Source organism: Muricoccus harenae (assembly GCF_009848505.1).
In the GTDB taxonomy this organism is placed as follows: domain Bacteria; phylum Pseudomonadota; class Alphaproteobacteria; order Acetobacterales; family Acetobacteraceae; genus Roseomonas; species Roseomonas harenae.
The window spans coordinates 55,200-143,841 of the sequence record NZ_WWDL01000008.1; the positions used below are offsets into that span (position 1 = coordinate 55,200).

General features: G+C 69.5%; 86 protein-coding genes and 1 tRNA gene (1 of these 87 running past the window's edge). 39 read left to right on the forward strand and 48 right to left on the reverse strand.

Annotation, left to right across the window (positions count from 1 at the left end):
- Positions 1 to 71, reverse strand: partial view of an MFS transporter gene (locus tag GSE44_RS08050; RefSeq protein WP_159348276.1) — the 5' portion only. The gene continues 1,102 nt to the left of window position 1, outside the view; only the first 71 of its 1,173 coding nucleotides appear in the window; the start codon lies at positions 69 to 71; its stop codon lies off the left edge, out of view.
- 102 nt (positions 72 to 173) lie between these two features.
- Here GSE44_RS08050 and GSE44_RS08055 point away from each other — a divergent pair, with 102 nt between their 5' ends.
- The gene (locus GSE44_RS08055; protein WP_159348277.1) at positions 174 to 1,076 is read left to right on the forward strand and encodes a LysR family transcriptional regulator; all 903 of its coding nucleotides are present in this window, start codon (positions 174 to 176) and stop codon (positions 1,074 to 1,076) included.
- 3 nt (positions 1,077 to 1,079) lie between these two features.
- Here the strand turns inward: GSE44_RS08055 and GSE44_RS25590 are convergent, their stop codons facing one another.
- On the reverse strand, positions 1,080 to 1,274 hold the full coding sequence (locus GSE44_RS25590) for a LysR substrate-binding domain-containing protein (RefSeq protein ID WP_408015097.1): 195 nt from the start codon (positions 1,272 to 1,274) through the stop codon (positions 1,080 to 1,082).
- Between the two features lie 105 nt (positions 1,275 to 1,379).
- Between GSE44_RS25590 and cysQ the strand changes: the two genes are divergently transcribed.
- From cysQ to rsmA, 13 genes are all read left to right on the forward strand, one after another.
- Complete coding sequence (gene cysQ, locus GSE44_RS08065; protein WP_159348279.1) at positions 1,380 to 2,147, forward strand: 3'(2'),5'-bisphosphate nucleotidase CysQ; 768 nt, start codon at positions 1,380 to 1,382, stop codon at positions 2,145 to 2,147.
- Positions 2,144 to 3,103: an L-threonylcarbamoyladenylate synthase gene (locus tag GSE44_RS08070; RefSeq protein ID WP_159348280.1), complete on the forward strand. Its 960-nt coding sequence runs from the start codon at positions 2,144 to 2,146 to the stop codon at positions 3,101 to 3,103. Before cysQ ends, GSE44_RS08070 begins: the two co-directional genes overlap by 4 nt.
- Before the next feature lie 40 nt (positions 3,104 to 3,143).
- A complete protein-coding gene (locus GSE44_RS08075) occupies positions 3,144 to 3,728 on the forward strand; it encodes a chromate transporter (RefSeq protein WP_159348281.1) in 585 nt (194 codons plus the stop codon).
- Positions 3,725 to 4,264, forward strand: coding sequence for a chromate transporter (locus tag GSE44_RS08080; RefSeq protein WP_159348282.1), 540 nt, complete (start codon positions 3,725 to 3,727; stop codon positions 4,262 to 4,264). Before GSE44_RS08075 ends, GSE44_RS08080 begins: the two co-directional genes overlap by 4 nt.
- Before the next feature lie 104 nt (positions 4,265 to 4,368).
- Complete coding sequence (locus GSE44_RS08085) at positions 4,369 to 5,388, forward strand: extracellular solute-binding protein (protein WP_159348283.1); 1,020 nt, start codon at positions 4,369 to 4,371, stop codon at positions 5,386 to 5,388.
- Positions 5,389 to 5,406: 18 nt separating this feature from the next.
- Positions 5,407 to 7,038 (forward strand): ABC transporter permease, encoded by a 1,632-nt coding sequence (locus GSE44_RS08090; RefSeq protein ID WP_159348284.1) that lies wholly within the window; start codon positions 5,407 to 5,409, stop codon positions 7,036 to 7,038.
- A gap of 35 nt (positions 7,039 to 7,073) precedes the next feature.
- Positions 7,074 to 8,525 carry an FAD-binding oxidoreductase gene (locus tag GSE44_RS08095; RefSeq protein WP_159348285.1) on the forward strand — a complete coding sequence of 484 codons (1,452 nt, stop codon included), beginning with the start codon at positions 7,074 to 7,076 and terminating at the stop codon, positions 8,523 to 8,525.
- On the forward strand, positions 8,525 to 9,256 hold the full coding sequence (locus GSE44_RS08100; RefSeq protein WP_328799060.1) for a trypsin-like peptidase domain-containing protein: 732 nt from the start codon (positions 8,525 to 8,527) through the stop codon (positions 9,254 to 9,256). Before GSE44_RS08095 ends, GSE44_RS08100 begins: the two co-directional genes overlap by 1 nt.
- An 80-nt stretch (positions 9,257 to 9,336) precedes the next feature.
- Positions 9,337 to 10,545, forward strand: a complete 1,209-nt coding sequence (lptF, locus tag GSE44_RS08105) for an LPS export ABC transporter permease LptF (RefSeq protein WP_159348287.1) — start codon at positions 9,337 to 9,339, stop codon at positions 10,543 to 10,545.
- Positions 10,542 to 11,651 (forward strand): LPS export ABC transporter permease LptG, encoded by a 1,110-nt coding sequence (lptG, locus tag GSE44_RS08110; protein ID WP_159348288.1) that lies wholly within the window; start codon positions 10,542 to 10,544, stop codon positions 11,649 to 11,651. The genes lptF and lptG overlap by 4 nt, the downstream gene beginning before the upstream one ends.
- On the forward strand, positions 11,648 to 14,062 hold the full coding sequence (locus GSE44_RS08115) for an LPS-assembly protein LptD (protein ID WP_235924627.1): 2,415 nt from the start codon (positions 11,648 to 11,650) through the stop codon (positions 14,060 to 14,062). Before lptG ends, GSE44_RS08115 begins: the two co-directional genes overlap by 4 nt.
- A gap of 80 nt (positions 14,063 to 14,142) precedes the next feature.
- Positions 14,143 to 15,507 (forward strand): peptidylprolyl isomerase, encoded by a 1,365-nt coding sequence (locus GSE44_RS08120; RefSeq protein WP_159348289.1) that lies wholly within the window; start codon positions 14,143 to 14,145, stop codon positions 15,505 to 15,507.
- Between the two features lie 16 nt (positions 15,508 to 15,523).
- On the forward strand, positions 15,524 to 16,360 hold the full coding sequence (gene rsmA, locus GSE44_RS08125; RefSeq protein ID WP_159348290.1) for a 16S rRNA (adenine(1518)-N(6)/adenine(1519)-N(6))-dimethyltransferase RsmA: 837 nt from the start codon (positions 15,524 to 15,526) through the stop codon (positions 16,358 to 16,360).
- Positions 16,361 to 16,442: 82 nt separating this feature from the next.
- Here rsmA and GSE44_RS08130 read toward each other — a convergent pair whose 3' ends face one another.
- From GSE44_RS08130 to GSE44_RS08165, 8 genes are read right to left on the reverse strand one after another with little or no spacing between them, the layout of a single operon-like run.
- Positions 16,443 to 16,913 (reverse strand): hypothetical protein, encoded by a 471-nt coding sequence (locus tag GSE44_RS08130; RefSeq protein ID WP_159348291.1) that lies wholly within the window; start codon positions 16,911 to 16,913, stop codon positions 16,443 to 16,445.
- A gap of 33 nt (positions 16,914 to 16,946) precedes the next feature.
- A complete protein-coding gene (gene glpD / locus GSE44_RS08135; protein WP_159348292.1) occupies positions 16,947 to 18,455 on the reverse strand; it encodes a glycerol-3-phosphate dehydrogenase in 1,509 nt (502 codons plus the stop codon).
- Positions 18,455 to 19,276 carry a phosphonate ABC transporter, permease protein PhnE gene (gene phnE, locus GSE44_RS08140; RefSeq protein WP_159348293.1) on the reverse strand — a complete coding sequence of 274 codons (822 nt, stop codon included), beginning with the start codon at positions 19,274 to 19,276 and terminating at the stop codon, positions 18,455 to 18,457. The genes glpD and phnE (GSE44_RS08140) overlap by 1 nt, the downstream gene beginning before the upstream one ends.
- Positions 19,273 to 20,073, reverse strand: a complete 801-nt coding sequence (gene phnE, locus GSE44_RS08145) for a phosphonate ABC transporter, permease protein PhnE (protein WP_235924628.1) — start codon at positions 20,071 to 20,073, stop codon at positions 19,273 to 19,275. Before phnE (GSE44_RS08145) ends, phnE (GSE44_RS08140) begins: the two co-directional genes overlap by 4 nt.
- Entirely contained in the window at positions 20,070 to 20,837 is a 768-nt protein-coding gene (phnC, locus tag GSE44_RS08150; RefSeq protein WP_159348294.1) for a phosphonate ABC transporter ATP-binding protein, read from the reverse strand. The genes phnE (GSE44_RS08145) and phnC overlap by 4 nt, the downstream gene beginning before the upstream one ends.
- A complete protein-coding gene (gene phnD, locus GSE44_RS08155; protein WP_159348295.1) occupies positions 20,834 to 21,940 on the reverse strand; it encodes a phosphate/phosphite/phosphonate ABC transporter substrate-binding protein in 1,107 nt (368 codons plus the stop codon). The genes phnC and phnD (GSE44_RS08155) overlap by 4 nt, the downstream gene beginning before the upstream one ends.
- Complete coding sequence (locus tag GSE44_RS08160; RefSeq protein ID WP_159348296.1) at positions 21,937 to 22,776, reverse strand: HAD-IIB family hydrolase; 840 nt, start codon at positions 22,774 to 22,776, stop codon at positions 21,937 to 21,939. The genes phnD (GSE44_RS08155) and GSE44_RS08160 overlap by 4 nt, the downstream gene beginning before the upstream one ends.
- Before the next feature lie 48 nt (positions 22,777 to 22,824).
- Positions 22,825 to 23,616 carry a DeoR/GlpR family DNA-binding transcription regulator gene (locus GSE44_RS08165; RefSeq protein WP_159348297.1) on the reverse strand — a complete coding sequence of 264 codons (792 nt, stop codon included), beginning with the start codon at positions 23,614 to 23,616 and terminating at the stop codon, positions 22,825 to 22,827.
- A 92-nt stretch (positions 23,617 to 23,708) separates the two neighbouring features.
- Between GSE44_RS08165 and phnD (GSE44_RS08170) the strand changes: the two genes are divergently transcribed.
- A complete protein-coding gene (gene phnD, locus GSE44_RS08170; protein ID WP_159348298.1) occupies positions 23,709 to 24,728 on the forward strand; it encodes a phosphate/phosphite/phosphonate ABC transporter substrate-binding protein in 1,020 nt (339 codons plus the stop codon).
- A 46-nt stretch (positions 24,729 to 24,774) separates the two neighbouring features.
- Here phnD (GSE44_RS08170) and GSE44_RS08175 read toward each other — a convergent pair whose 3' ends face one another.
- From GSE44_RS08175 to GSE44_RS08185, 3 genes are all read right to left on the reverse strand, one after another.
- Positions 24,775 to 25,089 (reverse strand): hypothetical protein, encoded by a 315-nt coding sequence (locus GSE44_RS08175; protein WP_159348299.1) that lies wholly within the window; start codon positions 25,087 to 25,089, stop codon positions 24,775 to 24,777.
- A gap of 63 nt (positions 25,090 to 25,152) precedes the next feature.
- Positions 25,153 to 25,521 (reverse strand): hypothetical protein, encoded by a 369-nt coding sequence (locus GSE44_RS08180; protein ID WP_159348300.1) that lies wholly within the window; start codon positions 25,519 to 25,521, stop codon positions 25,153 to 25,155.
- Positions 25,522 to 25,740: 219 nt separating this feature from the next.
- Entirely contained in the window at positions 25,741 to 26,343 is a 603-nt protein-coding gene (locus GSE44_RS08185) for a nucleotidyltransferase family protein (RefSeq protein ID WP_235924629.1), read from the reverse strand.
- A 114-nt stretch (positions 26,344 to 26,457) separates the two neighbouring features.
- Here GSE44_RS08185 and GSE44_RS08190 point away from each other — a divergent pair, with 114 nt between their 5' ends.
- On the forward strand, positions 26,458 to 27,036 hold the full coding sequence (locus GSE44_RS08190) for a chalcone isomerase family protein (protein WP_159348301.1): 579 nt from the start codon (positions 26,458 to 26,460) through the stop codon (positions 27,034 to 27,036).
- A gap of 43 nt (positions 27,037 to 27,079) precedes the next feature.
- On the opposite strand, the gene GSE44_RS08195 is transcribed toward GSE44_RS08190, so the two are convergent.
- Positions 27,080 to 28,102, reverse strand: coding sequence for an enoyl-CoA hydratase/isomerase family protein (locus GSE44_RS08195; protein WP_159348302.1), 1,023 nt, complete (start codon positions 28,100 to 28,102; stop codon positions 27,080 to 27,082).
- A 124-nt stretch (positions 28,103 to 28,226) separates the two neighbouring features.
- On the opposite strand from GSE44_RS08195, the gene GSE44_RS08200 reads away from it, so the two are divergent.
- The 8 genes from GSE44_RS08200 to GSE44_RS08235 all read left to right on the forward strand — a co-directional run bounded on the left by GSE44_RS08200 (position 28,227) and on the right by GSE44_RS08235 (position 35,995).
- On the forward strand, positions 28,227 to 29,426 hold the full coding sequence (locus GSE44_RS08200; RefSeq protein WP_235924630.1) for an ABC transporter ATP-binding protein: 1,200 nt from the start codon (positions 28,227 to 28,229) through the stop codon (positions 29,424 to 29,426).
- A gap of 70 nt (positions 29,427 to 29,496) precedes the next feature.
- Positions 29,497 to 30,540, forward strand: a complete 1,044-nt coding sequence (locus GSE44_RS08205) for an ABC transporter substrate-binding protein (RefSeq protein WP_159348303.1) — start codon at positions 29,497 to 29,499, stop codon at positions 30,538 to 30,540.
- The gene (locus tag GSE44_RS08210) at positions 30,537 to 31,658 is read left to right on the forward strand and encodes an ABC transporter permease subunit (protein ID WP_159348304.1); all 1,122 of its coding nucleotides are present in this window, start codon (positions 30,537 to 30,539) and stop codon (positions 31,656 to 31,658) included. Before GSE44_RS08205 ends, GSE44_RS08210 begins: the two co-directional genes overlap by 4 nt.
- Complete coding sequence (locus GSE44_RS08215; RefSeq protein ID WP_159348305.1) at positions 31,655 to 32,329, forward strand: ABC transporter permease subunit; 675 nt, start codon at positions 31,655 to 31,657, stop codon at positions 32,327 to 32,329. The genes GSE44_RS08210 and GSE44_RS08215 overlap by 4 nt, the downstream gene beginning before the upstream one ends.
- 135 nt (positions 32,330 to 32,464) lie before the next feature.
- A complete protein-coding gene (locus GSE44_RS08220) occupies positions 32,465 to 33,196 on the forward strand; it encodes a superoxide dismutase (protein ID WP_159348306.1) in 732 nt (243 codons plus the stop codon).
- Between the two features lie 157 nt (positions 33,197 to 33,353).
- On the forward strand, positions 33,354 to 34,112 hold the full coding sequence (locus tag GSE44_RS08225; protein WP_159348307.1) for an enoyl-CoA hydratase/isomerase family protein: 759 nt from the start codon (positions 33,354 to 33,356) through the stop codon (positions 34,110 to 34,112).
- A 65-nt stretch (positions 34,113 to 34,177) separates the two neighbouring features.
- Positions 34,178 to 35,143, forward strand: coding sequence for a Bug family tripartite tricarboxylate transporter substrate binding protein (locus GSE44_RS08230; RefSeq protein ID WP_159348308.1), 966 nt, complete (start codon positions 34,178 to 34,180; stop codon positions 35,141 to 35,143).
- A 120-nt stretch (positions 35,144 to 35,263) separates the two neighbouring features.
- Complete coding sequence (locus tag GSE44_RS08235) at positions 35,264 to 35,995, forward strand: transporter substrate-binding domain-containing protein (protein WP_159348309.1); 732 nt, start codon at positions 35,264 to 35,266, stop codon at positions 35,993 to 35,995.
- A 12-nt stretch (positions 35,996 to 36,007) separates the two neighbouring features.
- Here GSE44_RS08235 and GSE44_RS08240 read toward each other — a convergent pair whose 3' ends face one another.
- The 5 genes from GSE44_RS08240 to ileS all read right to left on the reverse strand — a co-directional run bounded on the left by GSE44_RS08240 (position 36,008) and on the right by ileS (position 42,753).
- Positions 36,008 to 37,270: a M16 family metallopeptidase gene (locus tag GSE44_RS08240; RefSeq protein ID WP_159348310.1), complete on the reverse strand. Its 1,263-nt coding sequence runs from the start codon at positions 37,268 to 37,270 to the stop codon at positions 36,008 to 36,010.
- Complete coding sequence (locus tag GSE44_RS08245) at positions 37,267 to 38,685, reverse strand: M16 family metallopeptidase (protein ID WP_159348311.1); 1,419 nt, start codon at positions 38,683 to 38,685, stop codon at positions 37,267 to 37,269. The genes GSE44_RS08240 and GSE44_RS08245 overlap by 4 nt, the downstream gene beginning before the upstream one ends.
- A gap of 81 nt (positions 38,686 to 38,766) precedes the next feature.
- Positions 38,767 to 39,339: a DUF3035 domain-containing protein gene (locus tag GSE44_RS08250; protein ID WP_159348312.1), complete on the reverse strand. Its 573-nt coding sequence runs from the start codon at positions 39,337 to 39,339 to the stop codon at positions 38,767 to 38,769.
- 64 nt (positions 39,340 to 39,403) lie between these two features.
- Positions 39,404 to 39,907, reverse strand: a complete 504-nt coding sequence (gene lspA / locus GSE44_RS08255; RefSeq protein ID WP_159348313.1) for a signal peptidase II — start codon at positions 39,905 to 39,907, stop codon at positions 39,404 to 39,406.
- Positions 39,907 to 42,753, reverse strand: a complete 2,847-nt coding sequence (gene ileS / locus GSE44_RS08260) for an isoleucine--tRNA ligase (protein ID WP_159348314.1) — start codon at positions 42,751 to 42,753, stop codon at positions 39,907 to 39,909. The genes lspA and ileS overlap by 1 nt, the downstream gene beginning before the upstream one ends.
- A 264-nt stretch (positions 42,754 to 43,017) precedes the next feature.
- Here ileS and GSE44_RS08265 point away from each other — a divergent pair, with 264 nt between their 5' ends.
- Positions 43,018 to 44,163 carry a mandelate racemase/muconate lactonizing enzyme family protein gene (locus GSE44_RS08265; protein WP_159348315.1) on the forward strand — a complete coding sequence of 382 codons (1,146 nt, stop codon included), beginning with the start codon at positions 43,018 to 43,020 and terminating at the stop codon, positions 44,161 to 44,163.
- A 24-nt stretch (positions 44,164 to 44,187) separates the two neighbouring features.
- Here the strand turns inward: GSE44_RS08265 and GSE44_RS08270 are convergent, their stop codons facing one another.
- The 6 genes from GSE44_RS08270 to GSE44_RS08295 form a co-directional block, all read right to left on the reverse strand.
- Positions 44,188 to 45,180 carry a Bug family tripartite tricarboxylate transporter substrate binding protein gene (locus GSE44_RS08270; protein WP_159348316.1) on the reverse strand — a complete coding sequence of 331 codons (993 nt, stop codon included), beginning with the start codon at positions 45,178 to 45,180 and terminating at the stop codon, positions 44,188 to 44,190.
- Between the two features lie 109 nt (positions 45,181 to 45,289).
- Positions 45,290 to 45,568 carry a DUF3297 family protein gene (locus tag GSE44_RS08275; protein ID WP_159348317.1) on the reverse strand — a complete coding sequence of 93 codons (279 nt, stop codon included), beginning with the start codon at positions 45,566 to 45,568 and terminating at the stop codon, positions 45,290 to 45,292.
- Between the two features lie 78 nt (positions 45,569 to 45,646).
- Positions 45,647 to 46,723: a glycosyltransferase family 4 protein gene (locus GSE44_RS08280; RefSeq protein ID WP_201305986.1), complete on the reverse strand. Its 1,077-nt coding sequence runs from the start codon at positions 46,721 to 46,723 to the stop codon at positions 45,647 to 45,649.
- Positions 46,720 to 49,413 (reverse strand): type I polyketide synthase, encoded by a 2,694-nt coding sequence (locus tag GSE44_RS08285; protein WP_235924631.1) that lies wholly within the window; start codon positions 49,411 to 49,413, stop codon positions 46,720 to 46,722. The genes GSE44_RS08280 and GSE44_RS08285 overlap by 4 nt, the downstream gene beginning before the upstream one ends.
- Positions 49,414 to 49,549: 136 nt before the next feature.
- On the reverse strand, positions 49,550 to 50,869 hold the full coding sequence (locus GSE44_RS08290; protein ID WP_235924632.1) for a glycosyltransferase family 4 protein: 1,320 nt from the start codon (positions 50,867 to 50,869) through the stop codon (positions 49,550 to 49,552).
- Positions 50,870 to 51,068: 199 nt separating this feature from the next.
- Positions 51,069 to 52,076, reverse strand: coding sequence for a C-terminal binding protein (locus GSE44_RS08295; RefSeq protein WP_235924633.1), 1,008 nt, complete (start codon positions 52,074 to 52,076; stop codon positions 51,069 to 51,071).
- 102 nt (positions 52,077 to 52,178) lie between these two features.
- Between GSE44_RS08295 and GSE44_RS08300 the strand changes: the two genes are divergently transcribed.
- Positions 52,179 to 52,940, forward strand: coding sequence for an SDR family NAD(P)-dependent oxidoreductase (locus GSE44_RS08300; RefSeq protein ID WP_159348319.1), 762 nt, complete (start codon positions 52,179 to 52,181; stop codon positions 52,938 to 52,940).
- 73 nt (positions 52,941 to 53,013) lie between these two features.
- On the opposite strand, the gene GSE44_RS08305 is transcribed toward GSE44_RS08300, so the two are convergent.
- Positions 53,014 to 54,213, reverse strand: a complete 1,200-nt coding sequence (locus GSE44_RS08305; protein WP_159348320.1) for a 4-hydroxybenzoate 3-monooxygenase — start codon at positions 54,211 to 54,213, stop codon at positions 53,014 to 53,016.
- A gap of 120 nt (positions 54,214 to 54,333) precedes the next feature.
- Between GSE44_RS08305 and GSE44_RS08310 the strand changes: the two genes are divergently transcribed.
- Positions 54,334 to 55,143 carry an enoyl-CoA hydratase/isomerase family protein gene (locus GSE44_RS08310; RefSeq protein ID WP_159348321.1) on the forward strand — a complete coding sequence of 270 codons (810 nt, stop codon included), beginning with the start codon at positions 54,334 to 54,336 and terminating at the stop codon, positions 55,141 to 55,143.
- Between the two features lie 3 nt (positions 55,144 to 55,146).
- Here the strand turns inward: GSE44_RS08310 and GSE44_RS08315 are convergent, their stop codons facing one another.
- The gene (locus tag GSE44_RS08315) at positions 55,147 to 55,854 is read right to left on the reverse strand and encodes an SDR family oxidoreductase (protein ID WP_159348322.1); all 708 of its coding nucleotides are present in this window, start codon (positions 55,852 to 55,854) and stop codon (positions 55,147 to 55,149) included.
- A gap of 321 nt (positions 55,855 to 56,175) precedes the next feature.
- Here GSE44_RS08315 and GSE44_RS08320 point away from each other — a divergent pair, with 321 nt between their 5' ends.
- Positions 56,176 to 57,378: an MFS transporter gene (locus GSE44_RS08320; protein WP_159348323.1), complete on the forward strand. Its 1,203-nt coding sequence runs from the start codon at positions 56,176 to 56,178 to the stop codon at positions 57,376 to 57,378.
- Here the strand turns inward: GSE44_RS08320 and urtE are convergent.
- From urtE to urtA, 5 genes are read right to left on the reverse strand one after another with little or no spacing between them, the layout of a single operon-like run.
- Entirely contained in the window at positions 57,375 to 58,067 is a 693-nt protein-coding gene (urtE, locus tag GSE44_RS08325) for an urea ABC transporter ATP-binding subunit UrtE (protein WP_159348324.1), read from the reverse strand. The genes GSE44_RS08320 and urtE overlap by 4 nt on opposite strands.
- Positions 58,068 to 58,070: 3 nt before the next feature.
- The gene (gene urtD, locus GSE44_RS08330; protein WP_159348325.1) at positions 58,071 to 58,811 is read right to left on the reverse strand and encodes an urea ABC transporter ATP-binding protein UrtD; all 741 of its coding nucleotides are present in this window, start codon (positions 58,809 to 58,811) and stop codon (positions 58,071 to 58,073) included.
- The gene (gene urtC / locus GSE44_RS08335; RefSeq protein ID WP_159348326.1) at positions 58,808 to 59,905 is read right to left on the reverse strand and encodes an urea ABC transporter permease subunit UrtC; all 1,098 of its coding nucleotides are present in this window, start codon (positions 59,903 to 59,905) and stop codon (positions 58,808 to 58,810) included. Before urtC ends, urtD begins: the two co-directional genes overlap by 4 nt.
- The gene (gene urtB / locus GSE44_RS08340) at positions 59,902 to 61,458 is read right to left on the reverse strand and encodes an urea ABC transporter permease subunit UrtB (protein ID WP_159348327.1); all 1,557 of its coding nucleotides are present in this window, start codon (positions 61,456 to 61,458) and stop codon (positions 59,902 to 59,904) included. The genes urtC and urtB overlap by 4 nt, the downstream gene beginning before the upstream one ends.
- A gap of 45 nt (positions 61,459 to 61,503) precedes the next feature.
- The gene (gene urtA, locus GSE44_RS08345) at positions 61,504 to 62,739 is read right to left on the reverse strand and encodes an urea ABC transporter substrate-binding protein (RefSeq protein ID WP_159348328.1); all 1,236 of its coding nucleotides are present in this window, start codon (positions 62,737 to 62,739) and stop codon (positions 61,504 to 61,506) included.
- A gap of 255 nt (positions 62,740 to 62,994) precedes the next feature.
- On the opposite strand from urtA, the gene GSE44_RS08350 reads away from it, so the two are divergent.
- Together GSE44_RS08350 and GSE44_RS08355 are read left to right on the forward strand one after the other, a co-directional pair.
- Entirely contained in the window at positions 62,995 to 63,972 is a 978-nt protein-coding gene (locus GSE44_RS08350) for a Bug family tripartite tricarboxylate transporter substrate binding protein (protein WP_159348329.1), read from the forward strand.
- Entirely contained in the window at positions 63,969 to 64,820 is an 852-nt protein-coding gene (locus tag GSE44_RS08355; protein ID WP_159348330.1) for an isocitrate lyase/PEP mutase family protein, read from the forward strand. The genes GSE44_RS08350 and GSE44_RS08355 overlap by 4 nt, the downstream gene beginning before the upstream one ends.
- An 11-nt stretch (positions 64,821 to 64,831) precedes the next feature.
- Here the strand turns inward: GSE44_RS08355 and GSE44_RS08360 are convergent, their stop codons facing one another.
- Genes GSE44_RS08360 through dctP form a run of 3 tightly spaced genes read right to left on the reverse strand, consistent with a single transcriptional unit; the run spans position 64,832 to position 67,680 of the window.
- Positions 64,832 to 66,127, reverse strand: a complete 1,296-nt coding sequence (locus tag GSE44_RS08360; protein ID WP_235924634.1) for a TRAP transporter large permease — start codon at positions 66,125 to 66,127, stop codon at positions 64,832 to 64,834.
- Entirely contained in the window at positions 66,124 to 66,642 is a 519-nt protein-coding gene (locus GSE44_RS08365) for a TRAP transporter small permease (RefSeq protein ID WP_235924635.1), read from the reverse strand. Before GSE44_RS08365 ends, GSE44_RS08360 begins: the two co-directional genes overlap by 4 nt.
- Before the next feature lie 6 nt (positions 66,643 to 66,648).
- Complete coding sequence (gene dctP / locus GSE44_RS08370) at positions 66,649 to 67,680, reverse strand: TRAP transporter substrate-binding protein DctP (protein ID WP_235924636.1); 1,032 nt, start codon at positions 67,678 to 67,680, stop codon at positions 66,649 to 66,651.
- Positions 67,681 to 67,791: 111 nt separating this feature from the next.
- Here dctP and GSE44_RS08375 point away from each other — a divergent pair, with 111 nt between their 5' ends.
- The gene (locus GSE44_RS08375) at positions 67,792 to 68,346 is read left to right on the forward strand and encodes a sugar O-acetyltransferase (protein WP_201305980.1); all 555 of its coding nucleotides are present in this window, start codon (positions 67,792 to 67,794) and stop codon (positions 68,344 to 68,346) included.
- A gap of 33 nt (positions 68,347 to 68,379) precedes the next feature.
- Here GSE44_RS08375 and GSE44_RS08380 read toward each other — a convergent pair whose 3' ends face one another.
- The 6 genes from GSE44_RS08380 to GSE44_RS08405 all read right to left on the reverse strand — a co-directional run bounded on the left by GSE44_RS08380 (position 68,380) and on the right by GSE44_RS08405 (position 74,291).
- The gene (locus GSE44_RS08380) at positions 68,380 to 68,850 is read right to left on the reverse strand and encodes a hypothetical protein (RefSeq protein WP_201305981.1); all 471 of its coding nucleotides are present in this window, start codon (positions 68,848 to 68,850) and stop codon (positions 68,380 to 68,382) included.
- 202 nt (positions 68,851 to 69,052) lie between these two features.
- The gene (locus GSE44_RS08385) at positions 69,053 to 69,790 is read right to left on the reverse strand and encodes an ABC transporter ATP-binding protein (protein ID WP_159348333.1); all 738 of its coding nucleotides are present in this window, start codon (positions 69,788 to 69,790) and stop codon (positions 69,053 to 69,055) included.
- Positions 69,787 to 70,647 (reverse strand): ABC transporter ATP-binding protein, encoded by an 861-nt coding sequence (locus GSE44_RS08390; RefSeq protein WP_235924637.1) that lies wholly within the window; start codon positions 70,645 to 70,647, stop codon positions 69,787 to 69,789. The genes GSE44_RS08385 and GSE44_RS08390 overlap by 4 nt, the downstream gene beginning before the upstream one ends.
- Complete coding sequence (locus GSE44_RS08395; protein ID WP_159348334.1) at positions 70,644 to 71,663, reverse strand: ABC transporter permease; 1,020 nt, start codon at positions 71,661 to 71,663, stop codon at positions 70,644 to 70,646. Before GSE44_RS08395 ends, GSE44_RS08390 begins: the two co-directional genes overlap by 4 nt.
- 10 nt (positions 71,664 to 71,673) lie before the next feature.
- A complete protein-coding gene (locus GSE44_RS08400) occupies positions 71,674 to 72,690 on the reverse strand; it encodes an ABC transporter permease (protein WP_457852162.1) in 1,017 nt (338 codons plus the stop codon).
- A 2-nt stretch (positions 72,691 to 72,692) separates the two neighbouring features.
- Positions 72,693 to 74,291, reverse strand: a complete 1,599-nt coding sequence (locus GSE44_RS08405; RefSeq protein WP_159348335.1) for an ABC transporter substrate-binding protein — start codon at positions 74,289 to 74,291, stop codon at positions 72,693 to 72,695.
- Between the two features lie 12 nt (positions 74,292 to 74,303).
- Between GSE44_RS08405 and GSE44_RS08410 the strand changes: the two genes are divergently transcribed.
- Entirely contained in the window at positions 74,304 to 75,053 is a 750-nt protein-coding gene (locus GSE44_RS08410; protein ID WP_235924638.1) for a phosphoribosyltransferase, read from the forward strand.
- Positions 75,054 to 75,139: 86 nt separating this feature from the next.
- Complete coding sequence (locus GSE44_RS08415) at positions 75,140 to 75,856, forward strand: DUF1194 domain-containing protein (protein WP_159348336.1); 717 nt, start codon at positions 75,140 to 75,142, stop codon at positions 75,854 to 75,856.
- 102 nt (positions 75,857 to 75,958) lie between these two features.
- On the opposite strand, the gene GSE44_RS08420 is transcribed toward GSE44_RS08415, so the two are convergent.
- Positions 75,959 to 76,393 carry a DUF3775 domain-containing protein gene (locus GSE44_RS08420; protein ID WP_159348337.1) on the reverse strand — a complete coding sequence of 145 codons (435 nt, stop codon included), beginning with the start codon at positions 76,391 to 76,393 and terminating at the stop codon, positions 75,959 to 75,961.
- Positions 76,394 to 76,554: 161 nt separating this feature from the next.
- Here GSE44_RS08420 and GSE44_RS08425 point away from each other — a divergent pair, with 161 nt between their 5' ends.
- Positions 76,555 to 76,923 carry a hypothetical protein gene (locus GSE44_RS08425; RefSeq protein WP_159348338.1) on the forward strand — a complete coding sequence of 123 codons (369 nt, stop codon included), beginning with the start codon at positions 76,555 to 76,557 and terminating at the stop codon, positions 76,921 to 76,923.
- 48 nt (positions 76,924 to 76,971) lie between these two features.
- Here the strand turns inward: GSE44_RS08425 and GSE44_RS08430 are convergent, their stop codons facing one another.
- The 3 genes from GSE44_RS08430 to GSE44_RS08440 are packed head-to-tail and all read right to left on the reverse strand — an operon-like array spanning position 76,972 to position 79,833.
- The gene (locus tag GSE44_RS08430) at positions 76,972 to 77,799 is read right to left on the reverse strand and encodes an aldo/keto reductase (RefSeq protein ID WP_159348339.1); all 828 of its coding nucleotides are present in this window, start codon (positions 77,797 to 77,799) and stop codon (positions 76,972 to 76,974) included.
- A 20-nt stretch (positions 77,800 to 77,819) separates the two neighbouring features.
- The gene (locus tag GSE44_RS08435; protein WP_159348340.1) at positions 77,820 to 78,860 is read right to left on the reverse strand and encodes a WD40 repeat domain-containing protein; all 1,041 of its coding nucleotides are present in this window, start codon (positions 78,858 to 78,860) and stop codon (positions 77,820 to 77,822) included.
- A gap of 1 nt (position 78,861) precedes the next feature.
- Positions 78,862 to 79,833, reverse strand: coding sequence for a CobW family GTP-binding protein (locus tag GSE44_RS08440; protein WP_159348341.1), 972 nt, complete (start codon positions 79,831 to 79,833; stop codon positions 78,862 to 78,864).
- A gap of 218 nt (positions 79,834 to 80,051) precedes the next feature.
- Between GSE44_RS08440 and GSE44_RS08445 the strand changes: the two genes are divergently transcribed.
- On the forward strand, positions 80,052 to 80,414 hold the full coding sequence (locus GSE44_RS08445; RefSeq protein WP_159348342.1) for a plasmid stabilization protein: 363 nt from the start codon (positions 80,052 to 80,054) through the stop codon (positions 80,412 to 80,414).
- Between the two features lie 39 nt (positions 80,415 to 80,453).
- Here GSE44_RS08445 and GSE44_RS08450 read toward each other — a convergent pair whose 3' ends face one another.
- Complete coding sequence (locus GSE44_RS08450; RefSeq protein WP_408015098.1) at positions 80,454 to 81,782, reverse strand: aspartate aminotransferase family protein; 1,329 nt, start codon at positions 81,780 to 81,782, stop codon at positions 80,454 to 80,456.
- 136 nt (positions 81,783 to 81,918) lie between these two features.
- On the opposite strand from GSE44_RS08450, the gene GSE44_RS08455 reads away from it, so the two are divergent.
- The gene (locus GSE44_RS08455; protein WP_159348343.1) at positions 81,919 to 83,157 is read left to right on the forward strand and encodes a glycoside hydrolase family 108 protein; all 1,239 of its coding nucleotides are present in this window, start codon (positions 81,919 to 81,921) and stop codon (positions 83,155 to 83,157) included.
- Between the two features lie 59 nt (positions 83,158 to 83,216).
- Positions 83,217 to 83,293: transfer RNA gene (locus tag GSE44_RS08460), tRNA-Arg, on the forward strand.
- Positions 83,294 to 83,479: 186 nt separating this feature from the next.
- Here the strand turns inward: GSE44_RS08460 and GSE44_RS08465 are convergent.
- Positions 83,480 to 84,304 carry an IS6 family transposase gene (locus GSE44_RS08465; RefSeq protein WP_159348344.1) on the reverse strand — a complete coding sequence of 275 codons (825 nt, stop codon included), beginning with the start codon at positions 84,302 to 84,304 and terminating at the stop codon, positions 83,480 to 83,482.
- 388 nt (positions 84,305 to 84,692) lie between these two features.
- Between GSE44_RS08465 and GSE44_RS26390 the strand changes: the two genes are divergently transcribed.
- On the forward strand, positions 84,693 to 85,217 hold the full coding sequence (locus tag GSE44_RS26390; protein ID WP_159348345.1) for a cold-shock protein: 525 nt from the start codon (positions 84,693 to 84,695) through the stop codon (positions 85,215 to 85,217).
- 495 nt (positions 85,218 to 85,712) lie between these two features.
- A complete protein-coding gene (locus GSE44_RS08475) occupies positions 85,713 to 87,218 on the forward strand; it encodes a PAS domain S-box protein (protein ID WP_159348346.1) in 1,506 nt (501 codons plus the stop codon).
- 734 nt (positions 87,219 to 87,952) lie between these two features.
- On the opposite strand, the gene GSE44_RS08480 is transcribed toward GSE44_RS08475, so the two are convergent.
- Positions 87,953 to 88,642: IS256 family transposase (locus GSE44_RS08480; RefSeq protein ID WP_159348347.1), on the reverse strand; the 690-nt coding region annotated here is incomplete at its 5' end.

Sequence of the window (88,642 nt, forward strand, 5' to 3'; positions counted from 1 at the left end):
CCCATGATGACGAATTCGGTGACGCCGATGCCGAAGGCGCCGGCGGTCAGCGCATAAAGTGCGAGGGGCATGGGGGTGCCTTTTGGGCGGTTTCTGTTGCGCCCCAGAATGGACATGCCGGGTTTGGTGACCTAGAGGGCCTTGAGGCACATCACCTATGAACTGAACTCATCATGCCGCGATCCGAGGTGAACCGCTCGGGCGAGATGGAGGTCTTCGTCCGGGTTGTCGAACTGGGTGGCTTCTCTGCCGCCGCGCGGGCGGGGCGAATGACGCCCTCGGCCGTGAGCAAGCTCGTCGCCCGGCTAGAGGCGCGGCTCGGCGCCCGGCTGGTGAACCGCTCCACGCGCCGCCTCCAGCTCACGCCCGAAGGCGGCGCCTTTTACGAGCGCGCCACGCGGATCCTGGCCGATATGGAGGAGGCGGAGCGCGGCGCCGCGGGCGGGGAGCGGCCGGTGGGGCGCATCCGCCTCAACACCAACGCCTCCTTCGGCACCCATATCCTGGCGCCGCTGGTACCAGATTTCCTGGCCGCGCATCCGGGGGTGACGCTCGACATCGTGCAGACCGATGCAGTGGTGGACCTGCTGGCCGAGCGCACCGATGTCGCCGTGCGGGCCGGGCCGCTGCGGAACTCCAGCCTTGTTGCCCGCAAGCTCGGCGCGACGCGCATGATGATTGTCGGGGCGCCCTCCTACTTCGCGCGCATGGGGGAGCCACGGGATGTCACGGAACTGCAGGCGCATGGTCGTCTCGGCTTCGGCTATGTCCGGGCCGTGGAGGGCTGGCCCCTGCTCCGCGACGGCGAGACCATCACCCTTCCCGCCGCCGGCGCGGTGCAGGCGAGCGATGGCGAGGCGCTGCGACACCTGGCCATCGCGGGCGCCGGCCTTGCGCGGCTCGCGGCCTTCACCGTGCGGGAGGACATCCGCGCCGGGCGGCTGCGCCCCGTGCTGGAGGATTGCAATCCCGGCGACCTGGAGGAGGTCCATGCCGTCTGGCTCGGCGGCGGCCCCTTGCCGGCACGCATCCGGGCGCTGCTGGATTTCCTGGCGGAGCGGGCGCGGGTGAGCTGAGGCTCAGGCGGTCGCCTCGCGCATCGTTGCCGCCACACAGTCGACGAAGACCCGAACGCGCGGGGAAAGCTGGCGACTTTTGGGATAGAGCACGCTAACCGGCATGGGCGCAGGCCGCCAATCCTCGAGGATCGCGACGAGGCTGCCCGCGGCGAGATCCGCCTCTACATGGTGGCGCGGCACCTGGATGATCCCCATGCCGCGCGCACGGGGCGGGCCCTGCCGCCGGGCTGACGCGCCTTCCCGCGGGAATCGCGGCTCATTGGGCTGCCCTGCCGCCGCCGCCCGCGCTATCCCCATCGAATGACCGATGAAGATCTGCTCGAACTGGCCGCTACCCTGGCCGAGCGCGCCGCCCATGCCATCAACGCCATCCGCGCCGCGGGCTTCGCCGTGGAGCGCAAGACCGACGAATCCCCCGTCACCGAGGCGGACCGCATTGCCGAGGCGCTGATCGTCGAGGGCCTCCGCGCCGCCACGCCGGACATCCCTGTGGTGGCGGAGGAGGAAGTCGCCGCCGGGCTGGTCACCGCCCTGGCCGCCCGCACCTGGCTGGTGGACCCGCTGGACGGCACGCGGGAATTCGCTGCCGGCCATGACAGCTTCACGGTCAATATCGGGCTGGTGCAGGAGGGCAGGGCTTATCTCGGGGCCGTGGCGGTGCCGGCGAGCATGGAGATCTTCGGCGGCATCGTGCCCACCGGCCTCGCCTGGAAGCGCGAAGCGGCCAGCCGGCGCCCCATCCGCGCCCGCGCCATCCCGGCGGAAGGGGCCACGATCTTCGCCTCTCGCCATTATTCCGACGACCCGCGCCTGGGCCAGTTCCTGGAGGGCCGCAAGGTCGCCCATATCGAGAAGATCGGCTCCGCGGTGAAGTTCTGCCGCCTGGCGGAAGGAGTGGGCGACATCTACCCCCGCTTCGGCCGCACCATGGAATGGGACACCGCCGCCCCCCAGGCCGTGCTGGAGGCCGCCGGCGGCCGTGTGGCGGGCTTCGACGGCCAGCCGCTGCGCTACGGCAAGCCGAACTTTGAGAACCACGCCTTCCTGGCCGAAGGCCGGCGGGGGTGACCGAACGGCTGACGCCGGCTGGGGTCGCCCGCGCCGCCGCCCTGCTGCGCGAGGGCGCCCTCGTCGCCTTCCCGACGGAGACGGTCTATGGCCTGGGCGCCGATGCGCGGAACGGGACGGCGGTGGCCGGCATCTTCGCGGCCAAGGGCCGCCCGCATTTCAATCCGCTGATCAGCCATTTCCCCGATGCCGCCACTGCCTTCGCGGAGGTGGCGCCGGATGCCCGCGCCGAGGCCCTGGCCGCCCGCTTCTGGCCCGGCGCGCTGACCCTCGTCCTGCCTCGCCGTTCGGAGAGCCGGATCGACCTGCTCACGGGGGCCGGGCTGGACACGCTGGCGGTGCGCGTGCCCGCCCATCCGCTGGCCCAGGCCCTGCTGCGGGCGGCGGGCACCCCTGTTGCCGCCCCTTCCGCCAACCGCTCCGGCGGCGTTTCCCCCACCACGGCGGATCATGTGCTGGACGGGCTCTCGGGCCGCATCGCTGCCGTGATCGACGGTGGGCCCTGCGCCGTTGGGCTGGAAAGCACGGTACTGGACCTGAGCACACCCACCCCCGTGCTGCTGCGCCCCGGCGGCGTGACGGCGGAGGCGATCGAGGCGATGATTGGCCCCCTCGCTCGCTCTGGTGCCGGCCAGCCGGGGACGCTGCGCTCCCCTGGCATGCTGCTCTCCCACTATGCCCCCGGCCTCCCATTGCGTCTCGAGGCGCGGGAGGTTGCGGCGGACGAGGCGCTGCTGGCCTTCGGCCCGTCGCTACCTGGTGCCGGCGCCACCTGGAACCTCTCCGAGGCCGGTGATCCGGCCGAGGCCGCCGCCCGCCTTTTCGCCGGGCTGCGCTGGCTGGATGCCGAGGGCGCGCGACAAGGATTGCGCGGCATCGCGGCCATGCCCGTGCCGATGGCGGGGCTGGGCGAGGCCATCAACGACCGGCTCCGCCGCGCTGCCGCGCCGCGCTGACCCCCTTGCCGTCGGCCCTCGCCGGGCGGAGTTTGCGCCCGTGCCTAAGACCGTCGCGAATCCGCCCGAGGAGCTTCCCCTCAACCCGCCGCCCGGCGCCGCCCAGCTCTTTGCCGCCTTCGCCAAGGCCGGGCTGCTGGGTTTCGGTGGCGCCCAGGTCTGGGTTCGCCGCGCGCTCGTCGAGGAGCGGCGCTGGATGACCGAGCGCGACTATGCCGAGGTGCTCGGCCTCGGCCAGGTTCTGCCCGGCCCAAATGTGGGCAATGCGGCGGTGATGATCGGGCGCCGCTTCGCGGGGCTGCGCGGCTCCTTCGCCGCCACGGGCGGGCTCTATATCGGCCCGCTGATCGTCCTGATGTCGCTCGTCCTGCTCTGGCAGGAATTCGCCGACGACCCGCATGTGGGCGCCTTCATGCATGGCACGGCATGCGCCGCGGCCGGGATGGTGATCGGCAACGGCATCCGCATGTCCGGCCGCCTCAGCCCGCCGCCTGAGCAGATCGCCATCGGGCTGCTGTCCATGCTGGCGGCGGCCTGGCTCCGCGTGCCCCTGCCGGTCATCGTGCTGGTGCTCGGCCCCATCTCCATTGCCGCCGTGGTCTGGCGTGGGCGTCGGCCGCAATGACGCCCGAGGCCTGGGACATCTTCGTCTTCTTCCTCAAGCTCTCCCTGCTTGCGGTCGGCGGCGCCAATGCCGCCGTGCCGGAGATGCATCGCGAGGTGGTGGACCTGCGCCACTGGATGAGCGACGAGACCTTCAGCCAGGGCTATGCGCTGGCCGCGGCCGCGCCAGGGCCCAACGTGCTCTTCGTCGCCGTGATCGGCTGGCATGTCGCCGGGGCGCAGGGGCTGGCGGCGAGCCTGATCGGCTTCCTCGGCCCAACCTTCGTGCTCTCCTGGGCCGTCGCGACGCTGACCCAGCGCCTGGCAGGGGATTGGCGGCTGGCGGCGCTGCGGTCGGGGCTGGTGCCGGTCGCGATCGGGCTGATCCTCGCCACCGGCCTGGTCACCGCCGCCGCCGCGGCGCGGGGCACGGCGACCGAAGTGGGAGTGGCCATCCTCATCACCCTGGTCTCCACCCTTTTCGTCTGGCGATCCCGCTATTCACCGATCTGGACGCTGCTGGGCGGCGGGCTGATCGGGCTGGCGCTGCTGCGATAGGTCATCCTGTTGTGGCATCAAACTGATACGCATTCTCACCTATTGCCGGCGCGCCCGCCTTGGAACACATTCGCCCCTAATCCAATAAAGCCAAGGCCAGCACGATGACCCGCTCCCGTAAGGCTGCATTCTTCGCCCTCTCGATGCTCCTGGCGCCCGCCATGGCTGGGGCGGCGGAGGTGAATCTCTACACCACCCGCGAACCGGGGCTGATGCGCCCGCTGACGGAGCGCTTCACCAAGGAAACGGGGATCGAGGTCAACACCGTCTTCGTCCAGGGCGGCTTGGCCGAGCGCCTGGCGGCCGAGGGCAGCCGCTCCCGCGCCGATGTCGCCATGGTGGTGGATGTGGGCAACCTGATGGAGCTGGTGGATCGCAACCTGACCCAGCCGCTGGAGTCCAAGGCGCTGGAATCCGCCATCCCGGCCAATCTGCGTGACCCGCAGGGCCGCTGGTTCGCCCTCTCCACCCGGGCGCGGGCCATCTACGCCTCCCGCGAGCGCATTCCCGAGGCCGAGGCCGCGAAGCTGACCTATGAGGACCTGGCCGACCCGCGCTTCAAGGGAAAGGTCTGCATCCGCTCCGGTCAGCACCCCTACAACACCGCTTTGTTCTCGATCCTGCTGATCCAGCATGGCGAGCCCTGGCTGCGCGACTACCTGACGAAGGTGAAGGGCAACCTCGCCCGGCGCGCCACTGGCGGCGACCGCGAGGTGGCGCGCGACATCCTGGCCGGACTCTGCGATGTGGGCCTCGCCAACACCTACTACGCCGGGCTGATGCTCTCGGGCCGCGGCGGCGAGGACCAGAAGCGCTGGGGCGAGGCCGTGCGTGTGATCCTGCCGCCCAGCGAGACGGCGGTGAACATCTCGGGTGGCGCCGTCACCCGCCATGCGCCGAACCGTGCCGAAGCGGTCCGCTTCCTGGAGTTCCTCGTCTCGCCGGAGGCGCAGACCCTGTACGCCAACGGCAATTTCGAGAACCCGGTGCGCCCCAACACCCCGACGAACCCGATCGTGGAGGGCTTCGGCTCGCTCACGCCGCGCGACGTCTCCTTGCCGGATGTCGCCGCCCACCGGGCCGCCGCCAGCCGCATCGTGGACGAGGTCGGCTTCGACCGCTAAGGGCTTCGGCATTCCATCTTGCGTCTCCACCGCCTTGGCGCGGCGGCCAGCGTGGCGCTGGTCGCCCTGCCCGTCCTGGCCCTTGCCTTCGCCGCGGCGCATGGTTCGGGTGACCTCTGGCCGCACCTGATCCGCTACGTCCTGCCGCAGGCGGCGGTGGAGACGGCGCTGCTTCTCCTGGGCGTGGGCGCCATGGTGGTGGGGGTGGGCACCGGCACTGCCTGGCTCACCTCCTGCCATCGCTTTCCCGGGCGCAGGACCTTCGTCTGGGCGCTGGTCCTGCCCCTGGCGCTGCCGACCTATGTCTCGGCCTATGCCTGGCTGGACGTGCTGCACCCGGCGGGGCCGGTGCAGACCGGGCTGCGCGACCTTCTGGCCCTGTACGATCCGCGCGCCATCCCGCTGCCCGAAATTCGCTCGCTGCCAGGCTGCGTGATGGTGATGGGGACGGTTCTCTTCCCCTATGTCTATCTCGCCGCCCGTGCCGCCTTCCTCACCCAAGGGGCGGACCTGCTGCGGGCGGGCAGGGGGCTCGGCTCCGGCGGGTGGCGGCTATTCGTCTCCATCGGACTGCCCATGGCGTGGCCAGCCATCGCGGCCGGGGCTTCGCTGGCGCTGCTGGAGACGCTGAACGATGTGGGGGCGGCCGAATTCCTCGGCGTCCGGACGCTGACCGTCTCGGTCTATGTCACCTGGATCACCCGCTCCTCCCTCGAAGGCGCCGCGCAGATCGCGCTGATGATCCTGCTGCTGGTCGCGGCCCTGCTGCTGCTCGATGGCTGGGCCCGCGCCCGCTCCCATGGGGCCCAGGCCGTGCGGGAGAGTGCGCGGCCCGACCTCCGCGCCCTGCCGCTGGGGCGGGGACTGCTGGCCAGCCTGTTCTGCCTGGTGCCGGTGCTGCTCGGCTTCGTGGTGCCGGCCTCCTACCTCGTCTGGGCCGCATGGCGGCGGGTGGCTGAATTCGGCCTGCCGCCGGAACTCGGCACCTGGATCGGCAACAGTGCCCTGCTTTCCGCCATCGCCACCCTGCTGGTCCTGCCGGCCGCCTTGTTCCTGGCCTTCGGGGCGCGTGGGGATGCGATGCCGGACCGGCACGGGATGGTCGATACGGCACTGCTGCGCGCCAGCATGCTTGGCTATGCCCTGCCGGGCGGCATCGCGGCGGTGGGGCTGATCGTTGCCTTCGGCGGGCTCGACGACCTGACCGAGGGGATGGGCCGCTGGGTACCGGCCCTGTCGGGCACCGCCACCGCGCTGGTGGTGGCCTATTTCGTGCGCTTCCTGGCGATCCCTGCCGGAGGGCTGGATGCCGCCTATGCCCGCATCCGCCCGCAGATGGACTGGTCCGCCCGCTCCATGGGCGCGCGACCGGGCCGCATCCTGGGGCAGGTGCATCTGCCGCTGCTGCTGCCGGCGCTCTCTGCCGCCGCGCTGCTGGTCTTCCTGGATGCCATGAAGGAGCTGCCGGCCACGCTGCTGCTGCGTCCCTTCAACCGCGAAACCCTTGCCACCGCCCTCTATGCCGAGGCCGCGCGCGGCACCTATGAGGAAGGGGCAGTGGCCGCGCTGGCGTTGGTGGTGGTGGGGCTGCCGGTAATCGGGCTGCTTGTCGCCGGCGGGCGGCCCAGAAGGCACCTGGCGCGCACTTGACCCAAAGGCCCGGCCTGGCGTTTGGTCTCGTGCCAATGCCAGACACCGCCCCGCTCCGCCCCGCGATCCCACTCCCCGATGGCCTGATGGAGGGCCTGCTGGGCATCCTCGGCCCGCGCGGCATCGTCACGGATCCCGCCCAGCTGGAGCCGCATCTCTCCGACTGGCGCGGCCTCTATCACGGCGCGTCCCCAGCCCTGCTGCGCCCCGCCTCCACGGACGAGCTGGCGGCGGCGATGAAGCTTCTCTACGAGGCCGGCATCCCCGTGGTGCCCCAGGGTGGCAATACCTCCATGGTCGGTGGCGCCATGCCGGATGAGAGTGGGCGGCAGGTGATCCTCTCCCTCTCCCGCATGAACCGCATCCGCGACATCGACCCGGTGGACATGACCATGGTCGCGGAAGCCGGGGTGGTGCTGAAGACGGCCCAGGACGCGGCCGCCGAGGCCGGGTGCCTGTTCCCCCTCTCGCTCGGCGCCGAGGGCACGGCGACGATCGGCGGCGTGCTCTCCACCAATGCCGGCGGCAACAACACCGTGCGCTACGGCAATGCGCGGGACCTGATGCTGGGCCTTGAGATCGTATTGCCTGACGGCGGCGTGATCCACGGGCTGCGGCGGCTGCGCAAGGACAACACCGGCTATGCGCTGCGCCACCTGATGGTGGGGGCTGAGGGCACGCTGGGGATCGTCACCGCCGCCGTGCTGCGCCTCTTTCCCCGCCCGCGGGCCGAGGCCATCGCCCTATGCGCCATGGAGAGCGAGGACGCGGCCCTCTCCCTGTTCCGCCGCTTCCGCGACCGGGACGAGGGTGCGGTGCGCGCCTTCGAATACATGTCCGGCACCGGCGTCGGCTTCGTACTGCGCCATGTGGAGGGCGCCACCCTGCCGCTTTCCGAGCGCGCCGATCACTATGTCCTGGTCGATCTCGCCTCCTCCCGCCCCGATGCCGATCTGCGCGGGCTGATGGAGGCGGTGCTGGAGGAGGCGCTGGAGGCCGGCGAGGTGCTGGACGCGGCCCTGGCGGAGAGCGAGGCCCAGCGCCACGCGATCTGGCGCCTGCGCGAGGAGCATCCGGAGGCGCAGAAGCGGGAAGGGGCTTCGGTGAAGAACGACGTCTCCGTGCCTGTCTCAAAGGTGCCGGAGCTGATCCGGCGCAGCAACGCGGCGCTGCAGGCGCTGATCCCCGGCAGCCGTCCCGTGCCCTTCGGCCATATGGGCGACGGCAACATCCACATGAACCTGGAGCAGCCGGAGGGGATGGAGGCCGCCGCCTTCCTCGCCCGCAGCCATGACATCATGGATTGCGTGAATGACATTGTCCGGGATCTGGACGGCTCCTTCAGCGCAGAGCACGGTGTGGGACGCCTGAAGCCGGACATGCTGGCCGAGTGGCGTGGTGGTGCGGAGCTGGATGCCATGCGGCGGATCAAGGCCGCGCTCGATCCCAAGGGTCTGTTGAACCCGGGCAAGGTCTTGCCGGCTTGATGCGTGGCGGGGGCGCGGCGCTGCTGGCGGCACTGGCGCTCTCCGCTTGTGCGGCGCGCGAGCCGCGCCCATGGGACGATGAGGCCACGCCCGGGCAGTCCCGCCCGGCCCACACGCCGGTGCAGCGCCTGCCTGACATCCCGGACGCCTTCCGCGCCGAACTACGCGGCGGCTGGACGCCTGGCTGCCCCCTTCGCGGCTATGCCATCAACCTGGGCAATGGGCTCTTCCTGACCGCCGCCCATCTGGTGGACGACATCGTCCCCCGCCTTCGCCGCTGCGCCGGCACCCCCATGCAGATCACCATCCATTACGCCGGGCGCACCCTGCCGGTGCGGGTGGTCCGGGTCGGGGCCGGGTATCTGGAGCCCGGGGTTGGCCCCATGTACCGCGGCGGGGAAGACCTGGCGTTGCTCCAGGCCCCCATGGCCCTGCCAGGCCCTGCCGCGGTCCCCTGCGGGGAGGGCCCGGCGCGCGGGCAATCGATCCGCGTCTCCTCCGCCCGGCGGCACGCCCTCGCCCAGGCCGGGGACATGGTGCCCGAGACCCGCAAGGTTGACGGCGCCTATGCCGACATCCCCGTCTCCCTCGCCGAAGGCGAGTCCGGCGCCGGGGTTTACGACGCGGCAACCAATTGCCTGCTGGGCGTCGTGAGCCACCGGCCGGATGCCACGCCCGACCGCTCGCGGATCGTTCCAGCCTCCACCATCCGGGCCTTCCTTGGAAGCTGAGGGCCGCCGAAAGGTGGTCCGATCTTCGTGACAATGGGGCATTTGCCCCCACCCGGCCGGGCGGATAGGTTGCGCCCCCCATGAGCCGCGTCACGCGTTATATCTCGAGGCAGATCGCCCTCAGCCTGCTCGCCGTGACCATTGGTCTGGCGGCGCTGATCTGGCTTACCCAGTCGCTCCGCTTCATTGAGCTGGTGCTGGATCGCGGCCTGCCCTTCAGCGTTTTCCTGGAGCTGACGGGGCTGCTTCTGCCCTCCTTCTTCGCCGTCATCCTGCCGATCACCACCTTCGTGGTGACGCTCTTCGCCTATGTCCGCCTCTCGTCGGACCGGGAACTGGTGGTGATGCGCGCGGCGGGGCTGTCGGACTGGCGGCTGGCGCGGCCGGCGATGCTGGTGGCCGCGCTCGCCACTGCGATCGGCTTGGTGCTGCAGCTCTGGCTGGTGCCCATCTCCCATGCCGCCTTCCGCGAATGGCAGTTCGAGATCCGCAACCAGATGGCCGCCATCCTCCTGCAGGAGGGCGTGTTCAGTAGCGTCAGCAACGACCTGACCGTCTATGCCCGTATCCGAGAGCCGGACGGCACGTTGCGTGGCATCCTTATCCATGATCAGCGCGAGGCCGGCGCCCCTGTGACCATCCTGGCCGAGCGCGGCGTGATCCAGTCGGGCCCCAACGGCCCGCGTGTGACCCTGCTGAACGGGCAGCGGCAGCAGGTGGAGCGCAGCGTGCCCCCGAATTCCCCGCCGGGGACACCGCCCGTTCCCCGGCTGACCGTCCTGGCCTTCGGCGAGAACACCGTGGACCTGGCCCGCACCAACCGCACCGAGGACGCGCGCAACCGCGACAGCCGCGAGCGCTTCGTGGGCGAGCTGCTGAACCCGGACCCGGCCGAGGGCCTGCCCGAGCGCGACATCCGCAAGTTTCGCGCGGAGGGTCACGGCCGCCTCGCCTCGCCACTGACCGCCTTTTCGTTTGCACTGGTTGGGCTGGCGGCGGCCCTGGGCAGCGGCTTCCGGCGGCATGGTGGCGGCCTGACCGCCCTGCTCGCCATTGGCTCGGTCGTCACGCTGCTCGCAATCGGTCTTGCCGTGGGTAACCTGGCCGCGCGGGACAACCGCTTCATCCCGCTGATCTGGCTGCATGCGGTCGGCCCGGCCGTGATCGCGGCCTGGGTGCTCTCGGGCGCCCCCGGCTGGCCGCGCCGCGTCCCGCCCGTCCCCGATCAGGGACCCGGCCGGGGGACGGCGCGCAGGGCCACCCTGCCGCGGCGGGTCGCTGCCGGGTGACCTTTCCGCTGACCTTCGGCGCCTATGTCGCGCGCCGCTTCGCCACGATGTGCCTGGTGATGCTCGCCGCCCTCACCGGCCTCGTCGCGCTGTTCGACTTCATCGAGCTGCTGCGCCGAGCCGCAACCCGGGAGGCCGGCTTCGGCATCGTGGCCACCATCGCGGGGCTGCGCGTGCCCTTCGTGGCACTGCAGGTGCTGCCCTTCGCCATCCTGCTGGGCGGCATCCTCGCCTTCTGGCGCCTCGCCCGCTCGTCCGAACTGGTGGTGGCGCGCTCGGCTGGCATCTCGGCCTGGGGCTTCCTGCTCGGCCCGGTGCTGGTGGCGACCCTGTTCGGCTGCATCGCCACCGCGGGCGTCTCGCCGCTCTCCTCCGCCATGCTGGCGCGGGCGGAGCGGTTGGACGCGGCCGTGCTGCGCAACGCCTCTGGCATCACCACCCTGGCCGGCGGCCGGCTCTGGCTGCGCCAGGCGGACCGGGAGCTGGACCCGCAGGGGGTCGCGATCCTCTCCGGCCGCCCCTCCTCCCGCCGGGATGGCAGCTTCGGGCTGGAGGAAGTGTCGCTCTGGCGCATCTCGAGCACGGACCGCTTCCTGGGGCGCGTCGAAGCGCCCCGCGCCACCCTGTCGAACGGCGCCTGGCTGCTGGATGACGCGGTGGCCTTCGGCCAGGACCGCCAAGCCAGCGCCATCCATTCGGTCCGCTTCCCGACCGAGCTGACGCCGGGCCGGATCGAGGACAGCTTCGCCAGCCCCGACACCCTCTCCTTCTGGGCGTTGCCGGACTTCATCACCGTCCTGGAGAATTCGGGCTTCTCGGCGGTGCGGCATCGGCTGCACTTCCATTCCCTGCTGGCCCTGCCCATGCTGGCGGTCGCCATGGCCCTGCTCTCCGCCGGCTTCTCGATGCGCGAGACCCGCAAGGGCGGCGTCGCCCCAATGCTGGGCGCCGGCGTGGCGGCGGGCTTCGCCCTGTTCCTGCTCGACCGGGTGACCGGCGAGTTTGGCGAGACGGGCACGCTGCCCGTGGTCCTGGCCGCCTGGGCGCCGGCCGCGGCCGGGCTGATGTGCGCCGTCGCACTACTGCTTCACCTGGAGGACGGATGAGAGACGCGAGCGACCGGAAGCGCCCCGCCCATCGGTCCGCCCCCCGTTCCGTGCCGGGGCCCGTCGGCCTTCGGGCACGGCTGCTCGGCGGCGCGACCTTCATTGCGGCGCTGGCCGGCCCCGTGGCCGCGCCTGTGCCCGCCGCGGCGCAGGGCGGATTCCTCAACAATGTCCGCCCCGACGAGATGGGGCGGGGCGCCTCCCCCGGCCTTGGCGGGGCGCCGGCGGCGGACGGCACCACCGCTCCCCGATCCGGCCCGCTGGGTGGGCTGGGCGGCGCAAGCAATGCCGACCGCAACGCCCCGGTTACCTTCACCGCGAATGAGGTGGAGTACGACCAGAACGAAAACCGGGTGACCGCGACCGGGGCGGTTGAGGCCTGGCAGAACGAGCGCATCCTGCGCGCGGACCGCTTCACCTATGACCGCGACACCGGCATCGCCATCGCCGAGGGCAATGTCCAGCTGCTGGAGCCCGATGGGCAGGTGCTGTTCGCCGACCGCGCCGAGTTGATGGGCGGCATGCGGGACGCCGTGGTGAACGGGATGCGCGGGTTGCTTGCGCAGAACGGGCGCCTGGCGGCCAATGGCGCCCGGCGCCGCACGACCGAGAGCGGGGCGGTGGTCTCGGACCTTGCTCGCGTCGTCTACTCATCCTGCGACCTCTGCGAGGAGGACCCCACGGCGCCGCCGCTCTGGCAGCTGCGCTCCCGCCTTGCGACCCAGGACGGGGAATCACGTCGCATCCGCTTCCGCGACGCGACCTTGCAGTTCGGCGGCATACCGGCCTTCTATACGCCCTATCTGTCGATGCCGGATCCCTCGACTCCGCGCTCCTCGGGCTTCCTGACGCCGTCCTTCGGCCAGACGCGCTATCTCGGGGCCTTCGCCCAGATTCCCTATTACTGGGCGATCAACGACCAGAGCGACGTCACCATCACCCCGGTGATCGCGAGCAAGGCGCCGCCCAGCGCCTTCTTCAACTACCGGCAGCGCTTCAATTTTGGCCAGATGAACATCGAGGGTTCGATCGGGCAGCTCACCGGAAAGGAATCGAGCGACGAGAAGGGCCTGGGAGGCCATATCTTCGCCCGCGGCCTCTTCAGCATCGACGAGAACTGGCAGGCCGGCTTCAGCATCAACCGCGCGAGCAGCGAGACCTATCTCCGCGCCTACCGCCAGCCGGCCACCTCGATCCTGGCCAGCTCGGTCTTCACCGAGGGCTTCTGGGGCTACGACTCCTATGCCCGCATCAGCGCCCTGGCCTTCCAGAGCCTGCGGGAGCAGGACGTCACGGCCCGCATCCCCTTCGTCCTGCCCAATCTGTATTACGAGACCGTGCTGGGCCGGGATTCGCTCGGCGGCACGCTGACGGGCGATGCGACGGCGTTCAACGTCTATCGCAGCGAGGGAACCAAGACCCGCCGCGCGGGCACGCGCCTGAGCTATGAACTGCCCCGCTTCGATTCGATGGGCGGCCAATGGACCTTTCGCGCCCAGGCCGATGCGCTCGGCTACAATGCGAGTGACATGGACCAGCCGCCCAACAACGTCACCGGGCTTGGCACCACGACCACGGCCAACGGCAATATCCGCGTGGCACTCGACTGGCGGCTGCCGCTGGTGCGCTCGGCCGGCAGCCTGGGGCAGCAGCTGATCGAGCCGCGAGTCCAGCTGGTCACAGGCCCGAACACCGGGGCGCAGCGGGACATCCCGAACGAGGACAGCCTCGACTTCGAGTTCACCGACGCGAATCTCTTCGCCCTGAACCGCTTCAACGGGCGCGACCGCCAGGAGGGCGGCACGCGGGTGGATGCGGCGATGCGAGCCGCCTGGTACTTCCCCAATGGCGGCTCCCTCGACGGGATCGTCGGGCGGTCCTTCCGTGCCTCCAACGAAGCAATATTCCCCGAGCGGTCCGGCCTTGAGCACCGCGCCTCCGACTGGGTGGGCCGGGTCACGTTGGCGCCGACGAACTGGTTCGACGTGACGGCCCGCACCCGCCTGGATGGCGACACGCTGGACCGCCGCCTGATCGACACCTCCGCCGGCTTCGGCCTCGCACCGGTGGGGCTGGAGGGTACGCGGGTGAACCTGGGCTATGTCTACCAGATCCCCCAGCCCTTGCAGACAACGCCGCGCTTCACCCGTGAGATCTATGGCGGCGTGACCAGCCGCATCACCACCCACTGGCGCGGCGGGGTGTTCGGCCGCTACGACCTTGAGGACAGGCGCGGCGTCTCGGTGGGTGCGAGCGCGACCTATGAGGATGAGTGCCTCATCCTCGAGAGCCGCTTCTATCGTTCCTTCGCCGAGAACCCGTCCACCCGCGAACCCTATCCGGGTGGCACCACCGTCCTCTTCCGGATCGCCCTGAAGACGGTAGGCGACTTCTCGCTGCGGGCGCTTTGAGCCGCTTCCCGTTCTGTCCCGCGGGGGCCCTTCCATCGGGTCGCTTCAATCCGCCCGCCGCATGGTCTAGGAACCCGCGCATGCGATGCCTCCCCCATCTCCGCCCGGCGCTCCCGGCCCTCCTCGGCCTCGCCCTGGCGCTGCCCCCCCTGGTCGCCGTGCCGCCCTTGTTCGGCTCGGGCGCTGCCCTGGCCCAGCCGGCCGGCCGCCAAGCCCCGCCGCGGGCCCAGGCGGGCGGCCAGTCGCAGGAGAACCTCAACCGCATCGTGGCCGTGGTGAATGGCGATGTGGTGACGGAGAACGAGGTGCGATCCCGCGCCCGGCTCTTTGCCCTGAATATCGGCCTGCAACCGGCCGGCGACCTGCTGACCCGCATCCGCCCGCAGATCCTGCGCCAGCTGATCGAGGAGCGGCTGCGCCTCCAGGAGATCCAGCGTCGCCGCATCCCGGTGGGCGATGACGAGGTGGCCGAGGCCATCAATGACATCGAGCGCCGCAACGGCCTGCCCACCGGCGGCCTCCGCGCCCAGCTGCGGAGCGCCGGGGTGGAGCCGCGCGTGCTCTACGACCAGCTTCGCGCCCAGATCGGCTGGTCCCGCTTTATCCGCGCGATGCTGGGCCCGAATGCGGAGCCCTCAGAGGGCCAGATCCGGGAGGCGGTGGCGGCCCATGCCGCCCGCGTCGGTCAGCCGGAATTCCTCGTCTCCGAAATCTTCGTGCCGGTGGAGGACCCTTCCTCCGCCGCCGATACGAAGCGCTTCGTGGATGACGTGATCGGCCGCCTGCGCCAGGGCCTGCCCTTCCCCATCGCGGCGACCCAGTTCAGCCAGAGCCAGACGGCGCTGCAGGGCGGCGACATGGGGTGGGTGAGCATGGAGCAGCTGGATCCTGAGGTGGCGGCCGTCGTCCAACGCATGCCGCCGGGCGCCATCTCGAACGCCATCGAGGTGCCGGGTGGCTTCCAGATCGTCACCCTCCGCCAGAAGCGCGAGACGGGGCGTGAGAACGCCACCATGATCACGCTGCGCCAGGCCTTTCTGCCCTTCTCCTCACCGTTGGACCCGCAGAATCCGACGGAGCAACAGCGCCAGCAGCTCGCCCGCGCCCAGGCGATACGTGGCGGCTGTGACGCAGTGGAGGCTGCCGCGCGGGCGGCCAATTCGCCGCGCCCGTCCGATCCGGGTGGCGAGGTGCGGCTGGAGACCCTGGCGCCGCCGCAGCTGCGACAGCTGGTGGCGGGGCTGACGCCGGGCCGGGCGAGCCAGCCGATCGTCACGGGGGAGGGGATTCTGGTGATCGCCGTCTGCACCCGCGAGACGAAGAACCTGGCTACTTTTACGCCGGAGCAGGCGAAGCAGCAGCTTCTGCGTGACCGGGCGGAGAACCTTTCCCGTCAGCAGAGTCGCGATCTGCGCCGCCGCGCCACGATCGAGATGCGGGGCTGAGGGGCGGAGCAGGGGCGTGAACCCGCCCGCCGCCCTTCCCAGCCTTTCCGAGACGGTCCAGCGGCACGGGCTGGCCGCGCGCAAGTCGCTAGGCCAGCACTTCCTGCTGGATGAGGCGCTTTGCGGGCGGATCGCCCGGCTGGCCGGCGATCTGACGGGCCGGCATGTGCTGGAGGTCGGCCCCGGCCCCGGTGGGCTGACGCGCGCGCTGCTGGCCCAGGGCGCTGGCCATGTCCATGCGGTGGAACTGGATTCCCGTGCGGTGGCTGCCTTGGCGGAGCTGGCGGAGGCTTATCCCGGCCGCCTGTCCGTTACCGAGGCCGACGCCTTGCGGGTGGACCCGGTGGACATGATGCCGGAGCCGCGCCGGATCGTGGCAAACCTGCCCTATAACGTCGGTTCGCCGCTGCTGATCGGCTGGCTGGCGAATGCCGGCGCCTATGAGAGCCTGACGCTGATGTTCCAGCAGGAGGTGGCCGAGCGCATCGTGGCCGCCCCGGACACGGAGGGCTACGGCCGGCTTGCGGTGGCCGCGCAGTGGCGTTGCGACGCGCATCTGGTCCTGCGCCTGCCACCCGGCGCCTTCAGCCCGCCGCCCAAGGTGTGGTCCTCGATCGTGCATCTGGTGCCGCATGCAGAGCAGCCGGAGCCGGCGCTCGCCCGCGCCATGGAGAAGGTGACGGCCGCGGCCTTCGGGCAGCGGCGCAAGATGCTGCGGGGCTCGCTGAAGTCGCTCGGCGACGCGGAGCGGCTGCTGGCGGGCGCCGGTATCGAGCCGACGCGCCGGGCGGAGACGCTGAGCGTGGCGGAGTTCGAGATGCTGGCACGAGGACTGCTGGCGCGGAGCGCTTAAGGCAATTTTGGCTGTTGTGCTTGTGGCCCCGGAGACAGCGCCTGCGGAGCCACTCTCGCAGCAGGCCCGAACGAGCCGCGCCTCAGCGCCTGTTCCGTCCCTTCCCTGTATCATCCTCTCGTTGCAGCACCCGTTCGCTCACCGTGGCGACCGTCTCCACGGTGAGCCGGTTCAGGTCGGAGCTCAGGCGCCTGGCATTCGGGCTCGCCGTGATCACGGCGCGGATTGAACCATCGGCCAGGGCGCGCCGCAGCGCCGTCGCGTCGAGGCCAGAGGCCAGGATCTGGGCCACGGCCTCCCGGTAGCGGGGTTCGGTCGTCTCCAGTTCCGCCCGCAGGGCCGCTTCCAGCCGCAGGCCCTCGGCATCGTCGCCTCCGCCGATCGCGGCGGTGGAGAGCTGCTGCAGGTCCGGCAGCGTGCCGCGATGCAGTGCCACGTATTCGCGCGCGAGGGTGAGGGTGGCTGCATTCTCCTGCGCATGGGCGGCCAGCGGCACCAAAGCGGAGAACAGGGCCGGAAGGATGCGGCGGCATAGGAGGGGCGTCTGGGCCATGCGCGCTTGATGCCGTGCCCCGGATGCTCCTGCCTAGCCCGCCGGCGCCATCTCCGCGAAGCGTGACGCGAAGGCCTCGCGCTCGGCCGGGGTCATGTGCAGCCCGCGCTTGGTGCGGCGCCACAGTACGTCATCCGGCTCCGCCACCCATTCGCGGGCTCGCATCCAGTCCAGCTCCCGCGCGGTGATGCCACCGCCCAGGTCGCCGCCCATCGCGGCAACGGAGGTGGCCCCGTCGATCACCCGCTCCAACTCGCTGCCATGTGTGCGGATCAGCCGGTCCAGCAGGGGGCGGGGCAGCCAGGGATGGGCGCGGGCCATGCTCTCGGTGAAGGCGGCGCGCGAGAGCCCGCCGAGATCGCCGCCGGGAAGGGCGGCGCGGGCAGTCCAGGCGGCGCCCGGGCGGTCAAGGGCGCGGGTGATCTGCTCCGCGGCATCCTCCGCCAGGCGGCGATAGGTGGTGATCTTGCCGCCCAGCACGGAGAGCAGCGGCGCGCCCTGCGTGTCCAACTTCAGCGTGTAGTCACGGGTGACGGAGGAGGGATTGTCGGCCCCGTCATCATGCAGCGGGCGGACGCCGGAATAGGTCCAGACGACGTCGTCTGGCGTGACGGGCCTGCGGAACTGGCGGGAGACGGCCTGGCAGAGATAGGCGGCTTCCTCTGGCGTGCAGTGCGGGCGGCCCTGCGCAGGGTCGTGCGGCACGTCGGTGGTGCCGATGAGCGAGAATTCCTGCTCATAGGGAATGACGAAGATCACGCGGCGGTCGTCATTCTGGAGGATGTAGGCCTGCTCGCCCTTGTGCAGGGCGGGCACCACGATGTGGCTGCCGCGCACCAGCCGGACATTACCCTGCAGCTTCGTCCCGGTCGCATCCTGCGTGGAGATCACCCAAGGGCCGGCGGCATTGGCGATGGCGCGGGCGCGCACCACCCGCTCGGTGCCGTCGGCGCCGCGGAGCGTGACAGTCCAGGCATCGGCAGCGCGGGAGGCCTTCACGAACTCGGTCCGCGTCAGCACGGTCGCGCCGCGGTCGGCGGCATCCCGCGCGTTCAGCAGGACGAGGCGGCTGTCCTCCACCCAGCAATCCGAATAGGCGAAGCCGCGCGCGAATTCCGGCTGCTTCAGCGGCTCGCCCTGCGGCAGATGCGCGAGGTCGAGGGACTCGCTGGCCGGCAGCGACTTCCGCTTCGCCAGATGGTCGTACAGGAACAGGCCCGCGCGGATCATCCAGCGCGGCCGCATCTCCGGCCGGTGCGGCAGGACGAAGCGCATTGGCCAGACGATATGCGGAGCGATGCCGAGCAGCACTTCGCGCTCCGCCAGCGCCTCCCGCACGAGGCGGAACTCGTACTGCTCCAGGTAGCGCAGACCGCCATGGATGAGCTTGGAGGAGGAGGAGGAGGTCGCCTCGGCGATGTCGCGCCGTTCCACCAGCATCACCGACAGGCCTCGGCCCACGGCGTCGCGCGCGATGCCGCAGCCATTCACGCCGCCGCCGATGACGAGGAGATCGACGCTGTCAGGAGTATTGATGTTCATCAGAGAAGCCTTGCCCGCACGCGGGTCACGACGATTTCGGCGATCAGCACGACGGCCAGGATCGCAAGGAGGATGGTCGCCACCTGGTCCCATTGGAAGAAGTTGATCGCATCCTCCAGCACCACCCCGATGCCGCCCGCGCCTACCAGACCCAGCACGGCGCTCTCGCGCACATTGATGTCCCAGCGAAACAGTGCGACGCCCCAGAAGGCCGGGCGGATCTGCGGCCATACGGCCTTGAGCATCTCCGCGCCCCAGGGGGCGCCGGCGGCGCGCAGCGCCTCGCGCGGGCCGGCGTTCATCTCCTCCAGCGCCTCGGCCAGCAGCTTGCCGACGAAGCCGATGGAGCGGAAGGCGATGGCAAACACGCCGGCCGCCGCGCCCGGTCCGAAGACCGCCACGAAGATCAGCGCCCAGACCAGCGAATTCACCGAGCGCGAGGCCACCAGCCCCACCTGCGCCAGCGCGTTCAGCGCCGGGAAGCGGCAGATGTTGCGAGCGGCCAGCAGCGCCAGCGGGATCGCCATGATGAAGCCGAAGAAGGTTCCCAGCGTCGCGATGTGCAGCGTTTCGATCAGCGCGCCATGGACGGTGGTGCCGTAATAGGTGATGTCCGGCGGCCACATCCGCAGCAGCAGATCGCCCATTTGCTCCGGCGCATCGGCCAGGAACTCGGGGATGATGTCGATCGTGCGCACCGCCCAGACCACGGCGGCGGTGACGATGAGGAACATCACCCATCGCGTCAGGCGCTCGGCCGGCGTGTGGCGGATCCATTCGCGGCGCAGCGGCGCCAGCGTATCTCCCGTGGTCGCGCTCATCGCATGGTCGCCCGGATGCGGCCGGAGACGAGCTCGGCCAGGAGGATGAGGGCGATGATCGCGATCAGGATCGCCGAGACGAAGTCGTAGTCGAAACGCTTGAAGGCCGCGAAGAGCGTGCCGCCGATGCCGCCGGCGCCAACGACGCCGACCAGGGTCGAGTTCCGCAGGTTGCTGTCGAGCTGGTAGAGGCCGAAGCCGACGAAGCGCGAGGCCACCTGGGGCAATACGGCATAGATCAGCACCGCCATGGGGGAGGCGCCGGTCGAGCGCACGGCCTCTACCTGCTTCATGGAGATCTCCTCCACCGCCTCCGCGAAGAGCTTCGCCACGAAGCCGATGGAGGCGACGATCAGCGCGGCCACGCCGGCCAGCGCGCCGAAGCCCAGCGCCTTCACGAACAGGATCGCGACGATGACATAGTGCAGGCTGCGGCACACGGCGATGAGGGCGCGCACCGGGCCGGAGATCCACCATGGCGCGATGTTGCGCGCGGCCATCAGCCCGAGCGGGAGAGAGAGGATGATGCCTGCGAAGGTCGCGAGCACCGCGATCTGGATGCTCTCGAGCATTCCTTCCACCAGCAGCTCCCAGCGCTCGAAGTTCGGCGGGAACATGCGCGCGAGGAAGCGTCCGCCTTCTCCCAGCCCGCTGACGAAGCGTCCGAGTCCAAGATCGAGCTGCGAGGCCGCATAGACGAGGTAGGCGATGAGCAGCACGCCGAAGATCCGCATGCCCCAATCGGGGGCGAAGGGCGCGCGGCGCTCCGCGGGGGCGGGAAGGGTGCTGTCGCTCACAGCCAGTCCTCGCCCCCGTAGATCTGGCGCAGATGGCTGTCTTCCAGATCCTCTGGCGGGCCGTCGAAGACGATGGCGCCGTTGGACATGCCGACGATGCGCTTGGCGTAGCGCTTCGCCAGAGCGACATTGTGGATGTTGATGATGACCGGCACGCCTTCGGCCGCCGCCAGCCTGGTCAGCATCTCCAGCACCTCCACCGAGGTGCGGGGATCGAGCGAGGAGGTCGGCTCATCCGCGAGCAGAAGGTCCGGCCGCTGCATCAGGGCGCGGGCGATGCCCACGCGCTGCCGCTGGCCGCCCGAAAGTGCATCGGCCCGGCGCGTGGCATGTTCCGGCAGGCCCACGGCGTCGAGCAGCGCAAAGGCGCGGGCGATGTCCTGCTCCGGATACTTGCGCAGCCAGGCGCGCCAGAGCGGTACATAGCCGAGGCGCCCGCAGAGCACGTTCTCCATGACGGAGAGACGCTCCACAAGGTTGTACTCCTGGAACACCATGCCGATCCGCCGGCGGGCGAGCCGCAAGGCCCGCCCGCGCAGCTTCGCGACATCGATGCTGCCCTCGGCACCCGTCAGCCGGATCTCGCCCTTGGTGGGCTCGACCAGCCGGTTGATGCAACGGAGCAGCGTGGACTTGCCGGTGCCGGAGGGGCCGATGATGGCCGTGATCCCCTCCGCGCCGATCGACAGGTCCAGGTTCCGCAGCACCGGCTTGCCGGCCACGTACTCCTTGGTGAGCCCGCGGATGTCGAGCGCGGCGCTCACGGCTTGGCCGCCGGCGCAGTGCCACCGGCCTGCGGAACGGCATGCACGCCGCCGCTCTGCGTCTGCGTGCGGGCGGCGTTGCGGCGCGCCTCGGCCTCCAGCTCGCGCCGGCTCTCGGCATCGAAGGCTGCGCGGTTGTAGGGGGCGTTCACCGCATCGGCCACGGCGCGCACCGGGGCCCATTGCTCGGCATAGGTCGCGGGCCAGAAGCGGTCATTGCCGCCCAGGTCGCGCGCCATCGCCTCGGGGAAGCGGTAGGACATGAAGCACTGCTTGATCTTCTCTTGCAGCTCCGGCTTCAGGTCATGCGCCAGGGCGAAGGAGGAGGTGGGAAAGGGATCGCTCTGCCAGAGAACGCGGAAGTTCTCGGCCTTCACCTGTCCGCGCGCGACCATGCGGGAATAGACATCGGAGGCCACCGGCGCCGCGTCGTAGTCGCCCGCGTTCACGCCCATGACGCTGCGGTCATGTCCGCCGGAATAGAGCACGCGGTAATCCTCGTCCGGCTTCAGCCCCAGTCCCGGGAAGAAGGCGCGCGGGGCGAGGTTGCCAGAGTTGGAGGTGGCGGAAGTATGCGCCACGCGCTTGCCCTTGAGGTCTGCCAGCGTCTGGATGTTGCTGTCGGCACGCACCAGCATCACCACACGGTAGCTCTCGAAGCCCTCTGGCCCGCCCTTCACGGCGAAGGGGACGGCGCCCGCCAGGTTCACCGCGAAGGCGGTGGGGCCGGTGGAGAAGCCCGCGACATGCAGGCGGCCGGACCGCATGGCCTCGACCTGCGCCGCATTGCTCGTCACCTGGAAGTACACGGTGCGCTTTCCGGTGCAGCGTGTCAGGTGATCGACGAAGGGGCGGAACTGGCTGGCGTAGAGGGCCGGGTCCTCGACGGGGGTGTAGGTGAAGACAAGCGTCGAGGGATCGCGCTGGCGTGACGCATCCGGCGTATCCGCGACCATGTCATGGTTGTTGTCGCAATAGCTCTCGTCCAGCGCACCACGGAAGCAGGCGCCATCGGTTGGCTGGGCGGGCGTCTGGGCGGCGGCGGGCAGGGCGATCAGGCCCAGGATCCCAGCCGGGATCGTGGCCAGAAGCAGGTTCCTCATGCGGCGTTCTCCTCCATGTTGTTGTTGGCGCGTGCGGCCAGAAGCGCCGCCGCGAATTCCGCGAAGCCGCGCCCGCCGGGCGCTTGCGTGACATAGGCGGGAGCGGCCGCAATCCTGCTCAGATGGGGCAGCACATTGGCAACTCCCACAGAGAAGGGGATGGCGGCGAAGAGCGGCGCGTCATTCGGACTGTCGCCCAGGAAGGCGACCTGGCCGATCACGCTCTCCAGCGGCGCGATGCGCGTGGCGAAGAGGGATTCGATCCCGGCCCGCTTATCCCAGTCGCCGAACCAGGCGTTCACATGGATGGAGGAGACCTTGGCCTGCGCTCCGCCTGCCTCGAACACCGCCGCGATGCGCGCGGCATCCTCCAGCGGCAGCGGGCCCGCATCCTCGGCGAAGTCCACGGCGGCATCGAACAGGCGGAAGGGCTGGTCGGAGGCGATGCGCGTGCCCGGCACGGCGGCCATGGCCTTATCGGCCAGGGCCATCAGCCGGGCGCGGCCGGCCAGCCGCGTGGCCTCGTCCTGCGCCTGCCAGCGGATCATGCGGCGCGCCACGCGGTCCTCAGCGTACCACAGCGCGCCATTCTCCCCGACCACGGCGGCCACTGGCCATTGCCGCGCGATGGCGTCGCACCAGCCAGCCGGGCGGCCCGTCACGGGGATCACCGACAGTCCCGCTTCCGCCAGCGATTCCATTGCCGAATAGGCGAGGGCGGGCAGGCGGCCCTCCTCGGTCAGCGTGTCATCGATGTCCGTGAGCACGAAGCGCAGCGCGGCCAGGCGCGCGGGCGGCGCGGCGCTCAAGGGCTCCGGGGTAGGAGTCTGGGCCAAGTTTGTTCCTCCACTTAATGTGGAGGATGCCACTCTCAATGTGGAGGGTCAAACATCTTTCGCGATATGGATGGCCACTCCGGCCCGTTCCAAAGCGGCCGCCAGGGGAGCGGGCGGGGCGGCATCCGTCACCAGGTCGGTCAGGGCGGACAGCTCCGCTACGCGCTCCAGGTAGCCGCGCCCGAACTTGCCGGAATCGAGCAGCAGCATCCGCCGCGGCGCCCGTTCCAGCATGGCACGCTTCACCCAGGCGGCGCGGCTCTCAGCATCGGTCAGCCCCTCCACAGTGAGGCCGGAGGCGCCGATCAGCGCCACATCCGCGCTGAAGCGGCGCAGGAAGGCCTGGGTCTCCGCGCCATAGAGGGCGCGCTCGACCGCATAGAACTCGCCCGGTGCCACCAGCACCCGCAGCGCCGGCGTCTCCCCGGCAATGGAGACGGCGGGGAGGCTGTTGGTGATCAGCGTCGCGGGCACCCCGCGCAGGGTGAGGGCACTGACGAAGCGGGCGGTGGTGCTGCCGGCATCCACCATCAGCACCGCGCCTGGCTCCACCAGCGCCGCGGCTGCGGCGCCGATGCGCGCGCGCTCTGCGCCGGCCATGGCCTCGCGGGCCGTGAAGTCCGGCTGCACCCCGGCATGGGTGACGGAAGCCCCACCATAGGTGCGCCGCACGGCGCCCTTGGCCGAAAGCTCCTCGATGTCCCGCCGGACCGTCTCGCCCGAGACGCCGAATCGCGCCGCCAGGGCGCTGATCCGCACCGTGGGGTCCGTGTTCAGCGCCTGGAGGATGGCGGCGTGCCGCGCTTCCTTCCCCGGCGCGCCTTCCTGACGCCTTGCCATGGCGGCAAGGTGATCGGGCGGCGCCGGGCGCGCAACTGGGCGCCCCCTTGGCCGTGGCCCGCGGCGCGTGACAGGCTGGCGCGGAATCCCGAATGCCGGAGCCGCCCATGATCCGCCGCCGCCACCTGGTCGCCGCCGGGGCCCTGCTGCCGCTGGCCGCACGCGGCCAGGGAAGTGCCCAGGGAAGTACTCAGGGAAGCATCCAGGGAAGGGGCCAGCCGGCGCGCCCGATGCCGGCGCCGGGCCGGCGCGACTGGGCGGCGCAGGTGCCGCAGCTCCGCCTCGGGGTGCTGGGCGGCGAATCGGAGAGCGACCGGCTCGGCCGCTACGACGCCTATCGCAAGCTGTTCGAGGACACCTTCGGCATCCCCACCCGCATGTTCTTCGCCAGCGACTATTCCGGTGTCCAGCAGGCCTTCGCCGCGAAGCAGCTGGAGATCGCCAACATGTCACCTGCCGCCTATGCCGGCGTCTGGCTGGACACGAATGGAGGCGTGGAGCCGATCCTGGTGACTCAGGAGCCGGATGGCAGCACGAGTTATGTCGCGCTGATGTATGTGCGCGCCGATTCCGGCATCACGAGGCTGGAGGAGATGCGCGGCAAGGCCATGGCCTGGTCCGATCCCAACTCAGCCTCCGGCTACCTCATCCCCCGCGCCGAGCTTCGCGCGGCGGGCATCGCGCCCGAGACCTTCTTCGGCCGCACCGGCTTCGCCGGTGGGCATGACCAGGCGCTCGTCGCCGTGCTGCAGAAGCAATATGACGCGGGGGTCTGCTGGTCCTCGGGCCAGGGTGACGAAAGCAAGGGCTACTCCCGCGGCGTGCTGACGGCGGCCGTGGAGAAGGGGCTGCTGAACATGCGCGACATCCGGATCATCTGGCGCTCCCGCCCGATCCAGAATGGCCCCGTCGTCGTGCGTGCCGACCTGCCGGCTTCCTTCAAGCAGGACATGGTGGACTTCCACCTCGCTTTGCCCGCCGCCCATCCCGAGATCCACAAGGCGGTGGAGCGCGGCAGCGCTATCGGCTGGGTGCCCACGAAGCATGAGGACTACGCCGTGTTCGTGGACATGCGCCGCGCCGAGGCGGTGGAGCGCCGCCGGCGGAACTGAGCCGGCCCGCGGCGGAGCGGACCGACCGCAGTGCGTCTGCCTCGCCTCAGCGACCCGCGCGGGCCCGGGCGATCAGGCGGTCGTAAGTCGCGCAGGTCGCATCGGATGTGGGCTGGAGCAGGAGCGCCTGCATCTCGCCAGCGATGGTTTCCGTGAGCGCAGGATTGCGCGACATGAGCGGCCCCATGAGGTTTGAGAGTTCCGTCATCTTGGCCATCGCCTGCTCGTCCGTGCAGGCGGCCATGGCTGCGCCGCTGAGGCCGACGCCCAGGGCGAGCGTAGCCATCCGAAGAATATGAAGCATGGTCATCATGGCGCTTTCATTGGACGTGAGGGTGCGAGGACTGCCGTGCAGCCGCACGAGCCGCTCCGCCGTTTGGTTTGACTCGGAGAGTGAAGTTGAGGTCTGCGGTGTTGCCGGAAACTACTCGGTCACAGCGCGGGTCGTTCCCGCTCTCCGGTCCCAGTGAAGGGTGACGCGGGATATGCTGCAGAGGTTAACGTTTCGCCATTCAGTCTCGTCGCCATCGTCGTAGACGACCTTCAGGTCCCAGTTGCAGGTCGAGGCGCTCCGGTTGAACCGGATATTCAGCGACCTGCCGTGGGGCAGCACTTCCTCACCCATGATGTCGCGGCCCCAGGATGAGGAACTCACCGGACCGGCATAGACTTCGTTGATCTGGTAGCCGGTCCTGTTCACCAGAGTGAAGTCAAGGCGGCTCTGAGCTTGAGCCGAGCCAGCGGTACCCAGCGCCGCGAGGGCGCCAAGCACAGGGAGTGACAGGCGATGCATGGAGAACTCCGGAGGGGCCATCGGATGGTCCGGGGGCTCCTCACGGTAGCGTGACTATGTTGTTCATGGAATGGCGCGGCCATTGGCGTGCACCGGACGGCCAGCCAATTCGTTCTATTCTGGAGTTACCACTCCTGCCGACGCTCCGCGGCATCCTTGGCCGGTCCCTGGCCGCCGGCCGGAGTGGACGCTCAGGCGGGTTATGCCGTTTGCGGACAACTAGGACAGAGTGCCGGGAGTAAGCCGAAGCGGCCGCAAATCTGTTGGGGCCGGATCGGCGAGGGGCCTGGCCCGGCGCAGGAGCGGCCATCGCGCGAGCCATCCCTTCGTGGCGATCCGGCTCTCCACGATGCCGAGCTTCTCCCCGGTGAAGCGCGGACCCGGGCGGATCACGCCGCCGAGCAGGTCCTCCAGCCCCAGCGGCGCCAGCACCGCCACCCTCCTCCCGTCCCAGCGTGCCGCCACCGCCGTGGCCGTCTCGGGCCAGTGGCGCATGGCATCGGCGGTGTCGCGATAGGGCGGGTCCCCGTTGCGCCCATGCATGCGGGCCTGGTTCGTGACGGACCAGTCCACTCCGGACAGGGCCTCCCGCAGCCGCGCCTCGATGGCACGGTCCTCCCCGGCCAAGGGCGCCCTGGCGCCGAACCACACGACATCGACGTCGCCGGCGCAGGGCGCGGGCGGGCGGCCATGCATCCGGTCCCAGGCAGCGTCCCGGACGAAGCCGGCGCCGATCCAGGCATCGGGCAGGCCCAGCGCCCCGACGGTGCGCAGCAGCCGCATCCGCCAGACATCCGCCTCGATGATCGCGCGCAGCGGCAAGGGCCCATCCGCCTCCAAAAGCAATCCAGCTACCCGTCCCGCACATATTCAACGGAGGCACGAACCCCTGGGCATAGGCGGGGACAGCGCCATCATAATGCAGGAAGCCAGAGCATGGAGGAGGATCGCATGGAGGACGGACACGGGCATGCCGGCGCGACGAAAGGGACCGCCACCCGCCGCGCCCTGGTCGCGCTCGCCCTGGCCGTCCCCGCCCTGCGGGCCGCCGATGCGCAGGAGGCGCCCGCCGCGCTCACCATCGCCGGCCGCCGCCTTGTGCTGAACGGCACCGGCCGCCGTCGTTTCCTTGGTTTTGAGGTGCTCCGCGGCTGGCTCTACCTGGAGCAGCGCAGCAACGATGCCGCGGCCATCCTGGCCTCGCCCGGGGTGAAGCTGCTGCGGCTACGCTATGCGGTCAGCGTCTCGAAAAGCCGGATGGTGAGCAGCTGGGAGGACGGCTTCCGCGATGGCTGCGGCTGCGAGATGCCGCCCGCCTTCCGCGCGCGGCTGCGCGACCTGCCGGCCGGTCAGGTCGAGGATTGGCTCTTCCTGCCCGACCGCACGGAGATCGCCTATGCCGGGGAGCCGCCGGCACGCGTTGGCGCCCGGCAGGGCACCTCGATGCTCGCGAGCTTCATCGGCCCGGATGCGAGCAGCGAAGGTATGCGCGAGGGGCTGCTGGGCCAGGCCTGAGCAGCCGGGGACCGGCGGCCCCCGGGTATCCCCCAATTATCCGTCACCCCGCGAACATCGCCTTCACCGCCGCCGGGTCCACGGCGCCCACGGCCGCGGGCTTCCATTGCGGCGCGTTGTCCTTGTCCACCAGCACCGCGCGCACGCCCTCCGCGAAATCGGGGTGATGCGTCACGGCCCGGGTGAGGGCCAGCTCCATCTCCAGGCAGGCGGGCAGGTCCATGGTGGCGCCGCGCCGCAGCAGCTCCAGCGTCACGACCATGGAGGTGGGGGACATGCGGTGCAGCACCGCCAGCTGGGCGCGGGCCCAGTCGCTGTCCTCGGCCGTCAGCAGGGCGGTGATGGAGGCAATGTCGTCCGGGGCGAAGCAGCGCTCCACCGCCGCGCGCTCCGCCTCGATCCTGCCTGGCGGCACCGCGGCGGCGAAGCGCTCCACCACGGTGGCATCGCCCGCCAGCAGCGCATCGCGCAACGCGGCCAGCATCTCGCGCGGGACATGATGCGTGGCCAGCCCGGCCTCCACCGCCTCGGCCCCGTGCAGCCGCGCGCCGGTCAGGGCCAGCCACTTGCCCATCGCGCCATTCGCGCCCGGCAGGCGCGGCAGCACATGGGAGGTGCCGACATCGGGGAAGAGGGCGATGGCCGTCTCCGGCATGGCCAGCATCGCATGCTCCGTCACCACCAGGTGGCTGCCATGGACGGAGACGCCGATCCCGCCTCCCATGCACACCCCGTCGATCAGGCTGATCCAGGGCTTGGGAAAAGCGGCGATCATCCCGTTCAACGCGTATTCGCTGCTGAAGAAGCGCTCGATCGTCGCGCTGTCCCGCGCCAGGGCGGCGGTGCGGATGGCGCGCACATCGCCGCCGGCGCAGAAGGCGCGGCCGCCGGCCCCTTCCAGCACCACGAGGTCGATGGCGGGATCGTCGCGGAAGCGCGCGGCAGCCTCGGCCAACGCGTCGATCATGCCCTGGTCCAGTGCGTTCAGCGCGCGTGGACGGTTCATCAGGATCAGCCCCGCGCGCCCCTCGATCCTTGCCACGACGCTCGGTTCCATCTGATCCATGCCCGCTTCGCTCCTCTGTCTTCGCCTCCCGGGCTAGCCTCCCGCCCAGGCCGCGGCAAGCGGGGGCCGTGCGGCGGTTGACTCCGGGCGCCCGCACCGCGATGCCTCCGCGGCGGAGGACCCCATGGTGCGGCAACTGGTGAGTTTTGGAACCGAGGGAACCGTCTTCGCTGGCACCGCCACGCCGCGCCCGACCCCGGCCGCCATGCCCACTCGCCCTGCCGGAGCGCCACCGCTGCTGGTGATGGAGGGGGTGCGCAAATCCGGGCACGGGGATGGCCCGCAGGCCCTCGCCTGGATGGAGCTGGAGGTGGCGCGGGGGGAGTTCCTCTCCCTCCTCGGCCCGGCCGGGGCGGGCAAGAGCGTCGCGATCGATCTGGTTGCGGGCTTCCTGCAGCCCGATGCCGGCCGGCTGCTGCTGTCCGGCGAGAAGCTGGAGCGCCTGCCGCCCCACCGGCGCGACATCGGGCTGGTTTCCTCCGCCCCGGACCTCTTTCCCGATCTGACGGTGCTGGGCAACGTCACCCTTCCGCTGGAGGCTCGGGGCGTGGCGCGCCCGGAGCGCGAGGATCGCGCCAGCGCGATGCTGGACCGCTGGGGCGTCCCGCCCTCCCTCGGTGGCAGCCGGCCGTCGGCGCTGCCCCTCGCGCGGCAGATGCGCGTCGCCTTCGCCCGTGCGCTGGTCCATGCCCCGGCCCTGGTGCTGCTGGACGACCCGCTGCGTGCCCTGGACGGGGAGGACCGCACCGCCCTGGCCGCCGATCTCCATCGCCTCCACGGGGAACTGGCCCTCACCGTCCTGCATGCCACGCGGGACCCGGCTCTCGCTCTTACCCTGTCGGACCGGGTGGCAGTGCTGGAAGGGGGGCGGCTGCGGCAGACCGGAGCGCCGCGCGACCTGTACGAGGCACCCGCCGATCCGCTGGTGGCTGCCCTGACGGGCCCCTGCAACCGCTTGACGGGCACGGTGGTCTCCATCGAGGAGGATACCTGCCATGTCCGCCTGGATTGCGGACTCGAGGCGCTGGGCATGCCGGTCACCGGACCCGAGGGATCACCGTTGCCGGGCCGGCGCTGCACCCTGGTGATCCGGCCCGAGCAGGTGGCCGTGGCGCCGCTTTCGGCCACGGAGATGGGAGAGGATGCGGTGCCGGCCCGGCTGCTGGAGGCGGCCTTCGCGGGCGACCATGTCCGCCTGCGCCTCTCGATCGGACAGGGGGGGGAGCTGGTGGCCCATCGCCTCCCCGGCCTGCCCATGCCGGCGATCGGCGGAGAAGCATCGGTCGCGTGGAATCTGTCGGCCGCGCGCATCCATTCCGCTTGACCCGGGTGCCCGTTCACCCCGTTCTGTCCTAGGCTGGGCCGCATAACGGAACGGGACGGGCGAGACTCCCATGCCCCCGACGCACCGGATCACGCGCAGGCTTCTGGCCGCTGTTCCCCTCGCCCTTGCGGGGTTGCGCGCCCATGCCCAGGCAAGGGACCTCACCGTCGTCTCCTGGGGCGGCTCCTACCAGGACGCGCAGCGGGAGGTGCTGTTCCGCCCCTGGCAGCGCGCCACCGGCCAGCGCCTGCTGGAGGAGACCTGGGACGGCGGCATCGACATCCTGCGCGACCGCGAACGCACCGCCCGCTGGGACCTCGTGCAGGTGGAGGGTGACGAGCTGCTGCTCGGCTGCGACGAAGGGCTGTTCGAGCGGATCAACCCGGAGATGGTGGGCGGCACGGAGCGCTACCTTCCCGGCACGCTGAGCACCTGCGGCATCGGCAACATCCTCTATGGCTTCGTGCTGGCCTACCGGCGCGGCGGGGTGGCACCGGAGGGCTGGCCCGATTTCTTCGATACCGGGCGCTTCCCCGGCCGCCGCGCCATGCGGCGGGGCGCGAAGACGACGCTGGAGATCGCGCTGCTCGCCGATGGGGTGCCACCGGAGAAGGTCTATTCCACCCTCGGCACAAGACAGGGGGTGAACCGCGCCTTCCGTCGGCTGGAGGCGATCCGCCCCTCCCTGGTCTGGTGGACCCAGGGCAGCGAGCCGCCGCGCATGCTCTCGGCCGGTGAGGTCACGATGGCGGTCGCCTATAACGGCCGCATCGACGCCGCGAACCGCGAGGATTCCGCCGATCTCGGCATCGTCTGGTCGGGCCAGCTCCTGGCGCAGGACAGCTGGGCCATCCTGCGCGGCAGCCCGAACCGCGAGCGGGCGCTGGCCTTCCTGCGCTTCGTGGGCACGGCACCCATCCAGGCGGGGTTGCCACCGCGCATCCCCTATGGCGTGACCGTGGAGGGCGCCGAGGCCGGGCTGCCGGATGAGGTGCTGGCGAACCTGCCTACTTCTCCGGACAATGCCCGCGGTGCGCTGCGCATCAACGACGCATTCTGGCACGACAACCTGGACCGGCTGGAGCAACGTTTCCTGGAATGGGCGAAGCCTTGAGGTCCAACCCGCTGCGGCTGGGCGCGGTGACGGCCGCCCTGCTGGCCACGCCCCTGATGTTGCTGGTGCTGGCCGGCGCGGTGGCGCCGGTCGGGCAGCTGCTCTGGCGGTCCGTGGCGGAGACGGAGGTGGCCCCGGCCCTGCCGCGCACCCTGCGCGTGCTGCGCCAATGGGACGGGCAGGGCCTGCCGGACGACATGGCCTTCGAAACCCTGGCCGCCGATCTCGCCGCCCTGCGCGCGGCGGGGCCGGCCGGGGCCGATGCGATGGACCGCGCCGCCCGACGCCTGGCCGCCGACCGGCCGGCGCTGGGGGAGGCACTGCCCGCCACCGCGGAAGGCGCCGCCGGGACGCGGACCACTCGCGCCACCGCCGTCCTCGTCGCCGACCCTGCCTGGGGCGAGGCCGAGAACTGGGCCGCGCTGCGCCGGGCCGCCGGCTCCGCCTCGAGCTTCCATCTGCTGGCCGCGATCGGGCTGCGCCAGACGGCGAAGGGCGGCTTCGAGGATTCCACCCAAGGCCCGCATGCCCGCGCGGCGCTCTCCCGCGGTCTGGGAATGGCCGTGCTGGCCACGTTCGCCTGCCTCATCCTCGCCTGGCCGCTGGCGCGGTGGATCGCGGAGGCTTCGCCGCGCCGCGCCACCCTGCTATCCGCCATGGCCCTGCTGCCCCTGCTGGCAGGGGAAGCGGCACGGGCGGTGGGCTGGTCTCCACTGCTGGAGGTGGGACCGCTGGCGGCCTTCCTGGCCGCGGCGCTCGGCCTGCTGCCGCTGATGGCGCTGCCGGTGGCGCTTTCCCTTCGGCATGCCGGGCCGCGCCTGCCACGTGCCGCCGCGGCGCTCGGCCTGCCGCCCTGGCAGGTGTTCCGGCGCATCCGCCTGCCTCTGGCGCGGCGGGGTTTGGCGGCGGGCTGCATCCTCGTCTTCACCCAGGCGCTCGGGACCTTCGTTGCGGCGGAACTGCTGGCGCCGGGCTCGCCGCTCGCCGCCGGCATCCTGGCGGCGGCGGCACGGGCCGGGGAGTGGGGTGCGGCCGGCGCCCTGGCCGTCTGCCTCCTGCTGCCTGCCCTTGTGGCGGCCGCCCTGCTGCTCCCGCTCGCCCGGCAGAGGACGGCATGAGCCGCCTCGCCGCACTGCTCCTGCTGCTGTTGCTCCTCCTGCCGCTCCTCGTCCTGGCCGCGATGGGTGGGACGGGGAGCGGGGCGGAGGCCTTGCGGGACAGCCTGCTCACCGCCCTGCCGGCGGCTCTGGCTGCGACGCTTTTCGGCACCGCCGCGGGGATCGGCCTGCAGGTCCGCTTTCCCGGCCGCTCCCTGGCAGTGGCGCTGATCGCGCTGCCCCTGCTGCTGCCGCCGGCCATTCCCGGCGCCGCGCTGCTCCTCCTGGCCGAGGGCACGGGCTTCGGGGCCGGGCGCCCCGGCACTGTTTTGTGGCACGCGTTGCTGGGGGCGCCGCTGGTGGCGGCCATCACCTGGGCAGCGCTCCGCCGGATCGACTCCGCCCTGTTCCGCGCCGCCGCCGCCTGCGGGGTGCCGCCGAAGCTCGCCATCCGGCGCATCCTCCGGCCGCGCCTCGCACCCGCCATGCTGCTGGGCGCGGCGCTCACCTTCGCCCTCTCCATGGGGGAGAGCACCTTGGCGGTGATGCTCGGGGCCGGCACGCTGCCATCATCGGTGCTTTCGGGCGCCGCGCGTATGGCGGCGTGGCTCTGGCCGCTTCTCATCATGGCGGCGGTCTCGCTGGCGGTCCTTTTCCGTTCGCGCGAGCCTGTGGTGGTCGCCGGGGGCTGAGGCGCGTGGCCGATCGGCCTGAGAAGCGGCGACCACGTTCCGTCAGGCAATCCACCGGGCATTTGGGCAACCGTCGCCTTCGTGCATGCTTACCCCGGCTGGGCACATCGCCCACCTCCCTGGGAGAACAACGCCGTGATCCTCGCTCCCCGCCGCGCCGTGCTGGCCGGCCTGCCGGCCCTTGCCGCCCTCGCCACCCTTCGCCCGGCCCAGGTCCGGGCCCAGGCGGCGGCACCCACCGGGCCTTTCAGCCTGCCGCCGCTGCCTTACGCCGCCTCGGCCAATGAGCCGCATATCGACGCCCAGACCATGGAGATCCACCATGGCCGCCACCACCAAGCCTATGTCACCGCGCTGAACAATGCGGTGAAGGACCATGGCCAGCTTGCCGCCATGTCCCTGCAGGATCTGCTGGCGAAGCTGGACCAGGTGCCTGAGGCCATCCGCACCACCATCCGCAACAATGGCGGCGGCCATGCCAATCACAGCATGTTCTGGCAGGTGATGGGTGGGCGCGGCGGCGCGCCCACGGGAGAGCTGGCCGAGGCGATCACCCGCGACCTGGGCGGCTTCGACAAGCTGAAAACCGATTTCAACGCCGCCGGAACTGGGCGCTTCGGCAGCGGCTGGGTCTTCGTGACCGTGGCGCGAGACGGCAAGCTCGCCCTCACCACCCGGCCGAACCAGGACACGCCACTCTTTGAGGGACAGCGCGTGCTGTTCGGCAACGACGTGTGGGAGCACGCCTACTACCTCAAGTACCAGAACCGGCGGGCGGACTACCTGACTGCGTGGTGGAACGTGCTGAACTGGGAGAAGGTCTCGGAGCGCTACGCAGCGGCTAAGGCGGGAACGCTGACGGTCTGAGGAAAGCCGGAGGCGCTCCCTCCGGGCCTCCGCGGGGGCTGGCGCGCCTCCCGGACCCCGCGGGGGCTTTCTGACTGCTGATTCGCAAGCCTATGGTTTCGGCTAATGGACCGCGCGGGGCGGGACGATGAGGAGACGCGAATTGGATCACGGCGCCATGGCCGGACAGCCGACGCTTGCCCTGGCGGATGGCATCGCCACGATCCGGTTGAACCGGCCGGAGGTGCACAACCGCATCGAGCCCGACGACCTTCTGGCGCTGCAGGACATCTTCGAGCGGATCGCGGCCGAACCGTCGGTTCGCGTCGCGGTGATCGCGGCCAGCGGGCGCTCATTCAGCTCGGGCTTCCATATCGGGAAGATCGGCACTTCCGGCCCGCAGGATGATTCCGCCTTTGGCCGCGTGGCCGACCTGCTGGAAGCCCTGCGCGTGCCGACCATCTGCGCAATCAATGGCGGCATCTATGGCGGTTCCACCGACCTGGCGCTGGCCTGCGACTTCCGCATCGGCGTGACCGGCATGGCCATGTTCATGCCTGCGGCGCGGCTGGGGCTGCACTACTATCCCAGCGGGCTGCAGCGTTATGTCAGCCGGCTGGGGCTGAACACGGCGAAGCGCCTGTTCCTGACCGCGGAGAAGCTGCAGGCGGAGGAGTTGCTCCGCATTGGCTTCCTGACTGAGCTGGTCCCGCCCGAGGAGTTGGACGCGCGTGTCGCCGCCCTGGCCGCCACCCTGTCGGCCAATGCCCCGTTGGCGGTGCAGGGCATGAAGCTTGCCCTGAACGCCATCGCGCGGGGCGATGCAGATCTCACGGCCATCGCGGAGACGGCGACGCAGGTGCGCCGCTCGGAGGATCTCCGGGAAGGCCGGGCCGCATGGATCGAGAAGCGGACGCCGCGATTCCTGGGCCGCTGAATAAAGTCACGCAGAACGCCCACGCCGCCCCCCCAGGGCGGCGGAAGGGAACACCGGAGGAACTCATGATCGCACGCCGCCTTCTGCTGGCCGCGCCCGCCTTGCTGGCTGGCCGCGCCGCGCTGGCCCAGGCCTATCCCAACCGCCCGCTGCGCATCGTCGTCGGCTTCACCGCCGCCGGCGCAACGGATCTGGCGATCCGCGCCATCGCGCCCCGCATGTCCGAGGTGCTGGGCCAGCCGGTGGTAATCGACAACCGGCCCGGCGCGGGCGGCAACATCGCGACTGAACTGGTCGTCCGCTCTCCGCCCGATGGCTATACGCTGCTGCTCGGCACAATTGGGCCGATGGTGATCAACCCGCTCATCTACCCGAGCATGCCCTTCGACCCGATGGCCGATCTCGTGCCCGTCTCCACGCTGGTGGAGGCCTCCACCATCCTGGTGGTGCCGGCGCAGCGGCCCTGGCGCAGCGTGGCGGATCTGCTGGCAGCGGCGCGCGCGGCGCCGGGCACGCTGAACTGGGGGTATAGCGGCGTCGGCACCACGGGACAGCTCGCGGCTTCGATGCTGAACCAGATGGCGGGCATCCAGACCGTGGGCGTGCCCTATCGCGGCGGCGGGCCGCTGATGGCGGACCTGCTGGCGGGGCGGCTGGACTTCACCTTCTCCACCACCCCGCCGGCCATGCCGCATGTGGAATCGGGCAAGATCCGCGTGCTGGCGGTGACCACGGCAAAGCGCTCGCGGCTTATGCCGGATTTTCCGACCGTCAGCGAAGGCGGCCTGCCCGGCTTCAGCGCCGAAAGCAACTACATGCTGCTGGCGCCGCGCGGGACGCCGCAGGAATCCATCGAGGTGGTGAGCGCGGCGGTGGGGAAGGCCCTCGCCGACCCGAATGTGGTGGTGCAACTCAACAAGCAGGGGCTGGAAGCGCGGCCGGGCTCGCCTGCCGAGACGGCGGCCTATCTGCAGGCGGAGTTGAAGCGTTGGCCGCCGGTTGTCGCCGCGAGCGGGTTGCGGGCGGACTGAGGGCGGTCCGCCCCGGATGGCGTGCTTCGCGCCGGGGCAGCCACCTCCCTTTCCGGAACGCGGCCCGCATGGGCAATCTTGCAGGCCAGGGCCCTCCAGCAGGCCCGATAGGAGCGCCCGATGAGCCAAGCCCGCAACGCCCTTCACGATCTGGCCCCGACCGGCCGGCTGCGGGCCACGATCAATCTCGGCAACCCCGTGCTCGCCCAGAGGAATGCGGCGACAGGGGAGCTGGGTGGCGTCTCCGCGGATCTGGCACGCGCCCTGGCACGGCAGATCGGGGTCGAGGCGGAGCTGCATCCCTTCGACAGGGCCGGTGCGGCTTTCGCGGCCCTGCGGGACGGGGTCTGCGATGTCGGCTTCCTGGCGATCGACCCCGAGCGGGCGACGAAGCTGGATTTCACCGCGGCCTATGTGGTGATCGAGGGGACCTATCTCGTGCCGGCGGATAGTGCCTTTGACACGGTGGAGGCGGTGGACAGCCCGGGCGTGCGGATCGCCGCGGGCAAGAACAGTGCCTATGATCTGCATCTCAGCCGCAGCCTGCGCCACGCCAAGCTGGTTCATGCGCCCGGCTTGAAGGACGCGATCTCGCTCCTGACCGATGGCAGGGTGGACGTGGTGGCCGGCGTACGGCAGCCCCTGGTGGCAACCGCGGCCGGTCAGCCGGGCTTTCGGGTGCTGGAGGGGCGGTTCATGGAAATCCGGCAGGCCATGACCCTGCCGAAGGGTCGCCCCGTCGGCGCCGCCCTCCTGCACGGCTTCGTGGAAGCCATGAAGGAGTCGGGATTCGTGGCCGATGCGCTGGCCCGCAGCGGCCAGGGCGAGGCGACCGTCGCCCCGCCCGGCTGACGAAGCTGGGATTCAGACGCCTTCCGGCTTTCCCGCCACCGTCACCGCCAACTCATCCGGCCGCAGCACCCGCGCGGCCACCTCCGCCAGCTTCTCGCGCGAAAGCGCGGCGAGGCGAGCGGGGCGGTTGGCGAGCCAGTCCAGCGGGCGCTTGTTCCGCCGCAGGGCCAGCAGAATGCCGGCCACCTGGCGGGTGGAGGTGAAGGACAGGGGCTGGCTACCGGTGAGATAGGCGATCGCCTCCTCCCGCTCGGCATCCGTGGGTCCGGAGGCAGCCATGCGCGCCCATTCGGCGCGCAGCACCGACAGGGTCTCGCCCATCCGTGCGTTCTCGGTGGCGACCGAGCCGATGATCACGCTGCGGCCGGCGACGGGTTCCGCCCCGGCGCCGATGCCATAGGCGAGGCCGCGCTCCACACGCACCGCATTCATCAGCCGCGAGGAGAAGCCGCCCCCCGCGAGTACGCGCATGACCACGCCGGCGGCTTCCCAATCGGGATCGTCCACCGCCAGGCCGGGCTGGCCGAAGACGGCGCTGGATTGCGGGCTCTCCATCCTCACCACCTGCACGCCGCGGGCAGCGAAGGCGGGCGGAACCGGCACGGCGGCGGGATCGCCCGCGGGCCAGTCACCGAAGAGCGTCGCCAGGGTCTCCCGCAGCTGCTCGGCGGTGATGGCGCCGGAGGCGGCGACCAGGAGGCCTGCGCGATGGAACTGCCGCCCAGGCACACCCTTGAGCAATTCACCGGGAAGGCTGGCGAGGCTTTCCGCCGTGCCGCCGGGCGGGCGGCCGAAGGGGCCGGGCAGGGCGGTGGCCCAGAAGGCGCGGCCGGCCTGTCCGCGCGGGTTCTCCAGCGCCTGGCGGGCGCCGGCAATGGCGCGGGCCCGGACCCGTTCCATGTCGGTCGGGTCCATGCGGGGGGCGGAGAGGGCGAGGCGGGCGAGGCGGACGGCCTCGGGCAGCGCCTCGGTCAGGCAGCGGAAGCCACCGGAGAACTCGTCCCGGTCGGACGAGAAGGAGAAGGAAATCGCGGCGTCCCGCACGGCCTCCTGGAAAGCGTTGGCCGTCAGGTCGCCGGCGCCCTCGGTCAGCAGCGCGGCGGCGAGTGCCGCGGCGCCTTCCCGGCCCTCCGGATCGAGCGAGGCACCGCCGGGAACGGAGAAGGAGAGCGAAACGACCGGAACGGCATGGTCCTCGGCCAGCCAGGCGGTCACGCCGCCCGCCTCCACCACCTGCACGGGCAGGGTGAAGCCGCTGGGGATGGTGTCGCTCATGGTGCGCGCACGCCCTCGGGCAGCAGCCAGCCGGTCATGGAAGGATGGGTGAAGACGGAGCGAGCCGCGGCCATGACGGCCTCTGGCGTCACGGCACGGATACGGGCGGGCCATTGCTCCACCGCATCCGCGGGCAGGCCGATGGCCAGGGCGCCCCCGAGCAGGCGCGGCGCGGCGCCCAGCCCGTCGAGCGACATCAGGGCGCCGGCGGTCAGCTGGCGCTTGCTGCGCGCAACCTCCTCCTCGGTCACCCCCTGGTCCAGCAGGCGGCAGATCTGGTCCTCGACCTCGGCCTCCAGCTTGGCCGGGGCCGTGTCGCCACGCGGGGTGACGTAGAGGCCGAAGGAGCTGGCCCCAAGATCATCGCTGTCGTAGCCGGCGCCCGCGCCGACCGCCAAGCCAGACTGCACCAGCGCCTTGTGCAGGCGCGAGCCCGGCCCGCCGCCGAGCAGATGGGCCAGCACCTCCAGCGGGATGGCATGCTCGCGGTCCGCGTCGTTGCGGCCCCAGGTTAGCGAGGGGGCGATCCAGGAGCGCAGCATCTGCGCCTCCCGCACCCCCGCATCGTTCCGCACCAGCCGCGATTGCAGCGGGGCGTCGGAAGGCGCGGCGCGGCGGCGGGGCGTCACCTCGCGGCCTTCGATACCACCATACTCGTCCTCCACCACGCGCCGGAGCGCGTCCTCCTCCACGGCGCCGTTCACCACCAGAACGGCATTGCCGGGGGTGTACCAGCGCTGGTGGAAGTCCAGCATGTCCTGGCGGGTGATGGCGCGGATCTCGTCGGCCCAGCCGATGATCGGGCGGCCGCGCCAGTGCTGGGCCCCCCACATGGCGGCCTCATAGGCCTCGCGGAAGCGGGCGCGGGGATTGCTGTCGGTGCGCTGGCGGCGCTCCTCCAGGATCACGGCGCGCTCGGGTTCCACGCCATCCGCGGGGAACAGCGGCGCGCGGAGGCGGTCGGCCTCCATCATCGCCACCAGCTTCAGGCGGGTCGCCTCCACCGTCTGGTGGTAGGCGGTCACGTCGCGGGAGGTGAAGGCGTTGTCTTGCCCACCCTCCCGCGCCACGCGGCGGGAGAACTCGCCATCCGCCACATGGGCACTGCCCTTGAACATCAGGTGCTCGAGAAAATGGGCAAGGCCGGACCGACCGGCCGGGTCATCCCCGGAGCCGACGCCGTAGAACAGGTAATGCGCCACCACGGGCGCGCCGCGCGTGCCGACATAGGCGACGCGAAGCCCGTTGGGCATGCGCCAGAGCGTGGCGCCAAAGAGCGGGCGGCCGGGCGGGATCGGCGGCGGGGCGGCGATGGCGGGGGCGGAAGGCGGCGGCGCGGCTGGCGCACGCGTGGCCAGGACGGCTGGCACGGCGGCGGCGGTCGCCAGCGCGGCGCGGCGGGTCAGGGAAGGCATTCCCGATATGTGGGATGAAAATCGACCGGCGGGAATGGCCGGACGGGATCCTGACGATGAAATCCCATCCGGGCGACCTTTCTAGAACAGTCCTTCGAGCAGCCCGCGCTGGCGCCGCTGGATGATCGGGGTCTCGCCCTCCTCGGGCGAGCGGCCAAGGGCCGAATTCTCGCGCAGGCGCTGCGATTCCTTCGTCGGGTCGATCACCGTGCCGGGGCGGGGCGGTTCCTGCCAGAACATCATCCGCTCCACCAGGTTTCGCTGCGGGCGGTCGAGTCGCAGGCTCTCCTCATCCACCTGGCGGCGAATGTTGCCCGAGCCAGTGGCCCCGGAAGCCTGGCTCGCCTGGGCGAGCAGCGCGGATTCGGCGCTCGACGGGCGGTCCTGCCGGCCTTCGCCGAGCAGCGTGGTGGGGGCGAGGGTGCTCTCTCCGCGCTCGCGCGCCGTCAGCTCCTGCGGGCGCTGAGCGCCGGGGCGGGGCGGGGGCAGGTTGCCGATAGTCGGCGGCAGGGCCAGGGGGGCGCGGGTGACCACCTGGAACTCGTCCGGGGCGTCGCGCGTCAGGCCGAGGGTCTTCGCCGTGTCGCCGCCACAGGCGCTCAGCACCGGTGCGGCCAGCAGCAGGGAAGCCAGGAGGTATGGGCGGGCGGTCATGGCAGGCGCTTCTAGCAGGGCTGGGCGGGAAGCGGAAACAGCGGCTTTGCCGGGAGACGTTTCGTCATAAGGCCTCCTGCGGCGCTTCCCGCGCCGTCACAGCCTCGAACAGCAGCACGACCACCCCGAGGACGATCGCGGCATCGGCCACGTTGAAGACGTACCAGTGCCAGCCCCAGGCATAGGCATCGACGAAATCGACCACCGCGCCGAAACGGGCCCGGTCGATCACATTGCCCACCGCGCCGCCGACGATGGCGCCCAGGGCCAGGGCGGTGCGGCGATTCTCGGCCTTGGCCATCCAGCGCACGAGGAAGGCCGCGATCGCCGCCGCCATCGCCGCCAGCGCCCAGGCGTGCCAGGGCTCGCTGCCCGAGAGCAGGCCGAAGGTGACGCCGCGGTTCCAGACCATGGTCAGGTCCAGGCCGAAATCGCCGCCGCCTAGCAGCGGAACGTTGCGGCGGGTCGGCAGATCCAGGACCTGCAGGATCCACCACTTGCTGGCCTGGTCGGCGACCAGGACCAGGAAGGCGAGGACCAGCCCGCGCCGCAGGTTGAGGGCGACCATCAGGCGACGGCCGCTTCGCAGCGCAGGCAGAGGGTGGGATGGGCGGCGCTGCGCCCGACCTCGGGCAGGACCCGCCAGCAGCGGTCGCATTTCTGGCCAGGGGCGGGGGCGAAGCGCACGGCGGTCTCTCCCTCGGCCTCCACGCCCTCGCCCTCGGGCCGGCTGCCGAGGAGCGTCAGGTCGGAGGTGATGCAGAGCTCGGCCCAGGGGAGGTCGGACAGGTCGGCCTGCGCCGCGCCCAGATGAAGTTCCGGCGCCGCCTGGAGGGAACTGCCGATGGTGCCGGCCGCCCGCGCCTTTTCCAGCGCGCCGGTGACGAGGCCGCGCACGGTCCGCACGCGGCTCCAGCGCTCGGCGAGCGCCTCGTCCCGCCATTCCGCCGGAACCTCGACGAAGGTCTGGAGGTGGACGCTGTCCGCCGCCTCGCCGAAGCGGGCGAGCCAGGCTTCCTCGGCGGTGAAGACCAGCACGGGGGCGAGCCAGGTGCAGAGGCAGCGGTGCAGCACATCCAGCACCGTGCGCGCGGCACGGCGGCGCGGGTCGTCCGCACGGTCGCAGTAGAGGCTGTCCTTGCGGATGTCGAAGAGGAAGGCGGAGAGGTCGGAGGCACAGAAATTGTGGATCTCCGGCATCACGCCGGACCAGTCGTAATCCGTCGCGGCCTGCCGGATGCGGGCGTCGATCTGCGACACGCGGTGCAGGACCCAGCGCTCCAGCTCCGGCAGTTCGCCGTAAGGGACCTTCTCCTCATCGGTGAAGCCATCAAGGCTGCCGAGCAGCCAGCGCAGCGTGTTGCGGATGCGGCGATACAGTTCCGCCTGCTGCGCCAGGATGGTCTTGCCGATGCGCAGGTCGTCCGCGAAGTCCGAGTTCATCACCCAGAGCCGCAGGATGTCGGCGCCATAGTCCTTCATCACCGTCTGCGGGGCGGTGACGTTGCCGAGCGACTTCGACATCTTCCGCCCGGTCTCATCCAGCACGAAGCCATGCGTCAGGATCGCCTTGAAGGGCGCGACGCCGCGCGTGCCGACGGATTCGAGCAGCGAGGAATGGAACCAGCCGCGATGCTGGTCCGAGCCTTCGAGATAGAGATCGGCCGGGAAGGGCAGGTTGTGGTCGGGCAGGCAGAAGGCGTGGGTCGAGCCGGACTCGAACCACACGTCCACGATGTCCATCACCTGCTCGTAGTCATCCGGGTTCCGGTCGTTGCCGAGGAAGCGGGCGGCGGCGCCGGGCTGGTACCAGGCATCCGCACCCTCCTCGCGGAAGGCGCCGATGATGCGGGCCATCACCATCGGATCGCGCAGGACCTCGCCCGTGCGCTTGTCCACGAAGACGGCGATGGGCACGCCCCAGGCGCGCTGGCGGGAGATGCACCAGTCCGGCCGCGCGGCAACCATGGAGCCGATGCGGTTGCGGCCCTGATCCGGCACGAAATGCGTGTTGGCGATGGCCTCCAGCGCCTTGGCGCGGATCTGGTTCTCATCGTCCATCGCAATGAACCACTGCGGCGTCGCGCGGAAGATCACCGGCTTCTTGCTGCGCCAGCTATGCGGGTAGCTGTGCTTGAGGCTGCCCTTGGCGGCCAGCGTGCCCATGCTTTCCAGCGCGGCCCAGACGGGTTCCTGCGCCTTGAAGACATGGATGCCGGTGAAGCCCGCGGCCTGGATGGTGTAGGTGCCGTCATCGGCCACCATCTCCGGGACCGGCAGGCCATGGGCGCGGCCGAGGGCGAAGTCGTCCTCGCCATGGCTGGGTGCGATATGGACGAAGCCCGTGCCCGCCTCGGCCGTGACGAAGTCACCGGGCAGCATCGGCACGTCGTGGTCATAGGCGCCCTCGCCCGCGGGCCAGCCGCGCAGGGGATGGGCCAGGATCGTGCCGGCGAACTCGCTGCCCTTGAACACGCGGCGGATGGAGTGGGCGGCGAGGCCCGCCTCCTTCTCGAAGTTGGGAAGGAGGGAGAGGGCGACGATCAGCCGATCGCCGGTGGCGAGCAGCGAGCCTTCCGCGATGCCGTCCACATGCACCAGCGCGTAGTCGATCTCCTCGCCATAGGCCACAGCGCGGTTTGCGGGGATGGTCCAGGGCGTGGTGGTCCAGGCCAGCACGCGGGCGCCTTCCAGGTCCGGCGCATTCGTCTTCACCACCGGGAAGGCGGCATGCAGGGTCGGGCTGGTGACGTCGTGGTACTCGATCTCGGCATCCGCCAGCGCGGTCTTCTCGACCGGGCTCCACATCACCGGGCGCAGGCCGCGATAGAGGGAGCCGTTCATCAGGAAGCGGCCGATCTCCTCGACGATCACCGCCTCGGAGGTGAAGTCCATCGTGGCATAGCGGTTCTCCCAGTCGCCGAGCACGCCCAGGCGCTGGAACTCCTCGGACTGCACGCCAAGCCAGTGGCGCGCGTATTCGCGGCATTCGGCGCGGAATTCGAGGACGGGAACGGAATCCTTGTCGCGCTTCTTGGCGCGGTACTCCTCCTCGACCTTCCACTCGATCGGCAGGCCGTGGCAGTCCCAGCCCGGCACGTAATCGGCATCGCGCCCCGACATCTGGGCGGCGCGGTTGATCACGTCCTTCAGGATCTTGTTCAGCGCGTGGCCGATATGCAGCGGGCCGTTCGCATAGGGCGGGCCGTCATGCAGCACGAAATGCGGCAGGCCACGCGAACGCTCGCGCAGCTGCCCGCGCAGGTCCTGCGCCGCCCAGCGGGCGAGGGTGGCGGGCTCGCGCTTCGGCAGGTCGCCGCGCATGGGGAAGGGGGTCTTCGGCAGGAAGACGGTGCTGCGGTAGTCGCGGGCCTCCTGCACGGGCGGGGCATCGGAGGCGGGGGCGTCGGTCATGATCGGTCCGGGGTCTCGGGCCGCGCGGCCCATGGCGGCGCGGCGAAGGGGGCAGGCGCGGCGGTGTCTCCCGGCCCTCAGAAGAGGACCGGGCCGGGAATTCGCGCACCGGGCAGCCGGAAAAGCATGGGCGCCATATGCGGAGGGGGCACGGGTGGGGTCAAGCGACTGGCTGCTGCCCGGCGGGCAGGGCGGGGCCGCGCCCGGGGATGGGCAAGCCGTCGCGGGGATTGCAGTGTCGGAGAAACAAAAGGGGACCCGTCCATGAGAATCACCGCGCTGCGCGCCTATCAGGTCAGCTGCGATATGCCGGAGCCGCTCGGCAATGCCTTGCAGGTCCTGCGCCGCCGCAGCGCCGTGCTGGTCGAGGTGGTCACGGACCAGGGCGTGTCCGGATGGGGGGAGAATGCCTCCTCCCCCCATGCCGTCGGGGCCTATCTGCGCCGGGTGCTGGCCCCGCTCGTGCTTGGGCAGGACCCCCGGGCGACCCTGCCGCTCCACCGGGCTATGCTGGGAACCCTGAACTACGACCGGCGTGGTGTCTCCATGATGGCGATCAGCGCGTTGGACATGGCCCTGTGGGATGCGCGGGCCAAGATCGAGGGCGTGCCGCTGCACGCATTGCTGGGTGGCGCGGTGCGGGACCGGGCCACGGCCTATGTCAGCGGCCCCTTCATGCGCCCGGGGGACGATCCGTACCGCCAGGTCCCCGCCGATGCCGAGGCGCACCGGCGGGAGGGTTTTCGTGCGCTGAAGCTCCGCAGCGGACTATCCCCGCGCGCCGACGCGGCCATCGTCTCCAGCTTGCGGCGCCAACTGGGCGAGGAGGTCGCGCTGATGATCGACGTGAACCGCGGCTATACGCCCCGGGCCGCGCTGGAGGCGGCCGACCGGATGCGCGATGTTGGGCTACTCTGGATCGAGGAGCCGCTCGCCCCCGACGACTTGCCGGGCTACCGGATGCTGTCCGGGCTGATGCGGACCGCCATCGCGGGCGGCGAGGCGCTGGCGGGCCTGCCGGCCTTCCGTGACGCGCTGATCGAGCGGACTTTCGATATCCTGCAGCCGGATCTTTCGGTCTGCGGCGGTTTCACCAGTGCGATGGGGGTCGCGGCGCTGGGGGAAGCCTTCGGCATCCCGATCATGGCGCATGTCTTTGGGACGGTGGTGAACTTCCATGCCTCGCTGCAGCTGACGGCGGTGCTACCGTCCCACCGCGCTGGGGAGCCATGGAATTATCCGTTCTTTGAATATGATCGCACGCCGTACGCCTTGCGGCGGCTGCGCGGCGACCATCCCGTGGCCGAGGATGGCACGGTCGCCATCCCCGATGCCCCCGGCATCGGCATCGATCTCCGCCCCGCCGAGCTGGAGCCCTGGCTTGCCGAGCATTGGGAGGAGACGCTCTAGGCAGGCAGCGCCTCCCCAGGGGCGCTATTCGGCCCGAACGCTGGCCCGGCGGATGACCTCCGCCCATTTGCCGTCCTCGCTCCGCAGGAATTCGGCCAACTCCTGTTCGCTGCTGCCGATCGGGTCGGCGCCCTGCGCCGTCAGCCGGGCGCGCATCTCCCGGGCGTTGAGCATCCGCGTCACCTCGGCATTCAGCCGGTGGACCAACGGGCCGGGTGTGCGGGGCGGGGCGAGCAGGGCGAACCAGAGGGAGGAATCATAGCCTTGCACCCCGGCCTCGGCGAGGGTGGGCACCTGCGGCAGCTGTTCGGAGCGCGCCGTGGTGGTCACGGCCAGCGCCTTCACCTGCCCCTGGCGGATCAATGGCAGGGCCTGCACGATCGACAGAATGCTCAGCTGCACCTGGCCGCTCAGCAGGTCCGTGAGCGCATTGGCGCCGCCGCGATAAGGCACGTGGACCATCTGGATGCCGGCTAGACTGTTCATCAGCTCCATCGACAGGTGCTGGACCGAGCCGATGCCGGGAGAGGAATAGGTGACGGCCCCCGGCCGGGCGCGCGCCGCTTCGATCGCCCCCTTGATGTCGCCCGCCGCGAAACCGGGATGGGCAAGGATGACCAGCGGAGAGGAGGCGATGAGACTGACCGGCGAGACATCGCGCACCGGGTCATAGGTCACGCCCGCATAGAGGCGCGGGTTGGTCACATGGGATGAGACCGTCAGCAGCAGCGTGTAGCCGTCGGGGGGCGATCCGATCATGGCGGTGGTGGCGATGGTGCCGTTGGCGCCGCTGCGGTTCTCCACCACCACCGGCTGGCCCCAGGCCGCGGAAAGCTGCTGCCCGATGTCGCGGGCGATGATGTCGGCGCTGCCGCCGGCGGTGAAGCCCACCAGGATCCGGATGGGGCGGCTCGGATAGTCCTGCGCGGCGGCGGGGGCGGCGGTCAGCAGGACCGTGCCGAGCAGCGCGCGGCGCCCGGAACGAGGCTGGTGGCCCGCCAGGGTCGTGGAACTCATGGACATTCCTCCCATGGCCCTTTCCCGGGCTCATGGGGAGGAAGCGTCCGCGTTCCCTGCGCGGCCCGTCAAGGGAAGGCGGCGGCCGGGAGGCTGCCGGCCTGACGCATCAGCCCTCCGGCGTTTCGCCCTGGGCCACTTCCGGCGCCGCGGCCTCGCGCAGATAGGGCTCGACCTTGCCCTGGAGCTTCATGGTCATCGGCTTGCCCTTGCGGTCCAGCGCCTTGCCGACGGAAAGCCGCACCCAGCCCTCGCTGACGCAGTATTCCTCGACATTATTCTTCTCCACGCCCTTGAAGCGGATACCCACCCCGCGCTCGAGCAGCTCGGCGTTGAAGAAGGGGCTGTTGGGGTCGGTGGAGAGCCGGTCGGGCAGGGTGTTGGTCATCATACGGGGCTTTCGAGGCGGGACATCAAGGCGTCTGGCGGGGTGTTAGCGAAGGGCGGGGGCGGAGTCCAAGCCCCCTCAATCCGGGGGCGACGCCTCCGGCGTCCCGGGCTGTAGCGTCACGCCCAGCCGGGCATAGACCTCGGCCAGCCGCCGCTCATAGGCCGCCGCGCTGAACAGCGCCGCCTGGCGCTGCCCGGCCCAGGAGAGGTGCTCGCGCAGCTCATGGTCGGCATCGAGCACCCGAATGCCCTCCACCATGGCGCGGACATCGTAGGGATTCACCTTCACCGCGGCGTCCCCCACCACCTCGGGCAGGGAGGAGGTGTTGGAGGTGAGCACCGGCGTCCCGAGGCTCATCGCCTCCAGCGCCGGCAGGCCGAAGCCCTCGTAGAGGGAGGGGAAGAGCACCGATTTCGCGCCCCGGATCAGCGAGACGAGCAGGCGGAAGGGTGCGTAGTCCAGCAGGATCACCCGCCCACTCGCTTCCTTCCTCAGTCGCGCGCCAAGTGGGGGCGGGGTCCTGCGGACATGCTTCGCGGCCAGGAGCTGCAGCTCGATATCGGACTTCCAGGCCTGTTTCCCCAGGATCACCAGCGGGGTGGTCACGCCGGAGGCGAGATAGGCCTCGATCAGCCGCCCCAGGTTCTTCTTCGGCTCGATGGCGCCGAAGAACAGGTGATAGCCCTTCCAGCCCATGCCGAAGGCGCCCCGCACCTCGTCCCGCGCCACCGCCTCCGGCTTGTTCGCCAGATGCGGCGGCAGCTCCACGGACTGATAGGTGTTGGTGACCTTTTCCGGATCCGCGCCCAGGAGGGAAATAATGTCGCGGCGTGAGGCTTCGCTCACCGTCACGATGTGGTCGGCCTGGTCCAGCAGCATCCGGCACAGGCGGAAGTAGCGGCGCTTCTGGTCCAGCGTGGTGAAGGGCAGGCGCAGCGGCACTAGGTCATGGAAGGTGTAGACGTTGCGCGCGCCGGGCATGCGCAGCGCCAGCGGATAGGTCCAGTGCGCGATGGCCGGCGGGCCCGGCGGCAGCCGCAGCGGCACAATCTTCGGGCCGAATTTGAAGCGGTTATGGGCGCGGTTGAACACGTCCTCCACATTCCACAGCCGGTCGAAATGCGGCAGGCGGTTGGCGAAGACATCCGTCACCACCTGGCCTCGCGCCGGAAGCCGAGCAGCGGGTGGTCCAGTACCGGGTCGTGCAGGCGCATCGCCTCCGGCGTGGCCGGGAACCAATGGCGGGTGCGGTGATAGGGGGTGGGCGGCAGGCCGCGCCGCTGGGCGGGGCCGGCGAAGGACGGGGCGCCGCGCGGATCGGCACCCAGCGCCGTGGCACGATCGGCAATGACGGGGATCGGATCGCCTGCGCTGTCGCGCTTCGAGAGGCTGGCGAGGATCGGGGCCTCGGCCTTGGCTGCCCGCAATACCTCCCGCAGGTAGGATTGCAGAATTGGATTGGGGCCGATCTCGATCGCCAGTCTTGCGCCGAGCCGCGCGGCCTCGGCCGCAGCATCGGCGAAGCGCACCGAGGCGCGTAGGTTGCGCCACCAATAAGCGGCGTCCGCCGGCTCGGCCAGCACGGCGCCGGTTACGGTGGAGATGAAGGGCAGGCGGGGCGGGGTGGGGCGCAAGCCGTCCAGCGAGGCCATGAGCGCCTGCTCCACCTCGTCCATGGCGGCGGAGTGGAAGGCGTAGTCGAGATCCAGCTCGATCAGGGTCAGGCGGTCGCGCCGCGCGGCCACGGCGAGGCGCGCGATGGCGGCGGCGGGGCCAGCGATGGTCAGGGCGCGCGGGGCGTTGCGGGCGGCGATCTCCAGCCCCGGGCCGCATTCTGCGAGAAGAGGCGTGGCCTCTGGCTCGGTGACGTTGAACGCGGCCATGCGGCCGCGGCCCCGTGTGCGCGCCTGCGCTGCGGAGCGGGCGACGATGAGACGGGCGGCGCTGGGCAGGTCCAGCATGCCGGCGGCGAGCGCCGCCGCGACCTCACCGACCGAATGGCCGAGGACCAGGCTTGGCTCGATGCCTTCCCCGGCCAGGGCGGTGACCAGCCCGTGCTGCACGGTGAAGAGGGTGGGCTGGGCAATCTCGGTGGCGGAAAGGGCCTCGGCGGTCAGACCATCGGCCAGGGCGGCGGCGACGGACCAGCCCAGCTGGGGGGTGAGCTCCGCATCGGCCGCTTCCACCGCCTCGCGGAAGGGGCGGGATTGCGCCATGGCCTCCCGTGCCATTCCGGGGAACTGGGAGCCGTTGCCGGAGAAGACGAAGGCGATGCCCCCGCTGCGGGACGCCGGGGCGGTGCCCTGCACGCCTACCGGCTCGCCCGCCGCGAAGGCATCCAGCCCGTTGGCCAGGGCCGTGGCATCGGTGCCGCGCAGCACCAGCCGGTGGGAGGCGAGGTCGCGATGGCGGGCGAGGCCGCGCAGCAGCGCCGGGGCGCGCCCGGGTTTGGCGCGCAGGGCGGCGGACCAGGCGGCGGCGGCTTGGGGCAGCGCGCCAGCGGAGCGGGTGGAGAGGATGAGGGGCGGCAGCGTCGCCGGCGCGGCCTTCGCTCCTTCGTCAGGTGCGGCCTGCGGGGAGGCAGGCGGGGCGGCGAGGAGGAGGGAGGCGTTGGTGCCGCCGAAGCCGAAGGAATTCACCCCGATGACGGGATCCTCGCCCGGCAGCGGCTCCGCTTCGGTGGGCACGCGGATGCGAAGCGCGTCGAAGTCGATCCGCGGATTGGGCTCGCCGAAATGCAGGTTGGGCGGGATCACCCGCTTCTCCAGCATCAGCAGAGCCTTGATGAGCCCGGCCATGCCGGAGGCGGTCTCCAGATGGCCGATATTCGATTTGACCGAGCCGACGGGCAGCGGCGCCTTGCGGCCGGTTTCCGCATCGGCCAGGGCCCTGCCGATGGCCCAGGCCTCGATCGGATCGCCGGCCTGGGTGCCGGTGCCATGGGCCTCGAAATAGGTGATGCGGCTGGCAGGCAGGCCTGCCGCGGCCAGCACGCCCCGCAGCAGCGCGGCCTGGGCCTGGGGGTCGGGCAGGGAGAGGCCGATGGAGCGGCCCACGGCATTCACCCCGGCGGCCAGGATCACGCCCCGGACCGCATCTCCCGCCGCCAGTGCGGCATCGAGCGGCTTGAGGATGACCATCCCCGCACCCTCGCCGCGCACATAGCCATCCGCTGCCGCCGAGAAGACATGGCAGCGCCCGGTGGGGGAGAGCATCGAGGCGCGGGAGAAGCCGGTGAAGGCATAGGGCGAGAGGAGAAGTTGGACGCCGCCCACTAACGCCGCCTCCACTCGCCCGGCCCGCAACGCATCCACGGCGAGGGACAGGGCGACGAGAGAGGATGAGCAGGCGGTGTCGATCGTCTGCGCCCCGCCGCGCAGATCGAAGACATTGGTGATCCGGTTCCCCAGGATGGAGAGGGTGTTGCCGGTCATGAAGAAGCGATCGGCCCCGGCGGGGTTGGAGAGGCGCAACTCGGCATAGTCGGTGGAGGAGCCGCCGACGAAGACGCCGATCTGGCGCCCGGCGACGGAGGCGGCGGGCCAGCCCGCATCCTCCAGGGCCTCGGCGGCTATTTCGAGCAGGAGGCGCTGCTGCGGGTCCGCCTCCGCAGCCTCACGCGGGGAAAGGCCGAAATGGCCGGAATCGAAGCCGCTGACATCGCCCAGATGGCCGGCGGCGAAGCTGTAGGAGCGCCCCGGCTCGCCACGGCGCGGATGATGGAACCAATCCTGGTTGAAGCGGTCTGCCGGCAAGGTCGAGACCGCGTCCCGCCCTTCCTCGAGCAGCGACCAGAAGGCGCCAAGATCCGGAGCGCCCGGGAAGCGGCAGGCTGCGCCCACGATCGCGATCGGCGCCGGGACGGCCGCTGCTTGGGAAAGTGGGGAAAGGGCGGGGGCTGCCTCCCTGTCCGGTGTACGGGGAGGGGTGCGCCTTGTGCCGGACTGGCTCATGGGAGGCTTTGTGGCCGGAGCGCGGTCAGGTCGCGGCACTGCCCCGGCGGGCGAAACGGGATTGCATCCAGCCCTGGAGCATGACCCGGACCGAGGAGGAAGCCGCCCTGCTGGTGACCTTGTCCAGCAGCTCGTCCACCTGCAGGAAATGGTGTTCCCAGCGCGGCGCGCGCCAATGGGCGAGGCGCTCGACCTGCGCCGCGCGGCCTGTGCTGCGAGGCTCCGCATAGTCGAGGATGGCGTTGCGCCAGGCGATGCCGTCCAGCGGGTCGAGATAATCCGGAACCTGGCCCCCGACCTCGCGCAGCGCTGGAATATCGGAGCAGATCGCCGGAACGCCGAGGGTCAGGGCCTCCGCCAGGGGCAGGCCGTACCCCTCCGCGGAGGAGGGGAACAGGAGGGCGCGGGCGCCGCGGAGGATTCTCCACACTTCGCGGTCCGGCACCTGGCCGACTTCGCGCACCGCGCCGCGCACGGCGTCGCAGCGGTCGAGGATATCGACCACGTTCTCGTTCTCCCAGCCACGGCGGCCGACGACGAGGAGATGTGGGGTCCGGCTGCCCAGCCGCGTGGCCATGTCGCGCCAGAGATGGAAGAGCAGGAGGTGGTTCTTGCGCGGCTCGATGGTGCCGAGCACGACGAAATAGGGCTCCGTCGGCAGGGCCTGCACGGGGGCGGGCGGCGGCTCGACGCCCAGCGGCGCCACCAGGACCTGGGGCGGAGTGCTGCGGTTGCTGAGATGCGGGCGGAGCGCCGCCTCCGTATGGGCCGAGTTGACGATGATGGCGTCGGCCAGGGCGGCGGTGGTGCTGATTCGCCGAAGATGCAGGTCCGCCTGGCCGGGGCGGGCATATTCGGGATGGGTGGCGGGGATCGGGTCATGGATCAGCGGCACGAAGGCGCAGCCCGCGTCCCGCATGGCCTGGATCGGCCGTTCCCGCTTGAGCGCCCGGTGGGAGACGAGGAGGAAGGCCTTTGGCCCCGGCTTCTTCAGCCGGCGGGCGAGTTCACGTTGGCCGACGCCGGCCATAGTGCGCCAACGCAGGGCGACGGAGAGGCGCCGCGCGCGGCGGGCGGCCTGACCCGTGGATTCGCTATGTTCCCAGGCCTGGCTGAGGGAGGCGACAAGGCCCACCACCGCTTGCCAGGGCAGGGCGGCGTAGTCGCCGGAAAGCGCCCGCGCGACAAAGGTGACGCGGCCTTCGGGAAGGCTGGCCCAGCGGCGGGCATAGGCCATCTCCACCCGGTCGATCCCCGAAGGCGCGGGCTTGGTTCCGCAGGCGAGGAGGCGCGACACGTCGAAAACGACATGTGGCGGCCCACCCGACGGGCGGCGGTCGATCACGGGTATATCGTCGCCGCGCGGCACCCGACTCGCCTCCGAAATGAAAACAAGAATGGCATGCAATCTATATCGCAGTTGCGAAGAGCCAGGCGACTGCTTCGGTTGTACTCACGAAAGCGTCATTAGTCGTTTGGCGAAAATATTGGATTGTGTCTCGACGAGAGAGATTGATCCTAATCTTTTCTAAGGATATTTTCAGCTACTCGTGATCTGCGGGGATGACATTCGTGCCGAGCCCCTGAAGCAGGACATCCCGCATCGTCTCCGCACTCTTCCGGCGGATGTCCTCCAGCGCCTCGGGCGAGTGGTAGGCACTATGCGGCGTGACAATGAGTCGGCCAGCCAGCCAGGGCGCCCGCTCGCGATAGGCGCGGAGCAGCGACGGCACCGGCTCCTGCGGCGGTTCCTCGGGCAGCACGTCCAGCCCGGCGCCGGCGATCGTGCCATCCCGCAAGCAGGCTTCGAGGGCGTCGATGTCCAGCACGGGGCCGCGGGCGGTGTTCACCACCACCGCACCTGACGGCATGAGCCGGAGCAGGCGGTTATCCACCAAATTCAGGGTGGTTCGGGTCAGCGGCGTATGGATGGAGAGGGTATCCGCCTGCTCGAAAAGCTCCTCGATCCGGCGGGCACGGTGGATGCCCAGCGACAGTTCGACGCCGTTGGGCAGGTAGGGATCGTGGAACAGGACCCGCCAGCCGAAGGCCTTCGCGCGCAGCGCCACCGCCGTGCCGATCCGGCCCAGCCCGAGCACCCCGAAGCAGCGGGTCGAGGGGCGTTGGATGAGAGGGGAGTCAATCGGCGTCCAGGGTGCCGGGGGATCGGCGCGCTGGGCTTCGTGATGCAGGAGAAGGCCCCGGCGGAGCGCCAAGGCGAGGGCGATGGCGTGATCGGCGACCTCGGTTGTACCGTAGTCAGGCAGGTTGCAAACTGCGACGCCGCGGCCCCCTAAGGTTGTGCGGTCCAGCCGGTCATAGCCCACCCCCATCCGGACGACGCAGCGGAGTTTCGGGAAGCGGGCGATATCGGCCGCCCGGAGCCAGTGGCGGAAGATGAACAGGCCCTCGACCTCGGCGCAGAGCTCGTCTGGAAGCTCCGCCAGGTTGGCGGTATCGGCCTGCAGGATTCGGACATCCGGGCCCAGCACTTCCCGTTCCACCGCATCGTTCGCGTAAAGACCTTCCGCCTGCAGAACCGTCATGGACATACGCCTCTCCCCCCTTGGGCTGTTGCGCGGCATCCTGGGGCGAGTGGGGGCGGCGGGCAATTCGGGCCGGCCGCCCCGCAGTCATGCAACTGGGGAATGTGGATGGCCGAGCGGCGAATCCTGATCACGGGGGCCTCGAGCGGGATCGGTGCCGCGACGGCGCGGGCGATGGCGGTGCACGGGGCGGCGATCGCCGTGCATTGCCGCGGGAACCGCGCCGGGGCCGAGGCGGTGGCGGCGGAGCTGCGGGCGGCCGGGGCCCGAGCCGCGGTACTGGTGGGGGATCTGACGGACCCCGCCGTACCGGCGCGGCTGGTGGAGGAGGCGGTGGCGGTGCTCGGCGGGCTGGAAGTGGTGGTGGCCAATGCCGGCTTCGCCGACCGCACGCCGGTTTCTGCCTTGACCGACGAGGCCTTCGCCCGCAGCGCGGACACCGTCCTCTGGGGCTTCCTGCGCCTCGCGCGGGCGGCGGGGCCGCATCTGCTGCGGGCCGGCGAGGCGGGCGGGCTGGCGCGGATGGTCGCCGTTTCCTCCTTCGTGGCGCATTCCTTCCGGACGGACACCACCGTGTTTCCCGCCAGTGCGGCGGCGAAGGCGGGGGTGGAGGCGCTGATGCGGTCCCTGGCCCTGGAATGGTCGCCGCATGTGACGGTGAACGCGGTGGTGCCGGGATACACGCAGAAGGACCCGGGGGCGCATGTGGCGCTGGACGCGGCGGGCTGGGCGGCGATCCTGCCGCAGATTCCGCTGCGGCGGCTGGGCACGCCGGCGGATGTGGCGGCGGCGGTGGCGTTCCTGGCCTCGCCGGGGGCGGCCTACATCACGGGACAGGCCATCCATGTGAGTGGTGGCGTGGTGATGTGAGGAAGGAAGGCGGGGGAAGGAATTTCCCGGACCCCCATCCTTTTTATTCAGGAAAGCGGCGTCCTGGGCCGGCTCAGGATTCGAAGGGCAGGCCGACGTAGTTCTCGGCAAGCGCGGCCTGGGCGTTGCGGGAACTGGCCAGGAAGTCCAGGTCGGCCATGCGGATGCGGTGCTCGAAGGGCGTCTCCGCATCATTGCGGTGAAGCATGGTGGTCATCATCCAGCTGAAGCGCTCAGCCTTCCATATGCGGCGCAGCGCGGTGGCCGGATAGGCATCCAACCCGTCCGTTCGGTTGTGGCGGATGGCGTCCTCCAGCGCGCGGGACAGGATGAGCACGTCGGCGACGGCCAGGTTCAGTCCCTTGGCGCCGGTGGGCGGGACGATATGCGCGGCGTCGCCGGCGAGAAACAGGCGGCCGTGGCGCATTGTCTCGCAGACGAAGCTGCGCAGCGGGATGATGCCCTTCTGGAAGATGGTGCCTTCCGCGAGGCGCCACGCTCCTTCGGTGCCACCGGCGGTTTCCAGGCGGCGGTGCAGGGCGGACCAGATGCGCTCGTCAGGCCAGTTGGCGATGTCGTCCTTCGGGTCGCACTGGATGTACATGCGCTGGATCTGGGGCGAGCGCGTGCTGAGCAGGGCGAAGCCGTCCTCGTGGCGGGCATAGATCAGCTCGGGCCAGGAGATTGGTGCGCGGGCGAGGATGCCGAGCCATCCGAAGGGATAGGTCTTGGTGTACTCGCGGCGCATGGCGGCGGGGATGGCTTGGCGTGCCGGGCCGTGGAAGCCGTCCGCGCCGATGACATAGTCGCAGAGAAGCTCGTCGGCCCGGCCGTCGGCATGGCGGAAGGAAATGCGGGGTGCGTCGGATTCGACATCGTGGAAGGCGGTGCCGCTGACGCCGAAATGGATCGTGCCACCGTCGGCGAGGCGGCCGGCGATAAGGTCGTGCAGGACCTCGTGCTGGGCATAGACGGTGACGCGCTTGCCGCCGGTCAGCCCCTCCATATCCAGGTGGAAGCGGTTGAGACCGTATTGCAGGGTGATGCCGCTGTGGAAATGGCCTTCGCGCGCCATGCGCTCACCCAGGCCGAGCTCCCGCATCAGCTCCGTCACCCAATGCTCCAGCACGCCTGCGCGGATGGTGCCCTCCACCGCCTCGCGCGTGCGGTTCTCGAGGATGACGGCCTCGATGCCCGCGCGGTGGAGGAGATGGGCGAGGAAGAGGCCTGCTGGGCCGCAGCCGACGATACCGACCTGTGTGCGCTCGGGCATGGATGACCTGGACGTGTTTGGTGGCCAGACCATTCGGTGGCGGGCGAGTGGTCCGTCCGGGGCAGCTTGCCGGGGTGCAGGGAGCGCGGCAAGACAAGTGGCAGGAATGGAGGAACGCCGATGAGCGATGAGAACCCGCTTCTGGTGACGCGGCAGGATGGGGTGGTGCGCGCCGTGCTGAGCCGGCCCACACGGCGCAACGCGCTGAACAACGCGCTGTCCGAGGCGCTGGACGCGCTGCTGGCGGAGCTGAAGGGCGATCGCGCGGCGCGGGTTCTGGTGCTGTCGGGGGCGGGCGGGCATTTCTGCGCAGGGCTGGACCTGGGCGAGGTCGGCGGCGAGCAGGGCACGCCCGAGCAGCGCATGGCGGCGCAGCTGGAGCGGAACCGGCGGATCGGCGCGCGCTTCGCGGCAATTGCGGCGCTGCCGCAGGTGGTGATCTCGGCGGTGCAGGGTTCAGCCTTCGCGGGTGGGCTGGGCTTCGTCTGCGCGGCGGATATCGCCTTCGCCAGCGCCGATGCGCGCTTCGCGGCGCCGGAGGCCCGGCGGGGGCTGGTGGCGGCGCAGATCCTGCCCTGGATCGTGCGGCGCGCCGGGCGCAGCCAGGCCACGCGCATAGTGTTGCAGGGGCATGTGCTGGATGCCGCCGAGGCCTGGCGGATCGGTCTGGTGCATCAGGTGGCGCCGGATGCGGCGGCGCTGGAGGCGTTGGTGGAGGGCGCGGTGGCGGATGTGTTGCAGGGTGCGCCGGGGGCGCTGGCCGAGACCAAGGCGATGCTGGCGGCGCTGGGCGGCACGGTTCCCGATGGCTATTCCGAGGCGGGAGCGGCGGCCTTTGCCCGTTGCGCCGCGAGCGGCGAGGCGGATGAAGGGATCGCTGCCTTCAAGGAGCGGCGGGCGCCGGCCTGGCTGGCCACCCAGAGTGAGTAAGTTTCACTCCTCATAGATCATCTTCCGCGTCATCCCGCCATCCGAGATGAACTCGGCGCCGGTGACGAAGCCGCTTTCGGGGCTCAGCAGCCAGGCGGCAAGGGCCCCGATATCTGCCGGCTGGCCGACTCGACCGGCGGGGTGCTGGGCGTGGTCTTTCTCGCTCAGCTTTTCATCGCGCACGTTAATCCAGCCGGGGGAGATGACATTGGCGCGCACATTGGGACCGAGGCTGACTGCCAGGGCGTGGGTGAGCGCGACCAGGCCGCCCTTGGAGGCGGAATAGCTTTCGGTATTCGGCTCCGACTGATGGGCACGTGTGGAGGCGATGGTGACGATGGCGCCCTTCGCCTTCCGGAGTAGATCCTCCGCCGCGCGGGCGAGGAGGTAAGTGCTGGTGAGATTGGTGGCAATGACGCGGGACCATTCCTCCAGCGCCAGATCCCGCAGCGGCTTGCGGATCATGATGCCGGCGTTGCAGACGAGGCCGTCGAGCCGCGCCTCGGTCTGTGTGATGCCGCCGATCAGGCTACGGACGGCCGCCTCGTCGGCGATATTGCTCTGGACGTGACGTGCGGCCTCCGGCGGGCCTGACGCCTCCATGTCGGCGGTCACGACGTGCCAGCCATCGGCGGCGAGGCGGCGGGCGATGCCGCGGCCTATGCCCTTCGAACCGCCCGTGACCAGCGCGACGCGCTTTCCTTCCGCCATGATCCGCTCCTTGGCATCCCCGGCGGAAACGCAAGCAGGTGGGCGGCGGTTGAGGCGGGCGGAAGGGCGCGCCTTCGCCCAGGCATCTTGAAGGCTTGATCCGGTCGGGTGATCCGGCAGGCCATTCAAGGATCCAGCTCGGGTTCCGCCGCTTCGGCACGGCCATCCTCGCCTTGTCTGGAAGTTTTGCGCGCAACGGCCAGGAGGGAACGGCGCAAGGTTTCGCCTGGGTGGTTGGCCAGGAAGGTTCAACGGTGCACATTGCCCGGCGGGATGGAAACGCAACCGGAATCACGCGCGCGGCACGGCCGGGCGCGTGGCTTGCTCAGTTCGCGCGAATTCAGGCGTCTATGGGCGCTTGGCGCCATCACGAACGCCATGCGCTGGGTGGAGATGCTGGCCGCGGCCCTCTTCACCTTCGAGGTGACCGGCTCGGGCGTCGCGGTCGCCTTCGTCTCGGCGGCACGTACCCTGCCGTTGCTGTGCCTCGGCGCGATCGCGGGGGTGGTGTGCGAGGCGATCAACCGCAAGCACATTCTGCTCGGGGGCATGCTGTTGAGCTGCGCGGCAGCCTTGTCCATCTGCCTGCTCGACCTCCTCGGGTGGGTGCGGCCCTGGCACATCGCTCTGGCCGCGTTTCTCAGCGGTAGCGTCTGGGCTACCGAGATGGCCACGCGGCGACGCATGGTGGGGGAAGCCGCCGGCGCTGGTCTTGTGTCCCAGGCGGTGGCACTGGACAGCCTGACCGGCTCATTCGCACGAATGGCCGGACCGCTCGCGGGCAGCATGTTGTTCGCGTGGTTCGGCCTCCTGGGCGCCTTCGCCATCTCCTCGGGGTGTTATCTTCTCGCGGCGCTACTGGTGCCTGGCATTCGGCATGTCCAGGAGACCCGGCACCTTGAGCTCGCACGGATCCCCGGCGATCTGGCCGAGAGCCTCGCCTTCGCGTTGCGGCAGCCGACGGTACTGGCGGTCCTGGGCGTGACGGCAACCATGAACTTCTTCGCCTTCTCATATGTTGCGCTCGTTGCCCCCCTTGCGCGCACGGTGTTCGGCGTCCCGGAAGCGATGGTGGGATTGCTCGCCGCCGGAGAGCCACTCGGGGGCTTGCTGGGTGGCCTCCTGCTGACAAGCCGGGCACCGAAGACCAAGCTGCGTACGCTCATGATCGCCGGATCCGCGATTTTTCTCGTGACCCTCGCGGTAATGCCGCTGATGCCGAGCTATGCGCTTGCCTGCGGGCTCCTCGTGGGTGGCGGGCTTGGCCTTGCATTGTTCAGCAATATGCAAACCACCCTGGTGCTGACCAATGTCCCGGCCAGCCACCGGTCGCGGCAGATGGGCCTCGTGACGATGTGCATCGGCCTTGGTCCGCTGGGGCAGATGCTGATCGGGGGGCTGGCTGAAATGTTTGGCCCGTCGCGGGCGGTGATCATCACGGCGCTCGCCGGCTTGACGGCGCTCGGCCTCGTATCGCTGCTTTGCATGAGGTCACGTGCGAAACCTGAGGACGCAATTGACTAGACCGTCAGCAGGCGGCGAACGGATTCCTCCTCGAGCGCACGGGTATCGCCTTCCAGAGCCACCTCGCCGCGCACCATCACGGTGATGCGGTCGGCGAGGTCGCGGGCGAATTCGAAATACTGCTCGACCAGAACCACCGCCATCTTCCGGTCCCGCGCCAGGTGGCGGATGACGCGGGCGATGTCCTTGATGACGCTGGGCTGGATGCCTTCCGTCGGTTCGTCGAGGATCAGCAGGCGGGGGCGCGCCGTGAGTGCGCGGGCGATGGCGAGTTGCTGCTGCTGGCCGCCAGAGAGATCGCCGCCGTGGCGGCGCAGGAACTGGCGGAGGATGGGAAAAAGGTCGAAGACCTCCGACGGCACCTTGCTGCCGCGTGGAGCGGCGGCAAGGGCCGTTTCCAGGTTTTCCTGCACCGTGAGGAAGGGGAAGATCTCGCGGCCCTGGGGCACGTAGCCGATGCCGGCGCGAGCGCGATCGGCAGGGGACATCCCGGCGATGTCGCGGCCTTCCCATTCGATGCAGCCGGAGGAGATGCGCTCCACCCCCATGATGGAGCGCATGAGGGAGGATTTGCCCACGCCGTTGCGGCCGAGGACGCAGGTGATCCTTCCTGGATCGGCGGCGAGATCCACGCCGCGCAGGCAGAGGCTTGCGCCGTAGGAAAGTTTGATGCCGGTTGCCCTCAGCATCCTTCAGCGTCCCAGATAGACTTCGATGACACACGGATCGTTCTGCACTGTGTCGATCGAGCCTTCGGATAGCATGGTTCCCTCATGCAGCACCGTCACCTTTTCACCGAGGGCGCGGACGAATTCGAGGTCGTGCTCCACCACCACCACGCTGCGCTTGCCGGCGATGCGGCGGAGAAGGGCGGCGGTGTGCTCGGTTTCCTGGTCGGTCATACCGGCCACGGGCTCGTCCACCAGCAGCAGGTCGGGGTCCTGCATCAGCAACATGCCGATCTCCAGCCATTGGCGCTGACCGTGGGAGAGAACGCCGGCGAGGTCCTGTTCGCGAGGGGCAAGGCCGATTTCCTCCATCACCGTCTCGATGCGCCTGCGGGCGGTGCCGTCCAGGCGCCAGCGGAGACAGGAGAGCGGGTCGCGCGGGGCCTTAAGGGCGAGTTCCAGGTTCTCGAAGACAGTGAGCGCATCGAAGACGGTGGGCTTCTGGAATTTCCGGCCGATGCCGAGATTGGCGATGGCGGCTTCATCCATGGTGGTCAGGTCGTGGTCACCGAATGTCACGGTGCCGGCGGTGGGGCGCGTCTTGCCCGTGATCACGTCCATCATCGTCGTCTTGCCGGCGCCGTTGGGGCCGATCACCGCGCGCAGCTCCCCAGGGTCGACGATGAGGGAGAGGTTGTTCAGGGCGCGGAAGCCATCGAAGACCACGGAGACGCCATCGAGATAGAGGACGGGGCCGTTGCTCATTTCAGGGGCCTCCGGAAGAGGCCGACCAGGCCATGCGGCAGCAGCAGCGTGACGGCGACGAACAGACCGCCGAGGACGAAGAGCCAGAGATCGGGTGCGAAGGAGGTGAGCCAAGTCTTCAACGCATTCACCGAAAAGGCGCCGAGGATGGCGCCGATCAGCGTGCCGCGGCCGCCGACGGCGACCCAGATCACCGCCTCGATGGAGTTGCCGGGCGCGAAATCGCCGGGGTTGATGATGCCGACGAGCGGCACGTAGAGCGCGCCCGCCAGCCCGGCCAGAACGGCGGAGAGGACGAAGACGAAGAGCTTGAAGGCGGTGACGCTGTAGCCGAGGAAGCGGACGCGGCTTTCGGCATCCCGCACCGCCATCAGCACGCGGCCGAGCTTGGTGGAGACGATGTGGCGGCAGAGGAGGAGCGATCCGGTGAGCAGGGCCAGGGCGGCGTAGAACAGCGCGGCGCGGGCGCCCTGCGTGTTCAGCGGCATGCCCAGCAGCTCCTTGAAGTCCGTGAAGCCGTTATTGCCGCCGAAGCCCATGTCGTTGCGGAAGAAGGCCAGCATCAGCGCATAGGTCATGGCCTGGGTGATGATGCTGAAATAGACGCCGGTGATGCGGCTGCGGAAGGAAAGCCAGCCGACGAGGAAGGCGAGGAGGCCGGGCACCAGCATCGCCATCAGGAGGGCGAAGGGAAAATGATCGAAGCCCAGCCAGTACCAGGGGAGATGCTGGTAGCCGAGGAAGACCATGAAGTCCGGCAGGATGGGATGGCCGTACACCCCGCGCGGCCCGATCAGCCGCATGAGATGCATGCCCATGGCGTAGCCGCCGAGGGCGAAGAAGGCGCCGTGCCCGAGCGAGAGGATGCCGGCATAGCCCCAGGCAAGGTCGATCGCGAGGGCCAGCACGCCGTAGCAGATCCACTTGCCCGTGACGGCCACGGTGAAATCCGAGACGCGGAATGCGCTGCCCGCCGGAAGCTGGTTCAGCACGGGCAGCAGCGCCAGCAGGGCGATGGCGGCGATGATGGCGCCGCGCACCAACAGGCGCAGGGGGATGCCGCGTGGGGCTGGGCTGGCGGTGACGTCGCTCATGCCTCGGCCGCCCGGCCCTTGAGGGCGAAGAGGCCGCGCGGGCGGCGCTGGATGAAGAGCATGATAATGACCAGCACCGCGACCTTGGCCAGCACGGCGCCCGCCCAGGGCTCGATCACCTTGTTCAGCACGCCGAGCCCCATGGCGCCGACCAGCGTGCCCATGAGGCTGCCGACGCCGCCAAAGACCACCACCATGAAGCTGTCGATGATGTAGCCGGTGCCGAGATTGGGGGAGACGTTGTCGATCTGGGAGAGCGCCACCCCCGCCATGCCGGCCATGCCGGAGCCGAAGGCGAAAGTGAGAGCGTCCACGCGGCCGGTTCGGATGCCCATGGTGGCGGCGGTGCGGCGGTTCTGCACCACGGCGCGCATTTCCAGCCCGAAGCGGGTGAGGCGGATGGCGGCAAGGGCAAGGCCGAGCACAAGCAGCGAGAAGACGATGACCCAGAGCCGGTTCTGGGTGATGAGGATGCCGCCCGGCAGCGACAGCGTGCCCTGCATCCAGGCGGGGGAGAGGACCTCCCGGTTCTGGGCGCCGAAGGCCAGGCGCACGGCCTGCTGCAGGATCATGCCGACGCCGAAGGTCATCAGCAGGGTTTCCAGCGGGCGGCCATAGAGATGGCGGATCAGCCCGCGCTCCAGCGCGGCTCCTGCGAGCCCCGCCACGAGGAAGGCGGCGGGGACGGAGAGTGGAAGGGACCAGGGAAGCAGCCAGGGAATGCCGCGGCAGGCTTCCTGCACCACGAAGGTGGTGTAGGCGCCAAGCATGACGAACTCGCCATGGGCCATGTTGATCACGCCCATGACGCCGAAAGTGATGGCGAGGCCGAGGGCCGCCAGCAGAAGGACGGAGCCGAGGGAGAGGCCCTGGAACAGCGTCTCGGCGGCGCGTTTGTAGATCAGGCGGCTGTCGATGGAGGCGACGGCGGCGTCGATCTCGCCTGCGAGGCTCGGATTGGTGGCGCGCGCCTCCAGAAGCAGCGCGCGGGAATCTTCCGAGGTGGCGCCGCCGAGGATGGCAATGCCCTGTCGCTTCACGGCGTCTTCCGGCGCGACGAGGCGGGAGGCGGCGAGGGCCAGTTCCTGCCGTTCACGCACGCGGGGGACGGATTCACGTGAAATGGCGGCTTCGAGGGCCGGGATGTTCTCGGCGCTGCGGCTGCGGAAAACGGAGTTAGCGGCGGCGAAGCGTTCGTCGGAACTGATTGAGACGAGTTGCAGCCGCCCCAGGGCGCCGCGCAGGGCGGAGCGGACGCGGTTGTTGATGCGCACCGTCTCGGCGTCAGTCGCATCGGCCGGCTGGCCGGTGGCGGCGTCGCTGCCATTGGGCAGGAGGATGGTGGTGCCGCGCTTGCGGAGCTGTCCCTCCGACAGGGCACGCAGCAGCGGCAGGGCGCGCGGGTCACCGCTGGCGCCGAGGCGTTCGACGGCCTCCGCCTGGCTGCCGAAGCCGCCGGCAAGGCCGGGAAGGGCATCCAGGTAGGAATCCTGTGCCGCGGCCGGGAGGACCACGGCGAGGAGGAACATCAGGACGAGAAGGATGCGGTTCATGTCAGGTGTGGGCGACGGGAAGTGACCCGCCGCCCAGTTCCCATGTCAGCCGCGACGGCTGGCGTTCTCGGGGATGAAGGGGGACCAGTTCTCCGCCGCGATGGCGGCCGGCGTCTTGTAGACGACGTTGAACTGGCCGTTCTCCTGCACCTCGCCGATCATCACTGGTTTGGAGAGGTGATGGTTGCGGTGCATCTCCTCCTCATAGCCGCAGGGGGCCATGACCTTCTGCCCATACATCGCCTCGCGCACCGGATCGACCGAGGTGGTGCCGGCCTTGGCGACGGCCTGCATCCACATGCGGAAGCCGGTATAGGTGGCCTCCATCGGGTCGTTGGTGACGCGCTTGTCGTTCCTGATGTAGACCTTCCACATGGCCTTGAAGTCGTCATTCGGCTTGCCGGGCACGGACATGAAGTAGTTCCAGGCGGCCAGGTGGCCGACCAGTGGCTTGGTGTCGATGCCGGCCAGCTCTTCCTCGCCGACCGAGAAGGCGACGCAGGGAATGTCCTCGGCCTTGATGCCCTGGTTGCCGAGTTCCCGATAGAAGGGAACGTTCGCGTCGCCGTTGATGGTGGAGACGATGGCGGTGCGCTTGCCCTCGCCCGCGAAGCGCTTCACGCGGGAGACGATGCCCTGCCAGTCGGAATGACCGAAGGGCGTGTACTCCTCCATGATGTCGGCATCCGAGATGCCCTTGCTGTTCAGGAAGGCGCGCAGGATGCGGTTGGTGGTGCGGGGGTAAACATAGTCCGTGCCCAGCAGCGCGATGCGCTTGGCCTCGCCGCCATCCTTGCCCATCAGGTATTCCACCGCCGGGATCGCCTGCTGGTTCGGCGCGGCGCCGGTGTAGAAGACATTCTTGCTCTGCTCCTCGCCCTCATATTGCACGGGGTAGAAGAGAAGGCCGTTCAGCTCCTCGAAGACCGGCAGGACGGATTTGCGGGAAACCGAGGTCCAGCAGCCGAAGGTGACGTCCACCTTGGAGACGGCGAGAAGCTCGCGCGCCTTCTCGGCAAACAGGGGCCAGTTCGAGGCCGGGTCGACCACCACCGGCTCCAGCTTGCGGCCGAGCACGCCGCCCTGGGCATTGGCCCATTCGATCATCATCAGAACCGTGTCGCGCAGCGCCGTCTCGCTGATCGCCATGGTGCCGGAGAGGGAGTGGAGAACGCCCACCTTGATGGGTGCGCCCTGGGCGAAGGAGGGGCGGATGGCCGGCATCGCCAGCGCACCACCCAGGCCGGCCAGCGCGGCGCGGCGGGTGAGGGAAAGCGTCATGCTTGTTTCGTCCCGTTCTTGGCCGGTGCGCCCGCGGGCCGCCCGCGTCTGGCCGACTGGACTGCTTTCGTTGCGAGAAGCGTGCCAGGGAAGGCGGAGAGAGCGCCGGTGGGATCGGCGGCGCGGAACTGGCGCCGCCTTGGGCAGGGCGCCGGATCGTTGCGTGATCCTTCGGCACTGCGCCCTTGGCTGCCGCGCCGCCGCCTGATCTAAACCGAAGGACAGGCCGGCAAAACGGCTGTGGAGGAAATGGACATGCTGATCCGGAGGGCGGCGCTCGCCGCGCTTCCTGGGCTGTTGGCGCTTGCACGCCCCGCGCTGGCCCAGGGCACATTCCCCGATCGACCCTTGCGCCTCGTCGTGCCCTTCCCCGCCGGCGGTGCGACGGATGCGCTGGCGCGCGTGATCGCCCAGGCCATGGCGCCCACGCTCGGCCAGCCCGTGGCCGTGGAGAACCGCGCCGGCGCCGCCGGGGCGATCGGAGCTGAGGCGGTGGCGCGCGCTGTGCCGGACGGGCACAGCTTCCTGATGTCCACCAGCAGCACCCATGCGGTGCTGCCCGCCGTGCAGCCGCGCATGCCCTATGACGCGGAGAAGGATTTCGCCTCGATCGGGCTGGTGGCGACCGCGACGAACATTCTGATCGCCAGCACGAAGCTGGCGGCGAACAACGTGGCGGAGCTGATCGCGCTGGCGAAGTCGCGGCCCGGCACGCTGAACTTCGCCTCCTCCGGCACCGGGACGGTGACGCATCTGATCGGGGAGATGTTTCGGATGCGGGCGGGCATCCAAGTGGAGCATGTGCCCTTCCGGGGCGGGGTGCAGTCGGTGCCCGGGCTGGTGGATGGATCGATCCAGTTCCTGTTCGACAGCGTGGTCTGGTCCCTGCCGCTGATCCGCGAAGGACGGATTAAGGGGCTGGCCGTCACGTCCTCCCGGCGCTCCGCCCTGGCGCCCGACATGCCCACGGTGGCGGAAAGCGGGCTGCCTGGCTTCGAGGGCGACACCTGGTTCGGCCTCTCGGCGCCCGGCGGCACGCCGCCCGCGGCGCTGGCGAAGCTTTCCGGGGCGCTGCAGGCGGCGTTGCGGGCGCCGGGCACGGCCGAGGCGCTGGCCCGCTTTGGCGCGGAGCCGGCGGCGGATGCATCGTCCGGCGCTTTCGATGCGCTGATCGCGGCTGACAAGGCGAAATGGGGCGCGGTGGTGCGCGAAGCAGGGGTGAAGGTGGAATGACGCGACCGCATTTCCGGGACCTTGTCGCCTCCGAGCGGCCGCTGGTCTTGCCGGGGGCGCATGACGCGCTATCCGCGCGTCTGATCCAGCGGGCGGGGTTCAAGGCCTATTTCGTCGGTGGCTTTCCGGTGGCCGGGGTGCGCCATGCGTTGCCGGATATCGGGCTGCTCGGACAAGGGGAATTCCAGGCGGCCTATCGGGACATTCTCGCCGCATCGGACCTGCCGGTGCTGCTGGATGCCGACAATGGCTACGGCGATGTGAAGAACATCGTCCACATCGTGCAGTCCTATGAGCGGCTGGGCGGGCAGGCGATCTTCTTCGAGGACCAGGCCTCGCCCAAGCGCTGCGGCCATATCGCGGGGAAGGAGCTGCTGCCGGCGGAGCGGATGGAGGCGAATATCCGCGCGGCCACCGGGGAGCGGCTGGACCCGCGCACCTTCATCATTGCCCGCACCGATGCGCGGGAGGTGCATGACCTGGACGAGGCGCTGCGGCGTGGCGAGCGCTACCTGCGCGCCGGGGCGGACGGGTTGTTCATCGAGGCGCCGCTGAACCTGGAGGAGATGGCGCGTATCACGCGGGAGCTGCCCGCGGTGCATCTGGCGAACATGCTGGAGGGCGGGCGCACGCCGCTGCTTTCACCCTCGGATCTAGCGAAGCTGGGCTTCGAGATGGTGATCTACGGCATCTCGCTGATGATGCACGCGGTGAAGACGATGCAGGCGGTGCTGGCCGACATCGCCTCGGGCGAGTTTCGGATGCGCGGGCAGGGCGTGGGCTTCGAGGAGTTCAAGAACCTCGTGGACATGCCGCGCTGGAGCGGGATTGAGGACCGCTACCGGTAAGGCAGGGGATGTTACAGCGCCCCTGCCAGCCGTGGCAGGAACAGGACCAGTTCCGGCACGAAGGTCACCAGCAACAGTGCTCCGGTCATCGCCGCCACGAACCATACCACCCAGGGGAAGGTGGATTCGATCGAGCAGCCTGCCACGCGGCAGGTCACCATCAGGTTCACCGCCATGGGCGGGGTGAAGGCGCCGACGGCCACGTTCATCGTCAGGATCACGCCGAACCAGGTGAGATTCCAGCCGAAGGCCTGCGCGATCGGCAGCAGGATCGGGAGGAAGACGAGGAAGATGGAGATGGCATCGATCAACGTGCCGGCGACCAGCACCACGATCGTGATGAGCAGCAGCATCAGCGTCGCGTTGTCGGTCAGTCCGATGAGGGAATGCGCGAGCGCATCGAAGGCGCCGAGCGTGCTGCCGGCATGGGCGAAGATGGTGGCGAGCGCGATGATGATGAGGACGACGGCCGAGACTTCGGCAGCATCGCCCAGCACGGCGTAGATGTCCCGCCAACCGAGGGTGCGATAGACCGCGAGGCCAACGAAGAGGCCATAGAAGACGGCGACCACCGCCGCCTCCGTCGGCGTGAAGGCACCGGTGCGCAGGCCGCCGAGGATCACCACGGGCGCGGCAAGCCCCCAGATGGCGCCCTTGAAGGCTTGCCAAAGGGGGACGCGGACCTCGCCGGGGGCGGGCAGGCCGAACTGGCCGCGCCGGGCGAGCCAGATGGCGGGAAGCAGCAGCGACAGTCCGGCCAGGAGCCCCGGCACCATCCCGCCGATGAACAGCGCGGGCACCGATACGCCCGGCACCAGCACCGCATAGACGATGAAGGGGATGGAGGGTGGGATGAGCACCGCCGTGGAGCCCGCCGCCGCGACGAGGGAGGCGGTATAGGGGCGCGGGTAGCCCTGGCGCAGCATGGGGGGAAGCATGACGGCCGCGACGGCCGCGGCATCGGCCGCGCCAGAGCCGGAGATGCCGCCGAGCACCATGCAGACCAGCACGGCCACGATGGCCAGCCCGCCACGGCGCGGGCCGACCAGGGCGGCGGCGAAATCCACCAACCGCTGTGCGACGCCCGAGCGTTCGAACACCATGCCGGCCAGCACGAACATCGGCAGCGCCAGGAGCGGGTATTTGGCGATGCCCGTCCAAACATTGGTGGGCAGGGCCATGACGCCCAGCCCTTCCACCCCGATGACGAGGATGCCGGCGGTGCCGAGCGCCACCCCGATGGGTGCGCCCAGGAAGAGCAGGCCGAAGAAGGCCAGCAGGAGGATCGTCGAGCCTTCGAGGATCACGAGGCGCGCGCCACCCGGATCATGCGGCCGGCAATCCGCAGGACGATGACGGCGGAGAGCACCGGCATCCACACCGTGTAGAGCCATTGCGGCACGCCGAGGCCGGGGGAGAGGGATTCGAAGCGGTACTCGTCCCAGGTATAGAGGGCGCCGAGCCAACCAATTCCCGCAAAGAGGGCGAGGGAGATGAGCAGTAGCCCGATCTCGATCCGGCGCGCGACGCGGACGGGCATGCGCTCGGTGAAGAAGGTCATGCGGATGTGGCGGTCCGAGGCGAAGGCGGCGGCGGTGCCGAGAAAGGTCAGCACCACCATGATCGCCACGGAATACTCCTCGGTGAAGGCGAAGGAGATGCTGGTGAAGTAGCGCACCAGCACATTGGCGAAGGTGATGATGGCGAGCGCAGCCATCGCAAGCGCCGCCAGCGCGCCCTCCAGCGTGACCGGGATTCGCGGTGGGGCTTCGCCCAGTTGCAGGCCGCGCGCCTGGACATCCGCGTGGGGCTGCTCGCTCACAGTCGGTCAGCTCACCTTGGCGATGGCGCCTTCGGCCTTGTGCACCAGCTCGGTGCCCACGGTCGCGGCCCATTTGTCGAAGACCGGGCGCGTGGCCTGGGCGAAGGCGCGCTTCTCGGCAGCGGAGAGGTCGATCACCTCCACGCCCCGGCGGGCGCATTCGTCCAGGGAGGAGCGGTCGCCATTCGCGCCGAGGCCCTTGCGCGCGGCGTTGTTGCCGGCCTGCCCGGCCTCGCGCGCGGATTCCACCACGATCTCGCGGTCGCGCGGCTCAAGGCTGGCGAGCACCGGCTTGCTGAGGGAGACGATCCCCGCATCGGCGCAGTAGTTCCACATGGTCAGGTGCTTCTGGGCCAGCGTGTCCATGCGGAAACCGAGGAAGAGGTTCACCGGGTTCTCCTGCCCGTCCACCGCCCCGGTGGAGAGGGCAGGCTGCAGGTCGGCAAAGGACATCTGCACGGGGTTGGCGCCGAGGGCGGAGTAGATGTCGGAGAAGATGGCGCCGGCGGCGAAGCGGATCTTCAGCCCCCGCAGGTCGGCCGGGGCGCGGATGGCGCGCTTGGAGTTGCTGATCTCGCGGAAGCCGTTCTCGCCCCAGGCCAGGGGCTCCACATCCCGCTGTGCCAGCACGCGGAACAGCGTCTGGCCGACCTCGCCACCTACCAGCGCATCGAAAGCGGCGGTGCTGGGCATGAGGAAGGGAAGGGAGAAGAGGTTCATCTCCCGCACCTGGGGGGAGATGTTGATGGTGGAGAAGACGGCGCCGTCGATCACGCCCTGGCGAATCGCCAGCAGTTCCCGGGTCTGGTCGCCGCCGACGAGGGAGGAGCCGGGATAGACCTTGAAGTTCAGCCGCCCCTGGGAGCGTTGGTTTACGAGTTCGGCCCAGACGAAGGCGGATTCCGACAGCGCGATCGGCCGATTGCCGACGACGGTGATCTTGTATTCCGGCTTGTAGCGGGTTTGCGCCCGCCCGATCACGGGCATGGCCAGGACCGGCAGGGCAGCGCCCGCGGAGAGCAGGCTTCGGCGGTTCACGCGCTGGCTCATCGTTTCCGACCCTCATATTGTTGCGATCACTCTGCGAGAGCATGGCGGAGGCGGCAAGGGCTGGCTTGGCTTGCCTCAATGGCCGGGGCAGGTTGAGGCATGACCGAACGCGAGAAGATGCTGGCCGCGCTTCCCTATGATGGAATGGATCCGGCGCTGCTGTCTGAGCGCTACCGGGCTCGCGCCCTCATCCTGCGCATGGATGCCCTGCCGCCCGAGGATGAGGCGGCTCGCCGCGCGGCGCTGGAGGAGCTTCTGGGCTTCATCGGCGACAAGACCATGGTGATGCCGGGCTTCCGCTGCGACTACGGCTCCAACATCCGCATCGGCGTTGCGAGCTACGTCAACTTCAACTGCGTCTTCCTGGATTGCGCGCCCATCGTCCTGGGGGACCACTGCCAGGTGGCGCCCGCCGTGCAGATCTACACCGCGACCCATCCGCTGGAGCCCGGCCCTCGCGCGGCGGGGATCGAGAGCGCGCATCCCGTGACCATCGGGCGCAACGTTTGGCTCGGCGGCGGCTGCATCGTGCTGCCGGGGGTGACGATTGGGGATGACACGGTGGTGGGCGCCGGGGCGGTGGTGAACCGGGACCTGCCACCGGGCGTGCTGGCGGTGGGAAACCCGGCGCGGGTAGTGCGGAAGCTTTCCTAGCGGCCTACTTCCCTGTGCGCTTGCCTTCGGGGATCAACGGCGGCCGGGCGACCCGCGTTCGCTGTCGGCGCCATGGTGGCGGCCCTGCCGGACAAGCCCGTCCACGACCGCGCCGGTCGCGAAGGCGTAGATCGCCTTGTGCAGCAGGTCGATCACCTGTTCGTTCACCGGCCAAGTCCAGGGGGGCGCCCCGACGCCGGTGGCGTTCTCCAGCGTCTGGTCGTTCAGCAGCCTGACATTGAGGAAAATAAAGGAGCCCACCGGACCGCGAATGCCCGAACGCGCCATCATCGCCCGCGCCACGCCGAGCAGGATGCCCTGGCCCCAATGCATGGCCCAGTTCAGCCCAAGCCGCTCCCGATCCGGTCTGCGGGGTAGCCCGAGCAGCCGTTCCAGCGTGTGGGCGGGGACATAGGAATTCGGGCGCCCGGTGATCGCCTGCTCGAGCTTCTCCGCAGCCGTCATCGCTGCAACGCCGACAAGGCCCGCGAGCAAGCCCTGCATGATCAGCTCCGCAGAACCATGCCCCACGTCACCCTTGGGTCGGTTGCGCATGCGTCAGCTGCCCCTTTCGGATGGTCAATAGCGGGAATTCTGCTGTCCAACATCCTGGTCGGGGAGACGGTTTCAGCGACGGGCCATATTGGTCGGCCCAGCCCACGTGCTGAAGCAGTGCGGCGGGCCGCCATGGAGGAGGCCGTGGAGGCTACGCTTCCTCCAACTCATGCGAGAGGCGGATGAGATCCTGGGTGTGCGGGTGCTTTGCCTGTCCAGCGCGCAAGGTGGCCTCGTCCAACTCCTCCACGATCTTGCCGCCCTGCATCACCGCCAGCCGTCCGCAGAGATGCGCCACCACAGCCAGGTTGTGCGAGACGAGGATGCAGGTGAGGCCACGTGCGGCGCGAAGATCGGCCAGGAGGTTCAGCACCTCGGCCTGCACCGAGACGTCGAGGGCGCTGGTAGGCTCGTCCAGCAACAGCACGCGGGGATCGGCGATCAGGGCGCGGGCGATAGCCACGCGCTGGCGCTGGCCGCCAGAGAGCTGGTGCGGGTAGCGGAAGCGCGCGGCGCGAGGGAGGGCCACTTCCTCCAATGCGCGGAGGATGCGGGCATCGGCGCCGGCCACGCCATGAACGGCCAGGGGCTCGGACAGGATGCGGTCCACCGTCTGCCGGGGATGCAGGGAGCCATAGGGGTCCTGAAAGACCATTTGGACCGTGCGGAAAAAGGCGCGGCCCCGGCGGCGGGTGAGGGGCTTGCCGTCCACGGCCATGCGGCCGGTCCATTCCGTGACCAGCCCGGCGATGGCGCGCAGCACGGTGGACTTGCCGCTTCCGCTCTCACCCACCAGCCCGAAGGTCTCGCCCGGGGAAACGTGGAAGGAAACGCCGCGCACCGCGTGGTTGGTGCCGAAGCGGACATCGAGGCTATCAATCTCGATCATGGGCGCGGCGCCAGCCATGCGGGGTCCCGCGCCAGCGTGGGCAGGCGGGGGCGCTTCTCGGTGAGGCTGGGGATGCATTCCAGCAGGCCGCGCGTGTAGCCATGGGTGGCCTTGTGGAGGTCCGCCGCGGGCAGTTCCTCCATCACCTGGCCAGCATACATTACCGCCACCCGGTCGCAGAAATGGGAGACGAGCGGCAGGTCGTGGCTGATGAGCATCAGCGCCATGCCGCGGCTGTCCACCAGTTCCTCGATCAGGCGGAGGATCTCGGCCTGGACGCTGGCGTCGAGGGCGGAGGTGGGCTCGTCGGCGATCAGCAGCTCGGGGTTGGAGGCCAGCATCATGGCGATCATCACGCGCTGGCCCATGCCGCCCGAGAGCTCATGCGGATAGGCATCATGGACGCGGCGCGGGTCGCGGATCTGCACGCTCTCCAGCAGGTTCAGCGTAGCCTCGCGCGCCTCCTTCGCCCCGATCCTGCTGTGGGCGCGCAGGGCTTCGGCGATCTGGGCGCCGGCCGTCATCACCGGGTTCAGGCTGTATTTCGGATCCTGCAGGATCAGCCCGATGCGGCCGCCGCGCAGCGCGCGCATCTGGCGCTCCGAGGCGTGAAGGATATCGGTTTCGCCGAAGCGCAGCGCATCTGCCCGCACCTTCGCGGATGCCGGCAGGAGGCGCATCAGGGCGCGGCCGGTGACGGACTTGCCCGATCCGCTCTCTCCCACGATTCCCAGCTTCTCTTTCCCGAGGGAGAAGGAGACGCCGCGCACTGCATGGGTGACCCCGGTTGCGGAGGAAAAATCGACGCGGAGATTCTTTACCTCCACGAGGGGGGGCACCAGGGGCGGCATGCTCATCGTTGCTTCGGGTCCAGCACGTCGCGCAGCCCGTCCCCGAGCAGGTTGAAGGCGAGGGAGGCGGCGAAGATTGCAATGCCGGGCATCACGGCCACCCACCATTGCTCCAGGATGAAGCGGCGGGCCGTCGCGATCATCGTGCCCCATTCCGGCAGCGGCGGCTGCGCGCCCAGGCCCAGGAAGCCCAGCCCGGCCGCCGTCAGGATGATGGAGGACATGTCCAGCGTGACCCGCACCACCAGGGAGGGCATGCACATCGGCATGACATGGCGCAGCACGATGCGGGGATGGGAGGCGCCGGTCATGCGGGCCGCGGCGACATAGTCGGTGCGGCGGATGGTCAGCGTCTCGGCGCGGGCGAGGCGGGCATAGGGCGGCCAGGCGGTAAGGGCGATGGCGATCACCGCGCTTTCCACCCCCGGGCGCATGGCGGCGACGAAGGCCAGTGCCAGGATCAGCCGGGGGAAGGCGAGGAAAACATCCGTCACCCGCATCAGCAGCCGGTCCCAGATGCCACCCGCATAGCCGGCGACGCAGCCCACCAGCAGGCCGAGGGGCGCCACCAGCAGCACCACCGCCACCACCATGCCAAGAGTGATGCGGCCGCCATAGAGCAGGCGGGACCAGACGTCGCGCCCCAGCTCATCCGTGCCCAGCCAATGCGCGGCGGAGGGGGCGGCGAGGCGGTTGCCGAGTTCCTGGATGCCCGGATCATGCGTGGCGAGCAGCGGGGCCAGCAGGGTCAGCAGCAGCATCACAAGGATCACCGCCAACCCAGCCATGGCCAGCGGATTGCGGCGGAAGGCGAGCCAGGCCTGGTAGCGCCGGCCCCAGGCGGCCTGGGCGCGGGAGGCCGGGGCGTCGGTCAGCAGCCATTCGCGGCGGCGCGGCGCGGCGCCCGGTTCCGGCGGCAGGGCGCCGGCGGCCTCGGGCACCGCATCGGGCGGAATCGGCTCCAGCGCCGCCGTGGCGGTGGCGGCATCGGCGATGGGACTGCCGGGGGTGGGGCCGGTCATGGGGTGCGCCTCATCGTGTGCGCGGGTCCATCAGGCGGTAGAGCAGGTCGGCCAGCAGGTTCAGGGCGACATAGATCAGCCCCACCACCAGGGTTGCGCCCAGCACCGCGTTCATGTCGGCATTCAGCAGGGAAACGGTGAGATACTGGCCGAGGCCGGGCCAGGCGAAGATCGTCTCGGTCAGCACCGCGCCCTCCAGCAGCCCGGCATAGGTGAGGAAGATCACCGTCACCAGCGGCACGGCGGTGTTGCGGAATGCGTGGCGCCAGACGATGCGGGAGCGGGAGAGGCCCTTGGCGCGGGCGGTGGTGACGTATTCGCTGCGCAACTCGGCCAGCATGAAGGCGCGGGTCATGCGGGCGATGTAGGCGAGGGAGAAGAAGGCCAGCACGCCGGCCGGCTGGATAAGATGGGCGACCGCATCCCAGAAGGCGGGCCAGTCGCCCGCCAGCGCGGCGTCCAGCGTCAGCAGGCCGGTGCGTGTCTCGACCATGTCCTGGTAGATAATGCCCTGGCGCCCGGGGCCGGGCAGCCAGCCGAGCCAGGCGTAGAAGACCAGCAGCGAGATCAGGGCCAACACGAAGACAGGCAGGGAATGCCCGGCGAGGCAGAAGACGCGCACCGCCTGATCCACCCAGCTTCCCTGCCGCGTCGCGGCCAGCACGCCGAGGCCGATGCCCAGGATGGCGGCCACGAGGATGGCCAGGGTCGCCAGCTCGAAGGTGGCGGGAAAGAAGCGGGTGATGTCCTCCCAGACGGAGTTGGAGGTCATCACCGAGCGGCCGAGATTGCCGGTGAGGATATCGCCGAGATAGCGCCCGAACTGGACGTAGAGCGGCTGGTCCAGTCCCAGCTCGATCCGTGCGCGCTCCACCACATCGGCCGGTGCGCGATCGCCCACCACGGCCAGCACGGGGTCGATCGGCACGACGCGGCCGATGAAGAAGGTGACCAGCGCCAGGCCGAGGAGGGTGATAGGGATGCTGGCGACGGTGGCCGCCAGCGCCCCGAGGCGCGCCTTGAGCAAGGTCAGGCCTTCGCGATCGCGGCGTAATTGGTGCGGTCGCTCAGCACGCCGATCTGCAACCCGCGCACGGCGTTGCGGGTGACGGCCACCTCCACCTCCTGCAGCATCACGGCGAAGGGGCTGTTCTGCTGGTGGTCGCGCTGGAGGGCCTCGTACATGTCGATGCGCTTCTCCGTGTCCGTCTCCCTCACGGCGGCGATGGTGCGCGCCGTCAGCTCGGGGATGTCCCAGCCCGAGCGCCAGGCGAGCGTCTTGTTGCGGGCGTCATCACCATTGTCGGGGTTTATGCTGAAGGCTTCCGCATTGCTGTGTGGATCGAAGTAATCCGAGCCCCAGCGCAGCAAAGCGAGGTCGTGCTGGCGCGCGCGGGTCTTGGTGATGACGGCGCGCATCTCGCCGGGCAGCATGCGCGGGCGGATGCCGATGGCGGCGAGATTGGCCTGCACCGCCTGGGCGATGTCGCCCACCGGGGCGCCGGAGAAGAAATCGAACGAGCATTCGAAGCCGTCGGGATGGCCGGCCTCGGCCAGAAGCCGCTTGGCGGCGGCGACATCCAGCTTGAAGGGCTTCTCGGTCAGTGCACCGGGCAGGCCCTCGGGCAGGAAGGATTGGTGCACAGCGTAGTTGCTGGGAACGATGTTGCGCTGGATGCCCTCGTAGTCGATGGCCATCTTGATCGCCTGGCGCACCTGCGGCTTTGCCAGGATCGGGTTCTTCTGGTTCATCGCCACGTAGAGCAGGCTCGCCTTGCGCTGGGACACCACCGTGTAGCGGTTGTCGCCCGAGACGCCCTTGATCTGGTCGGAGGCGAGGTTGCGCGCGATGTCGTAGTCGCCGCGCTGCAGGCCTAGGAGCTGCGCCGAGGGATCGGCCACATGGCGGATGATGATGCGGCGCGTGGCGGCCGGATTGGCGGCATTCGGGTTCGCCTCCAGCGTCACCGCCTCGCTCGCGCGCCAGGAGACGATGCGGTAGGGACCCGAGCCGGCGGAGTTCTGCTTCATCCAGCCATTGCCCCAGTCGTCATTCTGGGCGCGGGCGGAGACCACCGCTTTCTCCAGAATGCTGCCGACGGCGGCGGAGAGGCAGTAGAGCAGGAATGAGGTGGCGGTGGGCTCGGCCGTGGTCAGCACCACCGTCCGGGGATCCGTGGCGCGGATGGTCTGCGCCATGTTGTCCTTGGTGAAGCCGAACTGGTTGATGATGAAGGCGGGGCTCTTGTTCAGCGCCACCACGCGCTGAAGGGAATAGACGACGTCCTCCGCGGTCACTTCCTTGCCGCTGGCGAACTTCTGGCCGGCCTTTAGGCGGAAGGTGAAGGTCTTCGCGTCCTCGCTGGCGGTCCAGCTTTCGGCCAGGTCGCCGGTGAGGCGGGAGGGATTGTCGTTCGGGGTGGTGGTGAGCTTCTGGTAGACATTCCCGCAGAGCTCGCCGCCCGTGTATTCGAAGCTTTCGGCCGGATCGAGCGTGATCATGTCGTCGATCTGCTTCGCCATGACAATGATGCCGGGCGGCGTCTGGGCATGAGCAGTGCGGATTACCGCATCCCAGGACAGGAACGCGGCGCCGGAGGCAACCATGAGGGTGCGGCGGGTGGTCATGAGTCGTCTCCGGTGGGGCGCGCGGGCGAATGCCCGAACCTGCCGCCTTTGCGAGGCTGGACCACCATCACACGCTATGCCAAGCGCCACCGCATGGAGTTCTGGCAGAAATTTGAACCCGTCCCCGATGCCCCGCCCCATGGGGAGAGCATCGCCCTGCCCATGCCCGACGGATCGGCCCTGCGCCTGCCGCTGCGGGATTACGGGGAGGTCGCGGTCACGGGAATGATCGCCAACCAGTTGTCCTTCCCGGTCCTGCGGCGGATGGCCGGCTGGATGGCCGATGCCGCCCGTCCCCTGGGCGCGGAAGTGGTCTGCGGGCTGCCGACGCTGGGCCATGCCTTCGCGCCGCTGGTGGCGGAAGCACTGGGGCATCCCAACTGGGTGGCCGCCGGCTACTCGCGCAAGCGCTGGTACGAGGAGGCGCTTTCCGTGCCCGTCTCGTCCTCCACCACTCCCGGGGAGCGCCACATGTGGCTCGATCCGCTGGTTCTCTCGCGATTGGAGGGACGGCGCGTGCTGCTGGTGGATGACGTGATCAGCACGGGCACCTCGGCCCTGGCCGGGCTGGCGCTGCTGCAGAGGGCGGGGGTGCGGCCCGTGGCGCTCTGCGTGGCGATGGCCCAGGGAGATCGCTGGCTGGGATGCTGGCCGGCTGATGTGCCGGTCTGCGCGGCCTTTGCCGCGCCGCTGCTGCGCCGGGTGCCGGGCGGCTGGGCGCCGGACTTCGCGACCCGGGCGGAGGTCGCGCTACCGGGCTGACAAGATCGTGCGCAATCACACAAAGCGTTGCGTGTGGTGTGGCGTGCTGCCTCTCATCGCCGGTGTATCAGGCGAGGACGTGCTCCATGCGGCGTCGGTCCCTTCTCGTGGCCAGTGGTGCCGCGATGCTCCCGGCGGCGCCAAGCCGCGCGGAAGATTCAGTGGACCTGCTGCTGGTGCTCGCCGTGGATGTCTCCCGCTCCATCGATGACGACGAGGCGCGGCTGCAGCGGGAGGGCTACCGCAGTGCCGTGACGGATGCGCGGGTGCTGGAGGCGATCCAGTCCGGGATGATGGGTTCGATCGCCGTCGCCTATGTGGAATGGGCAGGCTCGGATTATCAGCGCCTGGTGGTTCCTTGGACGCGGATCGGCAGCCCCATGGAGGCGCAGGCCTGGGCGGCGGAGCTGGAGAAGGCGCCGCGCGTCGCGCTGTCCTGGACCTCGATCTCGGGCGGGCTCGACTTCTCCATGCGCATCTTGTTGGAATCGCCCTTCGAAGGCACGCGGCGTGTGATCGACGTCTCGGGCGACGGGGTGAACAACAGTGGCCTTCCGGTGGAGCAGGTGCGGGACCGGCTGGTGGCGCAGGGCGTCACGATCAACGGGCTGCCGATCATGAACGACCGCCCGACCTTCGGCCGGCCATCCCCCATTCCGCTGGACCAGTATTACCGGGACTCGGTGATCGGCGGCGAAGGCGCCTTCCTGATCGCAGCGGAGGATTTCGCCTCCTTCGGGAATGCCGTGCGCCGCAAGCTGGTGCGGGAAATCGCGGGCAGGACAGGGCCGCGCTTCGGCTAGAGCATTTTCCGCTCACATGCGTACGCTTCAAATGCTCCAGCTCTTTGTTCGAAGATCTGGTTCATGCTTTCGGCCGATCCAGCGATCCACTCCGGGCGCAGCTCAGCGCTCGATCTCCTCGACCACGATGCCGAAAGCGGCCAGGCCTTCCGCGAGCAGGTCGCCCAGCATCTCCATGCTGGTGAGATAGCCCGCTGGATCGGCCTCGTTGCGTTCGCGCGCGAGGGCCAGCGCCTCCTCCCACTCATCGGGCTCGTAATCACCATGGCCGGTCCAGGCCAGGGCAATGAGGGCAGCCTGCTCGTCCTCGTTCAACTCGTCGATCAGTGTATCGAGGTTTTCGCCGCTCAGATCGGGTTTCTTGGCATCAGCTGTGTCAGGCTCGGTGTCATCGCCGCCATCGTCGCCTCCGGCCTCCTCGGAGGCGCGGGCGGCGTCGATGATATTGGCCACCGCCCGGAGACTGATCCCGAGATCGATCTCGTCTTCGTCATCCGGAGGGGAGATTCGGGGGATTCCGCCGGGTTTGTCGCTCATGGAAGGGATCCCGATCGCATCTGGGAGTTGCTGCCGCCCGCCCAACGCTTGACCCGCCATTCGGCTTCGGGAAACCGCCTCTGCGAGTCGGCGTTCATTCCGCAGAGGGCGATGCAGCAAGCGGCGCCAACTGTTTGAAATTACTAGGAGGGGTTGGGATCATGAAGGCAGGCGCGATCGCACTCTTCGGTCTTCTGGCCCTGGCCCCCGCCGCGCGTGCCTCGGATACGCCGGCCTTCGTGAATGCCACCATGTGCGACGTGGCGGCGCCGATCGCGACCGGTGCCACCGTCTTCCAGCGCGAGATCCGTGCGGAAGTCCGTCCCGAGCGCCGCTCCGAACGCCATGCTGGCAAGCGGGCCGAGGCGCGGCCGCAGCAGCGCCAGCAGGCACGCCGCGCCCGGCCGCGGCAAGAGGCTCCGGTCGAGCAGGCGGAGGTGCCCTCGGCCGACCCGGTGGCGATGCTGCGCCCGGCCGTGCATTTTTGCGTCACCCCGGCCGGCGCGGTGAATCCGGTGCGCTTCACCTGACGCGGCCACGCCGCGCCAGGGACGCCTGACCAGGAGCGCTTGAGCGGTTCAGGCCGCCCAGTCGGGTGCGAATGCCGGCTGCACGAAGCGTTGGTCCTTCGGTAGCGCATCCAGCGCCGCCACATCCGCTTCCGTCAGCTTTCCGGCCAGATCCAGCGCTACGAGATTGGCGCGCTGCGTTTCCGGCCGTGCCGCCTTCGGGATCACCGTCACCCCATCCTGCCGCAGCAGCCAGGCGAGCGCGACCTGCGCGGCGCTGACGCCGTGGCGCGCCGCGATGGCCCCGATCTGCGGATCGCTGGCGAGCCGCCCCTGGGCAAGGGGGGAATAGGCGGTCAGCACGATGCCGTTGGCGCGGGTGATGTGCAGCAGGCGTTCCTGCGACAGCATCGCGTGATACTCCACCTGGTTCGCCGCGATGGGCACGCCGACTTCGATCGCCCGCTTCAGCATCCCGGCCGGGAAGTTCGCGACGCCCACGGCGCGCGCCAGCCCGTCCTCGCGCAGCCGGGCCATGTCATGCATCACGCGGGGCAGGTCGATATCGGGCGCCGGCCAATGGATGAGGTAGAGATCGAGGTAATCCGACCCGAGGCGCTTCAGCGAGGCCTCGCAAGCCGCGCGGATCTGGCCGGGGCCGAGATGGTCCCACCACACCTTGCTGGTGAGGAACACATCGCCGCGCGGAAGGCCCGAGGCCTTCAGCCCGGCGCCGACCTCCACTTCGTTGCCGTACATTTCGGCGGTGTCGAGCGCGCGGTAGCCGAGGGCCAGCGCGGATTCGACGGCCGCCTGGCCTTCGGTTCCGGAGAGCTTCCAGGTGCCGAAGCCCAGGCGCGGGATGGAGAGGAGTTGGGTGTCGATTCGATCGCTCATCCGCCCAGGGTGGGGATGAGTTAGCGCTTCGCCAAGTCCAGCAAAGCGGCGAAGCCGGTTTCAGTGCCGAGCGCGAGATGCGTGCCGGCTGGATTCCAGGCCAGCGCCGAGACCGCGCCGCGCCCCGGCGCCGCGACGGGCACGACCTTGCCGGAGGCGATCTCCGCCATCAGCACCAGCCCATCGGCGAAGCCGGCCACCACCACCTCATGCTGCGGATGGCAGGCGACGCGGGTGCAAATCACCTGGTCCCCGCCCGCGATCTCGGTGGGCGCCTTGCCCATGGGACCGCCGCCGAAGAAGGGCCAGAGCACCACGGCATCCGCGCCGGACGAAGCCAGCCAGCGGCCCTTGGCGGTGAAGGCGATGGATTGTGTCTTCGCGGGATAGCCGGACATGCGCATGTGCTGGCTGTCCGTCAGGCGCCAGCCATGCAGTGCGTTCTCCTGCATGGCCGTTACCACGTTCTGCCCATCCGGTGAGACGGCAATGGCGTGATGGCTGCCTTTCCATTCCAGCACGCGCGGCTTGTCCTCCTTCGCCGCGACGAACCAAGCGGAAACGCCGTTGTAGTGGGAGGCGAAGACACGCTTTCCCTTCGCATCCAGCGCAATGCCGCCGACGGTAGAGGGGTGCGGACCGAGCGTCTTGACCTTGGCGCCCCTGCCGTCGAGCAGATGGACGTTCTTGCCCACTGCGATAGCGCGCAGTCCGGAGGGATGGGTGGTGAGATGGTCCACCCACTTCATCATGCCGAAATCAGCGATCTGCTCCGTCGTGCCATCGGGCGCGATGCGGATCAGCTTGCCATCATCACCGCCCGAGAGCAGGCCATCCGCCACATCGGCCGTGAGGGAAAGCCCGGCGCCGTCATGCGCCTCCAGCCGCTTCCAATCCGCGGCATGATCGGCGGTGGCGGCGAGATGCACGGTGCCGTCCGAGAGCGCGAAGCCGGCGGTGCGGCCCTCGCGCCCGAAGGCCGTGCCCACCACCCAGGCGCCGAGTTCGCGGCCGGTGCCACGCTGGTCCAGCAGGAAATCCTCTTCCGCAACACCCGACATGTCAGGCGGCCGCCGTGGATTCGAAGCCGCGGCGCAGCTTGGGGCGGTTCAGGTCGCGGCCGATGAAGACGATGCGGGACTTGCGCGGGTCGCCCTCCTTCCACGGGCCGATATAGTCGCCATCCGCGATCATGTGCACGGCCTGGAAGGCGAAGCGGCGATCGTCGCCCTTGTAGTGCAGAATGCCCTTGGTGCGGAGCAGGTCCTGGCCCTTGGTCTGGAGCAGTTCGCCGATCCAGGCGTTGAACTTCTCGGCGTCCACGGGCTTGTCCAGCTCGAAGGAGACGGACTGCACGTTGCTGTCATGGGTGTGCTCGTCATCGCCCGTGAGGAACTCCGGCTCGCGCGCCAGGATGCGGTCCAGGCTGAAGGCGTCGCGGCCGATCACGGCGTCCAGCGGGACATCGGACTTTGTGGCGCGGCGGATCTCGACGGTCGGGTTGATGGCGCGGATGCGGCGCTCGACTTCATCGGCTTCCTCGTTCGATACGAGGTCCATCTTGTTCAGCACGATGACATCGGCGAAGGCGACCTGCTCCTCCGCCTCCGGGCTGTCGCCCAGGCGGGTCAGCAGGTGCTTGGCATCCACCACGGTGACGATGGCATCCAGCCGCGTGGCGCGCTTGACGTCCTCATCCACGAAAAAGGTCTGGGCGACCGGGGCGGGGTTCGCCAGGCCGGTGGTCTCGACGATGATGCCGTCGAACTTGTCCTTGCGGCGCATCAGCCCGCCGAGGATGCGGATCAGGTCCCCACGCACGGTGCAGCAGATGCAGCCGTTGTTCATCTCGAAGACTTCCTCGTCGGCGTCGATGACGAGGTCCTGGTCCACGCCCATCTCGCCGAACTCGTTGATCACCACCGCGAATTTGCGGCCGTGCTGCTCGGTGAGGATGCGGTTGAGGAGGGTGGTCTTGCCGGCGCCGAGATAGCCGGTGAGGACGGTGACGGGAATGGGGGCGGTGTCGGACATGATGTGCCTTGGGAATGCCCTCGGGGGGAGGGGGGTCGGTGCCGTTGCCACGTTATATGGTATCGCCCGGGGGCCGGGCCATGGGGGACGAACACGGCCGCGCCTTGGGCCCAGGGCTCCGCAGAGCCGATCCTCGATCTTCGCATGGGCACACGCGCGGAAGCCCAGTGTGGGTTCACACGTTGTTCCGGACACCATCACGCGAGGAGGCTGGCCCGATGCCACAGGGTGATAAGTCCGCCTATACCGGCAAGCAGAAGCGCATGGCGGCCCATATCGAGGAAGGTTACGAGAAGCGCGGCACCCCAAAGGAGGAGGCCGAGCGGAGGGCCTGGGCTACCGTCAACAAGGAGACGGGCGGCGGGAAGAAGAGTGGTTCCGGCCGCGGCAAGCCGATGAACACGGCGCCATCAGAGACCGGCGGGAAGCGGGGCGGGGCCTCTAGCGCCCAGCGGCCGGCGGCGCTGCGCTCCGCCTCGGCCAGGAAGGCCGCCGCCGCGCGGAGCCCGGCCGAGCGCTCGGCTTCGGCGAAGAAGGCGGCCGCCACCCGCAAACGGAACGCGGCGGCCAAGAAGGGCTGAGCAGGGGCCGGGGCGGCTTCCGCCCCGACCGCCGTTGCATCAGGCGATCGCGTGGATCGCGTCGCTCAGCGTGCCGATCAGCCGGTCCACATGTGGCTTCTCCACGATGAGCGGCGGGGAGAGGGCGACGATGTCTCCCGTCACGCGGACGAGCACGCCGTCGTCGAAGCACTTGCGGAAGACGTCCATGGCGCGGGCGCCGGGCTGGCCCTCGCGCGGCGTCAGCTCGATGCCGGCGATCAGGCCGAAGTTGCGGATGTCCATCACGCCGGGCGCGCTGCGTAGCGAATGGGCGGCCTCCTCCCAATAGGGCTCGATCGCGCGGGCGCGGCCGGGCAGGTCCTCCTCCCGGTGCAGGGCCAGGGTCGCGATGGCCGCCGCCGAGGCGAGCGGGTGGCCGGAATAGGTGTAGCCGTGGAACAGCTCGATGCCGGCGGGGGAGGCGTTCACCACCGTGTCGTAGACATTGTTCGAGGTGGCGACGGCACCCATGGGCACGGCGGCGTTGGTGAGGCCCTTCGCCATGGTCATGATATCCGGCGTCACGCCCAGCCGCTCCGCGCCAAAATCGGTTCCGAGGCGGCCGAAGCCGGTGATCACCTCGTCGAAGATCAGCAGGATGCCGTGCTTGTCGCAGATTTCGCGCAGGCGCTTCAGATAGCCCTTGGGCGGCACGAGCACGCCGGTGGAGCCCGCCACCGGCTCGACCATCACCGCCGCGATGGTGTCGGCGCCATGCAGCGCAACCAGGTCCTCGAGCTTATCGGCCAGCTCCACCCCATGTTCCGGCTGGCCCTTGGCGAAGGCGTTGCGGCCGAGGTCATGCGTGTGCGGCAGGTGGTCCACATAGGGGAGCATGGCGCCGAACTGCTTGCGGTTGCCGCCGATGCCGCCGACCGACATGCCGCCGAAGCCCACGCCGTGATAGCCGCGCTCCCGCCCGATCAGGCGCACGCGCTGCGACTGGCCGCGCGCCTTGTGGTAGGCGAGCGCAATCTTCAGCGCCGTATCGGCGCTCTCCGAGCCGGAGTTGGTGAAGAACACCTTATCGACGCCGGCCGGCGTCATCTCGGCGACCCGCGCCGCCGCCTCGAAGGCGATGGGGTGGCCAAGGTTGAAAGTGGGGGCGAAATCCATCAGCGCGGCCTGCTTCTGGATCGCTTCGACGATCTCGCGGCGGCCATGGCCGGCGTTGCAGCACCAGAGGCCCGCCGTGCCGTCCAGGATCTCCCGGCCTTCCGGCGTGTAGTAGGACATCCCCTCCGCCCGGGCGAGCATGCGCGGGTTCTGCTTGAAGAAGCGGTTGTCGGAATAGGGCATCCAGAACGAGTCGAGGTTGTTCGGACGCGGGAGGGACATCTCGTTCATCGCGGGGCACCTTCGGGCAAGTCGGTACCATGGCCGATCCAAGGGGTTCCGAACAAGGCGGGGTTGAGAAAAAGGCTTGATTTCCTATCGACCTCCGGTTTATGTTCCCGTTTTGTTCTTTGGCAGGAATCCATCCATGGCCTTTCCTCTTATCGCCATTGCGGCCTCCCTGGCACCGGAGATCATTCGCCTGATCGCCGGAGACCGCGCCGGAACCGTGGCCGGAACGGTCGCGGAAGCCGTCCGCCAGGTCACCGGCACAGAGGATCCCGCGGCTGCCCGCGCCGCCCTGGCGGCGGATGCGGAGAAGGCCGGCGCCCTGCGTATCCGCTTGGCCGAGATCACCCTCGCCGGGGAGCGCCTCTCGGCGGAACGGGAGACCGGGCTGCGCAGCGCCGAGATGGAGGCGCTGCGCGCCACCCTCGGCGACACGCAATCCGCACGCGCCAGCATGGCCGAGATGTTGCGCGGCGGCAGCCGCCTAGCATGGGGGCCGGCGACGGTCTCCACCCTGGTCGTGCTGGGCTTCTTCGCCATCCTGATCCTTCTCGTCACGCTCGATGCCGGGCCCGGTGGCGCCGCTCGCTTCGATCCGCAGGTGGCAAGCATCATCAACATCACCGTCGGTGCGCTGGGGGCGGCCTTTGCGGCGGTGGTGAACTTCTGGATCGGCTCCTCCCAATCGGCGCGGGACAAGGATGCGATGGTGGGGCGGCTGCACGATGCCCAGACGCAGCAGGTGCAGACTGCCATGGCGACCCTGCGCGAGGCCGCGCCCGTGCCCGCCCTGCGTCCCGCCGCGCTGTCCCCTGTCTCGTTCACCACGGCCGGGCCCTCGGCGGAGGATCGCTTCGAGGCCTGCCTGGAGCTGATGCTGACCGCCGAGGGTGGCTTCGTGAATCATCCGGCCGATCCTGGCGGCGCCACCAACCTGGGCATCACCCGGCGCACCCTGTCGGAGTTCCGCGAGGCGGAGGTCACGGTGGAGGATGTGCGCCGCCTGACCCGTGCCGAGGCACGTGAGATCTACCGCGCCCGCTACTGGACCCCGATGCGTTGCGCCGACCTGCCCGCCGGCATCGACCTGATGGTCTTCGACTTCGGCGTGAATGCCGGTCCCGGCCGCAGCGTGCGTCTGCTCCAGCGTCATGCCGGGGTGGCGGCCGACGGATCGGTCGGCCCTATCACCCTGGCTGCCGTGCGCGCCTGCCGGGCGCCGGAGCTGATCGAACGCTTGGCCGAGGGGCGTCTGGCCTATTACCGGGGGCTGGACACCTTTCCGACCTTCGGGCTCGGTTGGACCCGGCGGGTGGACCAAGCGCGGCAGGCGGCCCTGTCCATGGCCGAGCCAGTGCCCGTGCCGATGGTGGCGTGAGGCCCAAGCCGCGCCGGGGGGTTTCCCCCGGCGCTGGGCCGCGCTAAAGGAGAGGTGCTGGACCCGTAGCTCAGCTGGATAGAGCGTTGCCCTCCGAAGGCAAAGGTCGCACGTTCGAATCGTGTCGGGTCCGCCAATTTTTTTCAGATATTTAGCGATCAGCCCAGATATGGGTCGGAGCGCCGGGCTAACAGCAGCGCGCCGAAGCCGGCTCGGAGGCTCTGGCGGGCATCGCGTCGCAGCCCGGAAGCTCGGCTCCTCCATGTTGGCTTGTGCGGCATCGGTCCGCCCGCGCCGCGCCCGACACGCCCCGTTGGTTCATTCAGCTCTCGCGCCGGAAAGTATCCAGGCGGTTTGGAAGACGAAGAAGCAGGCGGCGCCGGTTTGCGGGGACATACTGGTTGTGGCGGGAGTGGAGACGGAGAAAAGCGCGGAGCTCATCCCATCCTCGGCAAAACCGCTCGGCGGCACCGAATTCCTTGAAGCCCCGCATGCGTCGGATCCGGCCTTTCACGCCCCGGTGGTCTTGCTTGAGCCCATTGTTCCTGTAGGCGCTGGTCCGGTGTTTGACGTGACGCCCCAGCGTTGAACGGATCGCGCGCGAGTAGGAGCCGTGCCCGTCCGTGGTGACGCAGTCCGGGGGCATGCCGGTGGCCGACTTGGCCAAGCGGAAGAACGCCTTCGCGGCGTCCATGTCCCGGTGCTCGGCGAGCATGGTGTCGATCAGGTCGCCGTTGCGGTCGATGGCGTGATAAAGATAACACCAGCGGCCGCGGACTTTCAGGTGGGTTTCGTCATCGTGCCAGGAGCGGCGACCAGGCCCGCCCTTACCATGGCAGCGGCGCCGAAGTTCAGTGGTCAGAACGGGAGTGAGCTTCGCTTCCCACTCGCGGATCGTTTCATAGCTGAAGAGGATGCCGCGCTGGAGGAACATCTCGCTGAGATCCTTCAGTGTCAGGCGGTAACGCAGGCGCCACAGCACCACCAAGCCGATGACGTCGCTCGGATACTGGGTCCGGTTCAGCTTCCCGCCGCTGCGCTCGTTGAGCTGCCGGCCACAGCCGCTGCAGCGAAAGCGCCGGTAGCCCTGCGCCGTGCGGTCCCGCCGCTTTGAGGTGCCTAGGGGCCCGCAATCGACGCATTCCATCCCGGGCTCCTGAGCCGCCTCGAGCCAACCGGGAGCCTACCCGCAGCCCCGGCCCGCCACCCGGCCCCTCCTGGCGCGAGAGCTGACAGAACCAACTGGATCAACGTGAACCTTTCACCGCAATCAAATTTCGGGCGGTTCAGGCGTGACGGGCCCTGGGCGTGTGGCAATAATGGCCAATTCTGCTCAAAATAGCAGATGCGAAACATGACGCTGGACAGGCGCGTCCGGCTTCCTGCTCCCTAACTCCACCTTTCGAGTTCAAGAGATGTCCGACAAACATGATTGGCGGCGCGACCGCAAATCCCGCAAGCGCGGGTCCGACGACGACATGCCGCAGGACAGCGGCTGGTCGGTGCCCGCGTATTCGCCATCCGGACCTCCGGCAATGTCACGACAGCCCTCCGTTACATCGGACCCTGTGGCCGGCGCAGTGGTCAAAAGGTTCGATGCGGAGAGGGGCTTCGGCTTCGTCGCACTCGATGGTGGCTCGGGTGATGCCTTCCTGCACATTAGCGCTCTCCAGCAGGCAGGGGTGGATGCGGTCGCTCCAGGCACCCGACTGAGGGTGCGAGTGGGCCAGGGTCAGCGAGGACTGCAGGTCACGGAGGTGCTCGAGGTCGGAGGCAGGGAGGAGGCCTCGCCGCCACCGCGGGGGCCCCGGGCGGCTGCACCAAGCTTCGGATCGACGCAACCCGGCCAGGGCGAGGAAGTCCGCGGCACAGTAAAATGGTACAGCGCCGAAAAGGGCTTCGGCTTCGTCGCGCCGAACGACGGCGGCAAGGATGTGTTCGTGCACGCCACGGCCTTGGAGCGAAGCGGCACGGCACCGCTCTCGGAAGGCCAAGCTGTGACCATGCAGGTGGTCCAGGGCAAGAAAGGGCTGGAGGCAAGCACCATCACGCTCGAATAGGAGCACTATTGCGTAGACCGGGGCAGCGGGCACAGATCCGGTCACCTCGCGACAAGTGTAGAACCCTGCGGTGTTGATGCAGGGAACTGCTGGCGCCGAGGCCGCATCCTACTTCGACTGCTGCCCGGATCTGTCAGCGCTTGCGCCAAACCTGACGGCTCGAGGTGGAAGGCGTCTTCCGCATACGCCAAATCGACGTTGGCAAGCGCTGACAGATCCCGATAGAGACCGTATGGCGCTGCCCCCTTTCCCCAGGCCATCGCCGCCCGAGTGCTTCATTGATTGACGGCTGACCGGAGCAACAGCTGCCGCTTTGGCCCCGCCGGGCAAGCCGCCCGCCAGACCGCCGCCAGAGCCGCCCGAGAGAAAGATGCTCATCAGAAACTTCTGACTGCCCGGAAGGTCAGACTGAAACGCCGCACCTGCTAAGATGTTGCTCGGAGGATCTGGCTGGCACCGCCGTCATTCTCACTTCCCCGGCTCGGGGGATCTGGCGTGTCTGACCTTCCATCGCATCACCATGCCCATCAGCAGCATCTGAGACTGATCCTGAGCACCTTGCAGGACGGGGTGATCCTGATCGAGCCGGACCAGACCGTCTCCTGGGCGAACAAGGCAGCCCTGAAGGTGCATGGCGTTACCCAGCTCGCCGAGCTGGGAGCTACCGCCTCCGAGTACCGCACTCGCTTCGAACTACGTTACCGGAATAGAAAGCACCTTCCCAAGAACGGCTACCCCATGGAGCGGGTGCTGGCTGGGGAGGCTTTCGACGATGTGGTGGTTGAGGTTGCCCGGGCTGGCGAGAACGAAGCCCGGTGGATCCACCGCATCCGGTCCCTGGTGCTCACCGACGGCACCGGCGTCCCAGATTGCTTCGCCCTGATCCTGAACGACGAGACCGAGCGTTTCGATGCAGAGGCCCGTTTCGAGGCCACTTTTGCGGCAAACCCGGCTCCCGCAGTCATCCTGCGCCTTGCGGATCACCGCTTCATCAAGGTCAACGAGGGCTTCCTCAAAATGATAGGCTATGAGGAGCAGGAGGTGCTCGGCCGTTCCGCCTACGAGATCGACGTTCTCGAAGGTAGCGCCCGCCGAGAGTTCGCAATCGAACGGCTGCAGCACGGACGCACAATCCCGCAGGTCGAAGCTGTGCTGCAGCTACCGGGCGGCGGCGAGAAGCGGGTCATTGTCGCCGGGCAGCCGATTGAAGTTGCCAATGCTGACTGCATGCTCTTCACCTTCGTCGATTTGAGCCGGGCTGATCGGTCCGAGGAGATCCGCCGGCAGAGCGAAGAGAACTTCGCGACGGCACTCCGATTAGCGCCCGCCCCAGCCCTGATCGTAAGCCGGAAGGCTTGCCAGCTGCTGGCAGTCAACGAAGCCTTCACTCACGCGACCGGCTATGCCGCCCCCGAAGTCACGGGACGGACAGTGGGCGAGATCGGGCTGTGGGGCGATGTCGCCACGGCCGCCGAGCTGGAGCATCGGCTCGAGCGGGACGGCAGAGTGTCCAACCATGAGATCCACCTGCAGACCAAGGAATTCGGCCTGCTCCATTGCCGGATCTCTGCCGAACCGCTGGTCGTCGGCCACCAAGCCTGCGTGCTGATAATGGCCCAGGACATCACCGAAACCCGACGGGCCGAAGGAGAAGTTGTGGCCGCCATAGAGGCGGTTATGCAGGATACGGCTTGGTTCACCCGGGCCGTGCTTGAAAAGCTGAAGGCGCTACAGCGGCCAGAAACCTTGGACGGCCAGACTTCAGCAGGGCTGAGCGACCTCTCCGCCCGCGGCCGCGATGTGCTCAACCTGCTCTGCCGTGGGCTGGATGATGCCGGCGTCGCGCGAAAGCTCGGGATCTCCCGAAACACGGTCCGGAATCACATTACAGCGCTGTACCGCCGAACCGGGGTGCACAGCCGGGCAGCACTTGTCGTCTGGGCCCGCAAGCGTGGCTTCACTGGTGCTGCGCCAAGGAAAACGCCCCTACGCAAGGGGTGAGGCACAGCCCGTCCAAGAGCCAAGTGTTCAAGCGAGGTGCGATCGTTAACCTGCCCCCCACAGAGGGGTTAGCAAGGCACTAGTGCAATCCGGCCCCGATGTTAGTGCAGATGCACCAGCCCGGTCTGCGACCGCTCAAGGAATTCCGAGTCTGGGTTTGTAACCGTGGGATAGCCCAAGGGTTCTTGCTGCAAGCGCGAAGCTCCACCGCGGCTCGTCTGGAGTGCGCTGCCAAGGACAGTCTCAGATGAGCACCAAGCCCAGTCGGAATGCTGCGGAGCAGGCAAAGGCCTCCATCCGCGAGGCGATCGGCAAGGTCATAGGGGATCCTGAGATCCATGCCGCAGACACTGCTTCCAAGGCGGAAGCTGAGGTGCGGCCAGGCACTGGCGGAAAGGCAGAATGCCTGCCGCGGAGAGCTTGCAAGTAAGTCAAACCCTGACGCCCTGCTGCTCTCCCCTTGAGATCCTGAGCCTTCTTCCGAGCGGCCCCGCCGCGCCTCGACATCCCTGGCCAGGATCACCCCTTCTGCTCTTTTCAGAACACAGGAAGGCCCCCATGCAAGCTCAGTCCGGATCAGCCACCTACAACGACGCCAGAACTACCACGGCGGTTCTCCCCGAAGGCGCCCCCTTCCTTCCGTCCCGCATATCCTGGGGCGCCATCATTGCCGGGGCCGTGATAGCGTCCGTCAACGTGGTGGAAATTGCATTTGGGTTTGAGGTGGCCACGCCTCAGGCGGCTCTGGGTGGAAGTTGCAGGGTTTCGTTGGTGGGTGCCGGGTTGAGCATCTCGCCCATAGCCTCGAGGCCCATGTAGCGGTGCTGCAGCTGCCATTCGTCGTTGGCCTCGAGCAGCACGGCGCCGATGAGGCGGATGATAGAGGCCTCAGAGGGAAAGATGCCAACGACGTCGGCCCGGCGCTTCACCTCCTTGTTGAGGCGCTCCAACGGATTCGTGGAGTGCAGCTTGGTTCGGTGTGATACCGGGAACGCCATGTAGGCGAGCACGTCATGCTCGCTGTCATCCATGAGCTTGCCGAGCTTGGGCCAGCGCTCGCGGAGTTGGTCGGCAACATGACGCCAGGTCTGCCGCGCGGTTTCCTGGTCGGGTTGGAGGAAGGCCTGACGCAGCGCGGCGAAGGCCATGGACTGCTGGGCCTTGCCCACATGCGCCAACGCGTTCCTCATCCAGTGAACGCGGCATCGTTGGAGGCTGGCGTGGAACACCTTGCTGGCCGCGGCACGCAGGCCCTTGTGGTCATCCGCGATGACCAGCTTGACGCCGCGCAGGCCGCGATCAGCAAGGGAGCGCAGGAACCCCTTCCAGAACACCTCCGCCTCGGAGGCGCCCGTCGCCACGCCGAGTACCTCGCGCCGGCCATCCGTGTTCACGCCGACGGCGATTATCGTCGCCGTCGAGAG

What these genes read in the sequence shown, in the direction of transcription:
- urtA (WP_159348328.1), bottom strand. Translation starts at nt 62,739, where the DNA reads ATGACGCTTTCCCTCACCCGCCGCGCCGCGCTGGCCGGCCTGGGTGGT.
- GSE44_RS08235 (WP_159348309.1), top strand. Translation starts at nt 35,264, where the DNA reads ATGAGCCAAGCCCGCAACGCCCTTCACGATCTGGCCCCGACCGGCCGG.
- GSE44_RS08240 (WP_159348310.1), bottom strand. Translation starts at nt 37,270, where the DNA reads ATGAGCGACACCATCCCCAGCGGCTTCACCCTGCCCGTGCAGGTGGTG.
- GSE44_RS08120 (WP_159348289.1), top strand. Translation starts at nt 14,143, where the DNA reads ATGCGATGCCTCCCCCATCTCCGCCCGGCGCTCCCGGCCCTCCTCGGC.
- GSE44_RS08450 (WP_408015098.1), bottom strand. Translation starts at nt 81,782, where the DNA reads ATGAACGAGATGTCCCTCCCGCGTCCGAACAACCTCGACTCGTTCTGG.
- lptF (WP_159348287.1), top strand. Translation starts at nt 9,337, where the DNA reads ATGAGCCGCGTCACGCGTTATATCTCGAGGCAGATCGCCCTCAGCCTG.
- GSE44_RS08275 (WP_159348317.1), bottom strand. Translation starts at nt 45,568, where the DNA reads ATGACCAACACCCTGCCCGACCGGCTCTCCACCGACCCCAACAGCCCC.
- GSE44_RS08350 (WP_159348329.1), top strand. Translation starts at nt 62,995, where the DNA reads ATGCTGATCCGGAGGGCGGCGCTCGCCGCGCTTCCTGGGCTGTTGGCG.
- GSE44_RS08100 (WP_328799060.1), top strand. Translation starts at nt 8,525, where the DNA reads ATGCGTGGCGGGGGCGCGGCGCTGCTGGCGGCACTGGCGCTCTCCGCT.
- GSE44_RS08270 (WP_159348316.1), bottom strand. Translation starts at nt 45,180, where the DNA reads ATGAGTTCCACGACCCTGGCGGGCCACCAGCCTCGTTCCGGGCGCCGC.
- urtB (WP_159348327.1), bottom strand. Translation starts at nt 61,458, where the DNA reads ATGAACCGCATCCTTCTCGTCCTGATGTTCCTCCTCGCCGTGGTCCTC.
- lspA (WP_159348313.1), bottom strand. Translation starts at nt 39,907, where the DNA reads ATGGTCGCCCTCAACCTGCGGCGCGGGCTGGTCCTCGCCTTCCTGGTC.
- GSE44_RS08080 (WP_159348282.1), top strand. Translation starts at nt 3,725, where the DNA reads ATGACGCCCGAGGCCTGGGACATCTTCGTCTTCTTCCTCAAGCTCTCC.
- GSE44_RS08300 (WP_159348319.1), top strand. Translation starts at nt 52,179, where the DNA reads ATGGCCGAGCGGCGAATCCTGATCACGGGGGCCTCGAGCGGGATCGGT.
- GSE44_RS08195 (WP_159348302.1), bottom strand. Translation starts at nt 28,102, where the DNA reads ATGGATCAGATGGAACCGAGCGTCGTGGCAAGGATCGAGGGGCGCGCG.
- GSE44_RS08435 (WP_159348340.1), bottom strand. Translation starts at nt 78,860, where the DNA reads ATGTCGGGTGTTGCGGAAGAGGATTTCCTGCTGGACCAGCGTGGCACC.
- GSE44_RS08390 (WP_235924637.1), bottom strand. Translation starts at nt 70,647, where the DNA reads ATGAGCATGCCGCCCCTGGTGCCCCCCCTCGTGGAGGTAAAGAATCTC.
- GSE44_RS08465 (WP_159348344.1), bottom strand. Translation starts at nt 84,304, where the DNA reads ATGGAATGCGTCGATTGCGGGCCCCTAGGCACCTCAAAGCGGCGGGAC.
- GSE44_RS08380 (WP_201305981.1), bottom strand. Translation starts at nt 68,850, where the DNA reads ATGCAGGGCTTGCTCGCGGGCCTTGTCGGCGTTGCAGCGATGACGGCT.
- GSE44_RS08265 (WP_159348315.1), top strand. Translation starts at nt 43,018, where the DNA reads ATGAGAATCACCGCGCTGCGCGCCTATCAGGTCAGCTGCGATATGCCG.
- GSE44_RS08405 (WP_159348335.1), bottom strand. Translation starts at nt 74,291, where the DNA reads ATGACCACCCGCCGCACCCTCATGGTTGCCTCCGGCGCCGCGTTCCTG.
- GSE44_RS08130 (WP_159348291.1), bottom strand. Translation starts at nt 16,913, where the DNA reads ATGGCCCAGACGCCCCTCCTATGCCGCCGCATCCTTCCGGCCCTGTTC.
- GSE44_RS08085 (WP_159348283.1), top strand. Translation starts at nt 4,369, where the DNA reads ATGACCCGCTCCCGTAAGGCTGCATTCTTCGCCCTCTCGATGCTCCTG.
- GSE44_RS08420 (WP_159348337.1), bottom strand. Translation starts at nt 76,393, where the DNA reads ATGAGCGACAAACCCGGCGGAATCCCCCGAATCTCCCCTCCGGATGAC.
- GSE44_RS08310 (WP_159348321.1), top strand. Translation starts at nt 54,334, where the DNA reads ATGAGCGATGAGAACCCGCTTCTGGTGACGCGGCAGGATGGGGTGGTG.
- GSE44_RS08315 (WP_159348322.1), bottom strand. Translation starts at nt 55,854, where the DNA reads ATGGCGGAAGGAAAGCGCGTCGCGCTGGTCACGGGCGGTTCGAAGGGC.
- cysQ (WP_159348279.1), top strand. Translation starts at nt 1,380, where the DNA reads ATGACCGATGAAGATCTGCTCGAACTGGCCGCTACCCTGGCCGAGCGC.
- phnD (WP_159348298.1), top strand. Translation starts at nt 23,709, where the DNA reads ATGCCGGAGCCGCCCATGATCCGCCGCCGCCACCTGGTCGCCGCCGGG.
- GSE44_RS08445 (WP_159348342.1), top strand. Translation starts at nt 80,052, where the DNA reads ATGCCACAGGGTGATAAGTCCGCCTATACCGGCAAGCAGAAGCGCATG.
- GSE44_RS08415 (WP_159348336.1), top strand. Translation starts at nt 75,140, where the DNA reads ATGCGGCGTCGGTCCCTTCTCGTGGCCAGTGGTGCCGCGATGCTCCCG.
- GSE44_RS08055 (WP_159348277.1), top strand. Translation starts at nt 174, where the DNA reads ATGCCGCGATCCGAGGTGAACCGCTCGGGCGAGATGGAGGTCTTCGTC.
- GSE44_RS08180 (WP_159348300.1), bottom strand. Translation starts at nt 25,521, where the DNA reads ATGCATCGCCTGTCACTCCCTGTGCTTGGCGCCCTCGCGGCGCTGGGT.
- urtD (WP_159348325.1), bottom strand. Translation starts at nt 58,811, where the DNA reads ATGAGCAACGGCCCCGTCCTCTATCTCGATGGCGTCTCCGTGGTCTTC.
- GSE44_RS08440 (WP_159348341.1), bottom strand. Translation starts at nt 79,833, where the DNA reads ATGTCCGACACCGCCCCCATTCCCGTCACCGTCCTCACCGGCTATCTC.
- urtC (WP_159348326.1), bottom strand. Translation starts at nt 59,905, where the DNA reads ATGAGCGACGTCACCGCCAGCCCAGCCCCACGCGGCATCCCCCTGCGC.
- GSE44_RS08225 (WP_159348307.1), top strand. Translation starts at nt 33,354, where the DNA reads ATGGCCGGACAGCCGACGCTTGCCCTGGCGGATGGCATCGCCACGATC.
- urtE (WP_159348324.1), bottom strand. Translation starts at nt 58,067, where the DNA reads ATGCTGAGGGCAACCGGCATCAAACTTTCCTACGGCGCAAGCCTCTGC.
- GSE44_RS08430 (WP_159348339.1), bottom strand. Translation starts at nt 77,799, where the DNA reads ATGAGCGATCGAATCGACACCCAACTCCTCTCCATCCCGCGCCTGGGC.
- GSE44_RS08245 (WP_159348311.1), bottom strand. Translation starts at nt 38,685, where the DNA reads ATGCCTTCCCTGACCCGCCGCGCCGCGCTGGCGACCGCCGCCGCCGTG.
- GSE44_RS08425 (WP_159348338.1), top strand. Translation starts at nt 76,555, where the DNA reads ATGAAGGCAGGCGCGATCGCACTCTTCGGTCTTCTGGCCCTGGCCCCC.
- GSE44_RS08385 (WP_159348333.1), bottom strand. Translation starts at nt 69,790, where the DNA reads ATGATCGAGATTGATAGCCTCGATGTCCGCTTCGGCACCAACCACGCG.
- GSE44_RS08230 (WP_159348308.1), top strand. Translation starts at nt 34,178, where the DNA reads ATGATCGCACGCCGCCTTCTGCTGGCCGCGCCCGCCTTGCTGGCTGGC.
- GSE44_RS25590 (WP_408015097.1), bottom strand. Translation starts at nt 1,274, where the DNA reads ATGGGGATCATCCAGGTGCCGCGCCACCATGTAGAGGCGGATCTCGCC.
- GSE44_RS08215 (WP_159348305.1), top strand. Translation starts at nt 31,655, where the DNA reads ATGAGCCGCCTCGCCGCACTGCTCCTGCTGCTGTTGCTCCTCCTGCCG.
- GSE44_RS08115 (WP_235924627.1), top strand. Translation starts at nt 11,648, where the DNA reads ATGAGAGACGCGAGCGACCGGAAGCGCCCCGCCCATCGGTCCGCCCCC.
- glpD (WP_159348292.1), bottom strand. Translation starts at nt 18,455, where the DNA reads ATGAACATCAATACTCCTGACAGCGTCGATCTCCTCGTCATCGGCGGC.
- GSE44_RS08295 (WP_235924633.1), bottom strand. Translation starts at nt 52,076, where the DNA reads ATGTCCATGACGGTTCTGCAGGCGGAAGGTCTTTACGCGAACGATGCG.
- GSE44_RS08375 (WP_201305980.1), top strand. Translation starts at nt 67,792, where the DNA reads ATGACCGAACGCGAGAAGATGCTGGCCGCGCTTCCCTATGATGGAATG.
- GSE44_RS08250 (WP_159348312.1), bottom strand. Translation starts at nt 39,339, where the DNA reads ATGACCGCCCGCCCATACCTCCTGGCTTCCCTGCTGCTGGCCGCACCG.
- GSE44_RS26390 (WP_159348345.1), top strand. Translation starts at nt 84,693, where the DNA reads ATGTCACGACAGCCCTCCGTTACATCGGACCCTGTGGCCGGCGCAGTG.
- GSE44_RS08355 (WP_159348330.1), top strand. Translation starts at nt 63,969, where the DNA reads ATGACGCGACCGCATTTCCGGGACCTTGTCGCCTCCGAGCGGCCGCTG.
- GSE44_RS08455 (WP_159348343.1), top strand. Translation starts at nt 81,919, where the DNA reads ATGGCCTTTCCTCTTATCGCCATTGCGGCCTCCCTGGCACCGGAGATC.
- phnD (WP_159348295.1), bottom strand. Translation starts at nt 21,940, where the DNA reads ATGAGGAACCTGCTTCTGGCCACGATCCCGGCTGGGATCCTGGGCCTG.
- GSE44_RS08200 (WP_235924630.1), top strand. Translation starts at nt 28,227, where the DNA reads ATGGTGCGGCAACTGGTGAGTTTTGGAACCGAGGGAACCGTCTTCGCT.
- GSE44_RS08305 (WP_159348320.1), bottom strand. Translation starts at nt 54,213, where the DNA reads ATGCCCGAGCGCACACAGGTCGGTATCGTCGGCTGCGGCCCAGCAGGC.
- ileS (WP_159348314.1), bottom strand. Translation starts at nt 42,753, where the DNA reads ATGACCGACGCCCCCGCCTCCGATGCCCCGCCCGTGCAGGAGGCCCGC.
- GSE44_RS08165 (WP_159348297.1), bottom strand. Translation starts at nt 23,616, where the DNA reads ATGGCAAGGCGTCAGGAAGGCGCGCCGGGGAAGGAAGCGCGGCACGCC.
- GSE44_RS08095 (WP_159348285.1), top strand. Translation starts at nt 7,074, where the DNA reads ATGCCAGACACCGCCCCGCTCCGCCCCGCGATCCCACTCCCCGATGGC.
- GSE44_RS08205 (WP_159348303.1), top strand. Translation starts at nt 29,497, where the DNA reads ATGCCCCCGACGCACCGGATCACGCGCAGGCTTCTGGCCGCTGTTCCC.
- phnE (WP_159348293.1), bottom strand. Translation starts at nt 19,276, where the DNA reads ATGAGCGCGACCACGGGAGATACGCTGGCGCCGCTGCGCCGCGAATGG.
- GSE44_RS08395 (WP_159348334.1), bottom strand. Translation starts at nt 71,663, where the DNA reads ATGACCGGCCCCACCCCCGGCAGTCCCATCGCCGATGCCGCCACCGCC.
- GSE44_RS08190 (WP_159348301.1), top strand. Translation starts at nt 26,458, where the DNA reads ATGGAGGAGGATCGCATGGAGGACGGACACGGGCATGCCGGCGCGACG.